99 protein-coding genes (1 of these 99 only partly in view) are annotated in these 115,343 nt (G+C 68.8%); 38 read left to right on the top strand and 61 right to left on the bottom strand.

Annotated elements, in window-relative coordinates:
• The 5 genes in view from sufC to SK854_RS34110 are tightly spaced (at most 37 nt apart) and all read right to left on the bottom strand, a layout consistent with a single transcriptional unit that may run on beyond the window.
• Positions 1-659: the 5' portion of a Fe-S cluster assembly ATPase SufC gene (gene sufC, locus SK854_RS34130; protein ID WP_319979237.1), read on the bottom strand. Its footprint begins 115 nt before the window's first position; only the first 659 of its 774 coding nucleotides appear in the window; its start codon is at positions 657-659; its stop codon lies beyond the left edge, outside the window.
• A gap of 37 nt (positions 660-696) precedes the next feature.
• Positions 697-1,011: a non-heme iron oxygenase ferredoxin subunit gene (locus tag SK854_RS34125; protein WP_319979236.1), complete on the bottom strand. Its 315-nt coding sequence runs from the start codon at positions 1,009-1,011 to the stop codon at positions 697-699.
• Positions 1,008-2,165, bottom strand: coding sequence for a Fe-S cluster assembly protein SufD (gene sufD, locus SK854_RS34120; RefSeq protein ID WP_319979235.1), 1,158 nt, complete (start codon positions 2,163-2,165; stop codon positions 1,008-1,010). The genes SK854_RS34125 and sufD overlap by 4 nt, the downstream gene beginning before the upstream one ends.
• Position 2,166: 1 nt before the next feature.
• The gene (sufB, locus tag SK854_RS34115) at positions 2,167-3,621 is read right to left on the bottom strand and encodes a Fe-S cluster assembly protein SufB (RefSeq protein ID WP_319979234.1); all 1,455 of its coding nucleotides are present in this window, start codon (positions 3,619-3,621) and stop codon (positions 2,167-2,169) included.
• Positions 3,618-4,319: a helix-turn-helix transcriptional regulator gene (locus tag SK854_RS34110; protein WP_319979233.1), complete on the bottom strand. Its 702-nt coding sequence runs from the start codon at positions 4,317-4,319 to the stop codon at positions 3,618-3,620. The genes sufB and SK854_RS34110 overlap by 4 nt, the downstream gene beginning before the upstream one ends.
• Positions 4,320-4,413: 94 nt before the next feature.
• Here SK854_RS34110 and mptB point away from each other — a divergent pair, with 94 nt between their 5' ends.
• The 4 genes from mptB (at position 4,414) to SK854_RS34090 (ending at position 11,158) form a co-directional block, all read left to right on the top strand.
• Positions 4,414-5,961, top strand: a complete 1,548-nt coding sequence (mptB, locus tag SK854_RS34105) for a polyprenol phosphomannose-dependent alpha 1,6 mannosyltransferase MptB (protein WP_319979232.1) — start codon at positions 4,414-4,416, stop codon at positions 5,959-5,961.
• 71 nt (positions 5,962-6,032) lie between these two features.
• Positions 6,033-9,689, top strand: a complete 3,657-nt coding sequence (locus tag SK854_RS34100; protein WP_319979231.1) for a patatin-like protein — start codon at positions 6,033-6,035, stop codon at positions 9,687-9,689.
• Positions 9,686-10,222, top strand: coding sequence for a TetR/AcrR family transcriptional regulator (locus tag SK854_RS34095; protein WP_319979230.1), 537 nt, complete (start codon positions 9,686-9,688; stop codon positions 10,220-10,222). Before SK854_RS34100 ends, SK854_RS34095 begins: the two co-directional genes overlap by 4 nt.
• A 93-nt stretch (positions 10,223-10,315) precedes the next feature.
• On the top strand, positions 10,316-11,158 hold the full coding sequence (locus SK854_RS34090) for an oxidoreductase (protein ID WP_319979229.1): 843 nt from the start codon (positions 10,316-10,318) through the stop codon (positions 11,156-11,158).
• A 116-nt stretch (positions 11,159-11,274) separates the two neighbouring features.
• Here the strand turns inward: SK854_RS34090 and SK854_RS34085 are convergent, their stop codons facing one another.
• Together SK854_RS34085 and SK854_RS34080 are read right to left on the bottom strand one after the other, a co-directional pair.
• Entirely contained in the window at positions 11,275-13,260 is a 1,986-nt protein-coding gene (locus SK854_RS34085) for a glycosyltransferase (RefSeq protein ID WP_319979228.1), read from the bottom strand.
• On the bottom strand, positions 13,257-13,799 hold the full coding sequence (locus SK854_RS34080) for a DUF998 domain-containing protein (protein WP_319979268.1): 543 nt from the start codon (positions 13,797-13,799) through the stop codon (positions 13,257-13,259). Before SK854_RS34080 ends, SK854_RS34085 begins: the two co-directional genes overlap by 4 nt.
• Positions 13,800-14,033: 234 nt before the next feature.
• Here SK854_RS34080 and SK854_RS34075 point away from each other — a divergent pair, with 234 nt between their 5' ends.
• Genes SK854_RS34075 through SK854_RS34065 form a run of 3 tightly spaced genes read left to right on the top strand, consistent with a single transcriptional unit; the run spans position 14,034 to position 16,632 of the window.
• Positions 14,034-14,939 (top strand): ABC transporter ATP-binding protein, encoded by a 906-nt coding sequence (locus tag SK854_RS34075; RefSeq protein ID WP_406601869.1) that lies wholly within the window; start codon positions 14,034-14,036, stop codon positions 14,937-14,939.
• Entirely contained in the window at positions 14,936-15,694 is a 759-nt protein-coding gene (locus SK854_RS34070) for an ABC transporter permease (protein ID WP_406601863.1), read from the top strand. Before SK854_RS34075 ends, SK854_RS34070 begins: the two co-directional genes overlap by 4 nt.
• A gap of 20 nt (positions 15,695-15,714) precedes the next feature.
• Positions 15,715-16,632 (top strand): COX15/CtaA family protein, encoded by a 918-nt coding sequence (locus tag SK854_RS34065; protein ID WP_319979226.1) that lies wholly within the window; start codon positions 15,715-15,717, stop codon positions 16,630-16,632.
• On the opposite strand, the gene SK854_RS34060 is transcribed toward SK854_RS34065, so the two are convergent.
• The 8 genes from SK854_RS34060 to SK854_RS34025 all read right to left on the bottom strand — a co-directional run bounded on the left by SK854_RS34060 (position 16,611) and on the right by SK854_RS34025 (position 24,502).
• On the bottom strand, positions 16,611-17,714 hold the full coding sequence (locus tag SK854_RS34060; RefSeq protein WP_319979225.1) for an ankyrin repeat domain-containing protein: 1,104 nt from the start codon (positions 17,712-17,714) through the stop codon (positions 16,611-16,613). The genes SK854_RS34065 and SK854_RS34060 overlap by 22 nt on opposite strands.
• A gap of 9 nt (positions 17,715-17,723) precedes the next feature.
• Positions 17,724-18,188: a GbsR/MarR family transcriptional regulator gene (locus SK854_RS34055; protein ID WP_319979224.1), complete on the bottom strand. Its 465-nt coding sequence runs from the start codon at positions 18,186-18,188 to the stop codon at positions 17,724-17,726.
• A 53-nt stretch (positions 18,189-18,241) separates the two neighbouring features.
• On the bottom strand, positions 18,242-19,528 hold the full coding sequence (locus SK854_RS34050) for a DUF5919 domain-containing protein (RefSeq protein ID WP_319979223.1): 1,287 nt from the start codon (positions 19,526-19,528) through the stop codon (positions 18,242-18,244).
• Positions 19,529-19,585: 57 nt separating this feature from the next.
• Complete coding sequence (locus SK854_RS34045; protein WP_319979222.1) at positions 19,586-20,152, bottom strand: Uma2 family endonuclease; 567 nt, start codon at positions 20,150-20,152, stop codon at positions 19,586-19,588.
• Between the two features lie 183 nt (positions 20,153-20,335).
• A complete protein-coding gene (locus SK854_RS34040) occupies positions 20,336-20,854 on the bottom strand; it encodes an ATP-binding protein (RefSeq protein ID WP_319979221.1) in 519 nt (172 codons plus the stop codon).
• A gap of 79 nt (positions 20,855-20,933) precedes the next feature.
• A complete protein-coding gene (locus tag SK854_RS34035) occupies positions 20,934-21,395 on the bottom strand; it encodes a DUF742 domain-containing protein (RefSeq protein ID WP_319979266.1) in 462 nt (153 codons plus the stop codon).
• A gap of 78 nt (positions 21,396-21,473) precedes the next feature.
• Positions 21,474-21,893, bottom strand: a complete 420-nt coding sequence (locus tag SK854_RS34030; RefSeq protein WP_093601335.1) for a roadblock/LC7 domain-containing protein — start codon at positions 21,891-21,893, stop codon at positions 21,474-21,476.
• Positions 21,890-24,502, bottom strand: a complete 2,613-nt coding sequence (locus SK854_RS34025) for a sensor histidine kinase (protein WP_319979220.1) — start codon at positions 24,500-24,502, stop codon at positions 21,890-21,892. Before SK854_RS34025 ends, SK854_RS34030 begins: the two co-directional genes overlap by 4 nt.
• 334 nt (positions 24,503-24,836) lie before the next feature.
• Between SK854_RS34025 and SK854_RS34020 the strand changes: the two genes are divergently transcribed.
• Together SK854_RS34020 and SK854_RS34015 are read left to right on the top strand one after the other, a co-directional pair.
• Positions 24,837-25,247: a DUF485 domain-containing protein gene (locus SK854_RS34020; protein WP_319979219.1), complete on the top strand. Its 411-nt coding sequence runs from the start codon at positions 24,837-24,839 to the stop codon at positions 25,245-25,247.
• Positions 25,244-26,821 carry a solute symporter family protein gene (locus tag SK854_RS34015; protein ID WP_319979218.1) on the top strand — a complete coding sequence of 526 codons (1,578 nt, stop codon included), beginning with the start codon at positions 25,244-25,246 and terminating at the stop codon, positions 26,819-26,821. The genes SK854_RS34020 and SK854_RS34015 overlap by 4 nt, the downstream gene beginning before the upstream one ends.
• Here the strand turns inward: SK854_RS34015 and SK854_RS34010 are convergent.
• The 3 genes from SK854_RS34010 to SK854_RS34000 are packed head-to-tail and all read right to left on the bottom strand — an operon-like array spanning position 26,807 to position 28,741.
• A complete protein-coding gene (locus SK854_RS34010; RefSeq protein WP_319979217.1) occupies positions 26,807-27,592 on the bottom strand; it encodes an alpha/beta fold hydrolase in 786 nt (261 codons plus the stop codon). The genes SK854_RS34015 and SK854_RS34010 overlap by 15 nt on opposite strands.
• Before the next feature lie 19 nt (positions 27,593-27,611).
• Positions 27,612-28,454, bottom strand: coding sequence for an ATP-grasp domain-containing protein (locus SK854_RS34005; RefSeq protein WP_319979216.1), 843 nt, complete (start codon positions 28,452-28,454; stop codon positions 27,612-27,614).
• Positions 28,451-28,741 carry a hypothetical protein gene (locus SK854_RS34000; RefSeq protein WP_319979215.1) on the bottom strand — a complete coding sequence of 97 codons (291 nt, stop codon included), beginning with the start codon at positions 28,739-28,741 and terminating at the stop codon, positions 28,451-28,453. Before SK854_RS34000 ends, SK854_RS34005 begins: the two co-directional genes overlap by 4 nt.
• 36 nt (positions 28,742-28,777) lie before the next feature.
• Here SK854_RS34000 and SK854_RS33995 point away from each other — a divergent pair, with 36 nt between their 5' ends.
• Positions 28,778-30,361 (top strand): DUF885 domain-containing protein, encoded by a 1,584-nt coding sequence (locus SK854_RS33995; protein ID WP_319979214.1) that lies wholly within the window; start codon positions 28,778-28,780, stop codon positions 30,359-30,361.
• Positions 30,362-30,368: 7 nt separating this feature from the next.
• Complete coding sequence (locus tag SK854_RS33990; RefSeq protein WP_319979213.1) at positions 30,369-30,899, top strand: GNAT family N-acetyltransferase; 531 nt, start codon at positions 30,369-30,371, stop codon at positions 30,897-30,899.
• Here the strand turns inward: SK854_RS33990 and SK854_RS33985 are convergent.
• A complete protein-coding gene (locus tag SK854_RS33985) occupies positions 30,896-31,684 on the bottom strand; it encodes a glycoside hydrolase family protein (RefSeq protein WP_319979212.1) in 789 nt (262 codons plus the stop codon). The two genes, SK854_RS33990 and SK854_RS33985, sit on opposite strands and share 4 nt — an antisense overlap.
• A gap of 106 nt (positions 31,685-31,790) precedes the next feature.
• Here SK854_RS33985 and SK854_RS33980 point away from each other — a divergent pair, with 106 nt between their 5' ends.
• The gene (locus tag SK854_RS33980; RefSeq protein WP_319979211.1) at positions 31,791-32,732 is read left to right on the top strand and encodes a quinone oxidoreductase family protein; all 942 of its coding nucleotides are present in this window, start codon (positions 31,791-31,793) and stop codon (positions 32,730-32,732) included.
• 53 nt (positions 32,733-32,785) lie between these two features.
• Here the strand turns inward: SK854_RS33980 and SK854_RS33975 are convergent, their stop codons facing one another.
• Positions 32,786-33,301: an FKBP-type peptidyl-prolyl cis-trans isomerase gene (locus SK854_RS33975; RefSeq protein WP_093601314.1), complete on the bottom strand. Its 516-nt coding sequence runs from the start codon at positions 33,299-33,301 to the stop codon at positions 32,786-32,788.
• Positions 33,302-33,687: 386 nt separating this feature from the next.
• Here SK854_RS33975 and SK854_RS33970 point away from each other — a divergent pair, with 386 nt between their 5' ends.
• The 4 genes from SK854_RS33970 to SK854_RS33955 are packed head-to-tail and all read left to right on the top strand — an operon-like array spanning position 33,688 to position 36,383.
• Positions 33,688-34,692, top strand: coding sequence for a hypothetical protein (locus SK854_RS33970; protein WP_319979210.1), 1,005 nt, complete (start codon positions 33,688-33,690; stop codon positions 34,690-34,692).
• Between the two features lie 6 nt (positions 34,693-34,698).
• Positions 34,699-35,346: a hypothetical protein gene (locus SK854_RS33965; protein WP_319979209.1), complete on the top strand. Its 648-nt coding sequence runs from the start codon at positions 34,699-34,701 to the stop codon at positions 35,344-35,346.
• Between the two features lie 60 nt (positions 35,347-35,406).
• Positions 35,407-36,057 carry an HD domain-containing protein gene (locus SK854_RS33960; RefSeq protein WP_406601862.1) on the top strand — a complete coding sequence of 217 codons (651 nt, stop codon included), beginning with the start codon at positions 35,407-35,409 and terminating at the stop codon, positions 36,055-36,057.
• Entirely contained in the window at positions 36,021-36,383 is a 363-nt protein-coding gene (locus SK854_RS33955) for a hypothetical protein (RefSeq protein ID WP_319979207.1), read from the top strand. Before SK854_RS33960 ends, SK854_RS33955 begins: the two co-directional genes overlap by 37 nt.
• Here the strand turns inward: SK854_RS33955 and SK854_RS33950 are convergent.
• The 3 genes from SK854_RS33950 to SK854_RS33940 are packed head-to-tail and all read right to left on the bottom strand — an operon-like array spanning position 36,367 to position 39,576.
• Complete coding sequence (locus SK854_RS33950) at positions 36,367-36,615, bottom strand: three-helix bundle dimerization domain-containing protein (RefSeq protein WP_319979206.1); 249 nt, start codon at positions 36,613-36,615, stop codon at positions 36,367-36,369. The two genes, SK854_RS33955 and SK854_RS33950, sit on opposite strands and share 17 nt — an antisense overlap.
• Before the next feature lie 32 nt (positions 36,616-36,647).
• Positions 36,648-38,633 carry a hypothetical protein gene (locus SK854_RS33945; RefSeq protein ID WP_319979205.1) on the bottom strand — a complete coding sequence of 662 codons (1,986 nt, stop codon included), beginning with the start codon at positions 38,631-38,633 and terminating at the stop codon, positions 36,648-36,650.
• Positions 38,634-38,655: 22 nt separating this feature from the next.
• Positions 38,656-39,576 carry a heme o synthase gene (locus SK854_RS33940; RefSeq protein WP_093601302.1) on the bottom strand — a complete coding sequence of 307 codons (921 nt, stop codon included), beginning with the start codon at positions 39,574-39,576 and terminating at the stop codon, positions 38,656-38,658.
• 252 nt (positions 39,577-39,828) lie between these two features.
• Between SK854_RS33940 and tkt the strand changes: the two genes are divergently transcribed.
• Genes tkt through pgl form a run of 6 tightly spaced genes read left to right on the top strand, consistent with a single transcriptional unit; the run spans position 39,829 to position 47,978 of the window.
• On the top strand, positions 39,829-41,913 hold the full coding sequence (tkt, locus tag SK854_RS33935) for a transketolase (protein WP_319979204.1): 2,085 nt from the start codon (positions 39,829-39,831) through the stop codon (positions 41,911-41,913).
• Between the two features lie 4 nt (positions 41,914-41,917).
• Positions 41,918-43,030, top strand: coding sequence for a transaldolase (gene tal / locus SK854_RS33930; RefSeq protein ID WP_319979203.1), 1,113 nt, complete (start codon positions 41,918-41,920; stop codon positions 43,028-43,030).
• A 25-nt stretch (positions 43,031-43,055) separates the two neighbouring features.
• Positions 43,056-44,642: a glucose-6-phosphate isomerase gene (locus SK854_RS33925; RefSeq protein ID WP_319979202.1), complete on the top strand. Its 1,587-nt coding sequence runs from the start codon at positions 43,056-43,058 to the stop codon at positions 44,640-44,642.
• 50 nt (positions 44,643-44,692) lie between these two features.
• A complete protein-coding gene (gene zwf / locus SK854_RS33920) occupies positions 44,693-46,180 on the top strand; it encodes a glucose-6-phosphate dehydrogenase (RefSeq protein ID WP_319979265.1) in 1,488 nt (495 codons plus the stop codon).
• Positions 46,177-47,202: a glucose-6-phosphate dehydrogenase assembly protein OpcA gene (opcA, locus tag SK854_RS33915; RefSeq protein ID WP_319979201.1), complete on the top strand. Its 1,026-nt coding sequence runs from the start codon at positions 46,177-46,179 to the stop codon at positions 47,200-47,202. Before zwf ends, opcA begins: the two co-directional genes overlap by 4 nt.
• On the top strand, positions 47,199-47,978 hold the full coding sequence (gene pgl / locus SK854_RS33910) for a 6-phosphogluconolactonase (protein ID WP_319979200.1): 780 nt from the start codon (positions 47,199-47,201) through the stop codon (positions 47,976-47,978). Before opcA ends, pgl begins: the two co-directional genes overlap by 4 nt.
• 4 nt (positions 47,979-47,982) lie before the next feature.
• On the opposite strand, the gene SK854_RS33905 is transcribed toward pgl, so the two are convergent.
• A complete protein-coding gene (locus tag SK854_RS33905) occupies positions 47,983-48,882 on the bottom strand; it encodes a M48 family metalloprotease (protein ID WP_319979199.1) in 900 nt (299 codons plus the stop codon).
• A gap of 107 nt (positions 48,883-48,989) precedes the next feature.
• On the opposite strand from SK854_RS33905, the gene SK854_RS33900 reads away from it, so the two are divergent.
• On the top strand, positions 48,990-49,418 hold the full coding sequence (locus SK854_RS33900) for a GNAT family N-acetyltransferase (RefSeq protein ID WP_319979198.1): 429 nt from the start codon (positions 48,990-48,992) through the stop codon (positions 49,416-49,418).
• A 4-nt stretch (positions 49,419-49,422) separates the two neighbouring features.
• Here the strand turns inward: SK854_RS33900 and SK854_RS33895 are convergent, their stop codons facing one another.
• Positions 49,423-50,793: a hypothetical protein gene (locus tag SK854_RS33895; RefSeq protein ID WP_319979197.1), complete on the bottom strand. Its 1,371-nt coding sequence runs from the start codon at positions 50,791-50,793 to the stop codon at positions 49,423-49,425.
• Between the two features lie 117 nt (positions 50,794-50,910).
• On the opposite strand from SK854_RS33895, the gene SK854_RS33890 reads away from it, so the two are divergent.
• A complete protein-coding gene (locus SK854_RS33890) occupies positions 50,911-53,739 on the top strand; it encodes a substrate-binding domain-containing protein (protein WP_319979196.1) in 2,829 nt (942 codons plus the stop codon).
• 100 nt (positions 53,740-53,839) lie between these two features.
• Here SK854_RS33890 and SK854_RS33885 read toward each other — a convergent pair whose 3' ends face one another.
• Positions 53,840-54,229 carry a response regulator gene (locus SK854_RS33885; RefSeq protein WP_319979195.1) on the bottom strand — a complete coding sequence of 130 codons (390 nt, stop codon included), beginning with the start codon at positions 54,227-54,229 and terminating at the stop codon, positions 53,840-53,842.
• A gap of 194 nt (positions 54,230-54,423) precedes the next feature.
• On the opposite strand from SK854_RS33885, the gene SK854_RS33880 reads away from it, so the two are divergent.
• The 3 genes from SK854_RS33880 (at position 54,424) to SK854_RS33870 (ending at position 57,161) form a co-directional block, all read left to right on the top strand.
• Complete coding sequence (locus SK854_RS33880) at positions 54,424-55,050, top strand: DUF4360 domain-containing protein (RefSeq protein ID WP_319979194.1); 627 nt, start codon at positions 54,424-54,426, stop codon at positions 55,048-55,050.
• Between the two features lie 81 nt (positions 55,051-55,131).
• Positions 55,132-55,761 (top strand): DUF4360 domain-containing protein, encoded by a 630-nt coding sequence (locus SK854_RS33875; RefSeq protein WP_319979193.1) that lies wholly within the window; start codon positions 55,132-55,134, stop codon positions 55,759-55,761.
• Between the two features lie 143 nt (positions 55,762-55,904).
• Positions 55,905-57,161 (top strand): sensor histidine kinase, encoded by a 1,257-nt coding sequence (locus SK854_RS33870; RefSeq protein ID WP_319979192.1) that lies wholly within the window; start codon positions 55,905-55,907, stop codon positions 57,159-57,161.
• On the opposite strand, the gene SK854_RS33865 is transcribed toward SK854_RS33870, so the two are convergent.
• The 3 genes from SK854_RS33865 to SK854_RS33855 form a co-directional block, all read right to left on the bottom strand.
• Positions 57,151-58,248, bottom strand: coding sequence for a hypothetical protein (locus SK854_RS33865; RefSeq protein WP_319979191.1), 1,098 nt, complete (start codon positions 58,246-58,248; stop codon positions 57,151-57,153). The genes SK854_RS33870 and SK854_RS33865 overlap by 11 nt on opposite strands.
• Positions 58,249-58,326: 78 nt before the next feature.
• Positions 58,327-59,937, bottom strand: a complete 1,611-nt coding sequence (locus tag SK854_RS33860) for a serine/threonine-protein kinase (RefSeq protein ID WP_319979190.1) — start codon at positions 59,935-59,937, stop codon at positions 58,327-58,329.
• Entirely contained in the window at positions 59,934-60,491 is a 558-nt protein-coding gene (locus tag SK854_RS33855) for a hypothetical protein (RefSeq protein ID WP_319979189.1), read from the bottom strand. The genes SK854_RS33860 and SK854_RS33855 overlap by 4 nt, the downstream gene beginning before the upstream one ends.
• 268 nt (positions 60,492-60,759) lie before the next feature.
• On the opposite strand from SK854_RS33855, the gene SK854_RS33850 reads away from it, so the two are divergent.
• Positions 60,760-61,626 carry a hypothetical protein gene (locus SK854_RS33850; protein WP_319979188.1) on the top strand — a complete coding sequence of 289 codons (867 nt, stop codon included), beginning with the start codon at positions 60,760-60,762 and terminating at the stop codon, positions 61,624-61,626.
• 74 nt (positions 61,627-61,700) lie between these two features.
• Here the strand turns inward: SK854_RS33850 and SK854_RS33845 are convergent, their stop codons facing one another.
• From SK854_RS33845 to SK854_RS33820, 6 genes are all read right to left on the bottom strand, one after another.
• Positions 61,701-62,045, bottom strand: coding sequence for an RNA polymerase-binding protein RbpA (locus SK854_RS33845; protein ID WP_319979187.1), 345 nt, complete (start codon positions 62,043-62,045; stop codon positions 61,701-61,703).
• A gap of 66 nt (positions 62,046-62,111) precedes the next feature.
• Positions 62,112-62,354: a preprotein translocase subunit SecG gene (gene secG, locus SK854_RS33840; protein WP_319979186.1), complete on the bottom strand. Its 243-nt coding sequence runs from the start codon at positions 62,352-62,354 to the stop codon at positions 62,112-62,114.
• A 95-nt stretch (positions 62,355-62,449) separates the two neighbouring features.
• On the bottom strand, positions 62,450-63,238 hold the full coding sequence (gene tpiA, locus SK854_RS33835; RefSeq protein WP_319979185.1) for a triose-phosphate isomerase: 789 nt from the start codon (positions 63,236-63,238) through the stop codon (positions 62,450-62,452).
• Positions 63,238-64,431 (bottom strand): phosphoglycerate kinase, encoded by a 1,194-nt coding sequence (locus SK854_RS33830; RefSeq protein WP_319979184.1) that lies wholly within the window; start codon positions 64,429-64,431, stop codon positions 63,238-63,240. The genes tpiA and SK854_RS33830 overlap by 1 nt, the downstream gene beginning before the upstream one ends.
• Before the next feature lie 17 nt (positions 64,432-64,448).
• Positions 64,449-65,453 (bottom strand): type I glyceraldehyde-3-phosphate dehydrogenase, encoded by a 1,005-nt coding sequence (gene gap / locus SK854_RS33825; protein WP_086667356.1) that lies wholly within the window; start codon positions 65,451-65,453, stop codon positions 64,449-64,451.
• A 115-nt stretch (positions 65,454-65,568) separates the two neighbouring features.
• A complete protein-coding gene (locus tag SK854_RS33820) occupies positions 65,569-65,775 on the bottom strand; it encodes a hypothetical protein (protein WP_319979183.1) in 207 nt (68 codons plus the stop codon).
• Positions 65,776-65,865: 90 nt separating this feature from the next.
• Between SK854_RS33820 and SK854_RS33815 the strand changes: the two genes are divergently transcribed.
• Positions 65,866-68,214, top strand: coding sequence for an ATP-binding protein (locus SK854_RS33815; protein ID WP_319979182.1), 2,349 nt, complete (start codon positions 65,866-65,868; stop codon positions 68,212-68,214).
• Here the strand turns inward: SK854_RS33815 and whiA are convergent.
• From whiA to SK854_RS33795, 4 genes are all read right to left on the bottom strand, one after another.
• Positions 68,211-69,197 (bottom strand): DNA-binding protein WhiA, encoded by a 987-nt coding sequence (gene whiA / locus SK854_RS33810; protein WP_319979181.1) that lies wholly within the window; start codon positions 69,195-69,197, stop codon positions 68,211-68,213. The two genes, SK854_RS33815 and whiA, sit on opposite strands and share 4 nt — an antisense overlap.
• Complete coding sequence (locus SK854_RS33805; RefSeq protein WP_319979264.1) at positions 69,188-70,156, bottom strand: gluconeogenesis factor YvcK family protein; 969 nt, start codon at positions 70,154-70,156, stop codon at positions 69,188-69,190. The genes whiA and SK854_RS33805 overlap by 10 nt, the downstream gene beginning before the upstream one ends.
• 5 nt (positions 70,157-70,161) lie before the next feature.
• Complete coding sequence (gene rapZ / locus SK854_RS33800) at positions 70,162-71,019, bottom strand: RNase adapter RapZ (protein WP_167971916.1); 858 nt, start codon at positions 71,017-71,019, stop codon at positions 70,162-70,164.
• A gap of 265 nt (positions 71,020-71,284) precedes the next feature.
• Positions 71,285-71,881 carry an HD domain-containing protein gene (locus SK854_RS33795; RefSeq protein ID WP_319979180.1) on the bottom strand — a complete coding sequence of 199 codons (597 nt, stop codon included), beginning with the start codon at positions 71,879-71,881 and terminating at the stop codon, positions 71,285-71,287.
• Between SK854_RS33795 and SK854_RS33790 the strand changes: the two genes are divergently transcribed.
• Positions 71,844-72,194 carry a hypothetical protein gene (locus tag SK854_RS33790; protein WP_319979179.1) on the top strand — a complete coding sequence of 117 codons (351 nt, stop codon included), beginning with the start codon at positions 71,844-71,846 and terminating at the stop codon, positions 72,192-72,194. The genes SK854_RS33795 and SK854_RS33790 overlap by 38 nt on opposite strands.
• Positions 72,195-72,270: 76 nt before the next feature.
• Here the strand turns inward: SK854_RS33790 and uvrC are convergent, their stop codons facing one another.
• From uvrC to SK854_RS33770, 4 genes are all read right to left on the bottom strand, one after another.
• Complete coding sequence (uvrC, locus tag SK854_RS33785; protein ID WP_319979178.1) at positions 72,271-74,172, bottom strand: excinuclease ABC subunit UvrC; 1,902 nt, start codon at positions 74,170-74,172, stop codon at positions 72,271-72,273.
• 42 nt (positions 74,173-74,214) lie between these two features.
• Positions 74,215-74,682: a Rieske (2Fe-2S) protein gene (locus tag SK854_RS33780; RefSeq protein ID WP_319979177.1), complete on the bottom strand. Its 468-nt coding sequence runs from the start codon at positions 74,680-74,682 to the stop codon at positions 74,215-74,217.
• 106 nt (positions 74,683-74,788) lie between these two features.
• Positions 74,789-75,172, bottom strand: a complete 384-nt coding sequence (locus SK854_RS33775; RefSeq protein ID WP_319979263.1) for a Rieske (2Fe-2S) protein — start codon at positions 75,170-75,172, stop codon at positions 74,789-74,791.
• A gap of 24 nt (positions 75,173-75,196) precedes the next feature.
• A complete protein-coding gene (locus SK854_RS33770) occupies positions 75,197-75,691 on the bottom strand; it encodes a hypothetical protein (RefSeq protein WP_093601255.1) in 495 nt (164 codons plus the stop codon).
• A 383-nt stretch (positions 75,692-76,074) separates the two neighbouring features.
• Here SK854_RS33770 and SK854_RS33765 point away from each other — a divergent pair, with 383 nt between their 5' ends.
• From SK854_RS33765 to SK854_RS33750, 4 genes are all read left to right on the top strand, one after another.
• On the top strand, positions 76,075-77,508 hold the full coding sequence (locus tag SK854_RS33765) for a helix-turn-helix domain-containing protein (RefSeq protein WP_319979176.1): 1,434 nt from the start codon (positions 76,075-76,077) through the stop codon (positions 77,506-77,508).
• Entirely contained in the window at positions 77,508-77,984 is a 477-nt protein-coding gene (locus SK854_RS33760) for a hypothetical protein (RefSeq protein WP_319979175.1), read from the top strand. The genes SK854_RS33765 and SK854_RS33760 overlap by 1 nt, the downstream gene beginning before the upstream one ends.
• Positions 77,985-78,102: 118 nt before the next feature.
• The gene (locus tag SK854_RS33755; protein ID WP_319979174.1) at positions 78,103-78,564 is read left to right on the top strand and encodes a hypothetical protein; all 462 of its coding nucleotides are present in this window, start codon (positions 78,103-78,105) and stop codon (positions 78,562-78,564) included.
• The gene (locus tag SK854_RS33750; protein ID WP_319979173.1) at positions 78,561-79,418 is read left to right on the top strand and encodes a hypothetical protein; all 858 of its coding nucleotides are present in this window, start codon (positions 78,561-78,563) and stop codon (positions 79,416-79,418) included. Before SK854_RS33755 ends, SK854_RS33750 begins: the two co-directional genes overlap by 4 nt.
• A gap of 38 nt (positions 79,419-79,456) precedes the next feature.
• Here the strand turns inward: SK854_RS33750 and SK854_RS33745 are convergent, their stop codons facing one another.
• Complete coding sequence (locus tag SK854_RS33745) at positions 79,457-79,648, bottom strand: S1 RNA-binding domain-containing protein (protein WP_189155947.1); 192 nt, start codon at positions 79,646-79,648, stop codon at positions 79,457-79,459.
• 185 nt (positions 79,649-79,833) lie between these two features.
• Here SK854_RS33745 and SK854_RS33740 point away from each other — a divergent pair, with 185 nt between their 5' ends.
• Together SK854_RS33740 and SK854_RS33735 are read left to right on the top strand one after the other, a co-directional pair.
• On the top strand, positions 79,834-80,796 hold the full coding sequence (locus tag SK854_RS33740) for a helix-turn-helix transcriptional regulator (RefSeq protein ID WP_319979172.1): 963 nt from the start codon (positions 79,834-79,836) through the stop codon (positions 80,794-80,796).
• Positions 80,793-81,716, top strand: a complete 924-nt coding sequence (locus tag SK854_RS33735; RefSeq protein WP_319979171.1) for a sigma-70 family RNA polymerase sigma factor — start codon at positions 80,793-80,795, stop codon at positions 81,714-81,716. The genes SK854_RS33740 and SK854_RS33735 overlap by 4 nt, the downstream gene beginning before the upstream one ends.
• On the opposite strand, the gene SK854_RS33730 is transcribed toward SK854_RS33735, so the two are convergent.
• From SK854_RS33730 to SK854_RS33680, 11 genes are all read right to left on the bottom strand, one after another.
• Complete coding sequence (locus SK854_RS33730; RefSeq protein WP_319979170.1) at positions 81,676-83,442, bottom strand: LamG-like jellyroll fold domain-containing protein; 1,767 nt, start codon at positions 83,440-83,442, stop codon at positions 81,676-81,678. The genes SK854_RS33735 and SK854_RS33730 overlap by 41 nt on opposite strands.
• Before the next feature lie 203 nt (positions 83,443-83,645).
• Entirely contained in the window at positions 83,646-84,764 is a 1,119-nt protein-coding gene (locus SK854_RS33725) for a threonine synthase (RefSeq protein ID WP_319979169.1), read from the bottom strand.
• Between the two features lie 65 nt (positions 84,765-84,829).
• Positions 84,830-85,600, bottom strand: coding sequence for a phytanoyl-CoA dioxygenase family protein (locus SK854_RS33720; protein ID WP_319979168.1), 771 nt, complete (start codon positions 85,598-85,600; stop codon positions 84,830-84,832).
• Positions 85,600-86,508 (bottom strand): phytanoyl-CoA dioxygenase family protein, encoded by a 909-nt coding sequence (locus tag SK854_RS33715; RefSeq protein WP_319979167.1) that lies wholly within the window; start codon positions 86,506-86,508, stop codon positions 85,600-85,602. The genes SK854_RS33720 and SK854_RS33715 overlap by 1 nt, the downstream gene beginning before the upstream one ends.
• Entirely contained in the window at positions 86,505-87,842 is a 1,338-nt protein-coding gene (locus SK854_RS33710; protein ID WP_319979166.1) for a TubC N-terminal docking domain-related protein, read from the bottom strand. Before SK854_RS33710 ends, SK854_RS33715 begins: the two co-directional genes overlap by 4 nt.
• Positions 87,839-94,018: an SDR family NAD(P)-dependent oxidoreductase gene (locus SK854_RS33705; protein WP_319979165.1), complete on the bottom strand. Its 6,180-nt coding sequence runs from the start codon at positions 94,016-94,018 to the stop codon at positions 87,839-87,841. The genes SK854_RS33710 and SK854_RS33705 overlap by 4 nt, the downstream gene beginning before the upstream one ends.
• On the bottom strand, positions 94,011-99,680 hold the full coding sequence (locus SK854_RS33700) for a non-ribosomal peptide synthetase (RefSeq protein ID WP_319979164.1): 5,670 nt from the start codon (positions 99,678-99,680) through the stop codon (positions 94,011-94,013). Before SK854_RS33700 ends, SK854_RS33705 begins: the two co-directional genes overlap by 8 nt.
• Positions 99,677-101,410 (bottom strand): carbamoyltransferase family protein, encoded by a 1,734-nt coding sequence (locus tag SK854_RS33695; RefSeq protein WP_319979163.1) that lies wholly within the window; start codon positions 101,408-101,410, stop codon positions 99,677-99,679. The genes SK854_RS33700 and SK854_RS33695 overlap by 4 nt, the downstream gene beginning before the upstream one ends.
• Before the next feature lie 245 nt (positions 101,411-101,655).
• Positions 101,656-102,618, bottom strand: coding sequence for an ATP-grasp domain-containing protein (locus SK854_RS33690; RefSeq protein WP_319979162.1), 963 nt, complete (start codon positions 102,616-102,618; stop codon positions 101,656-101,658).
• Between the two features lie 155 nt (positions 102,619-102,773).
• A complete protein-coding gene (locus tag SK854_RS33685) occupies positions 102,774-104,123 on the bottom strand; it encodes a hypothetical protein (RefSeq protein WP_319979161.1) in 1,350 nt (449 codons plus the stop codon).
• Positions 104,120-105,424, bottom strand: a complete 1,305-nt coding sequence (locus SK854_RS33680) for an MFS transporter (protein ID WP_319979160.1) — start codon at positions 105,422-105,424, stop codon at positions 104,120-104,122. Before SK854_RS33680 ends, SK854_RS33685 begins: the two co-directional genes overlap by 4 nt.
• Before the next feature lie 116 nt (positions 105,425-105,540).
• Between SK854_RS33680 and SK854_RS33675 the strand changes: the two genes are divergently transcribed.
• Complete coding sequence (locus SK854_RS33675; protein WP_319979159.1) at positions 105,541-106,188, top strand: cyclodeaminase/cyclohydrolase family protein; 648 nt, start codon at positions 105,541-105,543, stop codon at positions 106,186-106,188.
• The gene (locus SK854_RS33670) at positions 106,185-107,027 is read left to right on the top strand and encodes a bifunctional 5,10-methylenetetrahydrofolate dehydrogenase/5,10-methenyltetrahydrofolate cyclohydrolase (RefSeq protein ID WP_319979158.1); all 843 of its coding nucleotides are present in this window, start codon (positions 106,185-106,187) and stop codon (positions 107,025-107,027) included. The genes SK854_RS33675 and SK854_RS33670 overlap by 4 nt, the downstream gene beginning before the upstream one ends.
• Positions 107,028-107,519: 492 nt before the next feature.
• Here the strand turns inward: SK854_RS33670 and SK854_RS33665 are convergent, their stop codons facing one another.
• The 6 genes from SK854_RS33665 to SK854_RS33640 form a co-directional block, all read right to left on the bottom strand.
• The gene (locus tag SK854_RS33665) at positions 107,520-107,825 is read right to left on the bottom strand and encodes a transposase (RefSeq protein WP_319979157.1); all 306 of its coding nucleotides are present in this window, start codon (positions 107,823-107,825) and stop codon (positions 107,520-107,522) included.
• A 152-nt stretch (positions 107,826-107,977) separates the two neighbouring features.
• Positions 107,978-108,949 (bottom strand): L-histidine N(alpha)-methyltransferase, encoded by a 972-nt coding sequence (egtD, locus tag SK854_RS33660; RefSeq protein WP_319979156.1) that lies wholly within the window; start codon positions 108,947-108,949, stop codon positions 107,978-107,980.
• Positions 108,946-109,671, bottom strand: a complete 726-nt coding sequence (gene egtC, locus SK854_RS33655; RefSeq protein WP_319979155.1) for an ergothioneine biosynthesis protein EgtC — start codon at positions 109,669-109,671, stop codon at positions 108,946-108,948. Before egtC ends, egtD begins: the two co-directional genes overlap by 4 nt.
• Positions 109,672-109,675: 4 nt before the next feature.
• Positions 109,676-110,965 carry an ergothioneine biosynthesis protein EgtB gene (egtB, locus tag SK854_RS33650; protein ID WP_319979154.1) on the bottom strand — a complete coding sequence of 430 codons (1,290 nt, stop codon included), beginning with the start codon at positions 110,963-110,965 and terminating at the stop codon, positions 109,676-109,678.
• On the bottom strand, positions 110,962-112,161 hold the full coding sequence (locus SK854_RS33645) for a glutamate-cysteine ligase family protein (protein ID WP_319979153.1): 1,200 nt from the start codon (positions 112,159-112,161) through the stop codon (positions 110,962-110,964). The genes egtB and SK854_RS33645 overlap by 4 nt, the downstream gene beginning before the upstream one ends.
• A gap of 146 nt (positions 112,162-112,307) precedes the next feature.
• Complete coding sequence (locus SK854_RS33640; protein WP_319979152.1) at positions 112,308-115,217, bottom strand: PQQ-dependent sugar dehydrogenase; 2,910 nt, start codon at positions 115,215-115,217, stop codon at positions 112,308-112,310.
• Positions 115,218-115,343 lie beyond the last annotated feature (126 nt).

Here is a 115,343-nt window from a genome sequence, read left to right as displayed (position 1 = left end):
TGCACGAAGTCCGGCTGGATGTACTTGAGGATCCGGGTGTAGTGCGTGATCAGCATGACGCCGACCTCACCGGAGGCCTTGTACCGGTTGACGCCCTCGGACACGACGCGCAGGGCGTCGACGTCGAGGCCGGAGTCGGTCTCGTCGAGGATCGCGATCTTCGGCTGGAGCAGGCCCAGCTGAAGGATCTCGTGGCGCTTCTTCTCACCGCCGGAGAAGCCCTCGTTCACCGAACGCTCGGCGAACGCCGGGTCGATGTCGAGGTCGGCCATCGCGCCCTTGACCTCCTTCACCCAGTGGCGGAGGTTCGGGGCCTCGCCGCGGACGGCGGTGGCGGCGGTGCGCAGGAAGTTCGACATCGAGACGCCGGGGACCTCGACCGGGTACTGCATGGCGAGGAAGAGGCCCGCGCGGGCGCGCTCGTCGACGGACATCTCGAGGACGTCCTCACCGTCGAGGGTGACGGTGCCCGAGGTGATCGTGTACTTCGGGTGCCCGGCGATCGCGTACGACAGCGTGGACTTGCCGGAGCCGTTGGGGCCCATGATGGCGTGCGTCTCGCCCGCCTTGATCGTCAGGTCGACGCCCTTGAGGATCTCCTTGGGAGCGTCCTCGCTGACGACCGAGACGTGCAGGTCCTTGATCTCAAGGGTGGCCATGACTTGCCGTTCTCCTGGTGGTGTAGCTAGAAGTCAGTCAGTTCGTGGTGACGGTGACATCGACGAAGACGTCGCCGTCACGGATGTCGACGGCGTAGACGTCGACCGGTTCGCTGGCGGGTGGCGAGGAGGGCTTGCCGGTCTCCAGGTCGAAGCACGACCCGTGCAACCAGCACTCGATCCCCTTGCGGGAGACCTCGCCCTCGCTCAGCGACACCGCGGCGTGCGAGCACAGATCCGCGAGTGCGTGCACCCGCTCGCCGTCGCGTACCAGCACGACATCGACGTCGTCGACGCTGGCGGCGAACGGCTTGCGGTTGTCCAGTTCGGACAGTGCACACACCTTGATCACGTGCCGACCGCCTCGAGCTCTGCCTCGATGGCGGCCTCGAGGCGCTCGCGCACCTCGGGGACGGCGATCTTCGCGATCAGCTCCTGGAAGAAGCCGCGCACGACGAGACGCCGCGCCTGGTCCTCCGGGATGCCGCGCGCCTGCAGGTAGAACAGCTGCTCGTCGTCGAACCGGCCGGTGGCGCTGGCGTGGCCCGCGCCCTCGATCTCGCCGGTCTCGATCTCCAGGTTCGGCACCGAGTCGGCACGCGCGCCGTCGGTCAGGATCAGGTTCCGGTTCAGCTCGAACGTCTCGGTGCCCTCGGCCGCCGCACGGATCAGCACGTCGCCGATCCACACGGTGTGCGCGCCGTCGCCCTGCAACGCGCCCTTGTAGACGACGTTGCTGCGGCACTTCGCCTGCGCGTGGTCGATGAACGGCCGGTGCTCCTGGTGCTGGCCCGCGTCCGCGAAGTACAGACCGAACAGCTCCGCGTCGCCACCGCGACCCGCGTACTGCACGACCGGCGTCACGCGCACGACGTCGCCGCCGAGCGTGACCACGGTGTGCTTGATGGTCGCGTCGCGACCGAGCTTCACGTGGTGCTGCGAGACGTGCACGGCGTCGTCGGCCCAGTCGTGGATGGTGATCACCGTGAGGTGAGCGCCGTCCGCGACGAGGAACTCGACGTTGTCCGCGTACGCGCCGGAACCGCGGAAGTCCAGGATCACGGTGCCTTCGGCGAACTGCGACGCCTTGACCTGGATGTGGCCGTAGGCGACGGCGCCGACGCCCGCGCCGGTCACCGTGACGGTGGTCGGCTCGGACTTCACGTCACCGGGCAGCGTCACGATCGTGGCGTTCTCGAACGACGAGTACGCCTGCGCCGCGACGCGGTCACCGGGAGTGCCGGCGGTGCCGAGCCGCGAGTCGTCACGACCCACGGTCTCGACGGTGACACCTTCGGCGGCGTTCACCTCGACGGCAGCGGAACCCGTTGCCGCAGCGCCGGAGTGCAGACCGGCAAGACGCTTGAGAGGCGTGAATCGCCAGATCTCCTCACGGCCGCCCGGGACCTCGAACGCATCGACGTCGTAAGACGTGAAGTGCGCTGCGCGCGAGGCGACCGGAACGACAGCTCCGTGGGAGTGAGGTTTCGTAGACAGGGCGGCCATGTCAGCCGACGGCCCCTTCCATCTGCAGTTCGATCAGGCGGTTCAGCTCGAGGGCGTACTCCATGGGGAGCTCGCGCGCGATGGGCTCGACGAACCCGCGCACGATCATCGCCATGGCCTCGTCCTCGTTCAGGCCGCGCGACATCAGGTAGAACAGCTGGTCCTCGGAGACCTTCGAGACCGTGGCCTCGTGACCCATCTGCACGTCGTCCTCGCGGACGTCGACGTACGGGTAGGTGTCCGAGCGGCTGATGGTGTCGACCAGCAGCGCGTCGCACTTCACCGTGGACTTCGAGTGGTGCGCCCGCTTGTTGACCTGGACCAGGCCGCGGTACGACGTGCGGCCACCGCCCCGCGCCACCGACTTCGAGATGATCGTCGAAGAGGTGTGCGGTGCCATGTGGACCATCTTGGCGCCGGCGTCCTGGTGCTGGCCCTCGCCCGCGAACGCGATCGAGAGGACCTCGCCCTTGGCGTGCTCGCCCATCAGCCAGACGGCCGGGTACTTCATGGTCACCTTGGAGCCGATGTTGCCGTCGACCCACTCCATGGTCGCGCCCTCTTCGGCCTTGGCGCGCTTGGTGACCAGGTTGTAGACGTTGTTCGACCAGTTCTGGATCGTCGTGTAGCGGCAGCGGCCGCCCTTCTTCACGATGATCTCGACCACGGCCGAGTGCAGCGAGTCCGAGGAGTAGATCGGCGCGGTGCAACCCTCGACGTAGTGCACGTACGCACCCTCGTCGACGATGATCAGCGTGCGCTCGAACTGACCCATGTTCTCGGTGTTGATCCGGAAGTAGGCCTGCAGCGGAATGTCCACGTGCACGCCCTTCGGCACGTAGATGAACGAGCCGCCGGACCACGTCGCGGCGTTGAGCGCCGAGAACTTGTTGTCACCCGCGGGGATGACGGAGCCGAAGTACTCCTTGAAGAGCTCCGGCTGCTCCTTCAGAGCGGTGTCGGTGTCCAGGAAGAGGACGCCCTGCTGCTCCAGGTCCTCGCGGATCTGGTGGTAGACGACCTCGGACTCGTACTGGGCGGCGACACCGGCGACGAGGCGCTGCTTCTCGGCCTCCGGGATGCCCAGGCGGTCGTAGGTGTTCTTGATGTCCTCGGGCAGGTCCTCCCACGAGGTGGCCTGCTTCTCGGTCGAACGCACGAAGTACTTGATCGAGTCGAAGTCGATCCCAGAGAGGTCAGCGCCCCAGCTCGGCATCGGCTTGAGGTCGAAGAGCTTCAGCGCCTTCAACCGGTACTCGAGCATCCACTCGGGCTCGCTCTTCTTCGCCGAGATGTCGCGGACGACATCCTCGCTGAGGCCTCGGCGTGCGCTCGCGCCGGCAGTGTCCGAGTCGGCCCAGCCGAACTCGTAGTTGCCGAGAGACGCAATCGTCTCTTCCTGCGTGAGCGGAGACTGCACCGTGGTGGGCGTGCGCTGCTCGGCAGCGGCAGTCATGCGGGCTCCCCTCCATCATCTGGGATCCGTGGAACGTTCGGGATGTGCGTCGTGCACACGGCGTGGCCGCGGGCGATCGTCGCGAGGCGCTGCACGTGGGTACCGAGGAGGTTCGCGAACGTCTCCGTCTCGGTCTCGCACAGCTGGGGGAACTCGGCGGCAACGTGGGCGACCGGGCAGTGGTGCTGGCACAACTGCTCGCCCGTACCCACATTTCGCGCCGCCGCAGCGTAACCCTCCCTGGTCAACGCGGTCGCAAGGGCCTTGGCCCGTTCGGCGGGCGTGGCCTGGGCCACGATCGTCGAGCGGTGACCGTCCACGAGTGCGTCGACACGACTTTGCGCAAAGGCGCGCACTGCCTCTTCCCCACCCGTCTGGGCGAGGAACCTGAGGGCGGCGACCGCGAGGTCGTCGTAGGCGTGGCCGAACCGGGCGCGTCCGGCGTCTGTCAGCAGGAAGAACTTCGCGGGACGGCCACGGCCACGTTGGGTCTGCCGCGGTGCGTCCCTGGTCGTCGCCTCGCCGTCCACCAGCATTGCGTCGATGTGACGACGCACGGCCGTGGGACTGATGCCCAGCTCCTCGGCGATACCCGCCGCGGTGACCGGGCCCTGCTCCAGGAGGAGCCTGGCGACAGCACGCCGAGTCTTGCCGTCGTGCTGCGGCACGGCGTCAAGGTGGGTCTCGGCGTTTTTCACAACACCAGTGTTGCGTATTTAGCCGGAGGTCGCAAAGATCGCGGTCACAGGGTGACCTGACTCACGGCTGAACGTGGCTCGATACCCTCCTGACATGTCCACGAACGGCGGAGCTGTAACTCCGGAGAGCGACCTCTTGAACGGTCGGGAGCGTCGCCAGCTGGACATCGTCCGTCGCTGGGGCACCATCGGCGCGTTGCTGCTGACCGTCGGATCCCTGGGTGGCGGGGCCGCACCGATCTACTCGCCGCTCTACGGCGTGCCCGTTCTCGGGCTCTTCTCGAGGATGCCCAGTGTCGCGATGGGGGTCGTCTGGACCGGCATCTTCATGATCGTGTCGGCCTGGCTCGCGCTGGGCCGGTTCGTGAAGCCCGGCCGGCCGCGGCTGATCTCGCGCGGTCAGATGGACCGCACGCTGCTGATGTGGACCGTTCCGCTGGTCTTCTGCGTGCCGATGTTCTCCCGCGACGTGTACTCGTACCTGGCGCAGAGCGAGATCGCGGCGCGCGGGCTCGACCCGTACGAGCTGGGACCGGCCAACGCGCTGGGCGTCGACCACGTGCTGACGCGCGGTGTGCCGAACATCTGGCGGGAGACGCCGGCGCCGTACGGGCCGCTGTTCCTGGCGTTCGGCCGGTTGACCGCGATGCTGACCGGCGACCACGTGGTCTCCGGGGTGTTCGTGCACCGGCTGCTGGTGCTGGTCGGCCTGGGGATGATCGTGTGGGCGCTGCCCCGGCTCGCGGCCCGGTTCGGGGTGCCGCCGGTCGGCGCGCTGTGGCTGGGCGCGCTGAACCCGCTCGTGCTGTTCCACATCGTCATCGGAGTGCACAACGACGGCCTGGCGCTCGGCCTGATGCTGGTCGGCCTGGAGCTCGCGATGCGCGGGCTGGAACCGTTGAAGTGGTCGTGGATCGCGCTGGGCGCCGGGGTCATCGTGTGCGGCGCGATGGTGAAGATCCCCGCGATGGCCGCTCTGGGCTTCCTCGGCGTGATGGTGGCGCGCAAGCTCGGCGGGCAGCTCAAGCACCTGGCGCTGGTGGCCGGGATCATGGCCGTCATAGCCGGGGTCGGGGTGGTGGTGATCTGCCTCGGCACCGGGTTCGGGTTCGGCTGGGTCGAGACGCTGAACGTCGCGTCGACCGTCAAGTCGTGGATGTCGCCGCCCACCGCGCTGGGCTTCCTGGGCGCCGGCACGGGGATCATGCTCGGCCTCGGCAACCACACCGAGGCGATGATCTCGCTGACCAGGATGCTCGGGCAGGGCGTGTCCGTGGTGATCACGGTCGTGCTGCTGTGGCGCAGCTTCAAGGGGCGGATCAAGGCGATGAACGGCCTGGGCGCGGCTCTCGGCGCGATCCTGGTGCTCGGGCCGGTGCTGCAGCCCTGGTACGTGCTGTGGGCGGCGATCCCGCTGGCCACCGCCGTGGTCGGGCCGAAGTTCCGGATGTTCGCCATGGTGACCTCGGCGATCATCGCGATCATCCTGCCGCCGACCGGGTCCGCGTTCGACGGGCGCGCGTACACCGTGCCGCAGGCGATCGCGGGCGCGGTGATCACGTTCGCGATCTGCGTGCTGATCGCGCGCAAGCGGGTCGGGCCGTTCCTGAAGGCGGACCCGGCCGGTGGCGGGCACGTCTGACCGGTAACCCCGAACTCCCGGCGGACGAGTGACCAGCAGAGGAAGATCGTCGCCGGAGGGGGTGGCGTGTCATGTCAGAACAACCCATGTCGCGCGAAGAGGTCCGGTTCGCTGTCGTGCTCAACGGGGGCGTGAGCCTCGCCGTCTGGATGGGCGGCGTCGTGCTGGAGCTCGATCGTCTGACCAGGCCCGGATCGGTCTACCAGCCGTTGCTCGACCTGGTCGGCTGCGCGGCCAGAGCGGACGTCATCGCGGGCACGTCAGCGGGCGGCATCAACGGGGCCGCGCTGGCGTTGTCGCAGGTCAACAAGCAGGCCGACCTGACGAGGCTCCGCGATCTCTGGGCGGAGCAGGGCCGGATGGAACAGCTGCTGCGCACGCCGTTCCGCGGCCAGCCGGCGTCGTTGCTCAAGGGCGACGAGTTCTTCCTCCCCCGGCTGCAGGAGGCGCTGGCGCGGCTCACCGCGGACTTCGAGCCGACCGAGCCGGACGAGCGCCCGATCGACCTGCGGATCACCACCACGCTGCTGGGCGGCGTTCCGGCGATCACCTACGACGACCTGGGCCAGCCGCTGACCCAGTCGGTGCACCAGGGCTCGTTCTCGTTCCGCCGCGACCCGTACGCCTGGGTCTCCGAGGACACCCGCGACGACTTCACGCCCGCCACGCTGAACGACCGCGTGCTGCAGCTCGCGCTGGCGGCCCGCAGCAGTGCCAGCTTCCCGTTCGCCTTCGAGCCGAGCTTCATCCCCGTCGGCGGCCAGGCGACGCCGGACCGCCCGGACATGGCGGACGTCGCCAGCTGGGCCAACGGCGGTGACCGCAGCCGGTTCGCGGTCGACGGCGGTGTTCTCGTGAACACGCCGACCAAGGAGGCCCTCGAAGCCATCGACCGGATGCCGGCGGACGGTCCGGTGCGCCGCGTGATGCTGCTGGTCTTCCCGCACGCCGAGCCGCTGGGCTCCGAGCCGGTGGCCGACATGATCGACAAGAGCATGACGACGGTCGGGTCCGGCGGGAAGCTGCTGGGCGCGATGTCCAGCCAGGCCAACAGGACCTACGTCGAGAAGATCGAGGAGCACAACCGTCGCGCCGCGAGCAGCAGGGGCGGCCGGATGTCGTTGCTGGAACGCCTGCACGCGGGCGGCGACGACGTGGTCGGCGAGGTGTACTCGCTCGCGGACAAGCTCTTCGGCCACTACGAGGACATCGAGATCCGGCTGGCCGCCCGCCAGGTGACGGCGCAGCAGTTCGCGCTGCCCAAGGGCAATCCGGCGAACTGGTCGTTCGAACGGGCGCGCCGGGCCGCGGAGACCGCGCAGCGCAAGTGGAAGAAGCTGCACGGCGTGCTGCCGTACGTGCCCGGCGTGAAGCTGCCGGGCGTCGTGTGCCGCGAGGACGTGGGCTGGGAGTGGGGCATCACGATGGCCGAACGCCTGGGGGCGTCGGCACTCGACCTGCTCAAGCGGCTCGTGTGGGTGGTGGACGAGAGCCAGGCCGAGGAGATCACCAAGGTCCGCCGCGAACTCCACCAGGTCCGCGCGGAGCTGCGCCGGCTGCGCACCGAGCTGTTCGACTGGAAGCCGTCCGACTCGCTCGGCGAGACCTACTGGACCGGCAGGCTCGCGAGCTACCACGAGCACCTGATCGACGGGCATCTCGGCCTGGAGGTCAAGGCTCAGGTCGCCGAGATCGGCCGGATCGTGGGCGCCGCGCGGAAGGTGCTCGGGGAGCTCGACGAGCGCCGGCTGAAGCTCGGCGGCCTGGTCTGCTGGCACGCCCTGCTCGACCCCGCGGCCACCCCGGCGGAGGCCGGGCTCGACGACGGCGAACGGTGGCTCAGTCGCCTGCTCGCACTGGAGATCGCCGGCACGTGCCTGTCCGACGACAGCTCGACCGGGCTGGACACCGCGGTCGAGCTGGTGCAGGTGTCGCTGCAGACGCGCAACGCGTTCGCGCGGCAGTCGATCACGGCCGACGACAAGGCCGGTGGGGCGTCGCTGTCGCGGTTCTCCGGGTTCCTCAAGCGGTCGTGGCGGGTCAACGACTGGATCTGGGGACGTCTCGACGGCGCCACGATGCTGTGCCGCGTGCTGTTCGACCCGCGCCGGTTGCGGCGGATGGACCTCCTCGGACGGCCTGAAGGCGACCAGCGCACCTCGGAGGAACGAGCGGGGGCCGTGGTCGACCAGGTCGTCACGGCGATGTTCGGCCTGGAAATGCCTGTGCAGGTCGCCGTGTGCGCGGAGGAAGCGAAGAAGGAACTCTGCGGCATCTACGAGACCGACAACGAGCTGTCGCCGTCGTCGATGAAGCTCGCCGAGCTGGCCGCGTGGGGCCTGCACTGGCGGATCATCTGCGAGGAGCTCCCCCGGCTGCGGGCCGCGATCATCGCCGACCGCGGCGACGGCGCGGACCGGCGTTCGCGTGGCGAGCTGTTCCTCGAAGAGCACGCGGACCTGTTGCGGCGCCTGGAATACCCGCAGGAGCACACGGTCACGCTCGGCATGTCGGCGCTCAACGCCTTCGACCGCGCGGGCATCGGCCGTGAACCCCTCACCCAGGAAGCGGCGTCGGACCAGATGATCCGCACGGCCGCGAACGCCGCGGCCGTCGCTGTCACGGTCGCCGACTCCGAACGGTCCGGGCTCGCCGCGGTCCGCCCCGTGACGCGCGTGGTCCGCGGGGCCGCGTTGCTCCCCTACTGGACGATCACCGGCCTGACCCGCGGCGGCAACCTGGCGCAGTTCCTGGGCCTGCTCGGGCTCGCGGTCGGCGGCGCGCTGGTCGTGATGGCGTTGTTCGGCATGCTGCCCGCGTGGGCGGCGGGTCCGGGCGCGGCCATCGGCGCGGCCAGCCTCCTCGCCGCCTTCGGTTACGCGGCCCTGCGCAGCGGCACGATGCTGCACGGGCTGGTGTTGCTCTCGCCCGTGATCCCGTTGGTGGCCATAGCCGTCGAACGGATGCCCGAGGACGGCACGGAGATCACCACCGGCACGATCACGGTGGCCGGTGTCGCGGCCGTCGTCGTGGCCCTGCTGGTGCTCGGTTCGCTGCCCGCGCCGATCCGCACGCCGCTGGCCGTGCTGGCCGACTTCCGGCCGTGGCAGATCATCAAGCGCCGCTGGAAGCAGGCGGCGGTCGTGCTGGTGGTCGCGGGCATGGTCTGGTCGGTGTGGCGGTTCGAGCTGCACACCAAGCCGTGGCTGGTGATCCCTGCAACGGTCCTCTGTGGAGCGTTCGGGATCTACATGGCGTTGTCCAGCGGCAAGTCGCTGCAGCGCTGGCGCCGGGTCGAGGGCGTGTGGGGCACGGAACGCGCGGAGCCTCCCGCCGCGGCGACCGCGGGCTGGGCCGTGGTCTACGGCGTGGTCTACCTGGCGATCGCCGACGTGCTGCTGGTCATCGGGCCGCGCGGGTGGGGCTGGCAGGCGGTGATCGGCACCGCGCTGGCGTTCGGCCTGACGCTGCTGCTGATCACGTCCTGGTACGTGCCGCGGATCGAGCGCCGCCGGATCCGCGAGCAGCTGGTGGCCGAGGCTATTCCGGCGATCTACCCGGACGGCTGCGACGTCGCGGCGACGTTGCGCGAACGGCTGGAGGGGCATGCCTCGCTGTACCGGTTCCTGGTGAAGGGCGAGGGCGAGCACCCCGCCGAGCTCACCCTCTCCCAGGCCGGTCTGCTCGTCGCGCAACGGATCGGGGAGAAGCTCAGGGCGCGCGGATGAGGGCCGACGCGACACGCAACGCCGAAGCGGTGCTGCGGGCGGCCGCGAGGGTGTTCTCGGCGGATCCCCTCGCGCGGATCAGCGACGTCGCCGCCGCGGCCGGTGTGGACAAGCGGACCGTCTACCGGCGCTTCGACTCCCGCGAGGAGCTGCTGCTGGCGGTCTACCGCGCGCGGCTGGATCGACTGGAAGCGTTGATCGACGAGTCCTTCTCCGGCGAACGCCCGGTGCGCGACGCGCTGCTGGCGTTCGCCGAGGGCGGCATCCGGCTCAGCCGCGACTGGCCCGTCGACATCCGCGCGGTGACCGATCCGGCGATCCAGCGGCGCCGCGAGGAACTGGACGAGCGGATGGACGGCTTCCTGCGCCGCGCCGAGGAGGCGGGCGTGATCGCGTCCGGCCTGCCCGCCGGCTGGACGTTGCGGATGCTGCAGACCCAGCTGCACACGGTCGCGCAGGAGATGCCCGCGCTCCAGCCCGGTCCGGCCGCCGCACTCGTGATCGAGACGTTCCTGCACGGTGTGGGCGCCTGACCTGTGACCGAGGCCATGCCCGCGCCGGGCATTTTCGGGCTGCCTTCCGCGTCGTAAGTGTCATAGAGAGTGACACTTACGAAGGAGCGGACGATGTCGAAGACGTGGCTCATCACCGGAGCGTCGCGGGGGTTCGGGCGCAAGCTCGCCGAGGCCGCGGCAGTGGCGGGTGACCGTGTCGTCGCGACGGCGCGGCGGCCGGAGCAGCTCGAAGACCTGGTGGAACGGTTCGGAGACCGGGTGCGCGCGCTCGCGCTGGACGTCACCGACCCGGATGCGGCCCGCCTGGCGGTCGAGCAGACCGTCAAGGCGTTCGGCTCGCTCGACGTGGTCGTGAACAACGCCGGCTACGCCAACAGCGCCCCCATCGAGGAGACGACCGAGGACGACTTCCGCGCCCAGATCGAGGCGAACCTGTTCGGCGTCGTGAACGTGACCCGCGCGGCGCTGCCGGTGTTGCGGCAACAGCGTTCCGGCACCTTCGTGCAGTTCTCGTCGGTCGGCGGCCGCGCGGGCGGCACGCCGGGCATGGGCGCCTACCAGACCGCGAAGTTCGCGGTGGAGGGCTTCTCCGAGGTGCTGGGAAGCGAGGTGGCGCCGTTCGGCGTGCGGGTCGTGATCGTCGAACCGGGCGCGTTCCGCACCGACTGGCAGGGTTCCTCGATGGTCCGCCACGAGGTCGGCCCCGACTACGAGGAGACCGTCGGCGCGATCAACCGGTTCCGCGACGAGACCGACGGCGTGCAGCCGGGCGACCCCGCCCGTGCCGCGCAGGTGATCCTCGACGTCGTCGCCTCGGACGAGCCGCCGCGCCGCCTGGTGCTGGGCGCCGCCGCCGTCGAGACGGTGCTGGCGGCGGAGGCCGGGAGGAGTGCGGAGACGCGGAAATGGGCCGAGGTCAGCGCCTCCGCGGACTTCCCCGCGGACGAACGCTGACCCCGGCCCCGGCGGCCCGGCGAATCCCCCGCCGGGCCGGGCCCCTCCCCCTGTCCGAAACCTCAGGCCGGACCCCCCGATTCCCCGTCAGGCCAAGTCCCTCCCCCTTCTGAACCTCAGGCAGCCAGTGCGATGACCGGAACCGTCTGGCCCATCGCCCGCGCGTACAACGCCTCGAAGCGCTCCAGGGTCGTCGCCAGCGCGTGGTGCGAGATGATCTCGCTGCTGGCGGCGCCCATCCTGGCCCGCATCGGCGCGTCGTGCACGAGCGTGTGCAGGCGCTGGGCCAGCTGGTTCACGTCGCCGGGCTCGAACAGCCAGCCGTTGCGGCCGGGGTGCACGAGGTGCGGCAGCGCCATGGCGTTCGCGGCGATCACCGGCTTGCCCGCGGCCATCGCCTCCATCGTCGCGAGGCTCTGCAGTTCCGCGACGCCGGGCATGACGAACAGGTCGGCGCGGGCGTAGGCGTCGAGCAGGTCGTCCTCGGACACGAAGCCGTGGAACCGGACCCGGTCGGTGATGCCCAGGTCGCGGGCCAGCAGCTCCCACTCGGCCTTGCACGTGCCGTCGCCGACGATCTCGCCGAACGCTCCGGGCACGCGGGCCAGGGCGCGCAGGAACTCGTCGACGCGCTTCTCCTCGTCCAGCCGTCCGACGAACAACGCGGTCGGCCGGTCGTTGTGAGTGACCGTGCGCTGGTATCGGGCGATGTCGATGCCGCACGAGACGGGCACCGCGCGTTCGGGGAAACCGCTCTCGTGCAACAGCTGCACGGCGCGCGGGGTCGGCGCGGTCACGACGTCGGCGCGGCCGAAGACGCGGGCCAGGTCGCGGTAGGCGAACCTGCGGGCCATGCCCTGCAGGAACTTCGGCAGGTGGGCGTGGCTGAACAGGTTCTCCGGCATGAAGTGGTTCGTGGCGAGCGTCGGAATCCCCTGGGCGACAGCGGAGTTCAGGACGAACCGGCCCACCACGAAGTGCGCCTGGACGTGCACGACGTCCGGATTCAGCGCCTTGACCAGTTCATCGGCTTCCTTCGACGCCTGCCACGGCAGGCAGAAGCGGAAGTCCGGGTAGAACGGCAGCCGGTGCGAACGAAGCCGGTGGACCGTGACGCCGGGGATCTCCGTGGCCCTGGGCGAGTCCGGGGCGATGACGTGGACGTCGTGGCCGTTCTCCGCGAGACCGACCGCCAGGCGCTGCGCGAACCGCGCGGCACCGTTGACGTCCGGCGGGAACGTGTCCGCGGCGATGACGACGCGAAGCGCGCTGGAGGTGTTCACGAGAAGCTCCGTTCGGATGTTTTCACGAGGTTGACGAGCAAGTGCGAACACGCCGCAAACAGCGGCGAGAGCGCAGGCGAACAGCGCGACACCGGTCAAAGGAGACAAATGCGCTGCTTCGCCGAGCAGGAAGGCGCCGAGGCCGACCGCGACCAGTGGGTCCACCACGGTCAGGCAGGCGACGGCGAGATGAGGAGGTCCGCCCGCGTAGGCGTGCTGGACCAGCCAGCCGCCGACGGCGAGCGAGAGGGCGATGCCGAGCACGGACGCGAGGTGCGAGAGCCCGAAACCGCCTTGCTGCACCGACTGTGAGACGGCGCGCATCAGCACGGACACGTACCCGTACGCGACGCCACCGGCCGATGCGAACGCCACAGCGCGAACGCGTGCGTTCGACGTAAGGGCTGCGATCACACCCGGCACCGCGATCAGGCCGAGAGCCACGAGTCCGGAGGTGAGTTCGATGTCCGGCACGACCTTGGTCGCGGTCGCACTGCCCGAGGCGAGCAACACGAACGCGCCCACGCCCACGGTCGTGAGCAGGATCGCCGGCAACTCGCGGAAACGGCGGTCCATCAACGCGGTCATGCCGATCGCGAGGACACCGATCGGCTGCACGACGGTCAACGGCGCCATGCCGAGCGCGGCCGCGTGCACTGCGGCACCGCCGACGAGCAGCGCGAACCCGGCGAGCCATCGCGGTTGCTTCAGGACGCTTGCGCGTGCACCGGTCTCGGCGATCGCATCGTGTTGCAGGCGGGCCGCCAGGGCGAAGCACACGGCACCGAACACGGCGAGCGTGATGGCGAGCATGGTCATGAGGTGCGCCTCACCTGTAGTGCCGCGATGGCGAAAAGGAGTCCATAAAGGGATGCGAACAAAACGCGTTCCGTAAGTCCGCGCGCCTCGAAACCGGCGAAGGAAACGTGACTCACCAGAAACGCGGCACTCGACACGCTCGCCGTTATTGCGACACCGAGCAGAGCCGGAAATTTGCGGGCGATGAGCACACCGGCCGCGGGCAGAGCCATGAACATGACCGCTCCCGCGTACCGGTGGACGTAGCCGGACAACGAGGTCGGTGCTCCCGTCGGATCGGTCGGGAAGATCGTCGACACGGTCAGGCCCGCCGACCAGATGCCGATCAGCCACTGCGCTGACCTGCCTACACCCCGCAGGTTGACGGCGAGCAACGCCGAAACGGCCGCGAGACTAAGAGACGTCGCCGCGAGCCAGCCCGTGCCGTTGTTCACGAACACGTAGTCGCTGATCACGTCCGTGACCGGGTTGAGCTGACCCGCCGACACGACATGCAGGTAGAAAATCGGAACCAGTGAGAACACCAGCCCCCCGACCACCAGTCCCCGTCTTTTCTCCCCCGCTTGGATCACGAGAAAAGTCTCTTGCGAACGCGGTGATCAACCAATGGGGAACTCCCCCGAGGGGACCCTGAGGTGTCCCTGAGTCACCGGGGTAGGGCTAGCCCTACCTATTTCAGCTGCGCTTCAGGAATAGGCCGAATGACCCAGGTGCGTGCGGATCGCCCGGACCGCCTAGGCTGCGTGCTCGTGAGCCCGAATCCCCAGCCTGCGGTGGAAGTGTCGGGGCTGGTCAAGAGATACGGCTCGAAGACCGCCGTCGACGGCCTCGACCTCGTTCAGCAGCCCGGCACCGTTCTCGCCCTGCTCGGGCCCAACGGCGCGGGCAAGACGACGACCGTCGAGATCTGCGAGGGCTTCCGCTCGGCCGACGACGGCTCGGTGCGCGTGCTCGGCATGGCGGCGGGTTCCGAGGCGCTGCGGCCGCGGATCGGCGTGATGCCGCAGGGCGGTGGCGGTTATCCCGGCATTCGCGCCGAGGAGATGCTGAACCTCGTGGCCGCGTGTGCGGCCAACCCGCTCGATCCGAAGTGGCTGATCGAGATCCTCGGGCTCGGCGGCGCGGCCCGCACCCCGTACAAGAGGCTGTCCGGAGGCCAGCAGCAGCGGCTGTCGCTCGCGTGCGCGTTGATCGGACGCCCTGAGCTCGTGTTCCTGGACGAACCGACCGCGGGCATGGACCCGCAGGCACGCCGTCTGGTCTGGGATCTCGTGGGGGCTCTTCGCGACGACGGCGTGGCGGTGCTGCTGACGACGCACCTCATGGACGAGGCCGAGGCGCTCGCCGACAACGTCGTGATCATCGACGAGGGCCGCGTGGTCGCGCAGGGCTCACCCGCCGAGCTGACCGCGAACCGGCCGGACGACCAGCAGCTGCGGTTCCGCGCGCGGCCCGGTCTCGACCTCACGTTGCTGTCCGCCGCACTGCCCGAGGGCCTGAAGGTGCGCGAAGCGACGAAGGGCGCCTACGTCGTCGAAGGCATGATCGACCCGCAGGTCGTGTCCACCGTGACGTCGTGGTGCGCGCAGCAGGGCGTGCTGGCCGAGGAGCTCACGGTGGCCAAGCGCAGCCTCGAAGACGTTTTCCTGGAGCTGACCGGCAGGGAGCTGCGCTCGTGACCACCTTCGCTCCCGGCACGTTCAAGCCCGCGCCCGGCCGCGGTTCGTTGCCGCGCATGCTCTTCGTGCACGCGCGCACCGAGGCGATGCTGACGTTGCGCAACGGCGAGCAGATCCTGCTGACCGTGATCATCCCACTGGCGTTGCTGGTGGCGTTGTCGTTGATGTCGGTGATCCCGATGCCCGAGCCGCGCGTGGGTTCGGCGACGGCGCGGATCTTCGCGCTGGCGATCATCTCGTCGGCGTTCACCGGGCAGGCCATCGCTCTCGGGTTCGACCGGCGTTACGGCGTGCTGAAGCGGCTCTCGGCCTCGGCGCTGCCCCGGTGGCTGCTGGTCGCCGGCCGGGTCTGCGGCGCGCTGGTCGTGGTGGCTTTGCAGATCGTGCTGCTCGGGGTCACGGCGTTGATCCTGGGCTGGCGCTTCCCGCTGGCCGGGCTGCCGTGGGTCGTGCTGCTGATCGTCCTGGGCACGCTGACGTTCGGTGCGCTGGGCGTGCTGCTGGGCGGTGCGCTGCGGGCCGAGATCGTGCTGGCGCTGGCGAACATCATCTGGTTCGTGCTGCTGATGGTCGGCGGCGTGGCGTTGTCGGTGCCGGTCGGGTTCGTGCACCTGCTGCCGTCCGCCGCACTGGCCCAGGCTTTGGAAACCTCTGTGGTGCACGGCACCGCTCCTGGTGTGGGCCCCGTCGCAGTACTCGTGGCCTGGGGTGTTGTCGCGGGCGCCTTGGCGACCCGGACGACTCGTCTTACCTGACGAGACCTACCATCAGGGGCGTGTCGAAGCTGACCGCCTTCCTCGTGTCCTGGCAGCGCGCGTTCGCGATTGCCGTCGTCATCGCGCAGGCCGGAATCGCGGTCACCGGGTCGATCGTCCGCGTGACCGGCTCGGGCCTCGGTTGCCCGACCTGGCCTCAGTGCGTCGAGGGCAGCGTCGTCCCGGTGGAACACCCCGAGGTCGCGGCCCTGCACCAGTGGGTCGAGTTCGGCAACCGCACGCTGACCGGTGTCGTCGGCGTCATCGCGGGCCTGTGCGTGCTCGCCGCGTGGTTTCACCTGCCTCGACGCAAGCGGGTTCTGGTGCTCTCGCTCGTGCAGCTCGTCGGTGTGGCCGTGCAGGCGGTCGTCGGCGGCATCACCGTGCTGACGGGCCTTGCCTGGTACACCGTGTCGATCCACTTCATGATCTCGATGGGCCTCGTGTGGATGGCCGTGCTGCTCGTGAGCTCGCTGTCCGAGGGCGACGGCCCTGCCCGGCTGAAGGTGCCGGCGCCGTTGATGAAGCTTCAGGTCGTCATGGCCGTGGTGCTGGGCGCGTTGCTGCTGGCGGGTACCTGGGTGACGGCCGCGGGCCCGCACGCCGGTGACTCGTCGACGCCACGCCTGGGCGTCGAGGTGGCGACGCTCGCGCAGATCCACGCGGACCTGCTGTTCCTGTTCCTCGGCCTGCTGATCGCGGTCGGGTTCTTCACCCGCACCCGCTCCTACTGGACGTTGGTCGGCGTCGTGCTCGCTCAGGGCGCGCTGGGCATGGTCCAGTACTGGACGGGCGTGCCCGAGGTGCTGGTGTCGATCCACGTGCTGGGCGCCGGTGCTGTTGTCGTTGCCACGGCTGCTTTGTGGACGTCGTCGCGCGAGCGCACGCACGAGGTCGAACTGCCTGCTTCCGACGATCAGGCGCTCAGCAAGGCCTGAGCTTCACCCTGGTCGTTGTGGCCGGCCCAGTTCGCCGGTGTGGCTTCGAAGTTCACGTCGGTGATCGTCTTGTCGGCGCCCGCGTCGAGCAGGATGCGGATGACCTTGAGGTGGCCGCGTTCGGCCGCGAGGTGCAGTGCCGTCACGCCCTCGCCGTGCATCGGCCCGCCGAAACCCGTGCGCTGGTTGGGATTCGCGCCCAGGTCGAGCAACGTGCGGGTGGCGTTCTCCAGCCCGCACCAGGCCGCCCACGCGAGCGCCGTGCCGCGGTAGACGTCCGCGTCGATCCTGGCGCCGCGCTTGAGCAGGTCGCCCAGGATCTCGGTGCGATCGTTGCGGGCGGCCCACGACAACGCCTCGTCGAGCACTTCCTGCGGGTCGTTCGTCGGCCACCAGCGCGGGAAACCGCTGTGGGGCCGGTAGTAGCCGCGCTTCGCTTCAGGTTCGGTGGCCAGGTCCAGGTCGCCCAGGCCTGCCGCCGTGCGCAGGTTCGCCGGGTGAACTCCGTGCCGCGCCAGGAGTTCGGCGGTGTCTTTGTTTCCCCAGAACAACGCGACCGTGAGCGGTGTGCCGCCCTCACCCCGTGCGTCCAGGTCGGTGCGGGCGCCTTTGGCGAGCAGCAGTTCGGCCAGGTTCGGCAGGTTCGCGTAGGCCGCCTGGTGCAACGCCGTCCAGCCGTGGACGTTCTGGTGGTCGATGTCCGCGCCGTCGTTGAGCAGCACCTCGACCAGGCGTTCGTCGCACTTGGCCGTCGCCAGCCCGAGCAGGTCGTTGCCGTTGGTACCGCTGGCCTTCACGAGCCACGGGTCACGCGTGATGATCGCCTTGAGCTCACCGGGGTTCTGCATCTCGATGGCCTGGTAGGCACGGGCGAACGGCCGCGGCTTGCGAATGTTGGCCTTGAGCGCCTTCCAATCCTCACACCCGTGGGCCTGGGCGAGAACGCTGTGCGCGCCCTCGTCCGTCAGCGGCACGTCGTCGAAGACCTCCAGCGCACCGGGCACGCCGTCCCACGCGGAGGCCAGCAATCCCCTGGCCCGCTCCTCGTAGTACTCGATGTCGTCGCGAAACGGGTGCCACATGGCACCACGCTACTTCGGCGAGGCGGGCCTGCGCTCCCACAAAGCGGGCAGTTCCTCTGAGAGCCAACCGTAGATGTGGTCGACGGTCCTGAGCCGCATCGACCGCTCCGGATCACCGCTGAGCAACCGCATGCCGTCCTCGGTCAGCGTCTGCACGCTGGCGATGGCGTTGAGCTTGCGCTGGATGAAGTCCGTCCAGGCCTTCTCGTTGATCCGGTACTCCGCCGCCTGCCTGCCTCGGCGGGTCCGCTTGGTCACCAGGCCGACGTTGACCAGGTACTTGAGGTTCGTGCTGATCGACCCGCTGCTCGCCTCCAGCTCCTGTGAGAGCTCCGCGGCGGTGCGCTCCACCGGCTGGCACACCAGCAGGTAGCCGAGAATGCGGCCACCGATCAGCGGGATGCCCTCCTCGGCGAAGTGGGCCGCGAACCGCTCGATCCAGGCGGACAGGCGGGTCTCGCGTCCGACGCTCATCTCAGTGATCCCTTTCGGTCGACACTGAAATCATCGTAGCGATCTTGTCAACGTCAATCGAACGCGTGCGGCTCGGCTTCTGCCCACAAGGCTTCCGCCTCGTCGAGGAACGAGTAGAAGCTGAAGCTGTCTCCGGGATGCAGGACGAACTTGGGTTCCCCCGCAGCCCGATAGGTGTAGTACTCCGCGTACACGGCAGCATTCGGTCGCGTGCTGTCCACCGCGAACACACAGGTGGACAGCGGATAGCTCGTCAGCCTCACCGAGAGATTCCCGTCGGTGAGCCGTTTCAGCTCGCCGAGCAGGCGAAGGCTGTTGCGAATTCTCTCTCTGGCCGCTTCGCCGGAACGTCCGGCATAGTTCCGCGCCGCCACCACGTCCACGACGGGCGAGACTGGATCCAGGAGTAGAAACCGCAGCACCTGTCCGTTGCGCAGACGTGCCTCAAGCTTGCCGAACTGCGAGTTCACGAAGTGATCCCTGGCGACACCGGTGATCAGCACCTCGTCAGCGGTATCAAGCCGCTCGGCGAGGTCCGTACCGAAATCCTCGCTGAACGCGGGGCGAACCGCCCGCGCCGACCGTTCCTCGGCGCTCAGCGGCCACGTGGTCCCTGACTCCCACAATCGCTCGGCCTCATCGCCGAAGTGCCGGTACCAGGGCTCGTCGTCCCGGGAGAGCGCCATGATCGGCGTGGCTTCGCCTTCCGGATGGAACTCGTAGTGCTGCACGCACACAACACCGTTCAGCTTGTCCCTGTCCAGGCAGTTGAAGCCCGCCGACGGAATGCTCTGCAGCACCCGGATCTCCAGCCGGCCGCCATGCCGCTCGCGCAACGCCAAGAGGTCGTCGAGGGTGGCCTGGATCCGTGTGACCAGTTGCCGCACACCCTGCGGATGCGACCGGTACCGGTCCGCCGTCTCCATGAGCGACTCATTGGTGGGGTCGAGGACCGCGACCCGCACCCGTCCACCGGTCTTCAGGATCGCGGGCAGGTCGGTGCGCTCGCCCTGGACGGTCCTCGTCATGGCGAGACCGATCAGCAGGATGTCCGACGAGGCCGCGCGCCGCTCGATCAGGTCCGGCGGGAACTCCGTCCGCAACACGACCGCGCCTGTCCGTGCACGAGTGATCTGCTGGGTCAGCTTCCTCGACTTGATCTGGGAGAACGCGAGGATGGCCAGCAGAGCGAGCACGGCCGAGGCGAGTTTGTCGAGACCGACCAGCCCCGTGATGCCGAGGATCGTGAAGACCAGGCCCACCAAGGCGAGGAGGTAGAGGTCGAGGTTGTCGTCGGCGACGAACGCCCGGACTCGCTTGGTCCACCCTCTGTCGCTCACGGTGGGCAGGTTACGGCTGGAGCCCCACGGCGGTCAGCAAGATCGGCCAAGATCCGTTCAGCGACGACCCCGAGTCAGATCAGCTGGGTCGAACGTCACCGACACGGTGCTGGTGATCGCCACTGTCCCTGCCGCACCGGAGGTCAACGTCGCCACCAACGAGTAGGCGCCTTCGTCCAACTCGTAGCAGTAAATGGTCGGATCGACGACACCGACCATCTCCACGCGCCAGTAGCGTTCCACGCCTGCAGCCGCGAACGCCGCAGGCTTCTCCAGCCTGTCGTTCTTCTTCGTAGACGGACTGACCACCTCGACGACCAGCGTCACGTCCCGGACATCGACCGAACCCGCGTCGATGAATTCCGACGTCACGACCACATCAGGGATGTAGCCGAGAGTTCTGTCGAGGCGGACGGCGATCGCGGTCAGCGCTTCCATGCCCTCGCGCGCGACAGCCGCGTCGAGGAGGGTCTGGAGCCGGTCAGCTACCCGCTGATGCCTCATGGCAGGCGCGGCGTTCACGACGAACCGCCCGTCGACCAGCTCGATGCGACGGCCCTCTTGGGGGTCAAGACTCTCCCAGTCGTCCAGCGTGTAGCCGTCCAGACGCCGCGCGGTGGTCATTGCCTCACCCCTTGACTGGCTCTCTGACTCTGGTCGACCCACAGTTTCAGTGTGGCACGTGCGTCCGCCATTGCCACGGCAACGACGACCCACGAGAACTGACGCTAGAAGGCAGAGGCCTTCCAACGCCAGTCGCTTGGGGCCGAACAACCAGAAAGAGCTATCGCTGCGAGAAACTCCAAGTCAGCAGACAGGCGCGAGCGGAGTCGTCTCGTCGGGCCCTGCCCGCCGGCGCCACCGGTCCAGCTTCGCGTGCTCCGTCAGCGAGATCAGCGTCTCCCGCACCGAGAGCCGGACGCGCGGGTCGCAGTTCACGACCGGCACGTCGGGCGAGATGCCCATGCCGCGAATGATGGCTTTCACGTCCGCTCGGACGGACGCGTGCACGTTGTTCAGCGCGAGCACGTACGGAATGTTGTGGTCTTCGAAGTACCGCATCGCGTCCACGGAGTCCGCGGGGCGCATCACGTCGAAGAGCACCACGGCACCCACGGCGCCGCGCACCACGTCTCCCCAGCCCGCGCGCGGGTCCTGCCACTGCGGGGCCACGAAGAGGTGCAGCGCCAGGCCGGGGTCGAGCCACACGCGCCCGAACTGGATGCGCACCAGTTCCGTCACGGCACCCGCGCGTTCTGGAGGCAGTGCGTTCATCGTCAGGAGATCGTTCTCCACGATGGACCTGATGAAAGTGCTCTTGCCCACGCCGAAGCCACCGGCGACGACAATCTTGGCCGAGGTCAGCTCCCGACCGGGCGGCCCAGGAGGGCCGAATTCGGGAAATCTAGAGCCGACGTAGTCCACTAAGCACTCTCTCCATCAACCCGAGGTCCGGCGTGTCACCGCCTGCGGAAGCGGTCTGGTGCACGTCCACCAGACCTCGTTCCGCCATGTCGCCGAGCAACACCTTCACGACTCCCAGCGGGAGCCGCATCAGTGCGGCCACTTCCGCGACGGATCGCGGGGAGTGGCACAGCTCGACAACGCGTTGGTGCTCAGCCTGCAAGATACCTGCCGAATGCCGACTCTGATCATTGGCGGAGACAAGTGTCTCGATCTCGAGGTCGATGTTGGACCGAGTGCGCCCACCCGTCCAGGCATATGCACGAACGATCGACGAGTCCTGAACCTCCTGAATGGAGGGCTCGAAGTCTTCCTGCGGTACAACGGGAGTCGCTTCCCGCGCGGGCACCGGGTCCGGCGTGCGCGCCCGCTTTCGGCCCGAGTCCAGGGAAAACCCGTTCATCAGGTCGGCGAACGTCTGCTCGGCGGCTGTTTCTGCCCGCCTTCGTCGTCGGTGCGCGTCAGGGGACGAGCTCATGGTTCACCTCACGCTGTGCAGCTGTGCTCGCAGTTCGGGGGTGAGGATCTGGCCCACCTGGTCGACGACCACGGTCATCTCGTAGGCCACTTGACCGACGTCGCTGTCGGGGGCGGCGAGAACCGCCAAACAAGACCCGTCTCGAATGGACATGAGAAGCATGATCCCGTAGTCCATCTCGATCACGGTGCGCAACACTCCGCCACCTTCGAAGCAACGTGAAGCGCTCATCGTCAGTGCCGTGACACCGGAGGAGATCGCGGCGAGCTGCTCGGCGCGGTCCGGTGGCAGACCCGTCGACTTGGTGAGCAGCAGGCCGTCCACCGAGATCACGATCGCGTGGGCGACACCGGCCACTCGATCCGTGAAGTTCGTGATCAACCAGCCGAACTGGTCGACCTGGCGCGACTGAGGCGTGCTCATGCCTTCTCCCCGTTGTACTGGCCGTTCCCCTGGCCTCTTCCGTTCCCGTTGCCACCGAGCGGCGCCTGACGCAGGCCCGTCTGGTAGCTGGCGAGAAAGCCCCGTGCTCGTTCCGGATCGCGCTTCGGGCCCGTGGCAGGGCGTGTGCCGTTCTCGGGACGTTCCGCGAGGTCGGGGAGCAGATTCTTACGCGGCGCCCGTTTCGGCAACCCGGCGTCGGTCTCCCCGGCATCCGTGGCGGGGTCTCCCGCCTGCTCCCAGACCGTCCCGCCGGGCTTCTTCCCGAACCACGACGCCACTACCGACGGTGACGATACAGGTGGGGTCGTCGCCGGCGAATGATCACCGTTGACCGATTCGCCCGAGACTCCGGTACCCCTGAACCAGGAAGACGTCGTCTCATTTGGCGACGCGGCCGGCACGCCGTTGTACTCGGCCGAAGCGGGGCGCGGAGTGCGCTGGGGCAACGACTCGTCGATCGCGGCACCGCGGAACGACGACCACTCGGCCGACTCGCGCGGCTGGTCGATGGCCGGGGCGGGCACGGGCGGCGGCGCCAGGTTCGGCGTCTTCACGACGACGTGCGGCTGCTTGGCCAGCGCCGGCTTCGGCTGCGGCAGGGCGGCGTGCCGCGGCTGCGACGGCGCCGGGGCCTCCTCGTGCGAGCGCACGAGCTCCGCGGGCACGAGCACGAACGCGCGCAGGCCCTCACGGCCCTCTCCCGCGCCGCGCAGCCGGACGGTGATGCCGTGACGGCCCGCGAGCCTGCCGACGACGAACAGGCCCATCTGACGGGACACGGGCACGTCGTCCTCGGTGCCGGCCGACAGCCGCTCGTTGGCCTCGGTGAGCTCGGCCGGGCCCATGCCGATGCCCTGGTCGGCGACCTCGACGAGCACGGCGCCCTGCTGGTCGATCCGCGAGCCGATCATGACCTGGGTGGCGGGCGCGGAGAACGCGGTGGCGTTGTCCAGCAGCTCCGCGATCAGGCGCACGAGGTCGCTGGCCGCGTAGCCGACGATCTCGACCGACGGCGTCGACTTCACCACGACGCGCTGGTAGTGCTCGATCTCCGACGCGGCGGCGCGCAGCACGTCCGCGAGCGGCACGGGCTGGTGGAACCGGCGGGCGACGTCGGTGCCGGACAGCACCATCAGGTTCTCGTTGTTGCGGCGCATGCGCGTCGCGAGGTGGTCGAGCTTGAAGAGGTTGGCGAGCTGCTCGGGGTTCTCCTCGTGCCGCTCCAGCTCCTCCATGAGCTTGAGCTGGCGCTCGACGAGGCCCTGCGAGCGGCGCGACAGGTTCACGAAGATGTTCTTCATGCCCGACCGCAGCGACGACTGCTCGACGGCGGACCGGATGGCCTGCTCGTGCACGGCGTCGAACGCGCGCGCCAGCTGGCCGAACTCCTCCACGGAGTGCACGGGCACCGGTTCGATCGTGGTGTCCGGCGCGCGGTCGGCGCGGATCGCGGCGACCACCTCGGGGAGGTGGTGGTGCGCCACGTCGAGGGCGGAGCGCCGCAGCTCGGACAGCGAACGCAGCAGGTAGCGGCCGATGACGAAGCCGAGCGTGCCGGCGATCAACAGCATCGCGAGCAGGATGACCGCGGCGGCGCCGGCCTTGTTGGACGTGTCGTCCTGCAGCGAGGCTGCGGTGTTCGCGAGCTCGTCCTGCAGTTCGCGGCCGACCTGCTCCATCAGTCGCGCGGTGGTGCCGGACGACTTGTTCCAGTCGTCGACGGCGATGCCGAACTCCTGCGGCGGCTTGGGCTGGCCGGGGCGCGTGGGGGGCGGTGGGGTGCCGTCGGGCTGGGTGAGCGCCCGTTCGACGAGAGCGGAGCGGTTCGCCACGGCGGCACCGGTCACGGTCTGGTCGTAGGCGCGGCGCTGTTCGGTGGTGCTGATGGCCTGGAAGTCGTTGAGACGGTCCTGCAGCCGGATGTCGGACTGCTCCAGCGCGCGGACCTCGGGACCGAGGAGCTTGCCCCGGCCGATCCCGGCTAAGACGAGCGCGTGCTGCAGCGAGACCTGCTCCTGCGCGATGACCATGTTGTGCAGCGCCTGCGCGGTGCCGGAGATGGCGTTGTCGTTGAACTGGCCGACGAGCGCCTGTTCGAAGTCCAGCAACGACTTCACGATCGCCGTGTAGCCGGTGGTGCCGCCGGACGGGTCGCCACCGTCGCCGCCCTGCGAGACCTTGTCGCGCAGGTTCTTGAGCGTCTCCAGCTGACCGCCGAGCTCGGCGAAGCGGGTGCGCGCGACCTCGCCGACGCCCTCGGTGCGGTCGACGCGGCGCCGCACGGTCGAGGCGGCGTTGTCGGTGGCGCGGATCTGGTTCTGGTAGGCGCCGACACCGGAACCGCTGGTCGCGCTCTGCGCGGCGAGCGTGCGTTCCTGCTGGACGCTGGAGATCAGCGGCGCGAGATCCGCCCTGAGCCGGACCAGGCCCTGCATCTGCACGTAGTTGTCGGACCGGTCCACGTACCCGGAGATCTGCAGTGCGCCCGCGCCGACCGCGACGGCCACCGGCACCAGCAGCACGACGCCGAGCTTGACCGGCAGGCGCCAGTTGCGCCAGTCGCTGATCTTTCTCCACTCGACATTCACGAAATGGTCCCCAAGGCGCGCTCGAAGTGCCCCACTATCGGCTACCTCCTGGCCTGGTGAATCCCCGCGAGCTTGAGACCCCCGCAGCTCGATATCTCGATCAGCCGTATCGGGTGTTAGCGGATAGTAGGCCAGAGAGCGTGACGCGACAACGACCTGGGGCGTGCACGATCGATCACCCGCTGTGACGACCGACCTTTTGGGGTGGTCATGCGCGTTCCAGGGATTGACTCGCCGCCACGCGTGGTTACGCTTGCGCCTCCCACCCCCGGACCGGACGCGCCTTCCGCGCAGAGCCTCGCCGGGCACTCCCCGTAACGAATGCGAGCGGTTGATGACGAAGGCGCTGCCCTCCGTGTCACGCCCGGCCACCCCCGGTTTCGCGACTTTTGAAGAGCCTGCTCACTCATTGCTCATAGATGGTGACGGTGAGCCTGATTTCGGTGCCCTCCAAACGAGCGAGGATTTCCTCGTTCTGAAGCGCCGGGTCAAGCGCTTCATTCTCCCGGCGACGCTGCTGTTCCTCGCTTGGTATGTGACGTTCGTATTGCTATCGGCTTACGCCGCCGACTTCATGAGCACTCCGCTGTTCGGAACAGTGAACGTCGGCTTGACGATGGGATTCCTCCAGATCGTCACCACCATCATCATCACAATGGCGTATGCGCGTTACTCCAAGCGGAAGCTCGACCCTCAGGTCGACAAGGTGCGCGCGCTCGTCGAAACCGACGAGGAGCTCGCGTGACCGGGGCGAACACCGCGATCAACCTGTCCGTCTTCGGCATCTTCGTGCTGCTGACGCTCTACATCGTGTATCGGGCGTCGACGCGAAACGTCAGCGCGTCGGACTACTACGCGGCGGGCAGCAGTTTCACGGGCACGCAGAACGGCATCGCACTCTCGGGTGACTTCCTGTCCGCGGCGTCGTTCCTGGGCATCTCCGGCGCGATCGCCGTGAACGGTTACGACGGCTTCATGTACTCGATCGGGTGGGTAGTCGCCTGGCTGATCGGCCTGATGCTCATCTCGGAACGGCTGCGCAACACCGGCCGCTTCACCATGGGCGACGTCATGGCGTTCCGCATGCGCCAGCGCCCCGTGCGCGCGGCCGCGGCGAACGCGACCCTGGTGATCTCGCTGTTCTACATGATCGCGCAGATGGCGGGCGCCGGCGGCCTGATGGCCCTGCTCCTGGACGTGCACAGCAAGATCGGCCAGGCCATCATCATCGCGGTCGTCGGCATCGTCATGGTGCTGTACGTGCTGGTCGGCGGCATGAAGGGCACCACGTGGGTGCAGATCATCAAGGCCGTGCTGCTGCTTCTGTCCGTGTCGCTGCTGACCATCTTCCTGATCGGCAAGTTCGGCTTCGACTTCTCCTCGATGCTCGACCGCGCGACGCAGCGCTCACCGCTGGGCGAGGCCGTGCTGTCTCCGGGTGTGAAGTACGGCGCCTCGGACCTGTCGAAAATCGACTTCATCTCCCTCGCACTGGCGCTCGTGCTCGGCACCGCGTCGCTCCCCCACGTGCTGATGCGCTTCTACACGGTGCCGAACGCCCGCGAAGCGCGTAAGTCCGTCGTGTGGGCCACGTGGATGATGGCGATCTTCTACTCGTGCACGCTGGTCATCGGCTTCGGCGCCATGGCACTGGTGGGCACGGACAAGATCACCGGCGCCCCCGGCGGCGAAAACTCGGCGGCGCCGCTGCTGGCGTTCCAGGTCGGCGGGACCGTGCTCCTCGGCATCGTGTGCGCCGTGGCGTTCGCCACGATCCTCGCCGTGGTCGCCGGCCTGACGCTGACGGCCTCCGCCTCGTTCGCGCACGACGTCTACGCGAACGTGATCAAGCACGGCGAGGCCGACCCGCGCGAGGAGGTCAAGATCGCGCGCATCACCGCGGTCTGCGTCGGCGTGCTCGCGATCGTCGGCGGCATCGCGGCGAACGGCCAGAACGTCGCCTTCCTGGTCGCGCTGGCGTTCGCGCTGGCCGCCTCCGCGAACCTGCCGACGCTGCTGTACTCGTTGTTCTGGAAGCGGTTCAACACGCGCGGCACGCTGTGGAGCATCTACGGCGGCCTCACCTCGTGCGTGCTGCTGATCGCGTTCTCCCCCGCCATCTCCGGCTCGAAGTCGTCGGTGTTCCCGGACGCCGACTTCGCGATCTTCCCGCTGTCGAACCCCGGCATCGTGTCGATCCCGCTGTCGTTCCTGGCCGGGTTCCTGGGCACGATCCTCGGCGGCGAGCGCGCGGACGCGGCCAAGCAGGCGGAGATGGAGGTGCGCGGGCTGACCGGCATCGGGTCAGGCCTGCGCTAGCAACTCCTCCACCGCCTTGTTGAACACCTCGGGGCGTTCCAGGTTCGGCATGTGCGCGGCGCCGTCGACCACGACCAGCGTCGAGCCAGGAACGCGCTCACTCATGTACTCGGCGTCGCTGACCGGGGTGTACTCGTCGTCGCTGCCGACGATCACCAGCGTCGGCACGGTGATCCTGGCGAGGGTCTCGGTGTAGTCGGGACGTTCCGCGCGGCCTCGCAACGCCGCTGCGGCGCCCTCGGGCGGTGCGTTGTGCATCAGCTGCGCGACGAACTCGCCGACCGCCGGGTTGTGCGGCGCCACCATCTTCCACTGCACCTCGGTGGCGTAGCCCGACATGCCCTCGCGCAGCAGCCGGTCGGCCATGGCGTTGCGGTTCCGGCGGCCGTCCTCGGTCTCCGCCTGGGCGAACGTGTCGGCGAGGATCAGGCCGCGCAGACGCTCGGGGAACGTGCGCGCGCACTCCATGACGATCTGCCCGCCCATCGACAGGCCGCCGAGCACGAACCGCTCGACGCCGAGGTGGTCGAGCAGGCCCGCGACGTCGGACGCGAAGACGTCCAGCGGCGTGATGCCGGGAACGACGGTGGTCTCGCCGTAGCCGCGCAGGTCGGCGGCGATCACCCGCCAGCCGGCGGCGCTGAAGTGTTCGACCTGCGGGCGCCACATCGAGCGGTCGAAGGGATGGCCGTGCACCAGCACCAGCACGTCGTCGCCGGTGCCTTCGTCGTCGTAGCCGATGGTGATGCCGTTGACGTTCGCAGTGGTCATCATCCGACCGTAACGTGAACTAGAACGCGGCTTCCTGGATCGCCTTGCTGAAGCGGGAGGCGGCCTCGGCGGTCGTGAGCTTGAAGCCCAGCGACGGTTCGGTCAGCTCCAGTTCGAGCAGCAGCGGTTCGCCGCCGGGGCCCTCGACGACGTCCACGCGGGCGTAGAGGAAGTCCCTGCGTTGCAACGAGAGCAGCTCGGCTGCCACGTCCAGGACCTGGTTCGCGAGCGCGACCTGACCTTCAGAGGGCTCGATGCTGCTCAGCCGCTCCTCGACGTAGAGACCGGACGCCGCCTCGCCGAGGCCCTGTGCCAGCATCGGTCCTTTGTGGAACGAGTGGGAGTACTCGCCGGCGAAGAACACCAGCGCCGTCTCGCCGTTCGCGTCCACACTGGACTGGTAGGGCTGCACCAACGCCTTGACGCCGATCGCATCGAGGTGTGCTTGGGCCAACGCGTGGTCGGTGAACCGGCCGGCACCGCGTGAACCCGCGCCGACCGCCGGCTTCACCACGAACTCGCCGTCCGGGAACACCGGGGTCTCCCCCGGCTGCACCACGGCGGTGGGCACGACGGCGACACCGTGCGCGGCCAGTTCGGCCATGTAGGACTTGTCGATGTTCCAGCGCACGACCGAGGCCGGGTTCGCCAGCTCGGGCACGCCGGCGCACCACGTCAGGAAGGCGTCCAGGCGGTCCGGGTAGTCCCAGGTCGCGCGCAGGACCACGAGGTCGGCGTCGACCGCGCCGCCCCACGGCTGCCATGACACGTCGACGCCGTCCCGGACGAGGGCGGCGACCAGCGCTTCCTCGTCGCCGTCGCCCTCGGGCAGACCGTCGCACGAGGCGAGCACGACCCTCATGACTGCATCTTGGCCATCTTGCGGCGGTGGCCGGAGCCGATCTTGGTGGCGGCGGTGGTCTCGCGGTCCCATTCGGACTGCTCGACGTTGTCGGCGGCTTCGACGGCCTTGGTGGCGGACTCGACGTCCTTCGTCATCACGTCGCCCATGGCGCCGTCCGCGCCGACCAGCACGATCCGCGCGCCGGCCCGGCCGATCGGTTCCACGACGGCCCTGACCGCGGTGCCCGGCTTGCCGTGGGCCCGCACGAACTCGGCGATGCGCTTCTGAGTGGTTTGATCAGACACACCCACACTGTAAAACCAGCGGGTAGCTTCAGTCGGGTGACCACCGACACGCTCACGTCGTTCCTCACGTGGTACTTCGACCACCACCCCGCGCACGCGGCGCAGGCCGGCTCGCTGGAGCACTACTCCACCTTCGGAGATTTCTCGGCAGGCGCGTTCGAGCAACGGGCCAGGGAGACCGAGGAGTGGCTGGCGCGGCTGGAGCCGTTGCCGAGGTCGGTGGACCGCGATCTGGCGCTGTCGGTGCTGCGCGGAGCGTCGGCGCACGAGACGTGGCCGGGATGGCGGCGCGACCCGCACGAGTACGCCGGGGTGGTGTTCTTCGGGCTGCTGGCGCCGTTCCTGCATCGGCTGCTGCCCGAGGCCGACATCGTCGCCTCCACGGTCGCGAAACTGCGCCAGGTGCCCGCGGTGCTCGCCGCCGCCGAGGCGAACCTCGACGCGTCCCTGGCATCGCCGCTGGTCGTGCGGCGAGCGTTGGACCAGGTGCGGACAGGCCGGTCGTTCCTGCTGGACTCGCTGCCGCTGGAGGCGGCGCCGGAGTTCCGCGCGGCGATGGCCGAGGCCGCCGGGCCCGCCGCCGACGCGTTCGACCGGCACGCGGCGTTCCTCGAAGACCTGGCCGTGCGGGCGACCGGCGACTGGCGGATGGGCGAGAAGCTCTACTCGGCCTTGTTGCAGGACAAGGAGATGCTCGGCTACGGCGCACCGGAGCTGCACCAGCGCGGGCAGGACGCCTACGCGGAGCTGGAAGCCGAACTGATCGAGCTCGCGGGCTCGCCGGACTGGCGTTCGGTGATGAGCTCGCTGCAGGACGACCACCCGCCGACGCTGGAGGCGATGCGCGCCGAGTACGAGGCCGAGACGGCACGGGCGCGGGCCGCGCTGGTCGAGCACTCACTGGTGACGCTGCCCGAGGGCGAGGAGTGCCACGTGGTGCCAGGGCCGCCGTTCCACCGCGCGGTCATGGCGGTGGCGAGCTACCTCGGCCCGCCGGCGCTGACGTCGCGGCGTGCCGGCTACTTCTTCGTGCCGTTCACGCCCGACGGCGCCTCGGACGAGCAGGTCACGCACCGCCTGCGCACCAACGCGCGGTCGCAGCTGCCGACGATCTCGGTGCACGAGGCCTATCCCGGCCACCACTGGCACCTGACGTGGCTGGCGGCGCAGGGCCCGGCGCACCCGTTGCGCAAGGTGTTCCGGACGCCGTACTTCTCCGAGGGCTGGGCGCTGTACTCGGAGAAACTGCTGCGCTCGGTCGGCCACTACACGTCCCAGGGCGCGTTGATGGGGCACGTCGAGGCGCGGCTGTTCCGGGCGGCGCGGATGATCGTCGACACGGCCCTGCACTGCGGCGACATGACACCGGCCGAGGCCGAAGCGTTCATGGTGGCGCGCACGGCGCTGACGCCCGGCACCGCCGTGGGCGAGGTCAAGCGGTACTGCACGCGGCCGACGCAGGCGCCGTCGTACCTGACCGGGGCGTTGGAGATCGACCTGATCCGTGACGAGTACCTGGCCGCGGGGCTGGGATCGCTGCGCGACTTCCACGACCGGATCGCGGGGTCCGGCGCGCTGCCGCTGGGGCTCGCGCGCCGGGTCGCCCTGGGCGAGGACTAGTCAGGCCATGACGGTCGTCCTCTCCGTACCGCCCGCCGGGCCGGCGCCCGCTCTGCGGTTGCGGCCGTGGCGGGCGGACGATCTCCCGGCACTGGTGGCGGCGCACCGCGATCCGCTGCTGCGCCGCTGGCTGGCCACCTCGCTGACCGGCGAGGCCGAGGCCCGGCAGTGGCTGGACGCGCAGGAAGCCGCCTGGGCGAAAGCGACCCGGCTCAGCTTCGCCGTGGTCGCCGACGACCGTTCCCCACTGGGCCACGTGGTGGTGAAGCCGACCTCGGCCGGCACAGCCGAGGTCGGCTACTGGACCGCCGCCCACGCTCGCGGGCTGGGAATCGCCGCCCGCGCGGTGGACACCTTGTCGCACTGGGCGTTGGGCACCCAGGACGTGGTCGCGCTCACCCGGCTGGAACTGGTGCACGCGGTCGGCAACCACCCGTCCTGCCGGGTGGCGGTCAAGTGCGGCTACGCGCTGCACGACCTGATCCCCGCCGCACCACCGGCGTTCCCCACCGAGGGACACCGGCACGTGCGGTGCTAGGCGGGCCGGTAGGCCTGGCCGGCCGCCGTCAACGCCGTGCCGGTGGAGAGTCCGGTCGGACTTGTCCTGGTGGACAGGGTGAACCAGGAGTAGCGCTCCACGAAGGACAGTCCGTCGAGCATCCTGGTCGACGCGGTGACGAACGCGGTCTGCTGTTGCTGGCTCGGGTAGACCGCGCGGCCGGAACGCCAGTCGATCAGCGCGTACTCCGTGAGCCAGATCGGCTTCTTGTAGCGGTTGTAGACGTTGCGCAGGTACGACTCCAGGTGGCCGGTGGCCGCGGAGGAGAAGTCCTGCCCGTACCAGTGCAGCGGGATGAAGTCGACGCGCAGGTTGCGTGCCTTGGCTCCCGCCATGAACCGGTCGAGCCACCCGCCCGCGACGTCACCGCCGAACGCGACGCCGGGTGCGCCGAGCCTCAGTCCGGTGCTCTGCAGGCGTGGCCACAGGTCCAGGGCGCGTTCGACGGTCATGTTCGCCTGGCCCGCCATGTCGGGTTCGTTGAACCCCAGCAGTTGCCGGCCGTTGGCCTTCGCCTTGGCGAGCTCGGCGTCGGTGACACTGGCGGCGCCCCAGATCATCGGGACGAACTCGGCGTTGCTCTGGATCCCTCGCCGGTCCGAGGCCCAGGTGTAGTACCAGCGGGCGTCCAGCGCGGTCATGGCGGCGCCGGCGGGACCGGGGTCGTCGGCCGCGTTCACGCCCTTCTTGGCGGACGCGGCATGGGATGGAAGCGCTCCCATGAGGAGCAGGCATGCGATCAGCAGCAGGGTTGTTTTTCGCATGGATCGGTCTTACCAGGGTCGCGCTCCTTTTGCTCCCACCAGCTGGGAGGGGGAACATCGGGGTCACGGCCCGGGTTGAGCAGGGTGAGTCGATCAAGGAGGACAGATGCCCAAGGCAGTGGTGGTGCGTTCGGCCGGTGGCCCGGAGGTGCTGGAGTACGCCGACGTGCCGTCGCCCGTGGCCGGTGATGGCGAGCTGCTGGTGAAGGTGGCCGCGGCGGGCGTCAACTACATCGACACGTACCAGCGCAGCGGCCAGTACGCGATCCCGCTGCCCACCGCCCTGGGCCTGGAGGGTGCCGGCGAGGTCGTCGTCTCGAACTCCCCCGACTTCGCCGCCGGGGACAAGGTCGCCTGGATGGGCGTGCTGGGCAGCTACGCGGAGGAGGTCGTGGTGCCCGCGGCGTCCGCGGTCCGGGTGCCGGACGGGCTGGACGTCGAACTGGCAGCGGCCTCGCTGCTGCAGGGCATCACCGCGCACTACCTGATCCACTCGACGTACGTGGTGAAGGAGGGCGACCGGGTGCTGGTGCACGCGGCGGCCGGCGGCGTCGGGCTGCTGCTGACGCAGTGGGTGAAGTCGAAGGGCGCCACCGTCGTCGCGACGGTGTCGACCGACGAGAAGGAGGCGCTGTGCCGGGAGGCCGGCGCGGACCAGGTGCTGCGGTACGGCGACTTCGCCTCGCAGATCGAGAAGGTCGACGTCGTCTACGACGGGGTCGGCGCCGACACGTTCGACCAGTCGCTGGCGTCGCTGAAGCCGCGCGGGCTGCTGGCGCTGTTCGGGGCGTCGTCCGGGCCGGTGCCGCCGGTGGACCCGCAGCGGCTCAACGCGGCCGGGTCCGTGTACCTGACGCGTCCGTCGACCGGGTCCTACCTGCTGGATCGCGCGGAACTCGACTGGCGGGCGTCGGACCTGTTCGCCGCGATCGCGTCCGGGACGCTGAACATCCGGATCGGCGGCCGGTACAAGCTGGAGGAGGCGGCGCAGGCGCACACCGACCTGCAGTCGCGCAAGACGACCGGCAAGCTGCTGCTCCTGCCGTGAACCGATGAGAAAACGGCCCCTCAGGTGTTCCGAGGGGCCGTTTCGCTTTCGTGTCAGGCGGCGGGGGTGACCTTCACGCCGTCGATGACGAACACGAGCGTCTCGTTCGCCTTGATGCCCTGCCCGCCCTGGCCGTAGCCCTTGGCGGGCGGCACGATCAGCAGCCGGCGGCCCTTCTCCTTGAGTCCGACGATGCCCTCGTTCCAGCCGTCGATGACCGGCGCCTGGCCGACGTTCTCGACGTCGAACGGCTCGCCGCGCTCGAAGGAGCTGTCGAGGATCTTCTTGTCGGAGAACGTCGTGAGCTGGTAGTTGACCGAGGCCGTCGTGCCCGCCTTCACCTCGGCGCCGGTGCCCTGCACCAGGTCCTTGATGACGAGCTCGTCGGTGGGCTTGCAGGCGGGGATCTCGACCTTGGGCGCCGCACCGAAGTCGCCGGTGACCTTGAAGTCGTCGGCCTTGCAGGGGGTCGTGGGCGCGCCGGCCGAGGGCTGGGCCGAGCTGCCGCAGCCGGCGAGGCCGGTGGCCGCCACGAGCGCCAGGGAAGCGATGAGCAGGACGTTACGCATGGTGGGTGAGCGTATTCGGACGGGTGTGAGCGGCGTGTAGCAGGCCGCGTGACCTCGTCCTGAAGGCGGTGGGGTGGCTCGGCCTGCCGGAGGAGTACCCGCGACGACCGGGCGGCCTAAAACACTCGCAGTGGGTGCGTTCGGGTGGGTGGGTCACCCTCATCCGACACGTGAGGGGCAAGTCGCGACAGGGCGTCACCGAAGTGCACGGATGCGGGTCGACGACTGGGCCCAAGGGCGGTTATTCCGGTCCTGAATGTCGCACGAATAGCAGCTTCCTTATCTTTTGACCGACGCGTACAGTAACTCCTCGCACTTGATCGGACACCGACCGCATTCGTCCGTTCGGGTAGCAGCCAATCCGGTGATCCAGGAGGTGGAGACTCGTGTCCGCGGAGGCCGGAGGCATCCGCAGCAACCTGATCCAGGAGTTGTTCTGGACTCGGACCGGGTTGCTCCTCCTCATACTCGTCGTGACGTCGGGTGCGTCGCTGGCCATTTCCAGTCAAATGGATTCCGGGACAGCGAGAAACCTGCTGACAGCGCTGGGTACCGGCACTCTCATTTCGGCGGTCGTGAGCTTCACGCAGACGTTGATCACGTCGAAAGCGGCGCAGAAGGCGCTTCTCGCTCCGGTGATCGAGGAGAGTCGCAAGGCTCTCCGGGAACTCACCCAGGAGTATCGGGCGCTCGATCGCGAGTTCTTCCCCAGTCACGTGTTCGAGCCGACGGCCAAGCCGGATCCGGTGTTCAACCAGCTCATGATGCAGGACCTGGAGCGGACGCGGCTGTACTGCTTCCGCGGGTTCGCGGGCCGGTACGCGGCGGGCAGGGTGCTGCTCAGTCAGACGGAGTGCGAGCTCAGGGCCGTGCTGGCCGACCCGCGTGACGACAACGCCATCAGCGGACGCGCGCGGTACCTGTTGCGCAACGAAGGCGCGGACGGGAACTACGACGAGATCCAGAAACGGCTCAAGGAGCAGATCGGCATCGGTCTCGTCGGGCTCTACGCGGCTCGCAGCCGGTGTTCCAGGATCGATGTCACCATCGTTTCGGATCCGCCGCTCGATCGGCTCGAGTTGTTCGACGACTCGGCGTGGCTCACGCTCTACAGCAACACCGCGGGAGTGCTCAGGCCGTATCCGCGCACGCTCAGGTTCACCGAGAGTTCGTTCCTTTACGCGATGGAACGCGCGGAGTTCCTGCGCATCAGCAATTCCAAGGCCGGCTACCACTTCGCCATCACGCCAGCGACTTCCAGGAACGACTTCCTGGCGCTGTTCGAGAAGATCACCGGCGAGACGCTCACCACCGACGGTTTCACGGAGCTCGAAGGCAAGTTCCACGCATTCCGTCGCGAATTCTCCGCATCCGCTCAGTTGAGGAGCTGATCGATCTTGCTAGCCGAGTTCACCGGGGTGTCCGCGCTCGAGGAGCTCGCCACTCGGGTGCAGCGCGCCGAATTCCCCGTCGTGGACCACTGGGCCGATGTCGGCACGTGGTTTCGCGAATGGGCGGCCCGTCCCGGGTTGCGCAAAGAGCTTCGCGCGCACATCGACGGCCTCACACCCCAGGAGGCGACCTGGGTGATCGCGCATTCACGTGAGACGACGACGCATTACGCGTGGTGCCTGCGCGACGAAGCGGACGAACCGTTCACGTTCTGGCTGCACGAGTACAAACCGCTGAGCGACTGGCGGACCGGCTACGCCGACTCGGTGCACAACCACCGCTACCACTTCTGCACCACCATCCTGAGCGGCGCCTACCTGCACGAACGTTTTGACGCCCGGCTCGGCGTCGGTGGCCGCACGGTCGTCGGCACGGAGCTCACGAACCGCACCCAGTGCGCCGAGGGCACCACCGGCACGATGCTCGCGCACGAGTTCCACCGCATCCCGCGAGCGGCGGACGGGACCATGACGTTCCTGGTCAAGTCACGTGCCGTGAACCCGTGGAGCCTCAGCTACGACCCGGACACCGGAATCAGCCACCGGCACGTGCCGGTGGAGGACCGTCTGGAGGATCTGACGAACCACCTGTGAAGGCCAGCCGAGGCCGCCGCGACACGCTTACCATCAGCCCACCTGTCAGGAGGGCTGATGATGCGTACGCGCACATTGATTCCGAGGTCTGTCATCGCGGACGTGGAGCAGCGCGTGAGGCGGCTGTGCGAGGACCTGGCCGCGAAGCTGCAGTTCCACGGCTGGCACCACGTGAGCTTCGTCCGGGACAAGTCCGTGCACTTCGCCGAGCGCAATGGGGCTGCGCGAGACATCGTCGAGGTCGCCGCGCTGGTGCACGACCTGAACTACATGGTCCGCCGCAACTCTCTCCCCACGGACGGCGAGGCGTTGCGCCGCAAGGTCCTGTTCGTCGCCGGCGTCTCTCTGGGCGACATCGAGTGGATCGAGCGGATCGTCGTCGAGGCCGAGATGCGCACCCGTTCCCGGGACATCTCGCTGGAGGCGCAGGCGTTGTCCGACGCGGACACGCTGTTCAAGGCACTGCCGGTCACGCCGGTCGTCCTGGCGCACAAGTACCTCCAGGAGAACGGCATCACGTTGCGCGAGCTCGCGCACAAGATCGTGGGCGAGCAGGTGGGCAAAGCCGACGAGGGCTACTACTTTTACGACTCGGAGGCCGCCGCGACCTACACGAAGTGGGCCGAGACGAACCTCCTGTTGTGGAAGTGCATCGTTGAGTCCCTCGACGACCCGTGCGTCGAGGACCTGCTGACCAAGGTGGCGTCCTGAGCACGTTCTTCGTCGAAAACGGCACGGAGTCGGTCGCGGCCGGCGGCTACGACCCGCGCGAAGCCGTTGTCGTGTGGCATGAGGTGTTCAACGAGGTGTGGGCGCCTCTGCCCGATGACGACGTTGTCGCACTCCCTGATGCGCTCGTGGCGCAGCTCGTCAAGGCCGATCCGGCACGCATGCATGACGTCGCACTGTCGTGGGCGCCTCTCGTCGACATGGACTTCCACGCCGCGTTCGCGCACCTCAGCGAGTTGTCACGTCTTGCGCGCACGGCCGTGAGCCGCGCCCAGACCGTCTATTTGCGGGTCAGCGAGCAGGCGTGAGGCCTGCGGTCTGCTGTTGAGGCATCGTGACTCCCATGGCGGTGAACGCGAGTTCACGGGCCGCGCGCCGTGCGGTGAGCACGGCGAGATGAGCGTGCACGGTCGCGGTGCGGCGTAGTTCGGCATGCGTGGCTGCGGCCACCTCGAAGATCACCTCGTCCGGCAGCCGGTCACCGAAGGCCTCGATCAGTTCCGCGACGGCCTGACGGATCTGGGCCTGCGAGTTCAGCATGCCCAGGTAAACGATCAGCCGACGCCGCCGGTTCAGCGAACCCGGAGATCCGCACTTCCGCACAACCCGTACGCGAGTCCCATCACGTTGCCACGACTGAGCATCTCCCAGCGAACCTGCCGCAACGCCTCCCCGGCGCTCAGGCCCGACGCCAGCCGCGACAGCACCATGCCCGTGACCCAGCCGGCCATGTCCTGCGGCACGGCTACCTCGGGACTGATGACACCCGACGCGCCGTGCTCGACGAACGAGGACACCAGGCTCCCCATCGGTGACGTCCCCACGACCAACGGCTTGCGCACGGGCCAGTGCGGACGAGGCCACACGCCCTCGCGGTCCCACCGTGCGATCTCCTCGGCGTCGAGGAACCCCTCGCGGAAATGCAGGTGCACGACGTCCATCGACTCACCGGCCAGCACCCGCCCCAGTTCAGCGGGGGTGACGTAGGCCGACGACACGGACTCCGGCGAGATCTGCGACATCAGCTCGGTGACGTGCCGCTCGGTCAGGCCCCGGTCCATCCCCGCGTCGACCGCCATCGACACCTCGAACGGCCACGGGCGCGGCGAGACACGCGCCACCAGCGGCCCGACCGGGTGCTCCAGCACGCTGGACAGGCCCCAGAAACCGAAGGGGCACAACACGTTCCCGCTGTGGTCGGCCACCGGGCAGTGCGCGGGCACCTCTCCCCCGGCACCGAACGGACCGAACTGCCCGACCGACGCGCACAACCGGTGCGGCCCGTCCGTGAACGGCAGGTCGTAGATCATCGGCCACGGCACCGAACCGGCATCGGGGGACGCCACCATCAGCCCGGCCGGACGACCGGTCACCCGCGCGGCCCGCCGGACGGCGTCGGCGAGCCCGAGATCACCGAACAGCCGCGCGTACACCGCCGATCCCTGTCGGGCGAGGAACGCGAGATCCGCGCAGTAGGCCGGAAAGTCCTTGCCGTACCAGGGATCCAGCGCGGACAACGCCGGCAGCGGCAGCGAGCAGCCGCCCAGGCTGACCCACGACGGCACTCCGCCCGTCGACACCAGAGCCCGGTCACCGAGCACGAGAACGGACGCCGCCCGCGACGAGGAGGGCGCGAGATCGGCGAACGTGCGGGTGAGCTTCAGCCGCGGAACCGTCCGGGACTCGCCCGCCCCGACCGGCAGCACCACCTGCTGGACGTGCACCGGCACGACTCCGTGGTAGATGACCAGTTCACCGGTCCACGGCACGGAGGCGTACGGCGTGGTGACCTCGAAGCTCACCCAGGAGCTGGGTCCGTCCCAAGGCAGCACGAACGACTCGGACTGGACCGGACGCCCCGGCATGCTCAGCACGGCCCGCAGCACGAGGTCCCCCGGCAGAACGGTGCCGTGCGCCCCGACGCGTGCCCACACCTCGTAGTCCGCGCCTGGCCGCAACGCTCCCGCGATGCCCTCGGTCGCTCCGGGCAGCGCGACCATCACGGTGACGGCGCGGTCCGCGACCACCGGCGGCGCGGGCAGGGAGGTGTAGGTCATCGCACCCCGGCGCTCCAGCTCCCGGAACTGCCAGAGGACGTCCTCGACCCGGCCCTCGCCGCACCCGAGGGGCACCGCGAGCACGACGTGCGGCGCGCTCCACCCGATCAACACGGACGAAGCGTCCACACCGGACACCCAGGTGTGCACGGCGGTGAAGAGCACGACCGGCCGGCCGAGTGCGCGCAACGACGCGACCACCGGAGCGGAGTCCCAGGAGCGCGTGTCGTGCAGCGCCACCACGTCGCCCGGCACGTCCGCGAGCGAGGGCAGCGACGAGGCCGACGAGAAGTGCCGGAGGTCGAGCACCGCGAACCGCAGCACCCGCACCTCGGTCGTGACCACGGCGGAGGCGGTCGATCCGACGGCCAGCCCCTGGCTGACCTGCGCCCACCCGCCCGGATCGGTGATCACGACCAGGGAGGACGCGGGTGTCAGTGCCGCGACGAAGTCCAGTGGTGAACCTTCACCACCGGTGACGGTGAACTCAACAGGCGCCACAGCCGTACGACTGGAGGTGCAGCTAGAACGGCCAGCCAAGCACCGGCAACCCGACAACGGCGTCGACGGCGAGACCGCAGAACACCAGCATCAGGTAGAGGTTCGACATGTGGAAGAACTTCATGGTGTTCGTGGATCCGCCGCGGCGCACGACGTTGTGCAGCTTGTGGGCGAAGACGGCGAACCACACGCCGGACAGCGCCGCGACCGCCACGTAGATCCAGGAGGTGACGGGAGCGAGGGCGAGCGTGCAGACGACGGTGATCCAGCTGTAGATCACGATCTGCCGCGTCACCTGCTGAGCTGTCGCCACCACGGGCAGCATGGGCACGCCTGCTCGGGCGTAGTCCTCCTTGAACTTCATCGCGAGGGCCCAGGTGTGCGGCGGGGTCCAGAAGAAGATGACGCCGAACATGACGAGCGCCGGCCACTCGACGGTGCCCGTCACCGCCGACCAGCCGATGATCACCGGCATGCAGCCCGCCATGCCGCCCCAGATGATGTTCTGGGAGGTGCGGCGCTTGAGCACCAGCGTGTAGACGAAGATGTAGAAGAGGATGGTCGCCACCGCGAACGCGGCCGACATCAGGTTGACGAAGATCCACAGGAACGCGAACGAGACGATTCCGAGCACGATGCCGAAGATCAGGGCGTTGCGCGGCGGAATGGCGTTGTGCGCGAGCGGGCGGGCCGCCGTCCGCTTCATGACCGAGTCGATGTCGGCGTCGACGAAGCAGTTGAGGGCATTTGCCGACCCCGCGGCGAGAGTGCCGCCGGTGAGGGTGCAGGCGATGAGCCACAGGGGCGGCAGGCCGTGCTGGGCGAGGAGCATCGCGGGGATCGTGGTGATCAGCAGGAGCTCGATGACCCGCGGTTTGGTGAGCGCCACGTAAGCGCCAACAACCTGGCGAGGCGACCTGGGGGCCTCGAGGACGGCACTCATCGCGGGAACGCTCCTCGTGTTGAGACAGGTGTGAAATCCAGCGACTGATGGTAACCGCGTAAAGAATTCACAGCCCGTTCGGGTGCTGGTGTGCCCCGGCACACACGTGCCTGGGACCTTTCAGAGCAACATCTGAATCTCTCAGGACTAGGCTGGCCGGAGGACGTGGGAGAGACGCGGGTGAGGCTCTTCGGGATCGATTCCGAACGAGCTGGGCACCCGCCCTAGCGACAAGTTTGGAGCTGTAAGTCCGTGACCGTCACCGACGACATCGCCCGGCTCACCAAAGCCGATCTGCCTGACGACTGGACCGACCTCGACAAGCGCGCCGTGGACACCGCGCGCGTGCTCGCGGCGGACGCCGTGCAGAACGTCGGCAACGGCCATCCCGGCACGGCGATGAGTCTCGCACCGCTCGCGTACACGTTGTTCCAGCGCATCATGCGGCACGACCCCGCGGACGCGGACTGGATCGGCCGCGACCGGTTCGTGCTCTCCGCCGGGCACTCGAGCCTGACGCTGTACGTCCAGCTGTTCCTGTCGGGGTACGGCCTGGAGCTCGACGACCTCAAGACCCTGCGCAAGTGGGGCTCGAAGACGCCGGGTCACCCGGAGCACGGCCACACCAGGGGTGTCGAGATCACCACCGGCCCGCTGGGCTCGGGCCTCGCCGCCGCCGTGGGCATGGCCATGGCCGCCCGCCGCGAGCGCGGCCTGTTCGACCCGTCGGCCGCGCAGGGCCAGAGCCCGTTCGACCACCACGTCTACGTGATCGCCTCCGACGGTGACATCGAGGAGGGCGTCACCTCCGAGGCCTCGTCGCTCGCGGGCACGCAGCAGCTGGACAACCTGGTCGTCTTCTACGACGACAACAAGATCTCCATCGAGGACGACACGACGATCGCGCTGTCCGAGGACACCGCGAAGCGCTACGAGGCCTACGGCTGGCACGTCCAGGTCGTGGAGTCCGGCGAGAACGTCAAGGGCATCCTCGAGGCCGTCGAGAAGGCCAAGGCCGTCACCGACAAGCCGTCGTTCATCCTGCTGCGCACGATCATCGGCTACCCGGCGCCGAACAAGCAGAACACCGGTGCCGCGCACGGCGCCGCGCTGGGCGTCGACGAGGTCAAGGCCACCAAGCAGATCCTCGGGTTCGACCCCGAGCAGACCTTCGAGGTCGCCGACGAGGTGCTGGCGCACGCCCGCGAGGTCGTGAAGCGCGGCGAGCACGCCAAGGCCGAGTGGCAGAAGTCGTTCGACGCGTGGGCTTCGGCCAACCCCGGGAACAAGGCCCTGCTGGACCGCCTGGTCGCCCGCGAGCTGCCCGAGGGCTGGGACGCCGATCTGCCGGTCTACCCGGTGGACGCGAAGGGCGTGCCGACCCGCAAGGCCTCCGGCGAGGTCATCAACGCGCTGGCCAAGCACCTGCCCGAGCTCTGGGGCGGTTCGGCCGACCTGGCCGAGTCGAACCTGACGACCATCAAGGGCGCCAAGTCGTTCGGCCCGGAGTCGATCTCCACGGGCATGTGGAGCGCCGACCCGTACGGCCGCGTGCTGCACTTCGGTGTCCGTGAGAACGCGATGGGCATGATCCTCAACGGCATCGCGCTGCACGGCCCGACCCGCCCGTTCGGTGGCACGTTCCTCGTGTTCTCCGACTACATGCGTCCCGCCGTGCGTCTCGCGGCGATCATGCAGGCCGCCGTCACGTACGTGTGGACGCACGACTCCATCGGCCTGGGCGAGGACGGCCCGACGCACCAGCCGATCGAGCACCTCGCCGCCCTGCGCGCGATCCCGGACTTCACCGTGGTCCGCCCCGGTGACGCCAACGAGACCGCGTACGCGTGGAAGGCCGTCATCGAGCAGCTCGGCCCGGTCGGGTTCGCGCTGAGCCGGCAGAACCTGCCGACGCTGGAAGGCACCTCCGCGGAGGGCGTCAAGCGCGGTGGTTACGTGCTCTTCGGTGACGAGAACCCCGAGATCGTGATCATCGGCACAGGCTCTGAGCTGCAGGTCGCCGCCGAGGCCGGGAAGGCCCTGCAGGCCGACGGCGTTGCAGTGCAGGTGGTGTCCATGCCGTCGGTCGAGTGGTTCGAGAAGCAGGACGCCGAGTACCGCGAGTCGGTCATCCCGTCGTCGGTCAAGGCGCGCGTCGCGGTGGAAGCCGGTATCGCGCAGCCGTGGTACCGCTACGTCGGCGACAACGGCGAGATCGTCTCGATCGAGCACTTCGGTGCCTCGGCCGACTACCAGGTCCTGTTCAAGGAGTTCGGCTTCACGACCGAGAACGTCGTGGCCGCCGCCCGCCGTTCCCTTGACCGAGTGAGGGGTTAATTCAGTGAGCAAGCCGAATCTGGCCGCCCTGTCCGGCGCCGGAGTGTCCATCTGGCTCGACGACCTGTCCCGCGAGCGGCTCACCAGCGGCAACCTGGACGAGCTGATCCGCGACTGGAACGTCGTCGGTGTCACGACGAACCCGACGATCTTCGCGGGCGCGCTGTCGAAGGGCGAGTCCTACGACGAGCAGGTGCGTGAGCTGTCGTCGCGCGGCGCCGACGTCGAGGCGACCATCCGCGAGGTCACGACGACGGACGTGCGCAACGCGTGCGACAAGTTCCGCGACATCTACAACTCGACCGGCGGTGTGGACGGCCGCGTCTCCATCGAGGTCGACCCGCGCCTGGCGTTCGACACGGACAAGACCGTGGCCGAGGCGCAGGACCTGCGGAAGACCGTGGACCGGCCGAACCTGCTGGTGAAGATCCCGGCCACCGAGGCGGGCATCCCGGCCATCACCAAGGTGATCGCCGAGGGCATCTCCGTCAACGTCACGCTGATCTTCTCGGTCGAGCGCTACGAGGCCGTCATGGACGCCTACGTCGCCGGCCTGGAGCAGGCCAAGGCCAACGGCCACGACCTGCGCTCGATCCACTCGGTCGCGTCGTTCTTCGTGTCCCGGGTGGACACCGAGATCGACAAGCGGCTCGACAAGATCGGCACGGACGAGGCGACCGCGCTCAAGGGCAAGGCCGCTCTCGCCAACGCGTGGATCGCCTACGGAGCGTTCGAGAAGACGTTCCAGGGCGAGCGCTGGGAGGCTCTCAAGGCGGACGGCGCGCACGCGCAGCGTCCACTGTGGGCGTCGACCGGCGTGAAGGACCCGAGCTACTCCCCCACCCTCTACGTCGACCAGCTCGTCGTCGCCGACGTCGTCAACACGATGCCGGAGAAGACGCTGCACGCCGTCGCAGACGGGGGCAAGATCACCGGTGACACGGTCACCGGACGCGCTGCCGAGGGCCAGGAAGTGTTCGACCGGCTCGCCGCCGTGGGAATCGACCTCCAGGACGTGTTCGTCACGCTGGAGACCGAGGGTGTCGAGAAGTTCGAGAAGTCCTGGGAAGAGTTGCTCGAGACGGTGAAGAACCAACTGGCTCAACTGAAGGGCTGATCACGAAGTGACCTCCGTCGAAATCGTGAGGTCACCGAACGCCGACCAGGTCAGCATCATCGCTGCTGACCTGGTCGCGGATTCGGTGCCGAGCAAGCTGACCGCGCAGGACCCGACCCTGTGGGGGCCGGAAGCCGAGTCCGAGGCGAGCATTCGCCTCTCCTGGACGACGTTGCACGAGACGTCCCGTGCGCTGCTCCCCGATCTCGTGGCGCTGCGCGCCGCACTGCACGACGAGGGCGTCGACCGCGTCGTTCTCGCCGGCATGGGTGGCTCGTCGCTGGCCCCCGAGGTGATCACGCGCACGGCCGGCGTGCCGCTGGTCGTGCTGGACACCACCGATCCCGCCCAGGTCGCCGACGCCCTTGCCGGTGATCTCGAGCGCACGGTGATCGTGGTGTCGTCCAAGTCCGGTGGAACGGTCGAGACCGACAGCCACCGGCGCATCTTCGAGAAGGCTTTCACGGACGCGGGCATCGACGCCGCGTCCCGCATCGTGGTGGTCACCGACCCCGGCTCGCCCCTGCAGAAGGCGTCCGAGGAAGCGGGCTACCGCAAGGCGTTCCTGGCCGACCCGAACGTCGGTGGCCGTTACTCGGCGCTGACCGCGTTCGGCCTGGTGCCGTCCTACCTGGCCGGTGCCGACGTCGAAACGCTGCTCGACGACGCGGCCGAGGTCGCGAAGGTCGTGTCGCAGGACTCCGTGGAGAACCCGGCGGTCGTGCTGGCCGGTGTCTTCGGCGCCGCGCACGCGCACGGTGCCGAGAAGATCGTCTTCGCGGACACCGGGTCCGGCATCAAGGGCTTCGGCGACTGGGCCGAGCAGCTCATCGCCGAGTCGACGGGCAAGAACGGCACCGGCCTGCTGCCCGTCGTCGTCGAGGGTCCCGGCGCTCCCGGGTTCGTGGACGCACGGTCGGACGCCACCACCGTCGCGATCGGACCGGCCACCGGGTCGGCGAACATCGCGGTCGAGGGTCCGCTGGGCGCGCAGTTCCTGCTGTGGGAGTACGCGACCGCGCTCGTCGGCCGGGTGCTCGGCATCAACCCGTTCGACCAGCCCGACGTCGAGGCCGCGAAGAAGGCCTCCCGCGCGCTGCTCGACGCGCCGGCCGTCGCCGCGACCGTCCCGTCCTTTGTGGACGGACCGGTCGAGGGACACGGCACGGACTGGGCACCGAGGAAGGTCAACACCGTCGCGGAAGCGCTTGCGGCGATCGTTGAAGTGGCGCCCGACCACGGCTACATCTCGGTTCAGGCGTACTTGGACAGGATCGACGACGCGTCGTTCGAGCTGCTCCGTGCGGAGATCGCGAAGAGGACGCACCTGCAGACCACGTTCGGCTGGGGTCCGCGCTTCCTGCACTCGACCGGCCAGTACCACAAGGGCGGTCACCAGAACGGCGTGTTCATCCAGATCACCGGCGAGTCCGGTGACGACCTGGAGGTGCCCGGCCGTCCCTACACGCTGGCGCAGCTGCAGCTCGCGCAGGCGCTCGGCGACGGTCAGGTGCTGGCCGAACACGGTCGCCCGGTGCTGCGTCTTCACCTCGAGGACCGCATCGCCGGCTTGGCCCAGCTCGTCGAGGCAGTCCAGGAGGACGGCTCGTGACCCCATCCGCCAAGTGGCACAACCCGCTGCGGGACGCGCGAGACAAGCGCATGCCCCGCATCGCGGGCCCGAGCGCGCTGGTCATCTTCGGTGTCACCGGTGACCTGTCGCGCAAGAAGCTGATGCCCGCGATCTACGACCTCGCGAACCGGGGTCTGCTGCCGCCGGGCTTCGGTCTGGTGGGCTTCGCCCGCCGCGACTGGGCCGACCAGGACTTCATGAAGGTCGTCCACGACGCGGTGAAGGAGCACGCGCGCACGCCGTTCAACGAGGCCGTGTGGCAGCAGCTCGCCGAGGGCATCCGGTTCGTGCAGGGCACGTTCGACGACGACGCGTCGTTCGACAACCTGGCCTCGTGCCTGGCCCAGCTCGACGCCGAGCGCGGCACGGGCGGCAACCACGCGTTCTACCTGTCGATCCCGCCGGGCGCGTTCCCGACGGTGGTCAACCAGCTCAAGCGCGCGGGTCTCGCCCAGACGGCACCGGACCAGTGGCGCCGCGTCGTCATCGAGAAGCCGTTCGGTCACGACCTGAAGTCCGCCAAGGAACTGAACCGCACGGTCAACGAGGTCTTCCCCGAGGAGTCGGTGTTCCGCATCGACCACTACCTCGGCAAGGAGACCGTGCAGAACATCCTGGCGCTGCGGTTCGCGAACCAGCTGTACGAACCCATCTGGAACTCGAACTACGTCGACCACGTGCAGATCACCATGGCCGAGGACATCGGTCTCGGTGGCCGCGCGGGCTACTACGACGGCATCGGCGCGACGCGCGACGTCATCCAGAACCACCTGCTGCAACTGCTCGCGCTGATCGCGATGGAGGAGCCCGTCTCCTTCAAGCCGTCGGACCTGCGGGCGGAGAAGGTGAAGATCCTCTCGGCGACGCGTCCCGCGGAGCCGTTCGAGGAGACCACCTCGCGCGGCCAGTACACCGGTGGCTGGCAGGGCGGCCAGAAGGTCCCCGGGCTCTTGGAGGAGGGCGGTTTCTCGCCCGAGTCGAAGACCGAGACGTTCGGCGCGATCACCTGCGAGGTCAACACCCGCCGCTGGGCCGGGGTGCCGTTCTACCTGCGCACCGGCAAGCGCCTGGGCCGTCGCGTCACCGAGGTGGCCGTCGTGTTCAAGCGGGCGCCGCACCTGCCGTTCGACGACACGGCGACCGAGGAGCTCGGCCAGAACGCCCTGGTGGTCCGGGTTCAGCCGGACGAGGGCGTGACGATCCGCTTCGGGTCGAAGGTGCCGGGCAACACGATGGAAGTCCGCGACGTCACGATGGACTTCGGTTACGGCCACTCGTTCACCGAGTCGTCGCCGGAGGCCTACGAGCGGCTGCTGCTGGACGTCCTGCTCGGTGAGCCTTCGCTGTTCCCGAAGAACGACGAGGTCGAGCTGTCCTGGGAGATCCTGGACCCGGTGCTGGAGTTCTGGGCTCGCAAGGACGAACCCGCGCTCGAGAAGTACAAGGCCGGTACGTGGGGCCCGCCGTCGGCGGACGCGATGACGGCTCGCACCGGAAGGCACTGGAGGCGTCCGTGATCATCGACCTGCCCTCGACCACCACCTCCCAGATCAACTCGCGGCTGGTCCGGCTGCGGGACGAAGGCGGTGCGACGACCCTCGGTCGCGTGCTGACCCTCGTGATCGTGACCGAGGACGGCCAGCGCACCGACGCCGCGATCGACGCGGCCAACGACGCTTCGCGTGAGCACCCCTGTCGCGTGATCGTCGTGGCCCGCGGTGCTCGTCAGGCGGCACCTCGCCTGGACGCGCAGATCCGCGTCGGTGGCGACGCCGGAGCCTCGGAGGTCGTCGTTCTTCGTCTGTACGGGGAACTGGCCAAGGAAGGCGCCTCGTGCGTCATGCCGCTGCTGCTGCCGGACACCCCGGTCGTGGCGTGGTGGCCGTTCGACGCGCCGGTGTCGCCGTCGAAGGACCCGATCGGTCAGCTCGCGCAGCGTCGCATCACCGACGCCGCGGCCGAGAAGAACCCGATCAAGGCCCTGGAGTCGCGGCGCGCGCACTACGCGCCGGGCGACACGGACCTGGCGTGGACGCGGCTGACGTTGTGGCGGGCCATGCTCGCCTCGTCGCTGGACCTGCCGCCCTACGAGAAGGTCGTGGACGCCGAGGTGACCGGCGAGGCCGACTCACCGTCCACCGATCTGCTCGCCGCGTGGCTGACGGACCGGCTGAAGGTCTCGGCCAAGCGCTTCAAGGCGACGTCGGGTGAAGGCATCGTGGAGGTGCGGCTCGGCCGTCCCTCCGGCGCCGTCGACCTGCTGCGCCCGGACGGCAAGGTCGGCACGCTGACCCAGCCCGGCCAGCCTTCGCGGCGGGTCGCGCTGCAGCGTCGTTCGGTGCGTGACTGCCTCGCCGAGGAACTGCGCAGGCTCGACCCGGACGAGGTCTACGCGGCGGCGTTGAAGTCGCTGTCGAAGATCTCGCGGGGCCGCACGCCGTCCGCGAAGCCGGAGGCACCCGAGGAGGCTCCCGCTGCCGCCTCGGAGGCCGCCAACGGTTCCGCACCCAAGAAGTCGAAGGCGAAGGCTGGTTCGTGAGCAATTCGCAAGTGGTGGTCCACCGCGACGGCGACCTTCTGGCCGCCGCCGCGGCGGCCCGCCTGGTGACCCGCATGGTCGACGCCCAGGCCGCGCGCGGCTCCGCGTCCGTCGTGCTGACCGGCGGCCGCACCGGCACCGCCGTGCTGGAGCACCTGAACCGGGGCGCCGCGCGTGACGCGGTGGACTGGTCGCGGGTGGACCTGTTCTGGGGAGACGAGCGCTTCCTGCCGTCCGGTCACCCGGACCGCAACGAGACGCAGGCCCGTGCCGCGCTGCTGGACCACGTTCCGCTGGACCCGTCGCGGGTGCACGTGATGGAGCCTTCGGACGGCAAGTTCGGCGACGACCCCGAGGCCGCCGCTGAGGCTTACGCCGCTGTGCTGGCTTCGCTTGCGCGGCCGGAGGACCACGGCGACGTGCCCACGTTCGACGTCTGCCTTCTGGGCGTCGGCGAGGAGGGCCACGTGGCGTCGGTGTTCCCCGATTCCCCTGCCGTGCACGAGAAGGAGCGGACGGTCGTGGCCGTGCGCAACTGCCCGAAGCCACCGCCGACGCGCGTGTCGCTGACGCTGGCGTCGGTGCGGTGCGCGCAGGAGGTCTGGCTGATGACCACCGGCGAGGCCAAGGCCGCCGCCGTGGCCATGGCGCTGGACGGCGCCGGCGAGGTGCAGATCCCCGCCGCCGGTGCCACCGGCCGCCGCAGGACGTTGTGGCTGCTGGACACCGCGGCCGCATCAGCCGTACCGGCGTTGTACACACCGCCACTGGCGTGACGGTTCAGGCCCCCAGGCTCCGGCTTGGGGGCCTTCGCCTTTCTCCGCGCAATTTGCTGATGCGCAGCGCGCACGACGGGTGCGAGGCCAGCATCCGCGCCTTGAACCCGGCCCGGGCCCGTTGCTCGTCGTGCCCCTCCTTCACCCAGCGCTGCAACACTTCCAGCAGCACCAGCCGGTACCCGAGCTCGGCCGCGACCCGGTCCGCGTGCAACTCGGCCTTCCTGCTCGCCAGGGCCAGCAGCGGCGCGATCACCGGCACCAGCAACACCCACGGGCTGACCAGCACAGCCGCGACGCCGAGTGCCACGATCAGCACGAAGCTGATGACCTTGGCCCCGGTCGTGCCGATCTTGTCGCCCGCCAGGTAGATGCCCAGTCCGATGATGATGACCAGCCACACCGTCGCACGCGCCGGCAACTCGAACCACCAGCGCAGCAACGAGATCTTCGTGTGCCCGGCCAGGTGATGCCCGATCTCGTGCGCCAGCACCGCTTCGAGCTGCTCGCGCGGCAACTGCAACGCCGCCGTCGACACCCCCACGACGTGCCCGCCCACGGCCATCGCGTTGATCTCCTTGGAGTTCTGGATCCGCAGCCGGTACCTCCCCGGATCCACCCCGGCCGCACCACACGCCGCCCCCAGCAACGGCTCCAGCGCGGCCCGCTCCGTGCCGGTCGGCCCGCGCATCCCGTGCACCAGTGCCGCCAGCAACTTGCCCGTGGCCGGCAGGAACACGATCACGCCGGAAACCAGCCACACCACCGGAAACAGCCAGGGCCTCTCCGGCGTCACGGCCCTGCCGACGAGCGTGATGAGCAGCAGGCTGCTCAGCACCGTCGGCACCCCGAGCAGCAACTCGATCACGGCGGACATGTCGAAGCGTCGTCGGGGAGCGCGCACGTCATCACCTCGGGTTCGAGCGTTGCAGCGCGATCCCGTTTGTGTCCAGCCGAGTCGCCCGTCTCGCCCAGCGTGGTTAGCTGGAGGAGTCAACCGAGGGGGTCGAGTTGCAGATCCGGGACGTGCTGGCCGAAGACGCGCCGGCGATCCGCCAGATCAACCGCGAAGCGCTGGACTACGACTTCCCGCTGGAGGACACGGCGGCCCAGCTCTCACGGATCATCAAGGCGCCCAACGTGGTGCTGTTCGTGGCGGACGACGGCACCGAGGTGCTCGGGTACATCCAGCTGAGCGACTACGAGAACACCTATCACCGGCCGCTGAAGAACCTGATCACGCTCGCCATCTCGCCGCGCCACCAGCGCCGCGGTGTGGGGAGGGCGTTGCTGGCCGCCGGAGAGGAGTGGGCGCGGGCCGATGGTGCCGCCGGTGTCCGGCTGGTGACCGGGGCGAACCGGATGCACGCGCGGGAGTTCTACGCGGCCAACGGGTACGTGGTGCGCAAGGAGCAGACCAACCTCATCAAGTGGTGGTAGTCGCTCATACCTCGCTCCTGTTCACCAGGTCCTCCATCACGTGCACCGGCAGTGACGGGTTCGCCGCCGCCGCGCCCGCCGTGAATTCACTCCCCATCAACTCCACGATCGTCGGCACCGGCAGGTGCGGATGCGCGGCGGCCAGGTGCCGTGCCTGCGCATCCTCCATGCACAGCAACAAAGTCTCACCCCAGGCGGCAGGGTGTCGTGCGACGGCCCGGTACGTCTTCTCCACCGAACCGGCCCGCGAAGCCATGTGGTGCAACAACTCCGGCGGGCACAGCGGATTCCGCGCCACCCTCGGGCACACCTGAGGCCCGTGCCGTTCGACGAGCTCCCACAGCTGCGCGACCGTCACCAGAGGATGGACGGCGACCGCGGCGGCGACTCCGGCATCGGGATCAGGCACCAGACCGGCGAACAGGTCCGCGGGCAGGTCGGGACGCGCGGCCACCAGCATCCGCACCTGCGCCACCCGAGACGAGGCCAGCTCCCGAAGTTCCGCGACGGAAGCGGAAGCGATGCGCGGCACCGGATCGGGGCCGATCCGCGCGACGGGAGCCAGTTCCACCAGGAGGTCCAGCGGGATCGCCGGGTTGCGCAGGAGCACGAGACGCAGGGCGCGGGTCGCGGTGAGCTGGCGCAGGACCGGCACGGGGACGGCGGGGTTCGCGGCCAGCTGCGACAGGATGCCGGGTTCCAGCTCCGAGGCGAGCTGCTCGTAGACGTCGGCAGGCAGGTCGGTGCGTTCGGCCAGGAAGTAGCGGGATACGTGGTGGCGCAGCAGGTCCGCGGCCACGGCGCCGGGCGTCGCGGGGTTCGCGGCAAGTTCGCGGGCCAGGGCGTCCTCGGAGCTCAGCGAGGTCAGCACCGACGCGGGCGTGTGCGGACTGGAAGCCAGAGCCCGGCGCACGTCGAGGCTCGGATGGCTGCTCAGCGACTCGGCCAAACCAGGAGGTAATGGTTGGAAGAGAACCAACTCGGCGACCACGGACGGGTCCGAGTCGCGGGCCAGCAGGTCGATCACGTCGGCGGGCAGCGAGCAGGCCCATTCCGGGAGCCGCGCGCGGACGGCGGGGTCCGGGTGGAACGCCAGTGCGCGAGCCAGTCCGGGATCGGCGTCAGGGCTTCCGGTCACCACCAAGGCGACCGATTCGTTGGTGATGGGTATGTCGGCCGGGTGAACCAACCCCTTGTCCAGCAGCGTGTACACGGTTGTGGAGTCGCCATACGCAAGTAGCGCGCGCACGTGCGCAGGAGAGAGATCAGCGCGTTCGGCCAGGTCAGCCGCCAACTCGGGGCGGGTGACCAGGCGGTCGAGCAACGTGGCCGGCAGCGCGGGGTTCGACGCCAGGCCCTCCAGTACAGCGTTCACCAATCTCCCTGGTAACACGGCAGGCATTCCCCCCGACAACGCGTATCATCCCCAATCGCGTTGAGTAGCGGGGGTTTTGTGGCAAACGGCAGTGCGAAGCGACGTCCCACCATCGGGATGATCACCGCTGGCCCGCTCATCGAGCTCGCGGGCGAGCAGTGGCGTGGTGTCAGCGACGGAGCTCAGCGCCTCGGGTGCGACCTCGTGTGTTTCGTGGGCAGTGAACTGGACCATCCGGACCCGCTCAAGCGTCGCGCGAACACGGTCTACGACCTCATCTCGCCGAATCGCATCGATGCGCTCGTGGTGTGGACTACGCGCGTGGGGCAGCTCATCGGGTCCGAGGGCATGCAGGAGTACGTGAAGCGGTACGCGCCCATGCCCATCGTGAGCGTCGAAACAAGCCTTGCCCAGTGGCCAACGATTCTGATGAACAACCGTGACGGCATGAAGCAGGCCGTCGACCACCTCATCGAGGTGCACGGCAAGCGCCGGATCGCGTTCGTCCGGGGGCCGCAAACGCATGCGGGCGCACGGGAGCGGTTCCTCGGCTACGCGGATTCGTTGCGCAACCACGGGATCCCGTTCGATCCCGCGCTCGTCACCATGCCGGGCTCATTCATCTGGGAACCGAACGGCGCGACGCAGGCCGTGCGCAGGATGCTCGCGCGCATCAAGGAACCGCCGGACGCCATCGCCGCCGCGAACGACGACTACGCGATCGGGGTCGTGTCCGCGCTGGAGGAACTGGGGTACCGCACGCCGGAGGACGTCGCCGTCGTCGGGTACGGCAACCACACGAACGTTCGCACGCACGACGCGGCGCCCACGTTCACCACCGTCAGGGCGCCGTTCCTCGAAATGGGCTTCCGGGCGGCCGAACTCGCGGTGGCGCTGGTGCAGGGCCGGCCGACGCGCGAGCACCAGACCCTGCCGACCGAGCTGATCGTGCGCCGGTCGTGCGGCTGCCTGCCGTCCGGGCTCGGTGACCACGCCCCCGCGCACGACCGGCTCAGCATCAACGAGTCCGCGACCGCCTCCACGGTGGCGGACCACCTGCGCGACTCGCTCGGGAAGCCCTCCGCGAACCTGCCGGACGGATGGGCCGAGCAGCTGGTCGTCGAGCTGATGGCGGCAGGCCGCGGTGAGGTCGAGGGCGCGGAGTTCCTGAAGCTGCTGGCCGAGTACATCCGCTGGAGTGCGCGCGCCGGGTGCGAACCGGCGAAGTGGTGGCCACCGCTGTTCGACCTGCATCGGTTCGTGACGGCACGGATCAGCGACGCGACGATCATCAACGACCTGTGGTTGCGCGTGCAGCTGCTTCTCGGCGATGCGTTCGCCACGGACGCGCGCTTCAAGTACCTGTCGCACGAGCGTCACGACCAGACGGTGCGTGAAGCAGGACAACGGCTCATCGCGTCACGGGACGTGGACGAGCTGACGACCGCTCTTGCCGAGGAACTCCCCCGCCTCGCCATCCCCGGCTGCCACGTCATGGCGTACGACACGCCAGGCACGGCGCGCGCGCTCGTCCGGTACGAGAACGCAGAACTGAAGACCCCGCCGGACACCCCGTTCCCCACCATCAACCTCACGCCGTACCCGTTCAAGCGCAACGTGCCGTTCAGCGCCCTGGTCGCCCCGCTCTACACCGACGAGGACCACCTCGGGTACGTGATCTTCGAGGAGGGCCCGGAGCCCGGCTGGATCTACGAGGCCGTGCAGCAGCAGCTCAGCAGCGCGTTGCGGAGCATCAGGCTGATGCAGGAGCTGAAGGACGCGCGCGCACGGCTCGAAGAACGCGTCGGCGAGACCGAAGCGCAACTGCGGCACGCGCAGAAGATGGAGGCCATCGGACGGTTGACCGGTGGCATCGCGCACGACTTCAACAACATCCTCACGGTCGTGAACGGCAACAGCGAGATGCTGCTGCGACGCACGCTCCCGGACGATCCGAGGCGCACGGCCATCGAGGACATCAGGCACGCGGGCGAACGGGCCGCGAACCTGACCAGGCAGCTGCTCGCGTTCACCCGCCAGCAGGTCCTGCACCCGGAGTCCCTGGACCTCAGGCAGAACCTCACCAAGGTCCACTCGATGCTGCGCACGCTCGTCGGCGACCACATCGAACTGGAGATGCACCTGCCGGAAGGCGTCGCGCAGGTGTGGGCGGACGCCGGCCAGGTCGAGCAGATCCTGTTCAACCTCGCGGTCAACTCCCGCGACGCGATGCCCGGCGGCGGCACGCTCCGGATCTCGATCGCGGACAGGACCCTCGGCGGCGGCGACACCGGCCGGATCGTCGGCGTGCGGCCGGGCGAGTACGTCGTGATGCGCGTCCAGGACACCGGCGCGGGCATGGCACCGGACGTGCAGGCGCAGGTGTTCGAGCCGTACTTCACCACCAAACCGGTCGGCAAGGGCACCGGCCTCGGCCTGTCCACGGTGTTCGGCATCGTGCAGCAGTCCGGCGGGCAGATCGAACTGATCAGCGCACTGGGCGAAGGCACGACCGTGGAGGTCTACCTGCCCGTGCCGCACGAACGCGACGGCACGCCCGAAGCACCGTGCGCGCGTCGCACCACCACGCACCGAGGCATCGGCACGGTGCTGCTCGTGGAGGACGACGCGCAGGTGCGGGTCATGACCCGGCGCTCGCTGGAGACCGCGGGCTACGCGGTGATCGAGGCGGGCGACGGCCAGGAGGCACTGCAACTGGCCACGGCCCACCGCAGCACCATCGAGCTCGTGCTCACCGACGTCGTGATGCCGAAGATGGGCGGCCCCGAACTCGTCCGGCTGCTGCGCTCGACCGGCGCGGCACCGGCCGTGATCTACATGTCCGGGTACACGACCGACGAGGTCCTCAACGACGAGGTGCTGATCACCAAGCCGTACGTGGAGTCGGACCTGCTGGAACGCGTGCGGCAGGTCCTAGCGGGCTGATCGCTGACCTTTGCCGCGTTTTTCGCCGGTCAGACGGGTGCATCGTGGTGCCCTGCTGATCGCCGAAAAACGCGGTGAAGATCGCGATCAGCCCGCTTGCTCAGGACGCTTGAGCGCGGCGGGCCACGGCGAGACGGACCGTCTCGTCCAGCGCCTCGATCCGGAACGGCTTCTGCAGGTAGCCGGCGACGTCGTGCCCCGCGAACCGCCGCTCCAGTGACGCGCGGTCGTAGCCGCTGGTCAGCACCACCGGCACGGCGAGGCCCTCGCGTTCGACCTGCGCCAGCACCTCCTCGCCGGACAGGCCCGGCATGCTGTGGTCGAGCAGCATCGCGCTGATCTCGGCGGACCGTTCGCGCAGGATCGCGAGCGCCTCGATGCCGTCACTGGCCTGCAGAACTTCGAAGCCCAGCTCCTCGAGCAGGCTCACGGTGTACCTACGCACGGGGTCCTCGTCCTCGACCACGAGCACCAGCCCAGCCAGCGACATGCGGGCAAGTATGCCGGAAACTATTCGTGCCTTCAGCACCAGGTGTCCGACTATTTTTGGTAATTCTTCACGAACTGCTCCATCAGTGTGACCTGGGCCATTTGGATCACACCATTGGTTGAGGGTCTGCGCTAACCTTCGCGGCACCGCTGCCGCTCCACGCTGAGAAAGAGGCACCAGGAAAGGCCAACTTCATGCGTAAAGCGACGGCAGCAGCCGCTCTGGCCGTGCTGTTCACATTGTCGTCAGCACCCGCACACGCCGCGACGATTCCTTCGGAGCGCGTGACGATCGACGTGGTGACGGTGAACGGTTCCGGGTGCAAGCAGGGCAGCGCCGAAGTGATCGTCTCACCGGACAACACCTCGTTCTGGGTGATCTACAGCGACTACCTGGCCCAGGCGGGCAAGGGTGCCGGTGCGACCGAATTCCGCAAGAACTGCCAGCTCACGCTGCAGATCAACGTCCCGCAGGGCTTCACGTACGGCATCGCGGAAGCGACCTACGGCGGCTACGGGTACCTCAAACCCGGCGCGACCGGGTACCAGTCGGTGAATTACTACTTCCAGGGTCAATCGGCCACCACCACGTGGAAGCACACGTTCACGGGGCCGTTCGACGACAACTGGTCGATCACCCACAAGACCGAGTTCTCGGAGATCGTCTGGTCGCCGTGCGGCGAGCAGAAGAATCTCAACGTCAACAGCGCCCTGCGCGTCGACAAAGGTAGCTCGGACGCCAATACAAACAGTTTCATGACGATGGACTACCAGCGCGGAGAAGTCCGCACTTTGCACCACTTCTCGTGGAAGCGCTGCTGATTTTCTGACAAAGGCCGCCGCCACCGGAGTTCCAACCGCCGCCACCCCTCCCTGCGAGACGCGTTTGGAAAGGTGCCCCTCATGCTCAACGCGGTTGCCGCTGCCCTGCTGGCCTCGACCATCATCATCCCGCCCGGCTCGCCCAACGAGACGCCGCCGCCCGACCACATCACCATCGACGTCGTCACGGTCAACGGCTCCGGCTGCCCGGCGGGCACCGCGGCCGTCGCGGTGTCCGAGGACAACAAGGCCTTCACGGTCACCTACAGCGACTACCTGGCCCAGGTCGGCGTCGGCGCGCGACCGACCGACTTCCGCAAGAACTGCCAGCTCAACCTGCGGGTCAACGTCCCGCAGGGCTTCACCTACGGCATCGCCCAGGCCGACTACAGAGGTTTCGCGCACCTGGAAAGAGGCGCGTACGCCATCCAGAAGGCCAACTACTACTTCCAGGGCATGTCGCAGAACGACACCGCACAGCACCGGTACAACGGCCCGCACAGCGACGACTGGCAGGCGACCGACGAGACCGAGGTCGCCGCGATCGTCTACTCGCCGTGCGGCGAGAAGCGGAACTTCAACATCAACACCGAGCTCCGCGTCTACCCCGGCTCGTCCAACACGGCCACGACGACGAGCTTCGTGTCGATGGACTCCACGGACGGTGCGATCGACACGACCTACCAGTTCAGCTGGAAAACCTGCCCCTGATAGCCCCGTAGTAGTGCTGTGACTACCGCACGCGTCCGCACGGACGTGTGCGGTAGCACATATGTGAGTGGAGCGGCGTACAGATTCGCGTGTACCGACGTCTTACCCCCATGACGGGGCAGGTCGGGGTAAAGGGGCAGCCAATGCCATCCGCCGCATACGCGCAGTACGGTGAGGATCGCAAGGCTCACAGGGGAGGTCGGATCCTGACCACGACGCTGCTCCCGGCCAGACGGTCGGAGGAGACCGCGGCCGGCTCGCGCTGGCCGCTCAGTGGTGACTACCGGCAGGTGCTCGCGGACCTGGCGCTGATCTTCTTCGCCGTGCTCGACGTCTGGCTGTACGGGCTGTGGCTCGAAGCCGACCCGATCACGGACCTCCCACCGGTCGAGAACTACCAGCTGTGGCTCAACTGGCTCGCGGTCGGCGCGCTGGTCCTGCGGCGGCGGTTCCCGTTCCTCACGCTCGTGCTGACCATCCCCGGCTTCTTCGTCGGCTGGTCGCAGCTCGCCGCGATGATCGCCCTCTACACGGTCGCCCGCCGCTACCTCGGCGGCTGGCAGACGGGCCTCGCGGCCGCGCTGGTGTGGCTCTGCCGGTTCGTCGCCTGGCCGTTTCAGGAGCTGATCGACCGGCCCGCCTCCGGGCACTTCCACTCGGCGATCTACGGCTTCCTCGTGTCGGGCCTGCCGATCGCGATCGGCCTGCTGGTGCACGCGCGCCAGGAGCTGTCCGACCGCATCCGCGAACTCGCCGAGTCACGCGAGAGAGAACGTGTGCTGCACGCGCACGCCATCCGTGCCGACGAACGGGCAAAGCTCGCCCGCGAGATGCACGACGTGGTGTCGCACCAAGTCAGCCTCATCGCCATGCAGGCCGGTGCGCTGCGCATGGCCGTGGTCGACGCCGAGCACAAGCAGGTCGCCGGCACCATCCGCACACTGTCGACACGCACGCTCGATGAGCTCCGCACGCTCGTGTCCGTCCTACGCACCACAGACGACACGCAGCCGGGTCTCGACGAGCTGTCCGACCTGGCCGCCGACGCGGGCTTCGAGGTGACCGTCCAGCTCAAGGGCCCGGTCGAGGACCTCCCCGCACCGGTGTCCGGCGCCGTCTACCGGACGGTGCAGGAGGCCCTGACCAACATCCGCAAGCACGCGGTGGGCGCGAGCGCGACGGTGTTCATCGACGCCCAGTACGACGACAACGTGCTGGTCGAGGTGCGCAACACCGCCGCGTCCAGCCCGTCGTCGTCGCTGCCCAGCGGAGGTCACGGCCTGGTCGGTCTGCGGGAACGCGCCACGTTGCTCGGCGGCGAGTTCTCGGCGGGACCGACCGAGGACGGCGGCTTCCTGGTGACGGCGTCGTTCCCGAGGGAACGCGTCATCACCGATTGAAGCTCTGGAACGCGTGGAACGACTTCTTGGGCTCCAGGCGGTAGGGCGAGTTGTCGTCGTCGAACCGCTCACGCATCGTGCGCAGCAGGCTGTACGAGGCCATGTCGTAGTCGCGATCGCGGCACGTCGGGTTGTGCGGCGAGTCCGGTGTGATGACCGAGTACAGGTGTGAACCCTCCACATCGGGCTGTGCGCCGAACACGCGCAGCATGCGGGCGATGTGGTCGGCCTGCTCGCGTTCGTTCCGCTCGAAGCCGGGTTTGATCACGGGCGGGTCTGCCTCGTAGTCGACGATGTCCCAGCCCATCCCACCGGCCTTCGCGGCGCCCGTGAACGTGCAGCAGCCGTACTCCATGATCATCAGCGGCTTGCCCCAACGGCGATATTTGTCCAGGTCAGCCGTGTACTCGGCGTCGGTCTCGAAGTGCGTGTAGTAGTCGAGGCCGACGAGGTCGAACAACGACCAGTCGTTCCAGTCGGCGTCCGCCCCCGCGGCCGCGCCGTAGGTGATCCGGCCCCGGAACTCCCCGCGCGCCACCTCGACGGCCTTCACCACGAACTCGCGGAAGCGCCGGATGACCGCCGGCCAGTCCGTGATCGTCGGGATGTTCGCGAGCCGGTCCAGGAAGGTGTCGCCGGGGATGATGCCCGGCGTGAACAGGAAGTGCTCGCAGCCGGTGACGAACGTGATGTTGTCGCCACGCCGCTTCCGTTCGGCCGTGCGCGCGGCCTCGGCCATGTGCTCCAGGATCTGCTCTTGCGGGTGGTCGTAGAGCCTCGGCTGCACGAAGACCCGCATGCCGTGGCGCAACGCCGCGTCCGTCGTCTCGGCGAGGCGGCCGAGGTCGGTGCCGAACGCCGTGATCGACGGGCAGCGCAGCTCGCCGGCGAGGAGACGGATCTCCCGTTCCAGCTGCTGACGGCTCCAGCGCACGCGGCTCAACGGCTCCCCCGCCGCGTGCAGCACCCCGGTGTCGTAGCAGACGCCGCCGCGCTTCCTCGGTGCCGCTGACGCCGTGCCGCCCCCGACGCTCGCCAGCGCCGCGGCACCGGCGACGGACTTCAGGAACACCTTTCGACTGATCATCGCTCCCCCTGACTGGTCGTTCCCTCAGAAGCACTGCTTCTCAGAGAACGCCCGTCAGGGGCGAACTGTCGCGTTCGATCAGGCGGGCTTGGAAGCGAGCGACGCACTCAGTGCCGCCGCCGCGCCGAGCACACCGCACGTGAGCGCGATCGGCATCGTCGGCTCGTGCTCCAGCAGCACGGACACGAGCAGCCACACGGACAGGCCGAGCCCGAGGCCGAGCGGCACGGACGCGATCACCGCCGCCACCCCGGTCTGCCGCCGACGCAACGCCCGCAGGTTCGACTCCAGGTACGCGAACGTGAACAGCAGCAACAACGCCGAGCCGGTGCCCATCAGGCTCAGCCACGGCGTCTGGCTGGACTTCAGCAGGAACGGCGGCTGGTCGTCGACCTGAGCCGTCACGACGCCGCCGATGATCCACCGCGCCGCGCCCGGCAGCACGAAGCCCTCCGGCGTGCGCTCGGGCACGTCCGCGAGCGGAATCCCGGCCGCCGTCACGACGAGACGCGTGCCCTCGACCTTCACGGGATCGGCCAGGTCCAGCTCGATGGTCGTGGCGGGCGGGGTGCCGGTCGCCACGAACGGCACCACGGCCATCGCGATCAACGCGAGGGCGGCCACCAGCCACAACGCCCACGGCTTCGACGGCGGCCTGATCACCTGCGAGGCCGGCACCAGCGTGCTGCTGCCGCTCAGCCGTGCGGCCGGAATCGGGTCGACCAGCGTGGCCCGGATCCGCTGCCCCGTGAGCGTGACGGTCTCGCGTTCGGGCACGGGCCGCAGCGACGGACGCGTGGAAGACGACGACACCTGTGGTGCGAGGTGCACGGGCATGCCCAGGCGCACGAGCCAGTCCGGGCCGAACAGGTGGCCCGCGGCGCCCGCCAGGTCGATCGCGAACGTCTCGGCGTTGCGGTAGCGCGCGTCCGGTTCCCGCGCGATGCTGCGCATCACCACGCCCGCAAGGGGTTCCGGCACCTTCGGCACCGGCCGCGGCTCCTGGAACACCCGCTTCTGGATCATCGCGATAGGGCCGCCACCGCGTTCGAACGGCAGGTCGCCGCACAGCAGTTCGTAGAGCATCGTGCCGGTCGCGTAGACGTCGGCCGCAGGCGACAGAGCGTTGCCCATCGCCTGCTCCGGAGCGATGTAGGCGGGCGTGCCGAGCACCGCGCCACCGTGCGTCACGAGCGTCGCGCCCTCCGACACCACCTGGGAGATGCCGAAGTCCGCCACCTTCACCACGCCGTTCGAGGTGAAGAGCAGGTTCTTGGGCTTCACGTCGAGGTGCAGCACCCCGGCCTCGTGCGCCGCGTGCAGACCGGACAGCGCCGCCAGCACGATCCCGCACGACTGCTGCGCGGTCAGGCCGTCGCCTGAGAACCGCGACCAGACCGTGCCGCCGTCGAGCCGTTCCATCACCAGCAGGTGTTCGCCCTGCTGCCGGACGTAGTCGTAGACGGGCACGATGTGCGGGTGGTCGAGCCGGGCCAGCAGCCGCGCCTCGTGCTCGAAGCGCTCACTCATCCGCGGGTCTTCGGCCACGGCGTGCGGCAGCCGTTTGATCGCCACGGGACGCCCCAGCTGACGGTGCACACCGCCGTAGACGACCCCCATGCCGCCTTCGCCGATCTGCTCACCGACGGCGTACTGCGGCAGCGCGGCGACCACACTGGACTGAATCACCGTTGAATCCTCACGGTATCCACATCGGACGGATGGCGCCGCTCACCGGGGTGCGGCGTCAGGTAGCCGAGCACGAACGCGGCCGCGGCGGCACCGACGATGAACGGGATCTCGGCCGTGGGTGACGGCGCCACCAGCCGCAGCACCGACAACGAGATCACCGCGACCAGCCCGGTGCCGATCCCGGCCGGCAGGAACCGCATGGCGCGCTGCCACCGGTTCGGAGGAAGCCGGCGGCGGGCCAGCGCGATCAACGCCCCCGCCCACGACAACCCGGTCAGCACGAGCACGCCCAGACCGAACGCCCCGTAGACCGACCAGAGCGAGCCCTTGACGTCTCCGGTCGTCTCGACGGACGCGATGCTCTCCCGCCCGACGTCGATGACCTCAACTGTGACCGGAAGGAGACCAATCGCCTGCGAGCCGAGATCGGTGGGCTCCAGCGGGAACGACCGGGTCTCCGAGGACTTCGCCGGCACGTCGAACGGAACCGTTGTGTCGTAAGAGAAGAAGGTCAACGCCAGCGCGGTGCCGCTGATTCGCACGGTCTTCACGCGCTGCACGGTGGTCGTGTTGTTGCGGACCGTGACGGAGACCTTGGCGGTCTGCGACGGGTCCAGAACGAGATTCCCTACTCCAACCGGCCTACCGTCCACATCGGCCTCGAGGATCACAGACCCGTCCTGTGCGAGGGCCGCCGAGGGAAGCAGCATAATTCCGCACCACAGCAGTAAACCTGCACCGGCCATGCGACGTCTCACTAGCGCACCTTAGGTTCTGATCCGGGGAGAGGGAATGCGGTCTTTAGGCTTACTCGTGGCCATGATGGCCGGTGTTACGGTGCTGGTCGCCACACCGGCTTCGGCCCAGCAGCCGCCCAGTGTGACCGCGGCGCCGCAGCCTGCCACAGCAGGCGGCCCCGTGACCATTTCCTGGGGCGGATTCGTTACGTGTCGTGCCGTCAGCATCATCTTCACGCTGGACGGCGCCCAGATCGCGACCGCGGGCTCAGCCTCCAGCGGTTCGGTCGGAGCCACCGTGCCCGCGGGCACCACCGCCGGTAGCCACAAGCTCGAAGCCCGGTCGACGAACACGAAGTGCGGTAGCGCGGGCACCGCACTGCGCGTCGTCGTGCCGCCGCCACCGGTCACCACGACGACCAAGCCGCCCGTCACCGTTCCGCCGGTGACGAACCCGCCGGTCACCAACCCGCCTGTGACGACGCGTCCACCGGTCGTCACCACCACGACTCCCGGGACGACCACCACGACCACGACCACCCCGTCGTCGTCCTCGGAGACGCCGCCCTCGTCCACCGACGCGCTGACCAACCCCGACGACGGCGTGCTGATCCTGGACAAGGAGAACATCCAGCCCGGTGACGACCTGACCGCGACCGGCACGGGCTGTCCCAAGGGCGCGAACGTGACGCTGAAGTCGCTGGGCCAGGACGTCGGCAAGACGACCGCGGATGAGAACGGCACTTTCCGGTCGCCGGTGAAGTTCGCGAGCATCGAGCCGGGCCGCCACAAGGTGCGTGCGGAGTGCGGCATCGTGCTCGTGGGCAACGTGGACGTGACGCTGTCGAGTTCGTCCGGCGGCACGACCAGCACGCTCGTGGTGCTGTTGTTCTTCCTGCTCGTCGGTGCCGCGATGCTGCGTCGCCAGTTCTCGGGACTGCGACGATAAGAGAGAAACGCGAAAGGCCCCCTCTCCGCAGGATGAGGGGGCCTTTCGCGTTTTAGAAGATCTCCGAGCCAGGCTTACGGCACTTCGCGCTGACGGCGCAGCTTGGCGAGAGCCTCTTCGAGGATCGCCTCACCGTCCGCGTCGGAGCGCCGCTCCTTCACGTACGCAAGGTGCGTCTTGTAGGGCTCGTTGCGCGGAGGCGCGGGTGGCGTCTGCTCGTCACGACCTGCCGGCAGGCCGCAGCGCGGGCAGTCCCAGTTCTCCGGCACGTCCGCTTCGACCGCGAAGGAAGGCCGGGACTCGTGACCGTTCGCGCACCAGTACGACACCCGACGACGGGGCGCGGACTCGCCGCGTTCCGATTCGCCCATCGGGCCTGCGCCGACGCGGGTACCGCGAATCGCGTTACCACCGGACATCGACCGTTACACCCCCACCAAGTGGTTACTCCAAGCCCCGGAGGGCTTCTGCCGCTGAACGGTTGATCAGGCTGACGGAGGCAGCTTGATCAGGAGTCCGATGCCCACGATGGCGATGATCCAGATCGCACCGACGAACAGAGTCAGGCGATCGAGGTTCTTCTCGACAACGGAGGAACCGGACAGACTCGACTGCATACCGCCGCCGAACAGCGAAGAAAGGCCGCCACCACGGCCGCGGTGCAAGAGCACGAGCAGCACCAGGAGCACGCTGGAGACGATCAACAGGATCTGCAGGAACAGGATCATTTCTTCCTCGCTGTCAGGCAGCCGACGCCATAGAGTACCTGTTCGACTGCCGAACGTGTGCAACCAGTGGGGTTATGGGTTTGGTCCAGATCAACTTAGGGTAGAGGCCCGCCGGCAGCCAATGCGCACAGCTTGGTGAATTCGTCGGCCTGAAGACTGGCACCGCCGACGAGAGCGCCGTCGATGTCCTTCTGCCCGATCAGATCGCCGATGTTCGACGACTTGACCGAACCGCCGTAGAGCACCCGGACGACGGCCGCGGTCTCCTCGCCGTACTTCTCCGCGACGAACGAGCGGACCAGCGAGCACACCTCCTGCGCGTCGGCGGAGGAGGCGGTGCGACCGGTGCCGATGGCCCAGACGGGCTCGTAGGCGAACACGATCTTGGCGACCTGCTCGGCCGTGAAGCCCTTGAGACCGTCCTCCAGCTGCTGGCGCACCAGCTCCAGGTGACCCTTGGCCTCGCGGACGTCGAGCTTCTCGCCGAAGCAGAAGATCGGGGTGACCTCGACCTTCAGCGCGGCCTTGACCTTGGCGTTGACGATGGCGTCCGTCTCGCCGTGGTACTCACGCCGCTCGGAGTGCCCGACGACCACGTAGTGGCAGCCGAGCTTCTTGATCATCGGGCCGGAGATCTCACCGGTGTAGGCACCGGAGTCGTGCTGCGAGATGTCCTGCGCGCCGTACTTGATCAGCAGCTTGTCGCCGTCGACCAGCGTCTGGATGCTGCGGATGTCGACGAACGGGGGAAGAACGGCCACCTCGACCTTGGCGAAGTACTTCTCCGGGAGGGAGAAGGCGATCTTCTGCACGAGACCGATCGCCTCGAGGTGGTTGAGGTTCATCTTCCAGTTGCCCGCGATGAGCGGGAGCCGGGCTGCCATCAGGACTCCAAAACGCTGATGCCGGGGAGTTCCTTGCCTTCCAGGAACTCCAGGGACGCGCCACCACCGGTGGAGATGTGCGAGAAGCCGTCCTCGGGCAGGCCCAGCGCACGCACCGCGGCGGCCGAGTCGCCACCACCGACGACGGTGAACGCCTCGGACTTGACCAGGGCCTCCGCGACGGCACGCGTGCCACCGGCGTAGGTGTCGATCTCGAAGACGCCCATGGGGCCGTTCCAGAACACGGTCTTGGCGTCGGCGAGCTTCGACGCGAACAGCTCGCGCGACTTCGGGCCGATGTCGAGGCCCATCTTGTCGGCGGGGATCGAGTCGGTGCCGACGACGTCGTGCTCGACGTTGCCGAACTCGGCCGTGACCAGCACGTCGACCGGCAGCACGAGCTCGACGCCGCGCTTCTCGGCCTCGGCGAGGAAGCCCTTGACCTGGTCGAGCTGGTCCTCCTGCAGCAGCGACGTGCCGACCTCGTGGCCCTGGGCCTTGAGGAACGTGTACGCCATGCCGCCGCCGATGAGCAGCCGGTCGACCTTGGCCAGCAGGTTCGCGATGACGCCGAGCTTGTCGGACACCTTCGCGCCGCCGAGCACCACGACGTACGGGCGCTCCAGGTCGTCGGTGAGCTTCTTGAGCACCTTGAGCTCGGCCTCGACGAGACCGCCGACGTACGCGGGGAGCTTCTGCGCCACGTCGTAGACCGAGGCCTGCTTGCGGTGCACGACGCCGAAACCGTCGGACACGAACGCGTCCGCGAACGCCGCGAGCTCGTCGGCCAGTGCCGCGCGCTCCGCGTCGTCCTTCGAGGTCTCACGGGCGTCGAAGCGGACGTTCTCCAGCATCACGACGCCACCGTCGGTGAGCGCGCCGACCACGGAGGTGGCGGACGGGCCGACCAGGTCGCTCGCGAGCGCGACCTCGGTGCCGAGCAGCTCACCGAGGCGAGCGGCGGCCGGGGCCAGGGAGAACTTGGGGTCCGGCTCGCCCTTGGGACGGCCGAGGTGAGCGGTGACGATCACGCGGGCACCCGCGTCGGCCAGTGCCTTGATCGTCGGGACCGACGCGCGCACGCGGCCGTCGTCGGTGATCTTGTCTCCGTCGAGGGGGACGTTGAGGTCGGCGCGCACCAGGACGCGCCGACCCGCGACACCCTCGGCGAGCAGGTCGCTGAGAGTCTTCACTGACTGTTCGCTCCTGCTCAGATCTTCGAGGCGACGAGCTTGACCAGGTCCGCGAGGCGGTTGGAGTAGCCCCACTCGTTGTCGTACCAGCCGACGACCTTGACCTGGTTGCCGATGACCTTGGTCAGCGGCGCGTCGTAGATGCACGAGTGCGGGTCGGTGACGATGTCGGCCGACACGATCGGGTCCGTCGAGTACTTGAGGATGCCGGCCAGGGGGCCCTCGGCGGCGGCCTTGTACGCGGCGTTGACCTCTTCGACGGTGACCTCGCGCTTGAGCGTGACGGTCAGGTCGGTGGCCGAGCCCGTGGGGATCGGCACGCGCAGCGCGTAGCCGTCGAGCTTGCCCTTGAGCTCCGGCAGCACCAGGCCGATGGCCTTCGCGGCGCCCGTGGAGGTCGGGACGATGTTCAGCGCGGCGGCGCGGGCACGGCGGAGGTCGCTGTGCGGCGCGTCCTGCAGGTTCTGGTCCTGCGTGTACGCGTGGATCGTGGTCATGAGGCCCTGCTCGACGCCGAAGCTGTCGTTGAGGACCTTGGCCAGGGGCGCGAGGCAGTTGGTGGTGCAGGACGCGTTCGAGATGATCGTCTGCGAACCGTCGAACTTGTCCTCGTTCGCGCCGATGACGACGGTGAGGTCCTCGTTCTTGGCCGGCGCGGAGATGATGACCTTCTTGGCGCCGCCCTCGTCCACGTGCGCGCGGGCCTTGGTGGCGTCGGTGAAGAAGCCGGTCGACTCGACCACGACGTCGACGCCGAGGTCCTTCCAGGGCAGAGCGCCCGGGTTGCGCTCGGCGAGGGCCTTGATGACCTTGCCGTCAACGGAGATGCCCTCGTCGGTGACCTGCACGTCCGCGTCCAGACGACCGAGGATGCTGTCGTACTTCAGCAGGTGCGCCATCGTGGCGACGTCACCGAGGTCGTTGAACGCGACGATCTCGATGTCGTGGCCGCCGGCCCTCACGGCGCGGAAGAAGTTGCGCCCGATGCGACCGAAACCGTTGACACCTACACGAACCGTCACGACTGACTCCTTGCGTTCAGCTTGGTAGGAACAAGCCCACCCTATCTGCCGAACTGCGTCCCTGGTCACAGGGATAGTGAGTATCTCTTGATCGAGCCAGAAAAACCTGTCCTGATTAGGCCGTTCGGCGGCGCAGGGCGCGGAGCATCCAGAGGTACGCGCTCAGTTCCTCTGCCGCCTCCGCGGCGCTCCGGCAAGCCTCCGGACCGGTCTCCTTCGCGTCTCTTCCGACCACGGCGGCGATGCGTTCGAGCCACTCGTCCACGACGAGGCGGTCCTGCGGCGGCACGAGCGGGTTCGAGGATCTGGCCTGCGCTGTCATGCAGGGATCCTGTCGACCTTCGGAAGGACCCTTCAATACCCCGAAACAGCGGGTGTTACGGACCGTTACGCGCCGGTACGGTCAATGGCCATGACGGCCAATGCCGCCTGCGTGACATGTGGAAACCCGCTCACCGAAGCGGTCGCGGGCCGACGCTACTGCTCCAACGCCTGCCGTCAGCGCGCGTACCGCGAACGCAGCTCGGCACGCGACGACTCCCCGCATGACACGGCGCTGCCGGCGCCGCTCGACACCTTCGTGGGCCGCCGCGAGGAACTGGCCGCGCTGGCGCGCACCGAGACGAGACGTCTCGTCTCGCTGGTCGGCCCCGCGGGCGCGGGCAAGACCAGGCTGGCCGTCCAGCACGTGAGCAAACGCGCTGACCAGACGTGGTGGGCCGCGCTGGCGCCCGCGTCCGACGCCACCCAGGCGATCTACCACGCGGTCGGCGCGCACCCGTTGCCGAGCCGGTCGGTGCGCGACGCCGTGATCGCCGAGATCGAGCAGTACCGGCGGCCGTTGCTCGTGCTCGACAACTGCGAGCACCTGCTGCTCGACGTCGGCGACGTCGTGACGGAGCTGCTGGCCTCCTGTCCCCGGCTGCGCGTGCTGGTGACCTCACGCGAACCCCTTCGCCTGGCCGGGGAACAGGTCTTCGCGGTCGGCGAGCTGGAGCTGCCGCCCGCGGACGCCGACCTCGCCGAAGCTCTGCGTCACGACGCCGTGGTGCTCTTTCGCGACCGTGCCGTCTCGGTGGACCGCTCGTTCGAGGTGGACGCGTCGAACGTCGCCGACGTCGTCGCCGTGTGCCGGTCGTTGGACGGCATGCCGCTGGCCATCGAGCTGGCCGCGCGGCGCATCACCGTGCTCTCCCCCGCCGACATCCTTGCCCGGTTGGGCGACCGCCTCGCGTTGCTGACCGGTGGGCCGCGGTCCGCCGACGACCGGCATCGCACGCTGCGGACCGCGATCGGCTGGAGCTACGACCTGCTCTCCGAACAGGAGCAGGCCGCCTCGCGCCGGCTCGCGGTGCTGGGCGTCCCGTTCGACCTCGGGGTGGCGAGCGCGGTCTGCGGCGTCCCCGACGCCCTGGAGCTGCTGACCGGGCTCGAACAGAAGTCGCTGCTGGTCGCGGAACGGGTCGGTGGGCACACGACGTTCCGTCAGCTCGAATCAGTGCGCCTCTACTGCCATGAGCGCGCCATCGCGCACGGAGATCTCTCTCTTGTGGCCGACCGTGTGGTCGAGTGGGTGTGTTCGGTCGTGGAGCCGGAGATCTCGTCGTTCTTCCCGTCGCCGCCGGTCGTGCTGCGCCTGGACCGCAACGTGGGCCTGCTCGAACTGGCCGTGGCCAGGACCGCGGACACCGGCGACTGGCCGCGGCACGCCCTCACGATCGTCGCCACGGCCTGGACCTCGACCCCGCGTGGACCGCGCGGCGCCCCCACGGAGCTGCTGCACCAGGCGCTGACCCGGCCGATGCCGCAGGCGTACCGCAGCGCTCTCACCGTGCTGGCCGCGATGCACCACAGGGTGCGCGGCGGCTGGCACGTGACCCGCCGGTTCGCCGAGGAGTCCCTGGCCATCGAACGTGCCGATGCCTGCCGTCCCGGCACGACCGCCCGCGCGCTGGAGGTGCTCGCCTCCGCCGAGGCCCACACCGGTGATCCCGCGGTGGCCTGGCAACTGTTCGAGGAGGCCGCCGCGCTGCTGCGCGACTCGGACGACCAGCTCGCGCGCGCCATCCTGCTGAACTCCTACGGCTGGACGTTGCTGCAGCACGGTTTCGCGGACCGGGCGGCGCCGCTGGTGCGCGAGGCGTTGACGCTGACGCGGTTGATCGGACTGCCGCACATGCTGAACCCGGTCCTGCACAGCGCGGGCGCGATCGCGTTGGCGCGCAAGAGCTTTCCGGAGGCCGTCGACCTGTTCCGCGAGAGCCTGGAGGTGGGGTCCGAGCATCCGATGGACCAGTTCTACGACCTGGAGGGGCTGGCGCTCGGGCTGGTCGGCGTGGGTTCCGACGACGAACGCGCGCTCTCGCTGCTGACGTCGGCGTCCGTCGTCCGCACCCGCTACGCGTTCCGCGCCGAGCCGTACTGGCAGGACCTGCTGGACGACGCACGGGCCGTCTGCCGCGACCGGATCACCGCCGCACGGCTGCGGGCAGCCGAGTCGACGGGCGAGCGGATGTCGTTGGCACAGGCCATTTCCTACGCCCTGACCGCGCAACCGCTCGCCGAATCCGACGACGTGATCTCCGCGCGCGAACGGCACGTGGCGACGCTGGTGGCGGAGGGGCTGACGAACCGGCAGATCGGGCAACGGCTCGGAATCTCACCGCACACCGTTGCCCGACACGTCACGCACGCTCGTTCGAAACTCGGACTGCGCTCACGGGCTCAGCTCGCCGTGTGGGCGGGCCGCCACACCTCTTAGACCTCGGCCTCGAGCATGTCCGCCGTGACCGCGGACTCGGTGTCCGGCAGTCCCAGGTCCTTGGCCCGCTTGTCCGCCATGGCCAGCAGACGCCTTATACGGCCTGCCACCGCGTCCTTGGTCATCTGCGGGTCGGACAGCTGGCCCAGCTCCTCCAGCGACGCCTGACGGTGCGCGAGCCGAAGCTGCCCGGCGGCGGCCAGGTGGTCCGGCGCCTCCGATCCGAGGATCTCAAGCGCCCGTGCGACCCGTGCGGCCGCCGCGACGGCCGCGCGGGCCGAGCGGCGCAGGTTCGCGTCGTCGAAGTTCGCCAGCCTGTTCGCGGTGGCGCGGACCTCGCGCCGCATCCGGCGCTCTTCCCACGCCATGACGCTGTCGTGCGCGCCCAGCTTGGTCAGCATCGCCCCGATGGCGTCGCCATCCCTTATCACCACGCGCTCGGCCCCGCGGACCTCGCGCGACTTGGACGAGATGCCCATCCGGCGGGCCGCGCCGACCAGTGCCAGCGCCGCCTCGGGACCGGGGCAGGTGATCTCCAGCGACGAACTGCGACCGGGTTCGGTCAGCGAGCCGTGCGCCAGGAAGGCACCGCGCCACGCGGCTTCGGCGTCGCACACGCCACCGGACACGACGGGCGCGGGCAGGCCGCGCACCGGGCGGCCCCGCGGGTCGAGCAGACCGGTCTGGCGGGCCAGCCCCTCGCCGTCCTTGACCACGCGGACGACGTACCGGGTGCCCTTGCGCAGGCCGTTGGACTGGATCGTGAAGACCTCGGCGTGGTGGCCGTAGAGCGCCTGGATCTCCTTGAGCAGCCTGCGGGCCGCGGAACCCAGGTCGAGCTCGGCCTCGACGACGACCCTGCCGGACACGATGTGCAAGCCTCCGGCGAACCTGAGCAGGGAGGACACCTCCGCGCGGCGGCAACAGGTCTTGGATACCGCGAGCCTGCTCAGCTCGTCCTTGACCGCCGACGTCATCGCCACGGGCTTGTCCCTCCCACTCCGGTCTCCTCGACCACTTGCCTCAGGCAACCGGCCAGTGCCTCCGGATCATGCCGCTCAGCGGCGTCCGGTGCGGCGATCTTGGCCAGATGCGTACGCGCACCCAGTGCCGAGGCGGCGCGCGTCAGCCGGTCCGGGGTGGGGACCGAGTCGACGTCCGCGATCACCGCGTCCACCTTCAGCTCGGGTGCGTGTTCGCAGACTACGTCCAAATGCCGCTCCGGAGAGAAACCAGCGGTTTCACCCGGTTGGGGGACGAGATTGAGCACAAGAACCTTCTTGGCCCGCGTGTGCACCAGCGCGTCGAGCAGTTCGGGCACCAGCAGATGCGGCAACACGCTGGTGAACCACGATCCGGGGCCGAGTACCACGACATCGGCGTCAAGTACAGCCTGTACTGCTTCCGGACAGCCTGCAGGTCGCCCGTTCGGGGCAGTCAGCCGGATGCGCTGCACCAGCCCGGGCGTGGTCGCGATGGCGACCTGCCCCCGGATGCGCCGCACGTCGGTCGGGTCCTCGTCGAGGCCCATGACGTCCGCCTCGATGTCGAGCGGATCGTTCGACATCGGCAGCACCCTGCCCTGGACGCCGAGCAGCCGGCTCGTGAGGTCGAGCACCGCCACGGGGTCGCCGAGCTGCTCGAGCAGCCCGGCGATCACCAGGTTCCCGACCGCGTGGCCGGCAAGGGCCCCCGTGCCACCGAAACGGTGCTTGAACAGGGACGTCCACAGCCTGCTGGCCTCGTCCTGTCCCGCCAGCGCCGCCATGGCCTTGCGCAGGTCACCGGGCGGCAGCAGGTCTTCAAGCTCCCGCCGCAGCCGCCCCGACGAGCCCCCGTCGTCCGCGACGGTCACCACGGCCGTCACGTCGTCGGTGACCCGTCTGAGCGCGGTCAGCGTCGCGTGCAACCCGTGTCCGCCACCCAAAGCAACAGCTTTCAACTTCGTCACTCACGTCCCAGATCCCTGTGCACGACCTTCACGGCCATGCCGTCCTCGCTAGCCAGCCGCGCGGCCAGCTCTTCGCTCAGGGCCACACTGCGGTGCTTACCGCCGGTGCACCCGATCGCGAGCGTCAGGTAGCGCTTGCCCTCACGCCGATAACCGGCACCGATGAGCCTCAGCAGCTCGTGGTACCGATCAAGGAACTCGTCAGCGCCCTCCTGGGACAGCACGTAGTTGCGCACCTCACCATCCAGACCCGTCTGCTCGCGCAGTTCCGGGATCCAGAACGGGTTGGGCAGGAAGCGCACGTCCATGACGAGATCGGCGTCCATCGGCAGCCCGTACTTGTATCCGAAGCTCAGCACCGTGACCCGCGTGCGGGTCGCTGCCTCGGTGCCGAACGTGTCCTCGATCTTGGCCCGCAGCTGGTGGATGCTCAGCGCGGACGTGTCCAGCACCAGGTCGGCTTCCTGCTTGAGCGGCGTCAGCAGGATCCGCTCGGCCTCGATGCCGTCCTGCAGCCGCCCGTCCCCCTGCATCGGGTGACCGCGGCGCACCGCCTCGAAGCGGCGGATCAACACGTCGTCGGTGGCTTCGAGGAAGAGCACGCGCGGCTTGTACCCACGCGCGTCCAGGTCCTTGATGATGGCGGCCAGGTCCTCGGTGAACGCGCGGCTCCGCACGTCCATGACGACCGCGACCCTCGTGATCGCCCCACGCGCCTGAGCGCCGAGCTCGACCATGGTGGCGATGAGTTCCGGCGGCAGGTTGTCCACGACGAACCAGCCGAGATCCTCCAGGCACTTGGCCGCGGTGCTGCGGCCCGCACCGGACAGCCCGGTCACCACGGCGACTTCGATGCCGGACTTCTCCGCGTTCACGACTACGACTCCGTTACCTGTTCATGAGCGCCACTGGGCGCTCTCGTTTGGGCAAGCTGTGTGCTGGGCTGCGCTCCTGTCGCGGCACGCCCGGCATGCAGTCTCCCCTGGAACGGCCCTCACGCGCGGCAGGTTCGACGGTCGACACGGCCGCGCCGTGGCCGCGGTCACGATCCTCGCCCGGTTCACGGGACGCCCGCAGGACGGAAGTGACCACTGCGGCTGGTGAGAAGGATGAGAGGCGTCACCCCGCGACCGGATGGCTCGACTGGAACGCCAGCCGCGCGTCAGCGCCCGACGCGATCCGGTCCAGCTCGTCGTCCAGCGCCATGAACACCTCCCACGCCTGCTGGCCCGCGGCCTCCGCGAGGCGCCCGGTGACCAGTTGCTCCAGGTCCGGGACGCGCTTGGCCTTCCACACCTTGTCCGCGAGGCTGACCAGCAGGTCCTCCAGCCCCACGCCGTCCGCGGTCCACGACCCGTGCGTTCGCGCGAAGCGGGCCAGCCGTTCCTCGACCCCGCGAGCACGCAGCAGCTCATAGCCCGCCGGCTCGTGAGCCGAGCCCGGACCCGACAACTCGTTGGGGTGCAACACCTTCCCGATGTCGTGCGTGGCCGCGCCGAACAACACCGCGGCCCGGTCGACCGCCACCGACGGGTGGTGCCGCTCGACCCACGCGACGAGTTCGCAGGCCACGTCGTGCACGGCCCGCAGGTGCGCCACCAGGCGAGGTGACGCCCGCAGGTCGGACAGCAGCGTCTCCGCGGCGGACGGGAGCGGGCGCAGTGCCACGGCCTCGGTCATGGCGCGGCGGGCCGGCGACTCGGCTTTCGCTGACACCGCGCTCTCCGCAGCCGTCGCACTTCTCGCGGGCGGCGACTCCGCGCTCGCCGACGGCGAGCCTTCCGCAGACGCCGCGCGCCCAGTTCGCGGCGAACCGACAGCGCTTGGCGAACCGGCAGCGCTCGGCGGACCGGCAGAGCTCGGCGGACCGGCAGAGCTCGGCGGGCCAGCAGCGCGCGACGAACCGGCAGCGCTCGGCGGGCCGACAGCGCTCGGCGGACCAGCAGCACTCGGCGGACCCTCTTCCGCGGCCGGCGAGCCGTCCATCAGCGGCGTGGTCGCGGGCGAGCCCAAGGCGGGCGACCCGTGACCGTCGTCCACCGCCGACGTGGTGCCCGCGACTCCGGCGGCCTCCGCCTCCACGCGACGGCCCGGTTCCGAAGCCATCAGGACTTGCCGCCCGCCGAAGCCAGAGTGGCCACCACGGCCTCGGCGGTGCGGCGCCCCACCCCGGGAACGTCGCTGATCTCGTCCACTGTGGCCTGTCGCAGCTTCCGCACCGAGCCGAAGTGCTTGAGCAGCGCGGCTTTGCGCGTCTCGCCGAGGCCGGGCACCTCGTCCAGTTCGGAGGTGGTCATGCGCTTCGAGCGCTTCTGGCGGTGGTAGGCGATGGCGAAGCGGTGAGCCTCGTCGCGGACTCGTTGCAGCAGGTACAGGCCGTCGCTGCTGCGCGGGAGGATCACCGGGTCGGGTTCGCCGGGGACCCAGACCTCTTCGAGGCGCTTGGCCAGGCCCACCACGGCCACGTCGGTGATGCCCAGTTCGGTGAGGACGTCGGAGGCCGCGGCGGCCTGGGGACCCGCGCCGTCGACCACCAGGAGGTTGGGCGGGTAGGCGAACTTGCGGGGCTTGCCGGTGTCCGGGTCGATGCCTGGGTTCGGGCCGCCGGACGCCGTTTCGCGCAGCATCGCCTGGAAGCGGCGGCGGACCACCTCGGCGATGGAGGCCACGTCGCCTTCCGTTGCCGCTTCACGGAGGGCGAAGCGGCGGTATTCGGCCTTGCGGGCCAGACCGTCCTCGAAGACCACCAGGGAGGCCACCACGTCGGTGCCCTGGACGTGGCTGATGTCGATGCACTCGATGCGCAGCGGCGCGGTGTCGAGGGCCAGGGCGTCCTGGATCTCCTGCAGGGCCGCGGAGCGGGCGGTCAGGTCGCCGGCCCGGCGGAGTTTGTGCTGTGCGAAGGCTTCGGAGGCGTTGCGGGCCACCGTTTCCATCAGGGCGCGCTTGTCGCCTCGTTGCGGGACGCGCAGGGCCACGCGCGAGCCCCGTTGTTCGGACAGCAGGTCTTCCAGAGCCGGGGCGTCGTCCGGCAGCACCGGCACGAGGACCTCGCGCGGGGTGTTCTCCGTGTTGTCGCCGTAGAACTGCATGATGAACTGGTCGACCAGGGCCGCGTCGTCGATGGCCTCGACCTTGTCCAGCACCCAGCCCCGCTGGCCGCGCACCCGGCCGCCGCGCACGTGGAAGACCTGGACCGAGACCTCCAGCTCGTCCTGCGCGAACGCCATCACGTCGGCGTCCGTGCCGTCGCCGAGCACGACGGCCTGCTTCTCCATCGCGCGGCGCAACGCTCCCAGGTCGTCACGCAGGCGTGCGGCGCGTTCGAACTCCAGCTCTTCCGACGCCTGCAGCATCTCGCGTTCGAGGCGGCGGACCATGTTGTCCGTCTTGCCCGCCAGGAAGTCGCAGAAGTCGAGGACGATGTCGCGGTGCTCGTCCGCCGACACCTTGCCCACGCACGGCGCCGAACACTTGTCGATGTACCCGAGCAGGCACGGGCGGCCCATCTGGTTGTGCCGCTTGAAAACGCCCGCCGAGCACGTGCGCGCCGGGAACACGCGCAGCAGCAGGTCGAGCGTCTCGCGGATGGCCCAGGCGTGTGCGAACGGGCCGAAGTAGCGCACGCCCTTCTTGCGCGGGCCGCGGTACACGTGCAGCCGCGGGTAGTCCTCGTGCAACGTGACGGCCAGCACCGGGTACGACTTGTCGTCGCGGTACCGGACGTTGAAGCGCGGGTCGAACTCCTTGATCCAGTTGTACTCGAGCTGCAGCGCCTCGACCTCGGTGGCGACCACCGTCCACTCGACGGAGGCCGCCGTCGTCACCATCTGGCGGGTGCGCGGGTGCAGCCCGGCCAGATCCGCGAAGTAGGAGTTCAGCCTGCTGCGCAAGCTCTTCGCCTTGCCGACGTACACGACCCGGCCACCGGCGTCGCGGAACTTGTAGACGCCGGGAGCCTCAGGAATCGTGCCCACGGCGGGGCGATACGTCGAGGGATCTGCCACGCCGTCAAGACTATCGACGTGGTCTGACAAAAACAGAAAGGGTCAGGTCAGGACCACCTGGTCGCCGTCGACCTTCACCGCGACCGCCCGCAGGCCGGACGTCGCGGGCCCCTTCTTCACCGAGCCGTCGGAAGCACCGAACTGGCTGCCGTGCGAAGGGCACGTGATGGTGCCACCGGCGGGTTCCGCGACCACGGAACCCTGATGCGGGCACGAGGCGTCGTACGCCTTGACCTCGGTGGCGGAGATGCGCGCGACGACGATCTTGCGACCGCCGGGGGCGTCGACGACGGCGCCGCCGCCCTCGGGCACGTCGGCCAGCGCGACCAGGGCCGTACCGGCGGAACCGGCGGCTCCCGAAGTGGGTTCCGACCCTCCGGCGGACGTGGGAGACGAGCCCGTGGAAGTACCCGTTGAACTGCAGGCGGTCACGAGTCCGCTGGGCACCGCGAGGGCAACCGCGATTCCGCAGAGCGCCGCCCGCCTGCTGACCAGGCTTTCGGTGTTCACGACCGATCCTCCGTGGTGGTGGGTGTTCGGGGTCACACCACAGCATTACGCGGAACGGTCAGTGAGAGTTCATTCAGACGCCCAATGCACAGCAAATGCACAGGTCTCAGGAGAGCACCAATTCATCGCCGGAACGGGCGATCGCAACCTCGGTCAGTCCCGAAGTCGCAGGTCCTTTGCGGACTGCGCCGCTCAAAGGGTCGAAAGCGCTCCCGTGCAACGGGCAGGTGATGACTCCGCCCGCGGGAGGATTGACCAGGGAACCGACATGGGGACACGCGGGATTGAACGCGCGGAATTCACCCGGTCGGGGTTGCACGACCAACAGCTGGGCGTTGCCGGGCATGTCCACCAGCAGGCCACTGCCCTCGGGCACCGAGGAGACCGCGACGACCCGGTCCCCGGGCCGGGCGGTTCCGGCACCACCCGTCTTGCGAGGAGCGGGCTCGCCACAGGCGCTCAGAGCGGCGGCGAGCCCACACAACAACACTGATCGACGATCCACGAGCACCGATTATCGGCGGTGGTCCTCCGCGGTGGCCTGCCGGGCCAGTGCCAGCACGGCGGTGAACGGTGGGAACCAGTGCCGCGAGTGCGACGGCGGGTTCGCCCAGCGCAGCGATCCGTACCTGGTCATCGTGGGTGGGAGCGCGATCCGGTGCGGCGAGCGCACGAACTGCACTTCCGGCGGCGCCTTGAGGTGCGTGGGCAGCAACGCCACCAGCTCCGCGAGGAAGATCCAGTGCTCGCGGGGGCCGGGTATGACCGTGACCGGTCCGGCGAGCATGCGCGACTTCAGGTCGGCCAGCACTCGTGACCCGATCCGCGCCGGCATCGCCAGAGCGGTCGTGGCGGGGCCTAGTGGGAGGAACACACCCTGCTCGGTGACGGTCACCTGCCAGCCGAGCAACCGGTAGCCGGCGACGGCCTCCCCGATCGCGCGTGCGTGTCCCCTGTTCTGTGGGATACCGGCACTACCCGTACCGGTTTCCGCGGTCGTGAGGCTCATCGGCGGTTGTCCTCCCCGTTGGGTGGGTCAGGCACTGGCCACGCCACGGGGATCGACCCGCGGCCTGACGTTGTGCAGGGTGCTTCTCACTTCCCGCCAACACCACTCGTCCGCTGCATGAGCCTCATGCAGCGGACGTATGAAGCTCATCCGCCGCACGGCGGCACCAGGACTGCGACACGCGAATCCATTACGTCTTATGCATGAGATGGATGGACTGACGATCACACGTCCGTACACTGGGAAAACGCTCAGTGACGGGGGCGAGGCCGATGGATGCAGCGAGACCCAAATCCAGACGCGCTTGCCCGTGTGGGGCGTTCATCGCCGCCGACAACTCCGATCGGCTGTGTCACCGGTGCCGCCGCAACGCTCGTGCGGACGTGCACGGACCACCTGAGGTCCCCAACGACTTCTGGGACCACCCCGCGATCGCGGCGGCGTGCATCGACCGCGACATGGGCGCGCTGATCTCCGCGTACCGGCATCACCCCCAGCACCTGAGCAGGGTCACGCAGGACCGCATGGCGGCGTGGCTCGGCATCAGCCAGGCGCAGCTCTCGCGTTACGAGTCGGGCGAGAACCAGATCGACCGCCTCGACCGGCTGCGCCATTTCGCGGTGGTGCTCGGTGTTCCGGGCGAACGACTGTGGTTCGACCGAGTCGTCATCCCAGCTCAGGTGGGCACCCCCATCACGGGCCCGCCAGACGTGCTCGCCGCCCCGTGGGAGGCGACGAGCATTGCCCGTTCGGTCGAGGAGACGGCGAGGAGCGACTTGGCGATCAGCAGACGAGCGGCGCTCACCGGAGCCGCCGCGGTGACGGTGGGGTCAGCACTGGTCGAACCGCTGCAGCGGTGGTTGCACCCCCTGCAGAACCTGTCGAAGTGGTCGTCGCACTCGGCGATCAGCGAGGAGGAGCTCTTCGCGTTGCAACGCGTGGCCGACGGCCTGCGCGGCTGGGGAGGCCGCGGCGGCTACGGACTGGCCCGCAAGGCGGTGCTGGGGCAGCTCGACGAGCTGGCCGAACGCCTGGGCAGGGCACCGTCCGGCCCGACGACGGAACGCGCGTTCTTCATCGGCGCCGAACTGTCGAAGGTGGCCGCGAGCATGTCGTTCGACGCGGGCCTGCACAACGCGGCCCAGCGCTACTACGTGCTGGCCGTCCGCATGGCCAAGGCCGGCCACAACGACGGCTTCGCGGCCCTGTGCCTGGCCGCCATGGCGAGGCAGATGTTCGACCTGGGCCGCCCGGAGGACGGCTTGGAGCTGGTCCAACTGGGCCAGTACGGCACCCGTCGAACAGGCACGCCGACTCTCAAGGCCCTCCTGCTCACCCGCGAGGCCTGGGCCTACGCCCAGATGGGCAAGACCAGGGAGTTCCACCAGGCCGTGGGCATGGCGCAGGACAGCTTCGCCCAGCGCGACGCCGACGGCGAGCCGCGCTACCTGCACAGCTTCGACGAGGCCGAGCTGGAGGGCGTCATCGGCGCCCGCTGCCGCGACCTCGCCATGCACGACCCGTCCCAGGCCGTGTTCGCCGAACAACACATCCGGCGGGCCCTGGCACTGCGGGACCCGTCGAAGGTGCGCAACCGCGCCTTCGACGTGATCGGACTGGCGCGCACCAAAATGGTCGCGGGAGACCCGGAGGCAGCGTGCGGGTTGATCAACGAGGTCCTGCCGACAGCGGCGAAGCTCTCCTCGGGCAGAGTCCTGCGCAAGCTGGAGGACTTCGCCAAGGAAGCGGCACGGCACCGCCACATCCCCGCCGTGCAGGACACCAGGGACGCGATCAGAGCGATCCGGACCGCTTGATGCGCGTAGGCATCACCGGCCACAGCAACCTGGTCCCCGAGTGCGTCCCCGCCGTTCAGGCCGCCATCACGGAGGCCCTGACCCGGCTGGGCACGGACCTGGTGGGCGTGACCTGCCTGGCACCGGGCGCCGACCAGGTGTTCGCCCGCGCCGTCCTGGCGCTCGGAGGCCAGGTGGAGGTCGTCCTGCCGGCCCTGGACTACCGCGACCGCCTCAAGCCGCACCAGGTGGCCGACTACGACGAACTGCGCGCCGCCGCCACGGTGGTCAGCGTCCTGCCGCACATGTCGAGCGGGCGGCTGGCCTACGTGGCGGCCAACGAGCGCATGCTCGCGTCGGTCGAGGTGCTCGTGGCCGTGTGGGACGGCGTGCCGGCCCAGGGGAAGGGCGGGACGGCGGACGTGGTGGAGCAGGCGCGGGCGTCCGGGGTGCCGATCGAGGTCGTGTGGCCGGACGAGGCCCGCCGGAAGTCCTGACGAGCCGAGACGTTGTGAGGCGCAACGCTAGGCCGAGTGAGGGAAGTTCGTCGGCAACCGGACCAACTCCCCCCACAGGCCTAGCCGCGCCCACCAAGCTTGATCACGATTTCGGGGCATGGCAGCCGATCCGTTCGCCCGCCTGGCCGACCGCCAGCAGTCCCTGCGAACAGCCTTACGAGCCCTGAAAGCCGCAGGCCCCGGCAGCCCCGACTTCCACACCCTCCTCACCACCACGAACGCCGAGGTCGACGCCGTGATGGCGGCCCGCAAGGACGTGGAGGCGGCCAGGCTGACCGTCCCGAACCGGGCGATCGCCGCCGGCACCACGGCGGCGGCCCTGATCGTCGCCGTGGGCTGGTTCGACGCCTGGTCGCTGCTGTCGCTCCTGCTGGCGGTGGCGACGGCCGCGGCGGTGCTGGTGGACCCCGTCGGCCGCACCATCTGGGAACCGCGGGCCAGGACCGCGGCGATCAGCGCGGCGCTGGCGGCCACTCTGCTGACCCCGCTGGTCAGCGGCTGGGCGGCACTCGTCACGGCAGCGGGCATCGCCTGGTGGGCCTGGAGGACGCTCAGATGAACATCGACCCGGTCAAGGCACTGGACGACAAGATCGAGCGCCTCAAGAAGGAGCTGAAGTCCCTCGAGACCCGCATCGACCACGCCCAGACCGAGGCGGCGCACACCCAGCTGAGCCAGACGAACCAGCTCAAGGACAACACCCGCAAGCTCACGAAGACCAACGACCGCGTCACCGAACTGGCGGAGAGCGTCCACCGGCTCGAACGCCTCCTGGTGGCGCTCAACAGGAAAGTCCGGGCGGGCGAGACCCAGAAGGCCGACTTCGACGACTGGCCGGAGGTGGCCGAGTCGCTCATCACCCAGATCCTGGCCGGCCAGGAAGCCTACGCGCGCAGGACTTTCACGCCGCAGGAAGCCAAGGACACCCGCAAGGCCATCGCCGAGTACGACCGCAAAGCGCTGGAGGCGATCGACGCGGCCGAGGCTCTGACGCATCTCCCGCCGACAGCGGAAGCGTTGTGGCGCAAGAACTACAAGCAGTGGCGGGCCGTCACGACCCAGGAACGCCCCGAGGCACCGGACGACGACACGTACGCCAAGGACACCGTTGCCAAGTCGGCCGGCAACGAGGCCATCGCGCGGACGAGACGGCTCATCCGCACCCGCATCGAGGACGCGGTCGCGCGTGATCTGCTGTTCCCGGCGTGGTTCGAGAACGTGCTCGGACCCGCCGCGCCTCCCGGCAGGGCGGACGATTGGCTTTACACCGCAACGGATGTCGTGTTGTACCGGCTGCTGCACGGCGTCACGAGTCCCGCGGACGCGCTGGGTCCGGCGCCCTCCGAAGAAGGGCACCGCAAAACCCTGCACGACCGCCTGACCGGCGAGTGCGCGGACTACCGGAAACCGTGAGAAAGCCCGGGCAGGGCGCCTCTGCCCGGGTGCTCAACTCACGCCAGCTCCAGGCTGAACCGCTGCTGCTCAGCGTCCACCGCGAGCACCTTCACCTGCACCGAGGCACCGACCTCGGCCTGCTGGCCGTGCAGGAGCCCGTGTGCACCGGCGGGGTGCTCGATGAACGAACCGAAGGGAACGGTCGAGACGACCTTCCCCGAGAAGACATCACCAACGTTGGGAAGCATTGCGCATCACCTCCTCTCCCAAGCGCACGTATCCCGTACTACGGATAGGCGCGGGGATGGAGGGGCCCTGATCAAGTCAGGGCCGGGCAACCGTTCCGCTCACGGCACAAGGCCGACCCGGCAGTCATACCGGCAACCCTAACCAGCACAGGCCGTTGTCCGCAATGGAATCTAGACTCCTTCACATGCTGGAGACGTCCGCACGACTGCTGAAGCTCCTGTCCCTGTTGCAGGTGCGGCGTGACTGGACGGGCCCGGAACTGGCCGGGCGGCTCAGCGTCGACGTGCGCACGATTCGCCGGGACGTGGACAAGTTGCGCAGCCTCGGTTATCCCGTCACCTCCCTGCCCGGCGCGGCCGGCGGCTACCAGCTCGGGGCGGGAGCGGAACTCCCTCCCCTGCTGCTCGACGACGACGAGGCGGTCGCCGTCGCGGTCGGACTCAGAACGGCGGCGAACGGCTCGGTCGCGGGCATCGAGGAGACGTCGGTCCGCGCTCTCACGAAGCTGGAACAGGTGCTGCCCACGAGGTTGCGCAGGCGGGTGCAGGCGCTTCAGGCGCACACCACTCCCCTGACCGCGGCGGGCCCGACCGTCGACGCGGAGACGCTCACGATCATCGCCGCCGCCTGCCGCGACCACCAGCAGCTGCGGTTCACCTACGCCTCAACGCAAGGCGATCCCTCGAAGCGGTTGATCGAACCACAGGGACTCGTGCACACCGGCCGCCGGTGGTACCTGGTCGCGTGGGACGTGTCCAAAGAGGACTGGCGAACGTTCCGGGTGGACCGCATCACCGAGGAACCCGCGCTCGCCGCGCGCTTCTCGCCCCGCACGCCACCGGCCGAGTCGCTGGGCGACTTCGTGTCCCGCCAGGTCGCTTCCAGCGTCTACACCTACCAGGCGGTGCTCACGATCCACGCACCACTGCAGACCGTCGCGGAACGCACCACGCCGATGTCCGCGGCGCTGGAACCGATCGACGAGAACTCGTGCCTGATGCGCACGGGCGCCGACGCGCTCGAACGGATCGTGTTCCACCTGCTGTTCCTCGGCTTCGAGTTCGACGTGCACGAACCGGTGGAACTCAGGAACTACATCGAGATCCTCATCGGCCGGATGCAGAACGCGGTTAGGGTGCAGGGGTGACAGCGACAGTGGACTTCGCGACCGCCGCGGACCCGTTCAGACGGGAGCTTCTCGCGCACTGCTACCGGATGCTCGGCTCGCTGCACGACGCCGAGGACCTGGTGCAGGAGACGTACCTGCGCGCGTGGAAGGCGTACGGCAAGTTCGAGGGCCGCTCGTCGATGCGCACCTGGCTGTACCGCATCGCGACGAACGTCTGCCTCACCGCGCTCGACGGCCGGACGAGACGCCCGCTGCCGTTCGGGCTCGGCACCCAGGGCGCCACGGAGACCGACCCGCTCACCCAGGACCACGAGATCCCGTGGCTGGAGCCGTTCCCGACCGATCCGGCCGCGATCGTCACCGAACGCGAGTCCACCAGGCTGGCGTTCGTCGCGGCCCTGCAACACCTGCCTCCGAGGCAACGCGCGGTGCTGATCCTGCGCGACGTGCTGAGGCTCAGCGCCGCCGAGACCGCCGACGAGCTGGACATGACCGTGGCGGCCGTGAACAGCGCTCTGCAACGGGCGCACGCGCAGCTCAAGGACCTCAGCGAGGACGAGGTCGTCGAGCCCGCGGACGCGAAGCAGCTGCTCGACCGATGGGTGAAAGCCTTCGAGGCCAAGGACATCCCGGCGATCATCGGCATGTTCGCCGAGGACGTCATCTGGGAGATGCCGCCGTACCCGCAGTTCTACCGAGGCCCGGACATGGTCGCGTGGCACCTCACGAACCAGTGCCCGTCGGTCCCGCACGGCGCCAGGATGATCGCCACCGAAGCGAACGGCCAGCCGGCGTTCGGGCTCTACCTGCGCGCGGAGGACGGCGTGTTCCGGCCGTTCAACCTCCAGGTGGTGGAGGCATCCGACCGGATCACGCGCGTCTCGTCGTTCTTCGACCTCAGTCTGTTCCCGAAGTTCGGGCTGCCTTCGACCGCATGAACTCGGAACGGTCGAGCGGCCGGTTCACGATCCGCATGTCGCCGATCCAGCCGTGCAACGACTTCTCGACGACCTTGTCGTAGGCGTAGGCGCCGACGAGCCACGGGTCACCGGCGGTCGAGATGCCACGGGCGGGCGTGGACGGGTTGCGCAGCAACGGAGATCCGTCGACGTACATCGTGGTGTGCACGCCGTCGTTGACCACGGCGACGTGCCACCACGTCTCGTAGTCCATCTCGTGGCCCCAGTTCGTGGAGATGCCCGGCAGGTTGCGCGGGAACACCGCCCACTGGAGCGACCCGCCGCCGGCGACGTTCAGCGTGGCGATCGGCTCACTCGGGTCGTCCCCTGACTTGCCGGCCGCCGAACCGGGCGCGAGCTTGGTGAACAGGCCGCACCACGGGTGGTCGAAGCCCGCCGGAAGCTTGAGGAACAGCTCGATCGTGTACCCGCGTTCGAACGTCTCGCGGTTGACCGGTGCGGAATCCACAGTGGACAGGTAGCCGGTCTTCCCGAAGTACAGCGAACGGTGTGACGGCGCGAACCGGTGATGCTCGTCCGAGGCCGTCAGCGGACCGGTCTGCCGCAGGTCGTTCCCGTTGCCCGACAGGTCCTTGAGCCCTTCGCCGAGCCGCCAGTACGCGACGGTGCCGCGCACCAGCACGTCCTTGACCGGCTGCGCGGGAGGCAACACCGGCGGGTCGAAGCGGGCGAACCGCTGCTCGAAGTCGATCGGCACGCTGAACCGGTCTGCCGGGCCAGTCAGCTCGGTCTCCTTGCGTTCCAACGGGTTGAGCGAGCGCTTGCCGAGCAGCCACGGCGACAACGTGCGGACGTCGACCACCCGGCGGTCCAGATCGAAGTGGTAGAGCCGGATCATCGCGCCGCCGCCGTAGTAGCGGTCCTGGTAGTTCGTGATGTGCACGTGCACGTCGTTGCCGGCGGTGTTGCGCAACGTCGCCCGTGCCGGCGGCCAGAAGTGCCCGTTCAGCGTCAGGAAGATCTGGTCGTTGTCCTTGATCAGCTCGTCCCACAGCCTGCGGCCGTAGTCGGACATCACCGCCGCACCGTCACCGCCGTCGTGAACCAGCTCGTGCGTGGTGAGGATGACGGGAAGCTTGGCGTGCTGGGAAAGCACCGAACGCGCCCACTCGAACCCCTTGGCGGACATGCGCCAGTCCAACGCGAGCACCAGCCATTCCTTGCCACCCGCACGGAACACGTGAAACGAGTTGTAACCGTCGGCGCTCGCCCCGCGGAACGTCGGCGAGGCGCGGAACCGCTGCGGCCCGAACCGGTCGAGGTACGGCGTGCGGCCGCGCTGGTCGTCCAGCCGCGAGTCCGGCACGTCGTGGTTGCCCGCGAGCACGCTGTACCCGATCCGGCGGCGGTCGAGCACCTCGAACCGTTCGCTGATGTCGTCGATCTCGCTCGCACGCGCGTTCTCGACGAGGTCGCCGAGGTGGCTGATGAAGACGATGTTCTCGGACTTCCGGTGGTCGATCAGGTACTGCAGCGTGGCCTTCAACGGCGCGGAGTCACCGCGGTCGAGGTCGAACATGTACTGCGTGTCCGGGATCACGGCGAGCGTGAACCGCCGCGCCTCCGGGTCGGGACGGCCGTACCCGACAACGTTGTCAGCACTGGCGGAACCAGGCGTGACCAGGGCGGCAGCGGCGGCGGTCGCACCGGTGCCGAGCAGGAAGGAACGGCGGGACGCGGTCATGGCGCGGAGCGTAGGTGCGCTGGGCCAACGCCAGGCGAACGCCGGGAGAAACCTCTGGCACCGATCTGCGGCCTCGCCAAGCGCGTCCTGGGTCGGTGGCGGCGGCCCGAGTCGTTGACGAGCCGCGCCGCCGCCGTGGAGAACAGGTGCGTCGACACGGCAGGAACTTCTCGTGGCCGCCGGCCGACCCGGTTTCGAGCGAATCAGTTCGGCCGAAGCTTGCCCGTGAGAACGGCCAGCACGGTGTCGTCCGGAGTGATGCGTCCAGCGGCGGCTTCCGCACGGATGCCGGCGATGGTCGCCGCCGACGCGTAGCACACGTCGACGCCTTCGAGGTCCACGAGCATGGCTCGACAGTCGATCAGGTCCTGCCGGCCCACCGCGACGATAGCGCCCCCGGCGCGGGCGACAATGCCGGCCAGGTACGGATAGTACGGTCGACCGTCACCGAGCAGAATCGCCGTGGCCAGACCTTCCGGGTTTTCCACCCGGTCCGAATCGGACAGTTCACGCGCGCCTCTGGCCCAGGCGTGCGCCATGGGGGCGCAACTGCTCTGCTGCACCATCAGGTAGCGCGGCACACGGTCGACGCGTCCCGACTCCGAGTACTCGCGAACGGCCTTGTCAGCCGCGACCATGCCCATTCCGCTGCTGACTGCCTGCACCACCACGTCCGGAGTGGACTCCATCTGGTCAATCGCCTCCAGGTAGGCCAGCTTCAGGCCTTCCCTTCTGGCCCAGTTGAAGAACCCCCCTTCCAAGTGGACGCCTTCGGTACGGCCGAACTCCCGGGCCGCCGCCTTGGCCTGCGCGTAGGTGCCGTCGACGACCGAGAGACGGATCCGGGCATCCGGGGTGAAGCCTTGGTAGGCCAGGAACTCCCGCCCGCAGAAGAAGTGCGCCCGCATCGCGGGATCGCGTTGGACAGCGCGGGCCAGCGCGGTGGAACTGTTGCCGGTGCTGGATGCCACGAACTCCGTGACCCCCGACTGCCGCAGCACGGCGAGCACCACGGAAGCCAGGCGATCCTTGGTGCTCCCGGTCGGTTGTACGGACTCGTCCTTGATCCACAGGTGTGGAACACCGATCGCCGCGCCCAAGACGGGAGCGGGACGGCAAGGAGTGCTGACGCTCACCCCGTCATCGAGAACGTCGGCCGACCCGAGCGGGAGGTGCTCGAAGTAGGTCCGCTCAGGCGTCAGGCCAGCCGTCCTGGGTGCCAACCGCTCCGATCGGTATCTCGGCTCGAGCGCGCCCCCGCAGTGCGCACATCGGTGCTGCAGCGAAGGCTCTTCGACGGCGCCGCAGAGCAGACAGGCCATGACGTACTTCGCCGCCAGTGAAGGATCGCTCGAGGCGACTCGCGTGGAAGCGTTCGGAAGGCGCGTCACTTGGCCGCTTCGAACGTCGGGTCTTCGAGCTCCTCGATGTCGGACACCTGATTCCCAGCGACGTCCAGGACCGGGTGGTGGCGACGCGACACGCCGGTGGTGTCCCGCCGGACGTAGTGCCCGACCAGAGACCTTCGAAAACTCGACACCGACTCGTTGGGCAGCGACCCGTGGATCAGGTGACCCCCGAACAGCACGGCATCACCGGGGTCCACCTCGACCGGGATCGCGGACATCCCGTCGGGGACGCTCATGTGGATGTCGCTGTAGACCCTGCGGTCGCCCTCGAACGGGCTCTGCTGATCGGGCCGGTGCTCGACGTGCTGGCGGTGGGAACCGGGCACGGCGAGCAGGCAGCCGTTCTCCGTCCGCGCCGGGTCGATCGCGATCCACACCGCCAGGGTGTTGCCCGGCTCTACCCGGATGTACTGCTTGTCGCGGTGCAGCCCGAGGCCGACGCTTCCCGGGGGCTTGAAGTAGTACATGGACTGGATGCACGCGGGCGAGGCGCCGAGCAGCTCGTCGAGTGCCGAGGTCAGCTCCGGCGCGGAAAGCACGGACCAGATGTTCGGATGGGACAGGTGCGGCTTGAGACCGCGGGACTGACGGGTCCCGTGGTCGCTGAGGGCGTCGCGGGGCGGCTCCATCTCGTCGCGGATCGTCCGCACGACGTCCGCGGAGACCAGGTCGCGTACCACGGAGAAGCCCTGCTCCTCCAGTTCCCGCTTGACGGTTCGCACATCGATGGACCGGACGTCGTTCTCCATCAACAGATCCTTCCTCGTTTGGCGGCGGCCGTGTTCCGGACGGGGTTCTCCCCGATGTAGCGGTGATCGGCGGGCTCGTGCATCGGCTGGTAGCGCGGATCCGCGGACAACCGGATGCGGTCGGTTTGGTTGTCCAGGCTGCCGTGCACCATGTTCATCACGAAGAGCACGAGGTCGCCCTGGCGGTAGTTCGTCGTCAACCACCGGCCGCCGATGGCGTTGCGCAGCCGGAGGAAGTCGGTCGCCAGAGCTCCTGTCCACCGTTTCTCGTTGCTCGCGTACTTGTCCGCGTCGCGCCGGTTGACGCAGTACGAATCCACGTCTCGGCGCAGGTAGGTCTGCTGGAGCCGTTGGTGCCTGTGCGATCCCTCGAGCAACAACAGCCCGCCGAGTTCGATCGGGACGTCACCGAGCGGAGTCCACCCGGTGAGCAGCCTCGGAGTGCCCCGGCTGAAGTAGACGATGTCGGCGTGCGGGTACGTACCGATCCCCGGGGAGATCATCCGCATTCCGATGAAGTCCAGGGCGCGCACCGGCCCGTCCCACACCCGCTCCAGATACGCCGTCGTCCTGCCCTGCCTGAGGAACTTCCGGACGACCTCGTTGCCCTCCACGATCTCCCGCTTGGTGTCGAGGTCGACCGGCTTCCTGCAGGTGATCCTCATGGGAGCATCCGGGTCGGTGAACCCGCCTTCGGCGAGGAGCCGGGCGACCTCGGCTCGCACCGGCGTCACCTCTGCCGACGGCCAGAAGCCCGGCAGATAGACGTAGCCGTCCTCGGCCAGCCGATCCAGCACGCCCTCGGGGTGGTCGACGAGGTCCTCGGATCTGCGCAGCTCCCCGAAGGCGTCCTCGGACAGGTCCAGCAGGGCACCATTCGCCCTCGGTGCGATGACTTCCGGACTCACGCCATCCCTCCCTCACTTGTGGTAAGGCCAACGAGACGCTCGAATGCGCACAACAGGTCATCGACATCGCTCCCGGAGTGCGAAGCGGCGCCGTAGACCGCCTTCAGCACGCCCCGGCCTGTGCTGTCGAACCACACGTAGACCTTGAGTTCGAAGTGCCCCGGCGAGGCCACGATGTCGCCGTCCGCGGCGACCCGCGGCGAAGAACCACGCGAACGGGCGCTGAAGTCCAGGAAGTTGAACCGCAGCCGGAGGTCGTCACCTGCCGCCCCACCGGCCGAAGCCGCGTCACGCATCTCGGCGCGAGCCAATTCCATCGCGGCGGCGATCCTGGCCGGCTCGGCGTCTCCGCCCCGGAAGGAGAAGCGCAGCGCCACACCGTGCCGGAGTGGCCCGACGATCCGCTCGTGGGAGAGATCGTTGCGCAAGCTCAACGGTACCGCGATCGTGATCTCGTCACGGCGGAGTGCCTCGGCGGCAGCGGTCGCGTAGGCCGCCACCAGCACCCCGAACAACGTCGTCCGCCGGGACCTGGCGGCCGACGCGACCTCGTCGCGGTGGAACGCGGCCGGGCGGGAGCGGGTGGCGACCGCACCCGAGTCGACCTGCGTCGGCAGATCACCGGTCCGGGCCACCGGTCGTGGTGTCGTGCTCGCCCAGGCGCCGAAATCACCCGGTTTCGGCAGTTCTCCTTCGGTGCCCCCCTGGTGAAAGTGGACGAGTTCGTCGACGAGCAGATGGATGGACCACCCGTCGGAGATCACGTAGCTCATCGCCAGGAAGATCGTCGACCGGCCGCCGTGGTTCACCACGTGGACGCGCCACGGCGGCACCGCTCCCGGATCCGGCTCGAAGTCAGCACCCAGTCCGGCCACCACGCGGTCCACGTCAGGCAGCTCGTCGGCCGTCTCCACCGACACGGGGACCACGGCCCGCCGATGGATCCCGCACGCCAGGCCGTCACCCACGCGCCGGAACTCACAGCGAAGCAGCGGATGCCGGGCGACGACGCGTTCGACTGCGTGCTCCAGCCGCCCCGGGTCCAGCAGAATCGACAGGTGGAAGGCGACGATGTTGGTCTCCCGGTCGCCCGCGGTGCCGCTCAGCGGTTGGAAGTTCGCGGCCTGCTGGACGGTGACGGGGAGGAACCCGACCGGGACAGAACCATCCTCATCGGACAACGACGCCACCAGATCCGCCCGGTGCCTCAGGATGAGCTCGCGACGGTCCGGGGTGAGCGCACCCGGATCGGCGTCGTAGGCCAGACGGGAACCGTCCAGCCGCAACCGGACCCCTTCCGCGGCCAAGCTCCACAACAGATCGGTCGCGGTCACAGGAACCCCGTCTCCGTCCCAGCCGCCGCGGGCTCGTCGAGCACCGCCACGCGTTCGTCCAGCACCGCGGCCAGTTTCCGCAGCGGCTGGTCCTCGAGCACGTCCGCCGGGCCGATCCGGACCCCCAGGCGAGCCCGAACACGAGCCACCACCTGCGTGGCGCCCAGTGAATCCCCTCCCAAGTCGAGGAAGCGGTCCATCCGGCCCACGGGAGCGATCCCGAGCAGATCCGACCAGATGTCGGCGAGCACTTGCTCGGTGTCGCCCTCCGGTGCGACGAAGTCGTACGGCAGGTCGCCCCGGGAATGTTTCCGCTCGCTCCGTGCGGTGTCCATCGCCTCCAGGACGTGGCCGGCGACGAGCAGGTCGTCCGAACCGCTCACCTCCCTGCGAGGCGTGACGAGCACGTGCGGGGCAGCCAGGGCGAACGCGCGGCGGACCGCGGCCGTTCCGGTTGCCGAGGTGATGACCTCTTGGTGCGCCGGCGCGTCCTCTCGCGACCGGTCACGAGGAACGTGCGCATGCTCGCGAACGACTACGACCTTGCCGATGTGCTGACCCCTGGACATGTGGGTGAACGCGCCCGCGACGTCCTCAACGGCGAACTCGGTGACGGGGAGCGGCTTCAGCACCCCCCGACGCACCAGATCGGCCACCTTCTGCCAGCACGCGGCGAACGCCGCGCTCGCGGTGTCAGGGTTGTAGACGCTGAACGAGATCCCGTGCTCCAGCAGCCGCAGATCGACCATCGTGCCTGCGAGCACGTCCCGCTTACCGATCTCCACGAAGCGCCCGTACGGACGCAGGGTGCGCAGACCCGCGGCGATCCGGTCTCCCGCGAGGGAGTTGAGAACCACGTCGACGCCACCCGAGGCGATCACGTCGGCCTCGAAGTCCGGAGACCGGGAATCGACGACTGCCGTGACACCCATCGCCGCCAGCAACTCCCTCTTGCGGGGACTGCCGGCCGAAGCGATCACCTCCGCCCCGACGTGTGCGGCCACCTGCAGGGCGGCGAGCCCGACCCCGCCGGTCGCGGAGTGGATCAGAACCCGTTCTCCTCGCCGCAGCCTGCCGAGGTTGACCAGGGCGTCGTAGGCGGTGGCGAACGCGACCGGGATCGACGTGGCCTGGCTGAAAGAGGTGTCTGCAGGGATCGGAGCCGTGAGCGACGCCTTGACCACCGCGTACCGGGAGAAGCAGGACTCACCGAGCGCCATGACGGCGTCGCCGGGACGCACCGTGGTGACCGCGGAGCCGACGGCACTCACCACGCCCGCGCACTCGAGCCCGTAGCGGAAGTCCCCGCCCAGGTCGAGCATGCCGGTGGCGATCAGCACCTCCTTGAAGTTGAGGCCGGTGGTCACGACTTCGATCTCGACCTCGTCCGGTCGAGGAGCGGCACGCTCACTCGGGACGAACCGCAGCGTCGAGAGGTCACCCGCGGACTCGACCGCGAGCCGTTCGTTGGCCGGCCCAGCGAGCACGTCCGGGTCGAATCCCGGTGCCGCGCCATCGATCCGTCGCAAGGTGTAGCCCTCGAACTCGACCACAGGCTCGCCATCTTCGGTCAGGACCAGCACGTCGAGCCGGAGTACGCCGTCATCACCGACGCGGCGGACGGTCCGGCTCCGCACCAGCCCAGGCATCCCGCGGTGCACCCGGATGCGCTCGTACGACATGGGCAGGTGAACAGACTGTCCCAGCGACGCGACCAGTGCGCCCGCGGCGGTGTCGAGCAAGGCGGGATGCAGGCCGAACCGCTCGGTGTCCGCGCCGAACCGCTCGGCGAGCGCACACTCGGCATGAACCTCGTCGGCCCCGATGGCAGCGGTGCGCACCACGTTGTCCCACCGCGGCCCGAACGTCAGCATGTCCGACCTGGGTGCCGTGCCCTGTCGCCCAACGGCGTCCGGGGGGAACAAATCGGCCCCGCTCGTCGCATCAGGGTTGAACACGGCGATGCCCGCGTGGGCGTGCAGCGCCCACGACCGGCCGGGCAGACGGCTGTGCAGGGACACCTCACCTGCCCGCGCGTCGACGCGGATCTCCGTCTCGATCTCGGTGCCCTCCGGGACGACGACCGGCCTGAGCAGGTCCAGCCCGGTGATCTCGATGTGGTCGGCGCCCAGGTGGTCTGCCGCGGCGGCGCGCAGGTACTCCACGATCGCCGTGCCGGGCAGCAGGCCGTGCTCACCGACGCGGTGCTCGTCGACCACCCAGTCCGCGGCGCGGCTGAACCGCGTGCGGTACACGACGTGCTGCCCGATCCGTTCCCGATCGAGGAAGAGCGGATGGTCGAACGCCTCTGTGGCGTCACCCGCCGCCTTGACCGCCATACCGACGTCGCCCCACACGTCGAAGGACAACGCCTGCACCCGCCGCCCGCGCGCCGTGCGGAAACCGGCGTACGCGTCCAGAAACGCGTTGGCGCTGCAGTAGGCGGTCTGCCCGACACCGCCCAGCACTGAGGACATCGACGAGCACAGCACCATCCACCCGGTGTGCTCGTCGGCGGCGAACTCGTCGAGGACCAGCACCCCGTCCACCTTGGGCCCGAGGACGCGAGCCATCTCGTCGTGGTCCATCGCCTCGATCAGCCTGCCACCCGGAACACCCGCGCAGTGCACGATGCCGGTGAACGGGCCGTGGTCGGCGCGGACCCGTCGAATCGCCACGGCGTCGGTGACGTCGGCCTCGGCGACCACCACCTCCGCCCCTGCGGCCCGCAACAGACGCAGCGCCTGCTCGTGCTTCCGGTCCGGCGCTGACCGCTGCAGCAGGACGAGCGTCACGCCAGGCGTCGCGGCGGCCTCGTGCGCCAGGGCAAGCCCGATCCCGCCGAGCCCACCCGTGAGCAAGTACGTGCCGCCTGGCCGCCACATCGGCGCTTCGCCGGACGGATCGGCCGGTTCATGGCGCAGGACGTGCCGCACGCCGTCCAGGTACGCCACTTCGTTTCCGTCGGTCAGGTGCGCCAGCTCGTCTGCCGCCTGGGCGGCCTGATCCGTGCGGACCGTCGTCACACGGACGTTCGGGTACTCCTGGGGCAGGACTTTTCGCGGTCCGTCAAGGAGAGCCAGCTCCGGGCAGTGGTCCGGGCGTGTTCCGGTGACCACCACCACGTCGAGGCGTGCGGTGCCCGGCCGCTTGGCCAGCGCGCTGACGATCCGCAGCAACGGGAAAACCTCTGTGCGAAGCGTCTCCCGCACCGAGTCGGTGGTCGGGTCGTACACCCCCGTTCGTCCCGGTGTGTGCAGGACAACGGTGTCGACGGAGTCGGCGACGTGATCGAGATCGAGGTCGCCCGCCACGACCGGCACCACTTCGTGGTCCGCCGACAACGCCAGGAGAAGGTCGTCGTCGTGGGTGGGGACGAGCGCCAGGACGTGTCGGCGCCGGGGCGCCGCCGACAGCTGGGCCGCGGGTGCCGGAGCCCAGCTGGGCACGCGCAGCCACGTGCCCGCGCTCGGCGCCGGATCCGGCGTGGACTCCGGCCTCGGCGGGTGGAGCCAGTAGGAGGCGCCGTCGAACGGGTACCCGGGCAGCGCCGCACGGCTCCACGACCCGACCGGGAACCGCGGTGCCCAGTCGACGTGGGCGCCGTGCGTCCACAACAACGCCAACACCTCGGCCATCGACGCCGTGTCGCTGCGTCCCTGTACCCACGGCGTGACCGTGCGCACGCCCGCAGCGGCATCACGGAGGAATCCGGCGAGCGTCCGTCCCGGACCGACCTCCGCGACGACGACCGGTCCAAGGGTGTGCAGGGTTCGCGCGCCGAGTGCGAACCGCACCGGCGAGCGGGCGTGGTCCACCCAGTAGGCAGGGTCCGTCACACGGTCCGGATCGGCCCAGTCACCGGTCAGGTTGGAGACGAACCGCAGCGTGGGCCGGTGGAAGGCGACCTCGGCGAGCACGGCGCGGAACTCATCGAGCACGGGCTCGACGAGCGCCGAGTGGAAGGCGCGGTTGGTCTTCAGCCGGGAGACCACGACGCCTTCCGCGGCGAGGCTTGCGGCGCACCGCGCGATCTCCTCCGGCGGCCCCGCGATCACGCACTGCCCGGGCTTGTTGACCGCGGCGATGTCGACGCCCTCGGGCAGCAGCGGGCGGACGCGGTCCTCGTCGACGCCGACCGCCAGCATCGCGCCGGGGGCGGTCCGCTCCATCAGCGTTCCGCGCGCCGCGATCAGCTTGGCCGCGTCGTCCAGGCTGAACACGCCGGCCAGGCAAGCCGCCGCGTACTCGCCGACGCTGTGCCCGATCATCGCGACGGGCGTGATGCCGGAGTCCATCATGGAGCGGGCGAGCGCGTACTCGACGGCGAACAACGCGGGTTGTGTCCACTCGGTCCGGTCCACGGTTCGGAGGATGGGAGCGTCCGATTCGGCCCCGCCGTCCTCCGCGTGAATCACCTCCCGGATGTCACGGGGTAGCAGCGGCGCGAAGGCCGCCGCGCACCGGTCGAGCGCCGTGCGAAAGTTCACGTCGGTTCGGTAGAGCGTGCGGGTCATGCCGGCGAACTGGCTTCCCTGACCGGGGAAGGCGAACACGACGGGCAGCTCGGTCGCCGCCTCGCAGTCGCGGACCGCGTCCTCCACGTCCAGCGCGCGAAGACGTTCGGCTGCCTCCCGCACGTCCGAGGCCGCGATGCCGATCCTGTGACGCATCCGGGCCCGCCCCAGAGCGAGGGTGCCCGCCACGTCGGCGACCGCGTTCTGCGGCCGGCGCTCCAGGTGGTCCGCCAAGGCGGTGCGGAGCCGGTCGAGGTCCCGTGGAGTTCGGGCCGACAGCACCACGGGGACCGGCGCTGACTTGGCGTGCGCCGTGGCCCGGGCCGGTGGCTGTTCGAGGACCGCGTGCGCGTTGGTGCCCCCGATGCCGAATGAGCTGACGGCGGCGCGACGCACCCCGGTCCACCCGGACGGCGCCGTGGGGACGTAGAAGGGTGAGCCGGCGAAGGCGACCCGCGCGTTGGGTTCGCTGAAGTTGACCATGGGCGGGATGACGCCGTGGTGCACAACGAGAGCGGCCTTGATCAACCCCGCGATCCCCGCGGCCGCGCCGAGGTGGCCGATCTGCGCCTTGACCGCGCCGATCGCGCAGAACGGCCGGGCCACGTGCCCCACCCGGAACCCCTCGGTGAGCGCCGCGATCTCCAGCGGGTCGCCGAGCGATGTGCCGGTGCCGTGCGTCTCGACGTAGCCGATGGTGCGGGCGTCGACCTCGGCGACGTGCAGCGCCTGCGTGATGACACGGGCCTGCCCCTTCAGCCCCGGCGCGGAGTAGCTCATCTTGTCCCCGCCATCGTTGTTGATGGCGGAACCCTTGATGACCGCGATGACGTTGTCCCCGTCGGCCTGTGCCTCATCGAGTCGTTTGAGGGCTACGACGCCCGCTCCGTTGCCGAACACGGTGCCGTTGGCCCGAGCGTCGAACGGGCGGCAGTGCCCGTCCGCGGAGCTGATCGAGCCCTCTTCGTAGAAGTACCCGTTGACCTGCGGTGACAGGACGGCCACTCCGCCGGCGAGCGCGATGTCCGAGTCGCCGGACAGCAGGCTCTGGCAGGCGAGGTGGACGGCGACCAACGAGGTCGAGCAGGCCGTCTGGACGTTCAGACTGGGACCTTGCAGTCCCAGCTTGTAGGACACGCGCGTGGCCAGGAAGTCGCCGTAGTTGCCGATGTCGGCCTGCAGTCCTCGAACGGACCCGTCGAGGCTGTCCGCGGCGTTCAGCAGCGGTCCCACGTTGTTGCGCAGGTAGGTGTTGCGCGCCGCGCCCGCGAAGACCCCGATGTCTCCGGAGTGCCGGTGCGGGTCATACCCGGCGTTCTCCAGCGCTAGCCAGCAGAGTTCGAGGAACAGCCGGTGCTGCGGGTCCATCAGCTCAGCCTCACGGGGCGTGATCCCGAAGAACGCCGCGTCGAACCGGTCCGCCCCGTCGATCAGGCTGGTGGTGCGGATGTAGGAGGCGTTCGCCACGAACTCTTCGGGGACACCCGCCTGCCGCAGCTCGTCTTCGCTGAAGACAGTCAGCTGTTCCTTGCCCTCCTGGACACGCGCCCAGAACTCGTCCGGGTTGTTCGCGCCGGGAAACCGGCAGGACATGCCGATGATGGCGATGTCCGCGGACTCGGTTTCCACCGCTTCGGTCTCCGCTCGCTGGCTAGTCATGGGCGTTTCCTTCGGACTTGCGCGCCGCGCGCCTGCGGGCGGCGGATCTGGTCACGCGGGCCGGTCGGGTGCGCGGTGCGGAACCATCGGTGTGGGCGACGCCTGTCCCCTCGATGAACTCGGCGAAGCCACGCGCGGTGGGATGCTGGAACAGGTGGTGCATGGAGAAGTCGACACCGAACTGGCTGCGGAGCTGCAGGTACAGCGGGAGCAGCAGCAGGGAGCTGCCGCCCGCGTCGAAGAACGACACCGAGGGCGACCGAACGGGGTGCCCGAGCAGCTGCTCCCACACCCGCAGCACCTCGGCCTCCGTGCCGTCGGCGACCACGTCGACCGGTTGCGGCGCGGATGCCCCGGGGCGGGGCAGCGCCATCCCGTCGATCTTGCCGCTGGGCGTCGTCGGCAGGCAGTCGATCAGTTCGACGTGGGCCGGTACGGCGTACGAGGGCAGGCCTGACCGCAGCACCACGAGCAACTCGTCAGCGGTCGTTCCGGCGTCCGCCTCGACGAAGGCCACCAGCTCGCTTCGGCTGTCGGTCATCTCGACCATCCGGACGGCCGCGGCCCGGACGCCGGGGATCCGCAGGAGCGCGGTGGTCACCTCCTGCGGTTCGACCCGGTGCCCCCGGATCTTCACCTGGTCGTCGGTGCGTCCGACGAACTCCAACAGGCCGTTGTCACCCAGGCGAACGAGATCGCCGGTCCGGTACCACCGGACTCCGTCGACATCCGGTCCGGTGAACTGCTGGGCCGGCTCGGTCACCCCGGCGGCCACGTAGCCGAGTGCGACATTGGCTCCACCCACGTAGAGCTCTCCCTCGGTGCCGGGCGGCACCGATCGGCCGAGGGGATCCCGCACGTCGAGTCGCGTTCGCCACACCGGCGCGCCGATCGGCGGGCGCTCGGACCAGAGCAGCGGGTCGGGGCCGAGACGGTGGCAGGTGACCACGTGTGTCTCGGTCGGTCCGTACTGGTTGACGAGTTCGATGCCGGTGCTCGCGCAGAAGTCGCGGACCGCGGGGGTCACGACGAGTGCTTCGCCCGCGGTGATCACGTGGCGCAACGCGCGGGGGGCGGTGCGGAACGCGCTGTGCGCGGCCGCGAGCTGATGGAGTGCGACGACCGGGAGCATGGCCACCTGGATCTCCTCGGCGTCGAGGAAGTCCAGCAACTCCTGCGGGTTGCGGCGGGCGGACTCGGGCACCACGACCAGGGTGCCGCCGGATGCGGTTGCGCTGAGCATCTCCTGGATCGAGACGTCGAAGGACAACGCGGCGAACTGGCCGACCCGCGGCCGGCTGGCGAACTCGGGCTGGGCGATCTGCCACGAGATCAGGTTCGCCATCGCCCGGTGCGGCATGCCCACCGCCTTCGGCACCCCGGTGGAGCCGGAGGTGAACAGCACGTACGCCTCGTCCTCGGGACCTGGCCGGGCCCAGTCGCCCGGCGCGGACGCGCGTGGCGCGTCGCCGGCCAGTACGTGCACCGGCACCGGCGGCTGACAGTCCTCTGTGGACATCCCGGCTGACCGGATGACGGCCGCGCACCGCACCAGGGCGAGCTGGTCGGCCTGGCGGGCCGGGGGAAGCGACGAGTCCATCGGGACGTAGGACGCGCCCACCGCCCAGGTGCCGAGGAGTGCGACCAGCGGATCGAGGCCGCGCGCGACGTAGCACGCGACCCGGTCGCCCGTGCCGACCCCGAACTCGCGCAGGGTCGAGGCCACCCCGCCGACCTGGGCGGCGAGATCCTGGTAGGTGTGCTCGACTCGGTCGTGGCACTGGGCGATCCCCTCCGGGGTAGCGGCCACGGCCTCGAGAACCAGGTCGAACGCGGTGATGGACGGCGACGGCAGGTCTTGCGCGGGACCCACGCGGCCGCCGAACCGGTCCGCCAGCATGCGCACGGGCGATTCCCCTGGCATCGAGCCCGCGTGCCGCAGCAGCTCCACGTAGTGGTCGGCGTAGCGGCGTGCCTGCGCCGCACCGACCAACGCCTGGTCGTAGCTGATGGTCACGGCGGTCCGAGCGTCGAACGGGTCCTCGGACACGGACAGCAAGAACGGGAAGTCCGTCTTCTCCCGATACCGAACGCCGCGCACGGTGACCCCCTCAGCCACGAGGTCGGCGTAAACGTGGAAGTCGGTGTAGTTGAAAGCCGTGGCGCACAGGCGTTCCACGCCGAGCGCGCTCTGCAGGGCCGGGTAAGGAAACCTGCGGTAGGGATAGATCGCGGTCTCTTCGTCGAAAACCCTGCGCACCAGGTCCGCCCAGCCGTCATCGGCGACGTCGATGTCGAACGGGACCGTGTTCAGGAAGAGGCCCGACACCTGGTCCCCGCCATCGACTTCTGCCCGTCCCCCGGCGATCAGCCCGGTCAGGACGTCCGGGCGCCCGGACACGAAGCTCATCAACGCCACGTGCGCGGCGAGGTGAACGCTCTTGAGCGGAACCCCGCACTTGCGCGCCAGATCGACCAGCGCGCTGGTCACCTCGCCTGGGATGACAACTGTGACCTCCCCGTCGTCTCCCGCTGCGAGGGCCACGTCTTCGCGCCCACGGCCGGGGATCGTGGTCGATCGCCGTTCTCCGATCCGGCCGAGCCAGAACGACCGCTGACGCGGGTCCTCCTCGGTGGCGTGCTCCACGGCCGCGTACGCCGACAGCAGACCGGTGTCCCGCGCGATCCGCTCGGTGGTGTGGGGAGCGCGACCGGTGGTGGCCCGCAGCAGGAGATCGGTCACCAGGGACGCGACGCTCCACCCGTCGAGGATGGCGTGGTGGAACGACAACGACAGGGTCGACGGGCCATCGGGCGCGGTGTGCACGGCGACGCGCAGATGGCCGGGTTCCTCCCAGGGGAAGGGGCTGGACCGCTCAGCCGAAGCCCACTCGTCCACCGCAGGAGCCACGTCACCGGCGGCGGGCAACTCGACGAACTCGCATCGGACGTCAGCCGACGGATGCACCACCTGGATGGGCGCGACAGGGCCGTCGACGACGAACGCGGAGCGGAGCACAGGATGGTCGAGCACGAGTTCCGCGACAGCCCGGCGCACAGACGGCTCGTCGAGTGCGCCATCGACGACGTAGCTGAAAACGTCGTGGTAGACGTGCTCTCCGTCGAGAACGCTGTGGAAGAGCATCGCGGCCTGGAGCCGGGTGGCGGGGAAGGCGTCCACCGCCCCGGCCGGAATCCACCGCCGGTCCCTCTCCGGGACGAGCGCGCGTGGCAGGACACCCGGTGCGGTCGGCAGCGCTCCCGTGACGCTCTCAGCGGCCAGCGCCCGGGCCGTCCGCGCCTGATAGACCTGTGCCAGCTCGAATGCGAAGCCCCGTTCGTACAACGCGGCCACTAGCCGTATGGCGGTGATGGAGTCGCCGCCGAGTTCGAAGAAGCTGCGGTCCACGTCCACTGAGGACAGTGCGAGCGCGTCGGCCATGGCTTCGGCGATCTCGGCGGCCCGCGGATCGTCCTCCGGCCGGACCACACCGGTGGCCGGGACCGCGAACGGGTCGGGGAGCCGGCCGGTGTCGAGCTTTCCGTTGGCAGTCAACGGCAGTTCGTCCACCGAGGTGAGCACCGCGGGCACCATGTACGCGGGTAGCCGATCGGCGACGAAGTCCCGCAGCCCGGTCAGCGCGTCCTCTCCGTCCGCGGGCACGACCGCGGCGGCCAGCAGCGGTGGCAGCCCTGGCCTGCGCACGATCCAGGACCGCGCTGAGCGCACGGTGGGATGTTGCTGCAGGACGTGGTCGAGCTCGCCGAGCTCGACCCGGTAGCCGCGGATCTTGACCTGGTGGTCGTTGCGCCCCAGGTACTCCAGCGTGCCGTCGGCCAGCCACCTGCCGAGGTCTCCTGACCGGTAGAGCCGGGCACCGGGGAGGTCGGAGTACGGGTCGGGACCGAAACGCGCGTGGTCTGCCTCGTCCGCGATGAGGTACCCGGCGGTCACACCGGCGCCGCCCACGTGGATCTCGCCGACCGCGCCGATGGGCACGAGCCGCCTGTCCGCGTCCAAGACCCGGATGGGCGTGTCCGACAGGCCGCGACCGACCTTGCGCCGTCCGTCGTGCACGTCCTCGGACCTGATCCGGTAGAAGGTGCTGTGCACGGTGGTTTCGGTGATGCCGTACATGTTGATCAGTTGCGGCTGCTGGTCGCCTCGCGCGCGGAACCACGGTTCCAGCGACGCGGGTGTGAGCGCCTCGCCGCAGAACACCACGTACCTCAGGAAAGGCAGCGGATCCGCGAGCGCTCGCGCGGACTCGTCGAATCCTTGGAACGCGGTCGGTGTGGTGGTCACCAGCGTCACCTTCTCGTCGCGGACCAGCCGCACCAAGCGGTCTGGGTCGCGGGTCACGTCCCAGGACGGGATCACCAGGCGGGCACCGTGCACCAGCGCGCCGAAGATCTCCCAGACCGACACGTCGAAGGCGAAGGTGTGCGCGTTCAACCACACGTCGTCGGCGGAGAACCCGAACAGGCGGTGGCTGGACGCGAGCAGGCGGAACACGTTCGCGTGAGTGACGACGACACCCTTGGGACGGCCGGTGGAGCCGGAGGTGAACATCACGTAGGCCGGGTCATCCGGCGTGCGGTCCACCGGTGGTGGCGTTCCGGTCACGGAGTCGTCCACGACCACCTCGTCGACACCGAGCGGAGGCATCTCCGGCTCGGTGACGACCACCGACAGCCCGGCGAGTTCGGTGATCTGCCGTTGCCGTGCGTGCGGCGTGAGTGGATCAATCGGCACGTAGGCGGCCCCCGATTTGAGCACGCCCAGCAACGCGACGATCAGGTCGACGGACCGCTCCAGCCGCACGCCGACCCGTGCCCGGTGCACCGCGCCGAGTCCGGTCAAGGTGTGCGCCAGCGCGTTCGACCGCTGGTCCAGTTCCCGATAGGTCAGCGACCGGCCGCGACAGACCACCGCGACCGCGTTCGGGGTCAGCGCCGCGCGTTGCGCCACGGTCTCGTGCAGGGTCGCCGGTTCCAGGACATCGGTCGCCCCACTGAACTCGTCCAGCCGGGACCGCTCGTCCGGACCGATCAGATCAACGTCGCCCACGCGGGTGCCCAGGGCGGTCGTGCAGACGATCGCCGCCGCGGTGACCTGAGCCAGCAAGTCACGTGTGGTCTCGTCACCGAACAGGTCGGCGTTCGCATCGAGACGAACCTTCCCCTTCGCCGTGTCGGCGGAGACCACCAGATCGGCATCGGCGACCGCGGATCGGAGGCGAGCGAGGTGGTGCGCCTCGACGACGGCCTGCCCGAGGTTGCGGGTGCCCGTGGCGACGACGAGGAGAGGGATGGCCTGGCCGGAGGTGGTGCTGTCGTGCTCGGCGGACACCGCACGGCGCGCCGACGTCAGTGCGTCGTCGACCGACCCTGCCCGGTCGACCGTGACGCGCAGCGGCACCACGACCGGGCTGTCACCGTCGAGGTGGACGCATCCCACGACTACCTCGTCGACGTCGTTGTGCCGTGCCACCACCATCGCGAGGGAGGCCAGCAGGTGCACGAAACCGTCGGCTCCCACCGGCGAGGGCCCGTCCACCACGCGACGGCGGTACGTGGGCGTGAGAGGCCGAGGCAACGCGATGGGGAGGCGGATCGCGGCGCCCGACAGGGCGGTGATCGCGTTGGCCGGGGCGCTCACCGGGAGCCCTCCTGGGAAGAGTCCGCGGCATCCCTGATCAGCAGCAGGTCACCCAGGACCAGGGCGTCCAGCCCAGCGTCCAGGAATGTGGTCACGGCCTCGGCCGGGGTGCGCACGATCGGCTGGCCTCGGACGTTGAACGACGTGTTCAAGAGCACCGGGACACCGGTCCGCTGACCGAAGGCCTCGATCAGCGACCAGAAGCGCGGATTGTCCGCCTCGTCGACGGTCTGCACCCGCGCCGAACCGTCGACGTGGGTCGTGGCTGGGAGCAGCTCGGCCCGCTCGGGTCGCACGTAGGCCACGAACAGCATGTCGGCGAACCGGTGCACGTCCTCCGGCTCGATCTCGAACCAGTCGGCGGCGTGCGCGGCGGAGATCGCGGGGGCGAACGGGCGGAACGACTCCCGCTTCTTGACCAGGCTGTTGATCCGGTCACGCATGTCGGTGCGCCGCGGGTCGGCGAGAATGCTGCGACTGCCCAGCGCGCGCGGACCGTACTCCATCCGCCCGGAGAACCAGCCCACCACCGCGCCGGCCGCGATCAGGTCGCTGACCTCTCCGACCAGAGCCGCATCCGACTCGAACTCACGGAGCGTCACACCGCCGGCGGCCTGTGCGGCCGCACGGCACTCGGCACCGTCGTACTCCGGTCCGAGCAGGGGACGAGCCGGCGCCGTCGTCGCGGAGGACATCGTTTGCGCGACGTAGAGCGCAGCGCCGAGCGCGGCTCCATCGTCGCCCGCGGCGGGCTGGACGTAGATGTCGTCGAAGAGCCCGCTCCGCAGCAGGGCACCGTTGGCGACGCAGTTGAGTCCCACCCCGCCCGCGAGGCACAACCGGGACAAGCCGGTCTGAGCGCGGAAGTGGCGCAGCAGGTGCATCTGGACGGTCTGCACCACGGACTGGAGCCCTGCCGCGATGTCCATGTGCCGCTGTTCCAGGGGCTCGTCGTCTCCGCGGGCCGGGCCGAGTTCCTGCTCCAGGACGGTCAAGGCCCCCCGGTAGGTCTCCTTCTCCAGGTCCGTGACGTTCGCCAGCAGCACTGACAGGCTGAACCGTCCCTCGGATTCCAGCGCGACCCAGTTGCGCATGATCGTCGGCGCGTACTTCGACGGATCTCCGTACGGTGCAAGGCCCATGACCTTGTACTCGCCGTCTCCGAACCAGAAGCCGAGGTACAGGGTGAACAACCCGTACAGCAGGCCGAGCGAGCTGTGCGCGGGCGCGGTCGACAACGTCTCGTAGCCGTCGGGCCGAGCGGCCAGCACCGTGGTGGAGTGCCGCTCGCCGAGACCGTCGGCGACGAGGACCAGGGACTCGGTGAAACCGCTGGGAACGTACGCACTGGCCGCGTGGGCGAGGTGGTGCGGCACCGGTGTGAACCGGCCTGCCAGGTCCACGCCCAAGGCCTCCTCGGCGGCGCGCTGGTTGACCTCGGGCGCCAGGACCTCGTCATACATGTCGGCGTAGAACCCGGGCAGTCCGGTGTAGAACTCGCGCTCCGGGCCGAACGAGAAGCTGTGGGCGACCACGTCCAGGTCGGCGGCGGACAGGCCGGCGTACTCAAGGCAGAAGGTGGCCGCGTCGGCCGGAAAGACCGAGGAGTGCTTGACGCCGTCGAAGCGTTCCTGGGCGGACGCCGCGATGACTCGGCCGCCGCCGACCAGCGCCGCGGCAGCATCGGCGCCCTGGAAGATCGCGTGCTCGCGCGGGGTCAGACCGGGCATGGCGCGCATCTTGTATTCCCGCGCAAATGGCAAACCACTAAAACCAAGAATACTCGGCGACATGTCACCCTTCTTTCCCGGAATCCGGGAGAAATTCGATTCGACCATGAACGCAGAACAATGATCGGCGCACAGCTCGTCACTCCTGATCGCGTGGCTCGAGCAGGAGTGACGAAAGAAGATTTCCCCAGTTGCACCCTAGCGGGTGTAATTCACTCCGAGATTACCGGAGCCGTAAGCGACTATCAAGACTTCGCCTCCAACCACAAGTCGAATCGGCGCCGGTAGCTCGCAAAACGAAGATCGAGAACTCGCGCCATCTCCGGGCTTTCCATCCAGGACTTCGGAATGTAGGCGTCGATCTCCACTTCACACAGGTGGTAGTCGGACCCGTCGTACAGAAAGTCGACCCCGATCCACGGTGTGCCGATCCGTTCCGCGATCTCGGTTGCCGGCGCGACCAGGTCCTCCGGCACGGGCACGATCTCGGTCCGGCCGCCCCCGCCGGAGTTGTTCACCGTCTTGTTGGGTCCCAGGTGCCGGACGGCGGACAACGCGGGCCGCTGGTCCACGCACATGACACGGACGTCGGTGAGGGTCCCGCCCGCGCCGAGCATCGGTTGCACGACCATCGTCAGTTCCGCGGCACTCGCGAGGCGCAAGGCCATGATCAGCTGCCCCTCGTCGTGCGCCCGGACCACGCCGCGGCCGGATCCCCAGTGGGCCGGCTTGACGATGACCGGGTAGTCGATGCCGACGTCGTCCGGCTTGGTCCGCAACACGGCGAAATCCCTCGTCGGGATGTTCAACGTGGGAATCGTCCGCACGCCGCCGATTCTGCCGAGCTCCATGAGAGTCGAGATCTTGTCGGTCGTGAGGAGATTCTGAGCGGATCGGATCAGCGTGCAGTGGCCGGAAGACTCCAGCGCCTGGAACGTGGACAAGAACCGCCACACGTCCTTTTGGAACTGGGGCCAGGTCTCCAGCTTGTTGTGGAACAGGGTGCGCCCGGGATCTACCCGTTCGCCCTTGACGTAGACCCAGGACTCGTGGCCGTCGAACACGATCTCCACATCATCGACGGAAATCGCCTCCAGCTCGAACCTCGCGAGCTTCGCCGACCGCCTGTAGTTCTCCCATGCGGTCGGATCGTTCTCGAACCGCGTCCGCTCTGGATAGAGCCAATAAAGCCTGTCCAACTCTTTCACCACTCCCCCAGGAATAGCCGAAATTTATCACTGCACATGTGCTGCCGGGAACTCCACCGACCAACACTCGGCGACGAGGCCTCCGGATCGCCACCTCACCGAGCACCGATTCGAAGAAATCGCGGTGAACAGTCGGCCCCATGCAGCTGGTCGAATCATGTACCAACTTCCGCCACATGGAAACCAGCACCGGTCTTGGAGCCGGCGCTCTCACTGACAACACCGGAACCAGACGCTGGAGACGCGCGCAGCATCAGCCCTCCGTGCATGTCCTGGATGCTGTAGACACCCCAGTTGACGATCATGTGCTCGACCTCGTCCTGCTTGCCGGTGAGAAACCGCTCCCACACCGGCTCCACGCGTTCCTGGACGACATGAGGTGTGACGAGAGCGGAATCCACTGAGCGCTCCCAGACATCCTCGGGCGTCCTCCACCCGATCACCACCCCTTTGCCGCCCAATGCCGACACCGGCTTCAGCACGAACCGGTCGCGATGGGTGACAACGTGCTGCACCAGATCAATTCGTTCACCGTCGAGCATGACCTTTTCAGGCTTCAGGATTCGCGTCCAGGGCACGATCCGAGCGATCAGCTCTCGCTGCGACGGCTCGAACACCGCCGAGTTGCGGTCATCGCTCAACATGGCCAGACATGCCTTGCTGCTCGTGACGTCCGTCGCGAAGGGAGTGAAGATCCGCACTCCCCCTGCCCGTGCGATGGCTTCCACCATTTGCACGAGCGCGGGCATGGCGGGATCTTCGATCAGATCGGCGACCGAGAACATGCGGTGGACGACATCGACGCGACGCCCCTGGAGGTACAGCCGGCCACCGAGCTCTTCAAGTTGACCGAGGTGACATCCGGCAGCTTCCACACCGACAGCAGCGAGACGCGCGACGAGGCCTGGAAACGAGGGCTTGGTCGGATCATAAGCGCCTGGACATCCGGCGATGGCCACGAATGCCGAGTCGCCGGCTCCTGCGGTGACCGCGCGCGCGATCGCCGGCCGCGGATCATCGTAGGTCAGATGTTCCGCCGCGGCGAAGGCCCGGAAGTCGTCGTCCTCGAGCGCACGATCAAGCACCGCGCCGAAGTCCCATCCGCCGATGTTGCTGCCACAGTTGAACTCCAGCAGTCGGAACCCCGTTGAGGTCAGGTAGAAGTCAGCCCGTCCCAAGACCGCGCTCGCCAGATCGTGACTGCGCACCACCGCTTCGACCTCTGGCGGACGCATGCCCACAGCAGCGGCCATCCTCGCGGTACTGCCGTCGAAAAGGCGTTCAGGCAACTCCCTCAGCAGTGCGTGCAACGCCTTGGTGTCGTCCGCAAGGCGGCCGTATTCGGCAGCGCCGAGAAACACAGGTCGGTTTAGCAGCGGAACGCCGCCGCGGAACGTGCCCTCTCGCTCCAATTCGTCCAATGTGGACACAATGCGCGCCGAACCGCGTCCGGGCGAGAGAAACCTCCGTGTCACGGCGTTTTCCGCCGCGAACTGGCCGATCATCGCTTCACCTCCGCGGTGCTCAGCGTCGGAACGTTCTCCGGTTCCGCGGAGGTGGCCACGTCGGGCATCGGCAACTCGCGCATCGACCGCAGTGGCGAGAAGTAAACCCATGCGAATGACAGCGCGGCACCGGCTCCGGCGACCCACAACACCGGCCGAGGACCAGCGACGGAGGCGAGCACGCCACCCAACAGGTTGCTGAGCGGCACCGTCCCGGCGAGCAACACCCGCCCTGTTGCGCTGACCCGCCCGAGGAGCGCTGGTGGTGTTGCGGCTTGACGGAAGCTGACCACTGAGACGTTGTAGACGACTCTTCCGACGGAGCCCGCGAACAAGGCGGCCGCCACCAACCACAACCTCCAGCCCTGCCCGGCAAGGGGAATCAGCAACGGTGGCACGCCGAACATCGCTGCGGCCAGGCAGATTCCCGGTCCCTGACCGAAGGCGCGCATCACCCGAGAGACCAGCAGGCCGCCGACGACACCCCCAAGGCCGGTGAACGTGAACAACACACCGATCGTCCCGACGGACACTCTCAGGTCCTGCACCAGGAGCACCATCAACATGGGTGCGCCGAGTCCGCCGAAGAAGTTGAGGCTCGCGGAGCAAGCCATCATGAACCGCAGCAGCCGGTGTCCGAGCAGAAATCGCACACCTTCGCCGATCTCCCGTCCCAAATTGCGACGAGCCGAGCGTTCTGCAACGATTTCCCGCACGCTGATCAGCGATACGCACGCCGCTGACCACAGATATCCAACCACCGCCGCCACCAAGGCGAACGGCGCGGTGAACCACTGGACCAGCAGACCCGTCAACCCCGGACCGGTCGTCTGCGCAACGCTGTACACCGTCTGCAGCGCGGCATTGCCTTCCACCAGCCGTTCACGAGGAACCAGTTGCGGCAGAGAGCTCTGATAGGCCACGTCGAAAAAGACTGTCAGTACGCCTGCTCCAAGAGCGACCAGATAAAGATGAATCATGGTCACGTCGGCGAACCACCAGGCGAATGGCACGGTGGAGAGCAGCACCGCGCGTCCGACATCCGCCGAGATCATGACCGTGCGCCGTCTCACGCGATCGACCCACGCACCCGCGAACAGCCCGACGACCGGAAGCGGCAACGTTCCGCACGCGGCAAGCACGGCCGCTTCGAAAGCCGAGGCGTCGACCGCGACCAACGCGACGAGCGGAAGGCCGATCAAGACCACCTGGGAGCCGGCTTGACTGAGCACGTCCGCCAGAAAGATCTGCCGAAAGCCCTGGTTGACCAGCACAAGGTGGCGATCGGCGAGGACGGTCACAGGGCGAGTATGACCCGGCACTGACAGTACCGCCCCCCATTCGGGTGAACTGTGCCCTGACTCACACGCATACGCGAAGTGAGTGCTTCCACGCCGCTGACTAGCATGAACGGCTGTTGTCCACGGCCATGGAGAGGACGTTGATGCGCGACCAAGCTATAAGCGAGTTCCTGGACGCTTTGGCCGACCGGGTGCCCGCTCCGGGCGGCGGCGCGAGTGCCGCACTGCATGCCGCGCAAGCCGGCGCGCTGCTCGCGATGGTAGCGAGGTACAGCGATGGCCCGAAGTACGCGGAGCACGCAGAGAGCATCCAGCGCATTCTCCGAGCAGCCGAAGACCTGCGCGCAAAGGCTCTTCAACTCGCCGAGGACGACGCATCCGCGTTCGGCGCGGTGGCCGACGCCTACAAGCTCCCCAAGGACAGCGACGAGGCAAAGCAAGCGCGATCAGCCGCGATCGCGGCTGCGCTGGTCGACGCCGCCAAGCCGCCGGCGGAGATCATCGATGTGGCCGGGCAGATCGTGGACCTGGCCGAACAGCTACTCCCTGTCGGTAACCGCAACGTTGTGACTGACATCGCGGCCGCGACAGAGGCAGCCCGTGCGGCCGCTACCACGGCTCGAGTCAATGTCGAGATCAACCTCGGCGGAATCAAGGATGAGCTGACTCGCAAGGCCCTGACCGAGCGCGCAGATGTCACTGACGAGATCGCGCGGCGTGCGGAACTGGTGACCGCGCGAGTGCGTGAGGAGATCGCAAAGTGACTGCGCAAACTTTGTCGGGCAAGGAATTGGCCGCATCGATCCGCGAGGACGTGACGCTCCGGGTGGCCGAGCTGACCGCATCCGGCAGGCCAGTCCGGCTTGCGGTGGTCACCGCTACTGAGGACGAATCGAGCGCGTGGTACGTGCGGGCGATCGCCAAGGCGGCCGCCAAAGTCGGCATCACGTGCGACATCGCTGATCTGGGTTCAAAGGCCGACCGGCAGAAGATTTCCGACACGCTTGTCGCGCTCAGTGCCGATCCCGCGGTGCACGGCATCATCCTGCAGACTCCACTGCCGGAGGGTCTGACCCTTGAGGAGTTGGGTTCGGCCATCGCGCCGGAAAAGGACGTGGACGGCGCGAACCCGCTCTCATTGGGTCGGCTGGCTGCTGGTCTACCCGCATTCGCACCGGCGACAGCCGAAGCCGTGGTGACGATTCTGGAGCATTACGACGTGCCGGTGAGCGGACGGCACGCCGTGGTGGTGGGTCGGTCCACAGTGGTCGGAAAGCCCGCTGCGCACCTCCTGCTGGACAGGCACGCGACAGTTACGGTGTGCCACTCGCGTACCGCGGACCTGGCGGCTGTGACCTCACAGGGCGAGATCCTCGTGGCGGCAGTGGGCCGCGCCGGCCTGATCACCGCCGATCACCTCAAGGACGGCGCAGTGGTCATCGACGTCGGAACCAACCCGACTCCAGACGGTGGCCTGGTCGGCGATGTCGACGCGGCGGCGGCTGAGCGTGCCTCCGCGATGACACCGGTACCCGGCGGAGTCGGACCAGTGACCACTGCGCTGTTGCTGCGTCATACCGCTGAAGTGGCGGAACGCGCCTAGTGCGCTGATCACGAACGCTCACCTGGTGGTGACACGCCGGTCGAGGTGCTGAACTCCTGACCCGGATCGACTCACCCTCGACAGCGACTTCGTCGTGGCAAGCGCGAGTCGATCCGGGTGCGGCGGGCGACGATCATCATGGCCTCGGCATCAGGGACGCCGATGCCCACGATCGCCCGCCCGCCCGGCGCTCACGAGGGCACCTAAGTGGGCGGGAAGCCGTTCGCGCTCGGCCACGCCCGCTCCGGGGATCCGGAACGGCCTGGAACGACACCGGCAGATCCTGCGCGAGCACGGGGATCACTTTCCGGCGCACCAGCACGAGGAAGAGCCGACCGACCCGGATCTCGGCACCGTGCTCGACCGCTGGTCCCAGACGCATCCGCGGTGGCGCAACGCCACTGCGTCCGCAGCGAACGCCGACAACGCTGGGGCCGCCCACGAGCAGCCTGACCGACCTGAGCGCCCCGTCACGCCGGTGAAGCCAGTTGGTCAGGCGGCTGGGGTGACGGCGTAGCCGAGAACTTCGAATTGGCGGATGTGGTTGCGCTTCTTCGCGCAGCGGCGTCTGGCGATGCGGCGGTGGCGTTCACTGAAGAAGGGGTGGGTGCGGGCGGCCTCGCCCAGGACGCGGGGTGCGAACCGTGGCGAGGCGGCCAGGTGAGCAGGGGTGGGGAAACGGATCATGTCCGGCCCGATCTGGGCGATGATCACGGAAGCGGCGGTCGAGCCGATGCCTGGGATCTCATCCAGCCGGGCGATGTGCGGGGCAAAAAGAGGTGAGTGGCTGGGCGACACAGCTGACCTCGGCGCGTTCGGCGGCAGGGACCTCGGCAAGCACGTCCGCCGCGCATCTCGGGTCCGACGGTGGAGGCGGCTTCGGACTGGCTGACGCGCTGTCCAGGCCGGTGAGCCGCCTGTGTCCACCTGTCGTCCGGTTGTGGCCTGGCTTACACCGCTTGGGCCAGTGAGACCGCGAACCTGCCCTCCGAATCGGTCCACCACCGGTGCAGCGAGAAGCCGGCGTCCGCCAGTTCCTGCTTCACGCCGTCCTCGCGGAACTTGGCCGACACCTCGGTCCGCAGTTCCTCGCCCTCGCGGAACTCGACGGTCAGGCCGAGTTCGGCGATCGTCACGCGCATGGCCCGCTTGGCGCGCAGGCGCATCTCGATCCATTCCTGCTCGGCGTTCCACAACGCCACGTGCTCGAACGCCTCGACGTCGAAGTCTCCGCCGACCTCGCGGTTGAGCACGTTCAGCACGTTGCGGTTGAACTCCGCCGTGACGCCCTGCGCGTCGTCGTACGCGCGCACCAGCGTGCCCGGATCCTTCACGAGGTCCGTGCCGAGCAGCAGCCACTCCCCCGGTTCCAGCACGTCGCGGACCGTGCGGAGGAACTTCTCCCGTTCCTCCGGGATCAGGTTCCCGATCGTGCCGCCCAGGAACGCCACCACACGCGGCGATTCACCTGGGAGCAAGCTCAAATGCTGCGTGAAGTCACCGACCACGCCGTGCACGCGCAAACCCGGGTAGTCCGCGATGATCGCGTGCGCGGCCTCGGTCAGCGCCGACACCGACACGTCCTGCGGCACGAACTCCTTGAGCGTTCCGTGCTCCCTCAGGGCGCTGAGCAGCAGCCGCGTCTTCTCCGACGAGCCGGAACCCAGCTCCACCAGCGCATGCGCGCCCGTCGTGGCCGCGATCTCGCCCGCGCGCTCGGCGAGCACCTCCCGTTCGGCACGGGTCGGGTAGTACTCGTGCAGTCGGGTGATGTCCTCGAACAACGCGCTGCCGACGGCGTCGTAGAACCACTTCGGCGAGACCCACTTCGGGTCCGCGGTCAGTCCGGCCCGCACGTCGGCACGTAGCGCGTGTGCGGCGTCCTCCGGCTTGAGATGAACGTCCAGCACCGGCTCGGTCATAGTGGTCGAACCTCCACAGTGGATGGAACGGCGGTGACCACGTGCCGGTCGGGGATCTCCCGCCAGCCCGGGTCGTCGTCGAGCGGCTCGGACGCGAGTGTCACGCCCTCGCCTTTCTGCAGCACCCACAGGGCGTGTGTCCACGTTGTCCCCACGAGCACTTCTCCGTTGGTCAGCAAGAAGTTCAGGCGCGACTTCGGTGCCGCGTCCGCGACCTCCCGCACGAGTTCAACGAGCGTTTGGGCCGGGTTCTTCCCGGTCTCCAGACGACGTCTGAGGACCGTCCACAGCAGCGCGGAGTCGGTCGGCGCGTCCATCGTGAGCACGTCGGTCACGTCGAGCGTCTTCGCCAGCCCCGCCACGGTGTGCGGCCAGCCGTCGACGCGTCCGTTGTGGCTGAACAACCACGTGCCGTCGGTGAACGGCGCGCAGGCCGCGTCGGTGACCGGCATGCCCGTCGTCGCTGACCGGACCGCGGCCAGGAAGGCCGTCGATTCAGCACCCGCCAGCTGACGCAGGTTCGCGTCGCTCCACAGCGTTCCGGCGCGCCGGTACCTCACCGGGCCGGGGAACCAGCCGACGCCGTAGCCGTCGACGTTGACGGTTCCCCCCGCGCGCATGTCGGACGGCGCGTACGACTGGTGCTCCAACGAGTGCGGTGCGTCGAAGAGCAGGCTGCCGATGGGCACGGCGGTGCCCAGGTAAGCCAGATGGCGGCACATCGGGTCAGGCGTCCCTGGCGCAGCGGAAGCCGGAGAAGATCTGCCTCCTGATCGGGTAGTCCCAGTTGCGGAACGTGGAACGGACCGCCGACTTGTCGGTGCCGAACGAGCCGCCGCGCAGCACCTTGTAGTCCGGTCCGAAGAAGACCTCGGAGTACTCCTTGTACGGGAACACCTCGAAGCCCGGATACGGACCGAAGTCGCTGGAGGTCCACTCCCACACGTCACCGATCAACTGGTGCACGCCGCTGGGCGACGCCCCCGCCGGGTAGGCGCCGACCGGAGCCGGGCGCAGGTGGCGCTGGTTCAGGTTCGCGTGGGCTTCCGTCGGTTCCTCGTCACCCCACGGGTAACGGCGGGTCTTGCCGGTCGCCGTGTCGAAGCGGGCCGCCTTCTCCCACTCGGCTTCCGTGGGCAGGCGCTTGTGAGCCCACGTCGCGTAGGCCTGGGCCTCGTGGAAGCACACGTGCACAACGGGTTCGTCCGGCACGATCGGTTCGGTCACGCCGAACGCGGTGCGGACGAACGAGTTCTCCTCGCGCTGCCAGAACCTCGGCGCGACCAGCTTGGCCTTCGTCCGGTGCTCCCAGCCCTCGTCCGTCCACAGGCGACGGTCGTCGTACCCGCCGGCCAGGATGAACTGGGCGTACTCGCCGTTCGTGACCGGTGTGGTGTCGATGAAGAACGAGTCGACGTGAACGGCGTAAGCGGGACGTTCGTTGTCGAGCGCCCACGGTTCGTCCGAAGTGCCCATTTCGAACGGTCCGCCTGGAATGAACACTTCCGTTACGGGAACAAGGTTTCCACCGGGCGGCAGCGGCGCGTGCAACACCGGTTCGCCGGTGCGCAACTGGTGCGTGGCCAGCATCGTCTCGTCGTGCTGCTGCTCGTGCTGCACGATCATGCCGAACGCGAAGCCGTTCTCGACGAGCCGGCGCCCCTGCAGCGGCACCTTTTCCAGCACGTCGAACACCTTGCCGCGCACGTCCCCGACGTACTGGCGGGCCTCACGCGGGTTCAGCAACGGCAGCTCGGGCCGCACGCTGCGGGAGAACTTGAACGCGTCGTAGTACTCGTCGATGTCGCTGCGCACCGGTTCGCGTCCGCCGACGTCGCGAACGAGCCACAGCTCTTCCTGGTTGCCGATGTGCGCCAGGTCCCAGACCAGCGGCGACATCAGTTTCGAATGCTGCCGGACGAGATCGTGCTCGTCGACGGCGTCGGTCAGGGCGGTGGAACGCGCGCGCGAGCGCAACAGTTCCTCCGCCACCTGCTCGCGGAGTTGTTCGGTCACAGCTTCCCCTCAAGCTCCCGGCTGATGGTGCTGATCTGGTCGTCGGAGAGTCCGGTGCGGGGCAACGCCTCGATCCCCAGCGCGACGACTTCCTTCGCGGCCGTGGCGATGCGTGCGTCCGTCATCCCGTGCCGTGCGGCGGTGAGCCACCGCCCGGCAGCCCGTTCCGTCGCCGCCAGCACACCGTCCACAACGGACGGATCGCTGAACAGCGCGACGAGCAGCGCGCTCGGCGCGATCCACCCGCCAGGCGCGGGCGTGTCGAGGTATCTGATCTCGATGTACCCGCGCGGCCGGACCGGCGGGAACATCAACGACATGTGGTAATCGAGGTCGTCGCTGGTAGGGACCCGATCGTGTGCCCCATTTATCCAGTCCGCAAACGTCATCGGCCGCGGCGGAATCCAACTGGGACCAGGCCCGCGCACCACGATGACGGGCGCGTCCACGACTCTTCGCGCGTAGGCCTGGGCCGGATCGGCGCACACAGCACTGGGTCTGGTGCGCACGGGATCGCAGCCGTAGAGCGTCCGCATGCGCGCCGACGCCCAGCCTTCGTGCATCCCGCCGATGCTCGGCGAGTTCGCGAACAACGCGATCATCACCGGCCCGAGCTGATGCACGGCCGCCCACCGGTCCTGCAGGTGCTTCTGCTCGCCGAAGTCGAGGCACACCTGAAGGCCCGCGGTGTTGCACATCATCGAGATGCCGTCTTGACCGAGCGCGCCGAACGCGTGCTCCATCGCGGCGTACCGAGGCACCTGAAGCATGCGCGTGGGTCTGCGATGCAGGTCAGAGCCTCGCTCGCCGAGCACGAGACCGTGGTCGGCCAGCATGGCGGTGAGGTGGGAGATGTCCTGGGAGACCGTCTGGAAGAGGTCCGGGAGGCTGGTGCAGGGAGGTGTGGAGATCTCGACCTGCCCGCCCGGTTCGACGGTCAAAGGAGTGCCGCTGGGAAGCGGCCGCTGGGGGCTGTCCGGAACGAGTGTCGGCGGCGCGTGCTCCCCGAGAGCCGCCGCCAGCCTGTGCCTGTCGAGCTTCTGAGCCGGATCTTCGGCGTGGTGCACCGTCCATTCGAGCTCCACGCCGAACAGCCTCGGAGGCCCGTGCTTGAAGCAGACCGAGGCAACGTAAGCCTCGGCCTCGGCGCGGTCGGCGAACCTCGCCGGCGCCCTTTTGTTACGCAACGCAGTCACGCTGCCACACTCCCCGTGATCGTCTGGCCCGTCCGACGCTACACGCGGGGTCTGACAGTTGCAGCTCTCAAATCCTTACGAAACAAGTGAAGTGCCCGTACGCACGCGTGCGTACGGGCACCCGTCTCACCTGGTGGAGATGTGTCTTACGTCCTGGCGTTCGAACGGCCGCGCAACACCGTGTTGGCGGTTGACGCGTTCTTGATGGCCGTCTCGATCTGGGCCATCGTCGAACCGGAAGTGATCCCGGGCACGGTCGCGGTGTTCAACGCGTACAACGTGAACGTGTACGGGTTGGTCGAGCCGCCGGGGCAGGGCCCGAAGTACTTCAGGGCGTTGCCCCCGGACCCCATCGCCTTCTGCTTGGCCGCTCCCTGACCGGGCACGGCGAACCCGGACCCGAGGTTCTCCGGCAACGACCGGGTGGAGCCCGGAATGTCCCAGATCGCCCAGTGCAGCTTGTTGCCGGAGTTCACCCGGTCCGCGAACACGATCGCGTAGGCCTGTGCCCCGGTCGACTCGCCCCACGCCAACGGCGGTGAGGGGTCCTGACCGGCGACACCGTCACCGGCGCAGGTGTGCTTGGCCGGGATCATCGCGTCGTCCGCGAACGCCGAGGACGTCAGCTTGAAACCGCCGCCGCCACCGCCTTCGTAGACGATGTCGATGTGCAGGACGCGGTCGTTGCCGGCCGAGCCGTCCTTGTCCGTCGTGGTCGTCAGCCAGATGTCGCCGTCGCGGTCCACCTCGACCGTGCGCAGGCGGTTGTAGGTGCCCTGGAAGTAGATCTGCTGGTCGACGAGGTTGCCGTTGGCGTCGATGCGCATGCGGTAGATGCGCTGGCCGACGGTGGTGGCGACGAAGACGTAGTCGTTGATGATCGTCAGGCCGCTGGGTGAGGCCTGCGAGGTCGACCAGGTCTTCTTCGGCGGGATGGTGCCGGTGCAGTTGCCCGACGTCCCTTCACAGGCGTCCCAGCCGTAGTTGCCGCCCTTGGTGATCAGGTTGACCTCGTCCTGCGACGAGTTGCCGAACTCCGAGGCCCACAGGCGGCCCTGCGAGTCGAAGTCGAGGCCCTGCACGTTGCGGTGGCCGTAGCTCCAGATCGCCTTGCCCGAGAACGGGTTGTCGGCGGGGATGGAGCCGTCGGGGTTGATCCGCAGGATCTTGCCGGCGTTGGTGTTCAGGTTCTGCGCGTTGTTGCCGTTCTGCGCGTCACCGGTGGAGATGAACAGGAAGCGGCCGTCCGGGCTGAACCGCAGGCGCCCGCCGTTGTGGTAGCGGTTCTTCGGCACACCGTCGAGCAACGTCGTCCAACCGGACAGCTGAGCACCGTCGAACTGCGCCCTGACCAGGCGGTTTCCGCTCGCGTAGGTGTGGTAGACGTAGATGAACCGGTCGGAGGCGAAGTTCGGCGAGACCTCGATGCCGAGCGCGCCGCCCTCACCGTTCGTGCCGACCGCGCCGGGCACCTTGCCGACGACGGTCTTGCTGCCGCCCTCGGTGATGCGCAGGACGTTGAACGTCTCACGCTCGGTCACCAGCGCCGAGCCGTCGGGCAGGAACCCGAGGCCCCACGCCACGTCGACGCCACTGGCGATCTGCGTGACGGCGCCGGGGTTCGGCACGCCGGTGCCGCCGCCCGCGCCGGGCTTGACGGAGATCTCGTTCGAGAACGCCGAGAAGTTGCCCGCCGCGTCCTTCGCCCGCACCTTCACCAGGTACGTCTGGCCGTTGACCAGGCCCGCGACGGTCGCGGAGGTGGCCGAACCGTCAGCGGTCTGCTTGAGAGCGCCGTCGAAGTGGATCTCGTAGCCGGTCACGGCCACGTTGTCCGTCGAAGCACCCCACGCGATGGACACGCTGGTCGACGTGGTGCCGGTCGACCGCAGCGTCCCGGGAGTGGTGGGCGCCTGGCCGTCCGGCGGCGCGGGCTGGGTGCGGCCCGGCACGTTGTTCGAGGCCTGCGAGACGTTGCCCGCCCGGTCCTTCGCGAACACCGTCCAGTCGTAGAGGGTGTCGGCGCGCAGGCCGGTCGCGGTGCCCTCCAGCACGTTGCCGACGCTCGTGACGAGCTGTCCGTGCTGGTAGATGTCGTAGCCGGTGACGCCCACGTTGTCGGTGGCCGCCTCCCACTTCAGCGACACCGAGTTGTGGGTGGAACTCACGAACTGCAGGTTGCGCGGCGGCGTCGGCGCCTCGTTGTCCGCGGGACCGGTCAGCACGGCGGTCAGCTTGTCCGCGTTCGGGCCGCCGTTCGCGGTCGTCGCGGTCGCCTTGATCTTGTTGGAACCGGCGTGCAGCGTGACCTTCAGGGTCCGCGTCTGCCACGTCGTCCAGGCGCCCGTGCCGGGGAACGACACGGTCTGCGCACCGGCGCCGTCCAAGGTCACCGAGACCGGGCGGTCGATCGTCGTTCCGTTGGCGTAGCGGAACGTGAGGTCGTGCTCGCCGCCGGAGTCGGCGTTGATCGTGTACTCGACGGACGAGCCGATCACGTTGTCGTAGTTGACGAAGCCCGTGCCGGAGAAGCCGGCGTGGTTGGACTCCACGACACCCTGCGAGATCGTCGCGTTCTCCGCCTCCTGCTCCAGGGCGGGAACGCTCGCGATCTCATCGACCTCCACGTAGTCGAGGTTCGGGCCGCCGGTGGCACCGGTGGACGTGAGCTTGATCTTGTTCTCGCCCGCGTTCAGGTTCACGGTGTTCTCGGCCGACACCCACGTCGTCCACGCACCCGTGCCCGCGAAGGCGCGCTCGTCGACGGCGAGGCCGCCGTTGACGCTCACGTCGACCGGCCGGTTGTCCGCGGTTCCGTTGGCGTAGCGGAAGACCAGCTTCGCCTGGCCCGCCTTCGAGGCGTTCACGGTGAACTCGACCGAGCTCCCGGCCACGTTGTCGACGTTGACGAACCCGGTTCCGGAGAACCCGGCGTGGTTCGACTCCACCACGCCCTGCGAGATCGTCGCGCTCTCCGCTTCGTACCGCACCGGCGCCGCGAGGGCCGACTCCGGTACCGACATCACCGCGATGGCTGTTGTGCAGGCAACACCCATCGCGCCGAACGTGCGAAACGCCCGGCTTCTACTCGGTGCCACTGTTGTGCCTCCCACAAGATGGGTAGGGGGATCACGACGGAGCGGCGGCGGATTCAGTTTTAGACAGGAAACTTTCCTGACTGT

It is taken from the genome of Lentzea sokolovensis (assembly GCF_033949975.1).
In the GTDB taxonomy this organism is placed as follows: Bacteria; Actinomycetota; Actinomycetes; order Mycobacteriales; family Pseudonocardiaceae; genus Lentzea; species Lentzea sokolovensis.
This window is presented reverse-complemented; position numbering and strand designations above follow the sequence as displayed.

What these genes read in the sequence shown, in the direction of transcription:
- SK854_RS34085 (WP_319979228.1), bottom strand. Translation starts at nt 13,260, where the DNA reads ATGACCATGCTCGCCATCACGCTCGCCGTGTTCGGTGCCGTGTGCTTC.
- SK854_RS34010 (WP_319979217.1), bottom strand. Translation starts at nt 27,592, where the DNA reads ATGACCACTGCGAACGTCAACGGCATCACCATCGGCTACGACGACGAA.
- SK854_RS34030 (WP_093601335.1), bottom strand. Translation starts at nt 21,893, where the DNA reads ATGAGCACGCCTCAGTCGCGCCAGGTCGACCAGTTCGGCTGGTTGATC.
- SK854_RS33725 (WP_319979169.1), bottom strand. Translation starts at nt 84,764, where the DNA reads ATGGCCTGTCTGCTCTGCGGCGCCGTCGAAGAGCCTTCGCTGCAGCAC.
- SK854_RS33870 (WP_319979192.1), top strand. Translation starts at nt 55,905, where the DNA reads ATGCCATCCGCCGCATACGCGCAGTACGGTGAGGATCGCAAGGCTCAC.
- SK854_RS33990 (WP_319979213.1), top strand. Translation starts at nt 30,369, where the DNA reads ATGACGGTCGTCCTCTCCGTACCGCCCGCCGGGCCGGCGCCCGCTCTG.
- sufD (WP_319979235.1), bottom strand. Translation starts at nt 2,165, where the DNA reads ATGGCCGCCCTGTCTACGAAACCTCACTCCCACGGAGCTGTCGTTCCG.
- SK854_RS34100 (WP_319979231.1), top strand. Translation starts at nt 6,033, where the DNA reads ATGTCAGAACAACCCATGTCGCGCGAAGAGGTCCGGTTCGCTGTCGTG.
- SK854_RS33770 (WP_093601255.1), bottom strand. Translation starts at nt 75,691, where the DNA reads ATGAGCCTCACGACCGCGGAAACCGGTACGGGTAGTGCCGGTATCCCA.
- SK854_RS34055 (WP_319979224.1), bottom strand. Translation starts at nt 18,188, where the DNA reads ATGAGCGTCGGACGCGAGACCCGCCTGTCCGCCTGGATCGAGCGGTTC.
- SK854_RS33820 (WP_319979183.1), bottom strand. Translation starts at nt 65,775, where the DNA reads ATGACAGCGCAGGCCAGATCCTCGAACCCGCTCGTGCCGCCGCAGGAC.
- SK854_RS33705 (WP_319979165.1), bottom strand. Translation starts at nt 94,018, where the DNA reads ATGACTAGCCAGCGAGCGGAGACCGAAGCGGTGGAAACCGAGTCCGCG.
- SK854_RS34090 (WP_319979229.1), top strand. Translation starts at nt 10,316, where the DNA reads ATGTCGAAGACGTGGCTCATCACCGGAGCGTCGCGGGGGTTCGGGCGC.
- SK854_RS34060 (WP_319979225.1), bottom strand. Translation starts at nt 17,714, where the DNA reads ATGTGGCACCCGTTTCGCGACGACATCGAGTACTACGAGGAGCGGGCC.
- egtC (WP_319979155.1), bottom strand. Translation starts at nt 109,671, where the DNA reads ATGTGCCGCCATCTGGCTTACCTGGGCACCGCCGTGCCCATCGGCAGC.
- SK854_RS33740 (WP_319979172.1), top strand. Translation starts at nt 79,834, where the DNA reads ATGCTGGAGACGTCCGCACGACTGCTGAAGCTCCTGTCCCTGTTGCAG.
- SK854_RS33975 (WP_093601314.1), bottom strand. Translation starts at nt 33,301, where the DNA reads ATGCGTAACGTCCTGCTCATCGCTTCCCTGGCGCTCGTGGCGGCCACC.
- SK854_RS33720 (WP_319979168.1), bottom strand. Translation starts at nt 85,600, where the DNA reads ATGGAGAACGACGTCCGGTCCATCGATGTGCGAACCGTCAAGCGGGAA.
- SK854_RS33880 (WP_319979194.1), top strand. Translation starts at nt 54,424, where the DNA reads ATGCGTAAAGCGACGGCAGCAGCCGCTCTGGCCGTGCTGTTCACATTG.
- SK854_RS33815 (WP_319979182.1), top strand. Translation starts at nt 65,866, where the DNA reads ATGACGGCCAATGCCGCCTGCGTGACATGTGGAAACCCGCTCACCGAA.
- SK854_RS33790 (WP_319979179.1), top strand. Translation starts at nt 71,844, where the DNA reads ATGGCGCGGCGGGCCGGCGACTCGGCTTTCGCTGACACCGCGCTCTCC.
- SK854_RS33730 (WP_319979170.1), bottom strand. Translation starts at nt 83,442, where the DNA reads ATGACCGCGTCCCGCCGTTCCTTCCTGCTCGGCACCGGTGCGACCGCC.
- egtD (WP_319979156.1), bottom strand. Translation starts at nt 108,949, where the DNA reads ATGACCGAGCCGGTGCTGGACGTTCATCTCAAGCCGGAGGACGCCGCA.
- zwf (WP_319979265.1), top strand. Translation starts at nt 44,693, where the DNA reads ATGCCCCGCATCGCGGGCCCGAGCGCGCTGGTCATCTTCGGTGTCACC.
- SK854_RS33845 (WP_319979187.1), bottom strand. Translation starts at nt 62,045, where the DNA reads ATGTCCGGTGGTAACGCGATTCGCGGTACCCGCGTCGGCGCAGGCCCG.
- SK854_RS33890 (WP_319979196.1), top strand. Translation starts at nt 50,911, where the DNA reads ATGATCACCGCTGGCCCGCTCATCGAGCTCGCGGGCGAGCAGTGGCGT.
- SK854_RS33755 (WP_319979174.1), top strand. Translation starts at nt 78,103, where the DNA reads ATGGCAGCCGATCCGTTCGCCCGCCTGGCCGACCGCCAGCAGTCCCTG.
- SK854_RS33940 (WP_093601302.1), bottom strand. Translation starts at nt 39,576, where the DNA reads ATGAGTGCCGTCCTCGAGGCCCCCAGGTCGCCTCGCCAGGTTGTTGGC.
- SK854_RS33750 (WP_319979173.1), top strand. Translation starts at nt 78,561, where the DNA reads ATGAACATCGACCCGGTCAAGGCACTGGACGACAAGATCGAGCGCCTC.
- SK854_RS34045 (WP_319979222.1), bottom strand. Translation starts at nt 20,152, where the DNA reads ATGACCACCGCGCGGCGTCTGGACGGCTACACGCTGGACGACTGGGAG.
- SK854_RS33980 (WP_319979211.1), top strand. Translation starts at nt 31,791, where the DNA reads ATGCCCAAGGCAGTGGTGGTGCGTTCGGCCGGTGGCCCGGAGGTGCTG.
- SK854_RS33640 (WP_319979152.1), bottom strand. Translation starts at nt 115,217, where the DNA reads ATGGGTGTTGCCTGCACAACAGCCATCGCGGTGATGTCGGTACCGGAG.
- secG (WP_319979186.1), bottom strand. Translation starts at nt 62,354, where the DNA reads ATGATCCTGTTCCTGCAGATCCTGTTGATCGTCTCCAGCGTGCTCCTG.
- SK854_RS33685 (WP_319979161.1), bottom strand. Translation starts at nt 104,123, where the DNA reads ATGATCGGCCAGTTCGCGGCGGAAAACGCCGTGACACGGAGGTTTCTC.
- SK854_RS33850 (WP_319979188.1), top strand. Translation starts at nt 60,760, where the DNA reads ATGATGGCCGGTGTTACGGTGCTGGTCGCCACACCGGCTTCGGCCCAG.
- mptB (WP_319979232.1), top strand. Translation starts at nt 4,414, where the DNA reads ATGTCCACGAACGGCGGAGCTGTAACTCCGGAGAGCGACCTCTTGAAC.
- SK854_RS33985 (WP_319979212.1), bottom strand. Translation starts at nt 31,684, where the DNA reads ATGCGAAAAACAACCCTGCTGCTGATCGCATGCCTGCTCCTCATGGGA.
- SK854_RS34095 (WP_319979230.1), top strand. Translation starts at nt 9,686, where the DNA reads ATGAGGGCCGACGCGACACGCAACGCCGAAGCGGTGCTGCGGGCGGCC.
- SK854_RS34005 (WP_319979216.1), bottom strand. Translation starts at nt 28,454, where the DNA reads ATGAGGGTCGTGCTCGCCTCGTGCGACGGTCTGCCCGAGGGCGACGGC.
- sufB (WP_319979234.1), bottom strand. Translation starts at nt 3,621, where the DNA reads ATGACTGCCGCTGCCGAGCAGCGCACGCCCACCACGGTGCAGTCTCCG.
- SK854_RS33745 (WP_189155947.1), bottom strand. Translation starts at nt 79,648, where the DNA reads ATGCTTCCCAACGTTGGTGATGTCTTCTCGGGGAAGGTCGTCTCGACC.
- SK854_RS34035 (WP_319979266.1), bottom strand. Translation starts at nt 21,395, where the DNA reads ATGAACGGGTTTTCCCTGGACTCGGGCCGAAAGCGGGCGCGCACGCCG.
- SK854_RS33885 (WP_319979195.1), bottom strand. Translation starts at nt 54,229, where the DNA reads ATGTCGCTGGCTGGGCTGGTGCTCGTGGTCGAGGACGAGGACCCCGTG.
- SK854_RS33695 (WP_319979163.1), bottom strand. Translation starts at nt 101,410, where the DNA reads ATGCCCGGTCTGACCCCGCGCGAGCACGCGATCTTCCAGGGCGCCGAT.
- tpiA (WP_319979185.1), bottom strand. Translation starts at nt 63,238, where the DNA reads ATGGCAGCCCGGCTCCCGCTCATCGCGGGCAACTGGAAGATGAACCTC.
- SK854_RS33960 (WP_406601862.1), top strand. Translation starts at nt 35,407, where the DNA reads ATGCGTACGCGCACATTGATTCCGAGGTCTGTCATCGCGGACGTGGAG.
- SK854_RS33950 (WP_319979206.1), bottom strand. Translation starts at nt 36,615, where the DNA reads ATGCTGAACTCGCAGGCCCAGATCCGTCAGGCCGTCGCGGAACTGATC.
- SK854_RS33760 (WP_319979175.1), top strand. Translation starts at nt 77,508, where the DNA reads ATGCGCGTAGGCATCACCGGCCACAGCAACCTGGTCCCCGAGTGCGTC.
- SK854_RS33865 (WP_319979191.1), bottom strand. Translation starts at nt 58,248, where the DNA reads ATGATCAGTCGAAAGGTGTTCCTGAAGTCCGTCGCCGGTGCCGCGGCG.
- SK854_RS33875 (WP_319979193.1), top strand. Translation starts at nt 55,132, where the DNA reads ATGCTCAACGCGGTTGCCGCTGCCCTGCTGGCCTCGACCATCATCATC.
- SK854_RS34020 (WP_319979219.1), top strand. Translation starts at nt 24,837, where the DNA reads ATGACGAAGGCGCTGCCCTCCGTGTCACGCCCGGCCACCCCCGGTTTC.